Source organism: Paenibacillus sp. DMB20 (genome assembly GCF_000987955.1).
GTDB lineage: Bacteria > Bacillota > Bacilli > Paenibacillales > Paenibacillaceae > Paenibacillus_AQ.
Window position 1 is genome coordinate 1 of record NZ_LAZU01000011.1, and the last position, 115343, is coordinate 115343.

A 115343-nucleotide genomic window follows, 5' to 3' on the forward strand; every position below is an offset into this window, starting at 1 on the left:
CGCAGCCGCGCTTGCGCGCTGCTGCCTGCAGGGTGCAGCGCAACCGGCCGTGCGGGGCACGGCCGGGGTTTCCCCCACCGTGGCCTTGGGCCGGTGGGGACTTAGCGCAGCGCAGGGCTCCGCGGCCGGCGCCGCGCTGCGGTTTTTGGCGGAGCCGGCTGCCGTAGGCTCCGCGGCCGCCCGCTTTCTGATCTGGGCGGTGACGGGGGCCGGGAAGACCGAAATGATCTTCCCGCTACTGCAGTCCGTCCTGGAGGCCGACGGGCGGGTGCTGGTGGCGGCGCCGAGAAGAGACGTCGTGCTGGAGCTGTCGCCGCGGCTGGCCGCCGCTTTTCCATCGGAGACCATCGTGACCTTGTACGGAGGCAGTCCGGACCGCTGGAAGCGCGGAACCATCACGCTTGCGACGACGCATCAGCTGCTGCGATTTAAAAATGCCTTCGATTTGGTGGTCATCGACGAGATCGATGCTTTTCCGTACCACAACGACCCTATGCTGGACTTTGCCGCCAAAGGAGCATGCAAGCCCGGAGGCAAATACATTTACCTGTCGGCAACGCCTCCCCCCAAGCTGCAGCGCGAGGCGGCTTCCGGCAGGCTGCCGCATGCCAAGGTGCCGGCCCGTTTTCACGGGTACCCGCTGCCCGTCCCCAAGCCCGTTAAGATGCCGTCGGTAAAGCAATGTCTGACCCGGAAAAGCCTTCCTTCCGCCTTGGTTCGTGAGTTGAAATGCTCTCTCGAGAGAGGGGCGCAAGTGTTTTTGTTCGTATCGCGGATTCGTCATATTGAACCGTTCTTAAAGCTGCTCTGCCGTCATATTCCCGGTATCTCCATGGAGGGAACCTCTTCTATAGATCCCGAAAGGGCCAGCAAGGTTTTAGCTTTTCGTAAGAGGCAAATCCGGCTGCTGGTCACCACCACCATATTAGAGCGAGGGGTTACCGTACCCATGAGCGACGTTTTTTATCGTCGATGCGGACAGCGAGCTTTTCGATGAGGCCGCCTTAATCCAGATGGCCGGACGGGCAGGGCGTTCCAAGGATGATCCTGCGGGGAAGGTGGTATTTGCGGCTCCTCAGCGGACCCGGTCCCAACGTTCGGCCGTGAACCAGATCAAGCGTATGAACCGGATCGCCGCAAAAGGCGGTTATTTGAAAGTTTGAGAACTATGGCACGATGACAGCGCATGTGGTTGACCACCGTCATGTGAGGCGAGCACCGCGCGCTGGGAGCTTCGCTCGGTGCGGAAAAGATTCTGAAGCCTCAATGTTTGGGTGGCTGTTACGCACTTGCCCGGTGAGTCGTTTACAAGAACTGCGGGATCTCCTTTCACTTTTGGTGCTTCAACGTGATTCCAGCCATCAAGGAAGGAGCTGCCATAAAAATAGGAGGGGACCTTGCATATGCTTTTCGATTTTTTTGGACAGGCTTTTAAAACCGTTTCATACGCTTCTTGCTCCTGCCGGGGGAGCTTGCCTTGCCTGCGGCAGAACGGCTGAACTGCACAGGGAACATTTCGGGGTATGCAGGTCTTGTTACCGGTCCATTTCCTGGATAATGAAACCGAGGTGTCTATATTGCGGCAGACATTTCGGTTGCCCGGACTGTACCCGTTCCGATGCCGGTCCGTGGCATTTTGTCCGAAACCGCAGCGCGGTGGCCTACAATGGGGATATGAGGGAATGGTTGGCACAATATAAATACCGCGGAAATGAAAAATTTGAATTTTTGCTGTCCAGGATGCTCACTCAAGCCTATCGCCAAATGCAGCAGGAGTTTGATGATCAGCTCCGGCAGGGGATTCGTTCTCAAACGCTGGCCGGTTCCGGGACCCCTATGAATCCATACTGGCAGGCCCATCTCGTGACATCCGTACCGATTAGCGAATCCCGGCTGAGGGAGCGCGGTTTTAACCAGGCGGAAAAGTTGGCCCGGGGTTTGGCTTCTGCTTGCAGGCTTCCGTATGCCGAGCTTCTTGTGCGGGCACGCCACACGGATAAACAGAGCTTTAAAGGCAGAATGGACCGTTTGAAAAACATGGAGGGGATTTTTGATTTATCTCCGGGCAGCGGGGGCCATATCAGCAGATTCTACAAAGAACATATCAGGTCGGAAACTTTGTTCAACCCCCATGCCCCGCTTAGAATTCTGCTGGTCGACGATATCTATACGACGGGAAGCACGGTGAATGCCTGCTCGGGGATAATTAAAGCTGCGGGAGAGGCTGCAGGGACTCCCGTTGAAATATACAGCCTGACCTGGGCCAGGTCTTAATAGAAATAGGAGAAAACACATATATTTTTCCTCTAAAAAAGATAGACGTAGGGCCTAATATAAGATAATCTATGGGTATCAAGGATCTATGCGTCATGGAGGGCGGTCAGTATGAATCTGGGGAATTGTCCTCGGTGCGGCAAGTTGTATGCGTTGAACTTCCGGGATATGTGCTCTGATTGTATGAAACAAATCGAGGTCGAGTACCAGGATTGCGCTAAATTTCTGCGGGAAACCAAAGGGGCGACCATTCACGAAGTTTCCGAAGCGACAGGAGTTTCGATTCGACAGATTACGAAGTTTATCCGGGAAGGCCGTATTTCGATTGCCAACGCACCGAATATGTCGTATCCCTGCGAGGTTTGCGGCACGCTGATACGCGAGAATAACATGTGTGAATCGTGCAGGGCTAGGTTGACGAAGGAGCTTAGAAACGCGGCTTCGGACGAATCCGGGGAAGGCCGTGATCAGGATAAGAAGCAAGGGCAAACCACCTATAGAGCTGTAGACAAATTACGCAAATACTAAAACGCTACAATCGAACTATTAACTATGTTTCATTTCCGGCCGATAATCTTAGTAAAGGTTATCGGTTTTTTCACATTATGATCCGAGAAGCGTGAGTTTTCAGGTATCCGCAGCTTGGATCGACGGAAAAACTTCGCTAAACGCGCTCTGTCTTCCGGGTAGTATGTCGATGGATGTTTTTTCTTAGAATATAAGAAAGTATAATTCCTTTATACTTGGCTTATATCCTCGCGGAAATGCTCCTTCGTTATGGAAGTATTATGCCGTTTCTGTTTGTCAGGCTATTTTTACAAAATGTTTGTATAGGTTTTTTTCTATATAAGAGGAAGGTGAACGTTATGAAGATCAACGAAACCGGACGTGTAGGCGCAGTCCAATCGTACCAGCGAAATATGGAGACCCCAAGGCAGGAGCAGCATCAGAAAAGCCGCCGTAAAGATGAGGTTTCCATATCAACGGAGGCGATGGAGATGCTTCATGCTCAAGAGCGTGCCGGAGATCCGGAGCGTGCACGAAAAATACAATCTTTGAAAGAGCAGGTGGCTTCGGGAACTTATCAAGTCAGTGCCGATAAGCTTGCTGAGAAGCTGCTGCCTTACTTTAAGCAGTTTCCCGAGAATTAAGGTGAGATCATGGGCGTACAGGTTTTGATCGATTCCTTGGAAAGACTGGAAGCCGTTTATACGGAGATGCTGGCTTTAGCCGATTTCAAGAAACAAGCGATTATGGATAATGATGTGGACGAAATCATCAAACTTCTCAACCGTGAATCCAAAGGGATGAAAACCATCGAGCAGTTGGAACGAAAGCGGGCGGATGCGGCCTATGCGTTTTTGCAGGGCCATGGCGTTAAATCGCAGTTGGAGTTGACGGTTACGGAGCTCTCCCGGCTTGTTTTTGACCCGGAGGAGAAAAAGCGCCTGCTTGATGTGCAGTCCAGATTATCCAGTATCCTGCAGCAGCTGAAGCAGAAGAACGATTTGAACCAGCACTTGATACAGCAGTCTTTGGAATTCATCGATTTCTCCTTGGACATGCTGACCGGCAAATCCTTGCAAGAGGAGGCCATTTACCACCATCCGTCCGACCGTGGCGGAAGCACAGGACGACCGGGCCTGTTCGATACCCGAGCGTAAACAGGAGGATTTTGTCATGCGATCTACTTTTCATTCAATAGAAACGGCCAAGCGAAGCCTGTTTACCCAAACAGCCGCTCTCGGAACGACCGGGCATAACATCGCCAACGCCAACACGGAAGGATATTCCCGCCAAGTGGTAAAAATGCAGGCATCCATTCCAATGGAGGCTTACGGAATGTTCCGCTCGACCGCCCCTGGTCAGTTGGGTACAGGCGTGGAATTTACGAGCATCGAGAGGATCCGCGAAAAGTTCCTTGATTTTCAATACCGCGGCGAGAACAGCGCTTTTGGCAGCTGGAACGTTCAGTACGACACGCTCGATAAACTGGAAGCCATCATTAATGAGCCTTCCGAGAGCGGAATTCGCAAGGTCATGGATAAGTTCTGGAATTCATGGTCGGAGCTTTCCAAAAGCCCGGACGATCCAACCTCCCGTAAAATCGTGAAGCAGACGGCCGAAGCGCTGACCGATGCTCTGAATCATATGAGCACGCAGCTTGATAATCTGAGCAATGACCTGAATTCCAACATTGATGTAAAAGCGAGGGAAATTCAGGGCTACTTAACGTCCATTGCGGATTTGAACAAAACGATTACCCGCATCGAAGGGCTGGGAGATCATGCGAATGACCTTCGGGATCAGCGCGATTTGATGGCCGACAAGCTGTCCAAAATCATCGACATTTCGGTAACGGATGGCGAAGACGGCTATAACATCTCCCTTGGCGGGCAAAACCTCGTAGAGGGTGAAACCGTTACGGCGGTCGTGGACAATGCGTTTCTGAACACTGCCTTTGCAAGCGGCGATCTTAAAGGCGGGGAAGTTCATGGAATGATCATCTCCAAGGATCGGCTGGTGGAAGACTACCGGAACCAGATCGATGTGTTGGCTAACACGCTAGTCAACGGTGATGTGGAAGTGAAGCTTCCTGCTGGTGTTATGCCGCCGGAAGGAACGGTCCTGACCTCCGACGCTGAAATCTCGGTTAATGGAGTTGCGAGCACATTGCCTGCCGGTCAACCTATGCCCCTTGGAGCGGTGCTCCAAAAGGACGTATCCACTGTGGTTAAAGGGTTTAACGGCCTGCACCAGCTTGGATACACGATGGATGGATCTACCGACAAGGGAGTTCCTTTCTTTACGGCGGCAGACGGCGGAACGGCGATAACCGCCGGCAACATCCGCCTGAATAAGGTCATTTCCGGTAACCCGGACAAAATTGCGACGTCCATGCGTCTTTCGGCGAACGGCAGCTCCGTCATTAAAGGAAATAATGACCTGGCGAAGCTTTTGACCAACCTGAAAGGCTCTCCGTTTACCATGCCAGGCGGAACCAGCAAATCGACCATTGACGGTCTGTTCAGCTCCATGGTCGGACAACTGGGCGTGCAGGCGCAGGAAACGCATCGCCAGGCGGAAAACTCGTCGTTTCTCGTTACGCAGGTCGAAACCCGCCGCATGTCCGTCAGCGGCGTTTCCCTGGATGAAGAGATGACCAACATGATCAAGTTCCAGCATGCTTACAGCGCGTCATCACGGTTTATGACCACCTTTGACCAGTTGCTGGACAAGCTGATTAACTCCACCGGCGTGGTAGGCCGTTAAAGGAAGGTAGGTAGAATAGCATGCTAAGAGTCACCTCTAATATGATGAGCAGTCAGCTAATGATGAACCTGAACCGGAACGCCAGCCGGATGAACGATACCCAGCTTCAGATGTCTACCGGCCGCAAAATTAACAAGCCGTCAGACGATCCCGTCGGCATTACGTATGCTCTTCGCTATCGAGGAGAGCTGTCCTCGAACGAGCAGTATCAGAAAAATGTGGACAATGCCATGTCGTGGCTAGATTTTACCGATAACATGATGGATCAGGCGGGAAACGTGCTTCACAGACTGAAGGTGCTTACGGTTCAAGGTTCCACGGGGACCAATCCGCAAGCTGCGCTGGACAGCGTAAGCCAGGAAGTGGCGGAATTAAAGGAGCAGCTTGTCGATATCGCGAACAGCCGATTGAACGGTAAGTATGTATTTAACGGTCAACAGTATGATAAAGCTCCTTATTATTTTCCAAATAATCCCGATGGTTCGACCGATACATCAAATGCCGGCTCGATCATGACCGATACAGGGGCGGTAGAATACCTTGTAGGCGAGAATGTAAAAATCGGGATCAACGTTTCGGGGAATGACGCTTTCGGTACAGGAAACGAAAACGTATTTGTAATGATGGACCGGATTGCCCAAGCGCTTTCGGCAGGGAATCAAAGCGCGGCAAGTGCCGAATTGGCCAACATTGAGGCGAGTATGGACCGGATCCTCAACATGCGTGCCGAAGTGGGGGCAAAGACAAACCGCGTTGAATTAATTGAAGGACGGCTCGGAGATCTTGAACTTAACCTCAGTAAGCTCCAAGCTAAAACCGAGGACGCGGATTATGGCGAGTTGATCATGCGCTCGCAAATCCAGGAGAATATATATAACGCATCCTTGTCGGCCGGTGCAAAAATCATTCAGCCGTCACTGGTTGATTTCCTGAGGTAATTGAATAACCGGATGGATGTTGTAAAATGATTAGAAGATGGGTATGAAACGCAGGAAGCCGTAGATGATCGTATAAGCGTCTATGGCTTTCTTTTCATTTATTTTAAGCTTAGGAGTGATCCCCCATGTTAATAAATACCTTTATGTTCGGCGAAATCGATATCCCTGAAGACCAAGTTTATGATTTCCCCAAGGGAATTCCGGGGTTTGAGGATGAGCGCCAGTTTGCGCTGATCTCGGAAGAGAACAGCCCTTTTTATATACATGCAGTCTCTGCAAAACAAAGACCTTTCGTTTGTTGTAACGGATCCTTTTTCATTCTACCCGGACTATGAGTTCGAGCTTCCTGATAGTGAGGCGGAAGAGCTCGGAATCAGTGATGAATTATCCGTAAAGTGCATCATCACAGTTAGAGAAAAAATAGAAGAATCCACCGTAAATCTCTTGGCACCGCTGGTATTTAACCTTAAAGAGCGGCTCGCGAAGCAGATCGTTCTCCATAAAGTCCCTTACCAGACCCGGCACCTGTTATGGGAGCAGACCCAAGGACTGAACGAAAAGGAAGGTGTGTAGGCATGCTGGTGCTTTCTCGCAAGGTAGGCGAATCCATTGTGATCGGGGATCAGATCGAGGTCACGGTTCTTAGCGTGGAAGGGGAAACCGTGCGCGTGGGAATCAAAGCCCCAAAGCATGTCGATATTTTCAGGAAAGAAGTATATCTTTCCATTCAGGAATCTAATCAGGAGTCTGCAAAACCGACCCAAGCCAGAATGTCAGCGTTAATGAAAATGGTTGACGATAGAAAATAATTTGATAAAAAATCGATTTTGCTATTAAAAGTCGATTCCACCTGACGATATATATAATAGAGCGGTAATTCTTCAGGGCGGCCGACCTGTGAAGACGCTACTACCACATGGACGTGGGAACAAACCATTTCAGGGAGGAAATAAACAATGATTATCAACCACAATATTCCAGCATTGAACACACACCGCAACATGGGTCTGAACACAAACGCTACAAGCAAAAACATGGAGAAACTGTCTTCCGGTCTTCGCATCAACCGTGCGGCTGACGATGCTGCAGGTCTCTCGATTTCCGAAAAAATGCGCGGTCAAATCCGCGGTCTTGAGCAAGCTCAACGTAACGTTCAAGACGGTATCTCTTTTGCTCAAACAGCTGAAGGAGCAATGAACGAAGTCAGTGCCATGCTGACTCGCATGAAAGAACTGGGCGTTCAACAAGAGAACGGAACATACAGCGTTGGCGATAAATCCAATATCAAAGCCGAACTTGGACAATTGGGCGCACAGATCGACAGCATTCTGTCCAACACGAAATTTAACGGAATCAACATTTCCGGCGGTTCCGTTTCGATTCAAGCAGACGATGCTTCTTTCAAAATTACAATCAACGGTATCAACTCCACAAACTTCAGAGGTCTGAAATCGGACGTAAAACTTTCTGCAACTACTGCTGCTATCGAAGCTGTTGCTAAGCAACGTGCTCAGTTGGGTGCCGTTCAAAACCGTCTGGAATACACTTCCAACAACCTGGGCACAACCGTTGAGAACCTGTCCGCTTCCGAATCCCGTATCCGTGATACTGATATGGCGAAGGAAATGGTTAACCTGTCCAAAAACAATATCTTGCTGCAAGCTTCCCAATCGATGCTCGCGCAAGCGAACTCTGCGCCTCAAGGCGTACTGTCCCTACTTCGTTAATTTTGGACAAAGTATACTCCTTCAAAAGATCCTGCTATTGGCAGGGTCTTTTTTTTTTATATTTTCGTAAATATCTGAAATATTTATCCGATATATAAGATAACAGCAGTAACAATCTGACTCTGATCGGACATACAACGTTTATTAATTCTTATGTGGAGGTTTATTATATGGATCCGATGATCTCATCCAGCACAGGAAGTGTTCCGGCAATTTCGCAAACATCCGTTAACAAGCGCGATACTTCCTTGGAAACGGAAAAAAATCAGCTTACCACCCAAGCTGTTCCTGTAGCATCTGGCGCAGGAGGAAAACAACAGCAATCGATGGAGGAAGCCATCGAACAGCTACAAAAGGCTATCGATGCGATTCAAGGTCCGCAGAAAACGCTTGAATTCTCGATTCATGAAAAGACCAATGCCGTTATGATTAAAGTTTTGAATAAAGAAACCGGTGATCTTATTCGGGAAGTGCCGCCTGAGAAGATCCTGGATCTGGCAGCCAAAATGATGGAAATTACAGGGGTCATTATCGACAAAAAGGTATAAGGAGATGAACAAATATGGTAAGCAGAATTAGCGGTCTAGCTTCTGGAATGGATATTGATGCAGAGGTTAAAAAAATTGATGACAGCGCAACGAAAGCCGCTTGATAAACTTAATCAGCAGAAACAATTGCTAGAGTGGAAGCGTGAGAGCTATCGTGAAGCCAGTACAAAACTGGTATCTTTCCTGCAGGACAAGCTGGGAAAGTTAAGTCTGAGTAGTGCCATTAGTGCCCAAAAGGCAAACATAACAGGCAATACGGAAGCTTTATCCGCCGTTGCCTCGTCAACGGCTAGCGGTGTTATGGAGATTACGGTTCAGAATCTCGCGACGGCTTCCCGTATGGTGAGCACAAGTGATGTTAATAAAACCGATGACACCAATCTATTGAGTTTAGGAATTACTGCAGGAAAAGTGAAGATCGGTGGCGCCACTATTGAGGTGACTTCAACGGATACCATCAACTCATTTGTCCAAAAAATCAACGAGAGCAAGGAAGCCGGAGTCACCGCCATTTACGACGCAAAATCCGGCCTGTCTCTAACAAGCAAGACTACAGGAGCTACTGAGATTAACTTAACAAATGAGGACGGATCTGCAGGCAGCGGAATAGCTAAACAAATAACGGATGCATTTAAATTAACATCAGTGAAAGGTACGGATGCCGCTTTGACAGTTAATGGTCTTGCGATCACGAAACCGTCAAATTCCTTTGAACTTAACGGCGTATCGATCACGCTTAAGAACCCTACACCGACTGGGGGTGCCTCAACCCGGGTGGAGGTTACCAAAGATACCGATAAATTGGTGGAGAGCGTTCAAAGCTTTGTTGATGCATACAATGATGTTTTGGGACTATTAAACGGCAAAGTAAATGAAGAGCGTTATAAGAAATATACGCCTCTTAGCACGGAAGAAAGAGCGGGGATGAGTGATGAGGAAGCAAAGCTCTGGACTTCAAAAGCCAAGAGCGGCATGCTGAAGAATGACAGCATTTTGGTGGAAACCATTTCCCAAATGCGTACGGCGATGTTACAGGGTGTAGACATCGGGAGAGTAGTCGATGGAGTGAACAAGCCGTTAATGCTCACCGAGCTTGGGATCACGACGGGCACCTACGATACCCGTGGCAAGCTTGTCCTGGATAAGGATAAACTTCGCACAGCTCTTGAGGCCGATCCTGAAATCATTAACAACTTTTTTGGGAAAAAAGATCCTGCCACTTTGTTATCCAATGAATATACACAGCAGGACGGGGTATTTGCTAAATTAAAGAAAATATCAAATGTCAGCCTTCAGAAGATGGCGGAGACGGCAGGAACTTCGCGGGTCAGCAGCGATCTATCCTCAACGTTTATATCGACAAGCTCCATGGGTGAGCAGTTAACGAGTCTCGAACGTCGGATCAAAGATATGACAAGTCGTATGAATAGAATCGAAACCAACTATTTCAAGAAGTTCAGTGCGATGGAAACAGCGATTAACCGCTTCAACAGTACGTCGTCGAGTCTTGCGGGCTTTATGAAATAAAGGAGGTTTTTACCATTGATTAACTCCCCCTATCAGAAATATCAGCAGATACAAGCTCAGACCGCATCGAAACCCAAACTTCTAATCATGCTTTATGATGGGGCTATCCGTTTTGTCCGTTCCGGAATCGAAGGAATAGAAGAACGGAATATTGAGAAAACGAATACGAATCTATGCAAAGCGCAGGCCATCATCCATGAGCTTATATCTTCACTAAATTTCGATTATCCGATTTCAAACGATTTGGTGCGTATTTACGATTATATGGTTAGTTTACTTATTACGGCTAACGTAAAAAAAGAACGCGGCTCCTGCCAAAGAAGTGCTGGAGCATTTAAGCGAACTAAGGGAAGCTTGGATTGAAGCAAGCAAAATGCCGGGAGTCGGTGGTGCTGTATGAGCGCAGAAGAAGTAACCAAGCTTATTCAAGAACTGGAGACGCTGACAAGGCATTTGATCGACAACCTGTCCAATACCGATGAAGAAGGTTTTGAACAATTTACAAGCAAAAGGCAAGACATTGTTGAACAGATGGAAAAAAACCGTACTGCAATGAGCGAGAACCATAAGCAGCAAATAGGAGAAATTTTAAAGTGTGATCCATTCATTCTTGAACGGATGCAGGCTTTGAAAGATGAAGCCGGCAATTGGATGGAAAGAAGAACATCTATCCGCGTACAGCAGAATGCATACCTTCAACCTTACTCCCATGACAGTTACTTTATAGATCACAGAAAATAGGATAGCGGTTGTTTCGCAAGAAAAAAGATGCATCGCTTGGTGATAGTTGGATCGTTACTTGATTCGATTATTGCTAAGAGGTGCATTTTTTTATTAAGGACAGAGGGGGTTTTTTTTGAAGAAATGTTCACTCCCCTCTAGTAAAGACCGATATATTTATTAAAGAAACAATTTACCTTGGATTGGTGGTATCTTCATGTCTAACTTACTATATAATAGCAGTTTCCTAGAGAAAAGATTTCCGCATATCAAGATTAAGCTAGAAACTTTAGAAACGGAAAAACGGACCCAATTGGGTTTATGTGAGGAGCCGATTGAAAAGGACGTAGCGTGGCTTCAAGCGGTGGAAAACTCAATCAAAGATTGCAAAATCGTTTTTGTTTATGGATTTGGAAGAGGACTCGGCATAGCGGATTTGCTTGATCAGTATCCGGATCGATGGTTTTTCGTATATGAGCCGAATGAAAGCCTTTTTTTACCAGACAATTTCAGAATATGATGTCAGCCTTATATTGGAACACCCCAATTTTTACTGGTTGTCTGTTGGAGAGTCGCAACTAGAGAAGCTGTTTTATATGGTATGCAGTTACATGCAGGATGAAATGGCTTTTGTGGCATTGAGACATTACTTGCAATACGACATGGAACTTTTAAGAGGAATTAAAAAGAAATTTTTAGAATACAGAGATACATTTTTTGAAAATAAATTTACCGAAAATCGTTTTCGCGAGGATTGGACTCAAAATTTCTTGTACCATATTTCCGACACGCTTAACACCCCATCGATTGAGCAACTATTCTATGCTTTTGAAGATACTACCGCAGTTGTCGTGTCATCAGGTCCTTCCCTCAATGAAGATATTGAATATTTAAAGAAATTACAGCCGCACGTACTTATTATTGCAGCTGGCTCCAGTATACAGGCACTTATCAAGCAGGGGATTCGCCCACACCTAGCCGTTATTTTGGACGGACATCCGATTAATATGGACATTTTCTCCAATTCGGAAACCTTGAAATGTCCTTTGTTGTTTACGACCTCTTCTTATTATGGAGTGTCTGATTTAAAAAAAATCCGAGAAAATTCATAGCATCATGAAGAGTGACGCTGTATCTCAATACTTTTTACAGATAAATAGAGATAGCCTCTTTATTTATCCCACTGCAACCGTTGCTGGTACGGCTATCCAAGCGGCGGCTTGTATGGGAGCCAAGAGAATTATATTGGCTGGTCAGGATCTATCTTTTTCAAATCAAAAATTTTATACTGACGGAATTACCCACTTTAACAATGAAAACCTAAATTCAACGATAAAAGCTGCCAATCAAGAAGTGCCGAATGTAAAGGGCGGCTATAATTTAACTGATATTAGTTTCCTCTCCATGAAAGAGAATATTGAAAAATTAATTACCCTGCTTCCCAAAATCGAATTTATAAACACCAGCCGCCATGGAGCGATCATTGAAGGAGCCCCCTTTAAGCCAATAGAAGAGATTTATGACCAGCTTGTATCCGGCAAAGTAGAACCTAATGCGGTCGCCGATTGGATTAACAATAACTATCGTGCGATGGACCATGATCGTGTGCGTTACGTTAAAGAAAAAATGGATTTAACGCTTGTGGATCTGTTAAAGGTTCGCACGGAGATTAAGGTAATACAAAAGCATCTGAGCAAGGTGCGTGAACTAAGCCGAACCAAACCTGTCAAAGCTCAAAAGGAATTGGAAGTCATTGAGCTGTTGTGGGGCCCTATAGCAAAAAGAGATTGGTTTGCGCCTCTGATAGAATCAATTATGCCTCTGCAAATTGCCAAGTTTGATCAGCTGCTGCCAAACATCATTACAGAACAAAATCTAATCCGTAAAACCGACTTGATTTATGATCATCTGGGAGGGCTGCTTGTTGAAATTGATGAGCGCATCCCGCTGCTTCAAGAGATGTTTTTGGAAGCTATCAATCGAATAAACAGAATTTGTGAATCGGATTTGGACGGAACATGTTAAGGTATTACATCAGAATGTCTTATATCCGGAGGTAAGTTATGTTTACAGATAAAGTGGTATTGGTAACCGGTGGGACAGGCTCCATCGGCAGCGAGATTGTTCGAAAATTATTGGCGTTTAATCCCAAGGCTTTAAGAATATACAGCCGGGATGAAAGCAAACAGTTTAATATGCAACAGGAGCTAAAAGAATTCGATAATGTCAGATATCTGATAGGGGATATTAGAGATAAACAAAGATTAAGCTATGCCATGGAGGGAGTGGATTATATTTTCCATGCGGCGGCTCTGAAGCATGTTCCCTCTTGTGAGTATAACCCCATGGAAGCCGTCAAAACCAATGTGATCGGCGTACAGAACTTAATCGAGGCTGCTATTGAGAACAATGTTGAAAAGGTTATTTCAATTAGTACGGACAAGGTTGTAAACCCTACGAACACGATGGGGGCGACTAAACTTTTGTCCGAGCGGCTAATCTCTGCAGCCAGCTTATACAAAGGGAGTAAACGAACCATATTTTCCTGCGTACGGTTTGGCAATGTGATGGGTTCCAGGGGCTCGGTCATTCCGTTGTTCCGGGATCAGATCACCAAGGGGATGCCGGTCACGGTTACGCATAAAGACATGACCAGATTTATGATGTCCATTCCCCAGGCAGCCCAGCTGGTTATTGACGCGGCTCATTATTCCCAAGGAGGGGAAGTGTTCGTGCTCAAAATGCCGATCCTCAAAATCACTGACCTTGCTCAGTGCATGATCGAATCCTATCAGGAGGCCTCAGGTAGAATGTACTCCGGAGAAGTGGTTGAGACAGGGATCCGCCCGGGAGAGAAGTTATACGAGGAGTTGATGACGCTCGAGGAGTCGGAAAGGGCACTGGAGAATGAAAGAATGTACATCATCCCCTCTTCTTTCATAACAAAAGAACCGCGGTATGAAGGATTCAAGAAAGCGCCGCGCCAAGAATATTCATCGATGACGGCGACCCAGATATTTGCAAAGGATATCAGGGAACTAATCGAGAAAAACGGCTTGGGTTTCAACAGAGGCGTCATATGAAAAAGCATCTCGAGTGTTTAGCGATTATCCCGGCCAGGGGCGGTTCCAAGGGGGTCCCCCGCAAGAATCTGCGATTGGTAAACGGAAAGCCGTTAATACAGTATACGATTGAAGCTGCTTTAGGCAGCTGCTGCATAGATGAAGCGGCGGTTTCCACGGATTGCCCCGAAATCGCGGCGGTATCGGCACAAGCCGGAGCGAACGTGCCGTTTATGCGGCCGGCCGCTCTGGCCGGGGACCATTCCACAACCATCGATGTATTAAAGCATGCCGTTGAATTTTATGAGCAGGAGCTCCATATCTATTTCGAACATATTGTACTCCTGCAGCCGACCTCGCCGCTTCGAAATTCCAAGGATATCGAAAAAGCCTACGGCATATTTCTTCAGAATAACGCAGACTCGTTGCAAAGCGTGTCGCCTGCAGCTCAGCATCCTTATTTACTGAGGAAATTCGAGGATATGCAGTTGAAGCCTTATCAAGCGGTCGAGGACGAGAGATTAAGGCGTCAAGATCTGGAGGAGCTCTATGTTTTAAATGGGGCTATATATATCGTGAAAAAAGAAATCCTTATGAATGAAAACTCGCTGGTAGGACGTAAAAACTGCGGTTATATTATGCCCAGAAGCCGATCCATCGACATCGACGATGAACTGGATCTGGAAGTGGCGCAAGTTCTTTTGCAAAAAACGACGGATCTTTAATTAGGATTGGGAGGAGTGGTTAGCCATGCGTAGAACACGAATTGGCGAAGGCGGGCATTCGGCTTACATCATCGCCGAAATCGGCGTCAACCACAATGGCTCGCTTCAACGGGCAAAGGAGTGCATTGATCAAGCCGCCGCTTGCGGGGCGGATGCCGTCAAATTTCAAACCTTTAAGAGTGAGAAGCTGGTAACAAAACAAGCGAGGAAAGCTGCTTATCAAACGGAGAATACACGTTCTTCCGAAAGCCAGCTTGAGATGCTGCGGCAATTGGAGCTGAGCTTTGGGGACTTTATTTCTCTCAAGGAATACTGCAAGGAAAAGAATATCGATTTTCTCTCCACGCCGTTTGATGAGGAAAGTGCCGATTTTTTGAACCGTATCGAGGTTGACGCCTTTAAAATCGGTTCTGGAGATATGAATAACCTGCCTTTCCTTGAAAAAATCGATCGGTATGGCAGACTGGTTATTTTGTCCACAGGAATGGCGGATCTCAAGGAAGTGGAGTTATCCCTTAGCGTATTTAAGGAGAGCAGCGTGGCTCTCCTTCATTGTACCTCGGACTATCCGGCTCCCTTGGAGGACGTAAATCTGCTTGCCATGAGAACGATGGCCGAGAAATTCGGTAAGGTCACGGGATATTCCGACCATACGGACGGCATAGAGATTTCTATAGCGGCTGCGGCATTAGGAGCAAAAATAATTGAGAAGCATTTTACCTTGGATCGTTCGCTGCCCGGGCCGGATCACAGGGCTTCCATAGAGCCTCAGGACTTCAAACGCATGGTTCAAGCCATCCGCAATGTTGAGTCAGCCCTCGGTGACGGGATAAAGAGGTGCATGCCATCGGAAGAGAGCACCAAACAGGTGGCCCGAAAAAGCATCGTCATGTCACGCAGCAAGAGGGTGGGGGAAATCCTGCAGGAGGGTGATCTGACCATAAAGCGTCCGGGAACGGGAATCGAGCCGAAATTTTATCGCGATTTATTAGGCAAGCAGTTATTGAATGACGTTCAAGAAGACCAATTGCTTCAATGGAGCGATCTCAAATGAAAAAAGTAATGGTCGTTACCGGAACAAGAGCCGATTATGGCATTTATTATCCTATATTGGAAGCTATCGAAAAGGACCCCGCTCTGGATTTGCACTTGTTAGTTACTGGAATGCACTTGTCTCCCCAGCATGGCTATACGTTGGATCAGGTGAAGAGGGATGGATTCAAAGTTTCCGCCCAAGTGCATTGCCTCCTTCAAGGCTCCACTCATTCGAATATGTCTCGGGGAATCGGTATGGCTGTCATGGGAATGACGCAAGCCATCGAGGAACTGGAGCCAGACAGCGTAGTCGTCCTTGGAGACCGCGGGGAGATGCTCGCGGGAGCTATTGTTTCCTCTTATATGAATATCCCGTTATTTCATTTGCATGGCGGTGAGGTTTCCGGAACCATAGACGAATCGGTCCGGCATGCCATCAGCAAGCTGGCCCATATACACCTTGCTGCTACGGAAGGAAGCAGGGAGCGACTGGTCAAGCTCGGGGAAAACCCATGGAGAATCCATGTGGTAGGTGCGCCAAGGTTGGAAACCATAACAAAAGCAACGTTCCCTGAATGGGAGAATGTCGCTCAAAAGTATGGATTACCCTCGTCCAAAGAATATATTCTGTTTGTGTACCATCCAGTCACAACCGAGGCGGAAGACCTTTTGATGCTTCGGAGGATGCTGGACGCTCTTTTGGACAGCAATAAAGAGATCGTCTGCGTTATGCCGAATTCGGATGCGGGAGCTGATGCAATCCTTGACGTATATGGCTTTTATTCCTCTCATGAAAGAATGCATACGGTAACCAACTTTGACCAATTGGATTACCTGTCAGCGTTGAAAAACTGCACGGCTCTCGTTGGGAATTCCTCCTCTGGGATCATTGAAGCTGCTTCCTTTCATATTCCGGTCATCAATATCGGAAACCGGCAAAATGGAAGGGAGCGCTCCGCCAATGTGGTGGATATCCCGGCAAGCGAAGCGGCCTTATCCGCTGCACTGGGGGAAGTTCTTGATCCTTCATTCCAGAAAAAAAATGAAGACGGTCCATAATGTGTACTTTAAAGAAAATACAAGCAAAGCGATCATTGACATATTAAAGCGCACTTCGTATTCTCAAGAGCTTATTCAGAAAACCATTACCTATTAGGAGGGCGACCCTTGAGTTATATCGTTTTCGGGGCTGGTGGTCATGCCAAGGTCGTGGTAGAGATTTTGCGTTCCCGCTCCGAGACCATCCTTGGCGTCATGGATGATCATTCTGAAGAGAAAGTGTGGAACGGACTCCCGGTTTTGGGAGGGGCCAATCGTATATACGAGTTAAAGGTGCGATACCCAGATGCCTTGTTCTTGGTGGCTATCGGAGACAATTCAACAAGAATGAGTATCGTTGCTCAGCTGGATAAGGCAGGGATTCGTTACGGGACAGCCGTTCATCCGAGTGCTGTTGTAGCATCGGATGCAGCGTTAGGGGAAGGAACGGTTGTCATGCCAATGGCAGTCATTAATTCAGCCGCTGAGATCGGGAATCATGTGATTATTAACACGGCTGCAACCGTAGACCATGATTGCCGTATTGCGAATTTTACGCATATCTCTCCCGGCGTAAATCTGGCGGGCGGCGTAAAGGTGGGAGAAGCAGCCCACATTGGAATAGGCGCTGCTCTTATTCCGGGTGTCACGGTAGGGGCCGATACCATTGTCGGAGCGGCCTCATGCGTGATTCGGGACCTGCCGGACAGAGTAGTGGCTGTCGGTTGTCCAGCCAAAATCATAAAAAATCGTAAGGGATGAGACAGGATGTTAAATCGCGACAGAATCTATCTATCGTCTCCACACATGAGTGGATTGGAACAGCGGTATATCTCGGAAGCGTTCGAAACGAACTGGATTGCGCCCTTGGGCCGAAATGTGGATTGTTTTGAAAAGGAACTGGCTGAATACGTAGGAAGCAAAGGAGCCGTCGCTTTAAGTTCCGGAACAGCCGCTATTCATTTAGCTTTGCTCTTGCTTGATGTAGGAAAGGACGACATCGTATTCTGCTCGTCCCTTACTTTTGTTGCGAGTGCGAACCCGATTTTGTATCAAGGGGCTATTCCTGTATTCATAGACTCGGCACCGGATACCTGGAATATGTCGCCGGAAGCCTTGGAGAACGCGCTTAAAGATTATGCAGCCAAAGGACTGAAGCCCAAGGCCGTCATAGTAGTCAATCTTTATGGTCAAAGTGCGGATTATAAGCGATTAAAAGACATCTGCGACGAATATGAGGTGCCGATCATAGAAGATGCTGCCGAATCGTTGGGGGCTTCATGCGGTACCCAAAAGAGCGGAACCCTTGGCAAATTCGGTACCTTTTCTTTTAACGGAAATAAAATCATAACGACTTCTGGCGGGGGGATGCTGGTTTCGGATGACATGGATCTGTTGTCCAAGGCCAGGTTTTACGCAACGCAAGCTAAAGACCCTGCCCGGCATTATCAGCACAGCCAGGTTGGTTACAACTACCGTTTGAGCAACGTTTTGGCGGGAATTGGACGGGCGCAGCTTCAAGTGCTTGATGATAGAATCTCCCGGAAGAGAGAGATCTATAATTTTTATTGCGAAGCTTTGTCGGAAATCGAAGGAATATCGTTTATGCCTGACGCGGTCTATGGTAAGTCAACACGGTGGTTGACGGCCATGATGTTGGACCCGGACAAAATAAAAGTATCTGCCGGCGATATCGTAGATTACCTCGAGCAATATAACATTGAATCCCGCCCGGTATGGAAACCTCTCCACATGCAGCCGTTATTTAAAGGCGTTGAGTATTATAAGCACAGTGACAACGACGTAAGCCGCGAGTTGTTTGAGGGCGGTATTTGTTTGCCATCGGATACCAAAATGAGCCAAGAGGATCAAATGTTGGTTATAGGCAAAATAAAAGATAGATTAATTTAATCAACAGGGAAACAAACATAACGGTTCATAGATTAAACAGTAAGGAGAGCGGTAATGAGCATAAATTCGCAACTTAAGGAGATTAAAGATTTTGTTTCGGCAAATCAGTTCGTGGACCTCAACTGCATCGTAATGTTAGAACAGATGATGAATTCATTAAAATCGACCTATGAAAATGGTAGTCTAAACGAAAGATTTTTTTATTGTTTCGGAGATAGAAGACATACAGTCAAATGTCCCGGGATTAGCATTATATTTTAATTCCTTTTTACTTTCATGTACACATGAGCAACAATATTTAACTTTTATTTTTGATAGCGTTGAAGCGGAAGGTGTTGGGATAACCCCGCTTCATTTTGTATATTGGCAAATTACCAGGCTGCTGTTTGTAACACCTGAATTAAAAACGGAACTAAATAAAAATAGACTTAGGAAACTGTACCATAAATATTTTGAGTTTTTTAACAGCCAAATCTCCCATGAAAACAACTGGATTTCATTGGAGGAAAGACGGCAGGATTTGATTGTCGTTATTGTTGGCCAATTTCTTTCCTTAGATCATAGCCCGACCAAAGTAGCTCTTGATCAATGCAAAGCAATTCATGACATGAACAAAAGAGTCATGCTAATAAATACAGCGGATATGCCCAGGTCTTTAGCGACTCCATTTTACGATGCTGATTTTTTTTAATTATGTAAAAGAATATAACACGTATGACTCGATCCCATATGAGAATATAGAATTCTCATTTTATCAGTTCGAGAGGGAAATGCCTGATGCTGATCATATAAGCGAGGTATTGCAAACGGTTAAACAATTAAAACCTTTGTTTGTATTATCAGTTTCGGGTTCCAACGTAACTGCAGATTTACTGTCAAATATAGTACCGGTTGTAACTTTATCGCTCTCATATGATCTTCCAATATCCAAGAGTACCTTTTCAATATTACCGAAAAAATTAGAAGAATCGGATCTTGAAACACTTAATGTATTTGATATAGATAAGGAATCAATCATTGAGAGTGTATTCACCTATAAATATGATCCTCCCAGATCTAAGCTGGCAAGAAGTGAATTTGGGTTTGATAACAGTAACTTCATAATAGCAGTGGTTGGAAATAGGCTCGACCTTGAATTAACGGATGAATTTTTGTTTGAACTTGAGGAATTGGTCAAGTCCAAGGACCATGTTCGAATTTTGTTTATTGGCGATTATGATAATTATAACGAACATATGGACAGTTATTCCTCGTTAAAGAAACGTTCTATATTTATAGGCTTCCAGCCAGATCTGGCTGCCGTCTTTGAAGTATGCGACGCCTATTTAAATCCATTTCGAGCTGGAGGAGGAACATCCGCCGCCATTGCATTGAAACAAGGCCTTCCCATTTTCACATATGCCTATGGGGATGTGGCTTATACTGCTGGAGAGTCCTTTCATATTACAAGTTTTAATGACATTAAAAAATTCGTTGATGATTGGAATGATCTCGTGTTTCGGGAGAATGCCAGGATTTGTGCGTTGAATAGAGCTGATGAAATTTTCAATAGTCAGAAAAAGCTTAAAGATATCATGAATAAGATGAGTCAATCTCACTATTTTTTTATGAGATAGGTTCATCATTATTTCGGAAGTGAGAGATCAGATAATGATTAACTTCAATGTACCTGCAATTATCGGGAAAGAATCAGAGTATATCATGGAGGCAATATCAAGTCAGTATTTGTCAGGAGACGGGAAATTCACCCGTTTATGTGCCGAGTGGTTTGAAGAAAAATTTGATGCAAAAAGAGCCTTATTAACGACTTCTTGTACTCATGCTTTGGAAATGGCAGCCATCCTGCTGGATATTAAGGAAGGCGATGAAATAATTATGCCCTCCTTTACATTCGTTTCTACCGCTAACGCTTTTGTATTACGAGGTGCAAAAATTGTCTTTGTGGATATTCGTCCGGATACGTTGAACATAAACGAAGAGTTAATCGAACAAGCTATAACAGATAAGACAAAAGCAATCGTTCCGGTTCATTACGCGGGAGTACCCTGTGAAATGGACAAGATAATGGATTTAGCCGGAAAATACGATTTAATAGTGATAGAAGATGCTGCCCAAGGGATATTAAGCAGGTATAAAGGAAAGATGTTAGGTACGATAGGACATTTAGGATGTTTTAGTTTCCATGAAACTAAAAACGTTCATTGCGGGGAAGGGGGGGGCTTTATTAATAAATGATAGTAAATTTGTTGAGAGAGCAGAAATAATTCGTGAAAAGGGTACGAATAGATCTAAATTTTTTTAGAGGCCAAGTGGATAAATACACTTGGGTCAGTATAGGTTCATCCTATCTTCCAAGTGAATTAAATGCCGCCTTTTTTATTGGCACAGCTAGAGTCTGCAGAGTCCATTATTAGAAACAGATTGGACAGTTGGAATGTCTACATGGATAAATTGAAGCCTTTGGTTCAGAAGGGGTTAATTGAGGTGCCTTCTCTGATGTCCACTTGCACTCATAATGCTCATGTATTTTATATTAAAGTTCAGGATTTAGATACTAGAACAAAGTTGTTGAAATTTTTAAAAGATCACCATGTCATGGCTGTTTTTCATTATGTACCTCTTCATAGTTCAAAAGCGGGGGAGCAATATGGAAGATTTAATGGAGAGGATGTTTTCACCACGAAAGAAAGCGAACGATTGATTAGACTGCCTCTCTACTATGGAATCAAAGATTCAGAAATGGCACACATCATTGATTGTTTGTATACATTCTTTGCTCACTTTGATGAATCTAAATAAGGGGGCCAGAGATGATTCATTACCTGGAGTGGGATTCTGAATTTTTTGGCATAAACATGGCTGAGATAGACCCCCGATTATCGTTTTCCCCGGCATGCATGTATGAGTTTATTAAAGAGCATAAATTGGATTTTATCCAGGCACTATGCGAGATAAACAATTTATCTTTCATTCACATGCTTGAAGCTAATCATTTTCATATGGCTGATCAAAAGGTTACCCTTAAAACACATTTACAAGATGACCACATTAATGAATGTACAATCGAGGCGGCTCAAATAAGTGACATCCATCTGTTAAGGGATATTGTTAAGGATATGTTTTTGGAAAGCAGGTTCTACGGCTTTGATCAAATTTTTTAGCAGAAACAAAGTAAATTCTTTTTATCAACTTTGGATCGAAAAGTCGGTAAAGGGTTCATTTGATGATTATTGCTTGCTTTTTAAAAGTAATGGGAAGATTTTGGGTTTTGCGACTATAAGAGAACATAAGGATGAAAAGACTGCAAGTATCGGGCTTTTAGGGATCACCCCCGAATCTCAAGGGCGGGGTTATGGTACCCGATTAATTGAAGATTTGAAAGTGTTTCTGGTCCGGAGACAAATAAAGCAACTTATGGTTGCAACCCAAGGGAGAAATTATAAAGCATTAAATTTGTACATTAAGAGTGGGTTCAAGATTAACAAAATTGAGAGCTGGTTTTATTGGTCGAAGAAATTGACTGGGTCCTATGAATATAAAGACTTTTCTAGGTGACAGGAAATAAAAATAACTCCCCCTGTTTCACCCCCTCCCTTTCGGGTTAAATAAAAAAATGATAGCCTTTACATTTCTGCCGGAACTGATACTTTTGTCTGGATTGACAATGGATATCTTTGGGTGTTATAGTCGGAAATGTGGACAAAAGGTGTCAACACACTTTTATTTGATGATGAAGGGAATGTTAGTGCATGCAAGGTAAAGTTAAATGGTTCAACGCTGAAAAGGGTTATGGCTTCATCGAAACCGAAGAAGGCGGCGACGTATTCGTTCACTTCTCCGCAATCCAGTCCGAAGGTTTCAAAACTCTGGAAGAAGGACAATCCGTTGAGTTTGAAATCGTTGAAGGCGCTCGCGGACCGCAAGCAGCTAACGTAATCAAATTATAATCATCCCGGCCCAGCCGACCTACATATACGGTAAGATGGTTAACAATTGAAGATTCGGTAGCGACAAGACTCTGGTGTTTCCAGGGTCTTTTTTTTATTTCACCCTCAGCAAAACCGTGCATTTTCGCCCGTTCTTGAAACCGCATACACCAAATTAACATACATAAAATCGTCTTTTTACATCAGCTTAACAAAGTGTTATAATGAAGGTGCAAAGGAGGAGTGCCCTATGCAATTCAGTATTCGAGGTCAACAAATTGAAGTGACCGAGGCTTTAAAGGACTACGTTGACAAGAAACTTGCAAGACTTGACAAGTATTTTGATGCACCCCCCACCTCTGAAGGATACGTAACGTTAAGTGTCATTCGAGGATTGCACACGGTGGAAGTGACGATTCCGCTGACGGGCGTAGTGCTCCGGGCAGAGGACCGAAGCGATGACATGTACGCTTCCATTGACGCTGTTGTGGACAAGTTGGAACGCCAAATCCGCAAGCATAAGACCAAGCTGAACCGCAAATTCCGCGAGAAGGGCAGTCTGAAGACGCTGTTCGTGGAGGACGGATCGGCAACAGGCTCCGTAGCTGTGGAGCAGGAAGAAACCGATGACGATGAATGGAAAGTGGTGCGTACCAAGCGGTTTACCATGAAGCCGATGGACGTGGAAGAAGCCATTTTGCAAATGAACATGGTTGGGCATAATTTCTTCGTATTTACCAACATTGATTCGCAGGAAGTTAATGTCGTCTACAAACGCGATGACGGAAAGTACGGTTTGATCGAGCGGGATTAAACCCACGGTCCAAAACAAGCGTACTCGCAAGATCCGGATTTGCGGCTTAAACCCAGAAATGCGTAAGATGAGCCTTCACCCGTGAACAGCGGGTGGGGCTCTTTGTTCTTCCATATATAAGATGTGATGCCTTAATGTTGCGGCATCTCTTACAAACTGTTACAATTTATGAAAACACGTCATCTTGCGGGCAAGGCAACTCTTGCTGTCAGGAGTGAAAAATTTTCAAATATAAGAAAGTATAGTTATCATTTACACTTGGCTTATATTTATAGCAGAAACACCGTTATCCTACTGAGAGGACGACGCCATCGTTTCTACTTGTTAGGTTTCAAGAATCGATTTCATCAACCGACCCTTTTATTCCCTTTAATGAAGTTGATTCTATCATCTGTTTTGCACGAAAGGGGTTAACCATGCTAGGACTTGTCAAAAAGATCTTCGGCGACACCAACGAGCGTGATGTCAAACGTCTGATGAAGACGGTCGATGTAATCAACAAAATGGAACCTGAATTCGAGGTGCTCTCGGACGAACAACTGAAGGCGAAAACCGAGGAGTTCCGCGCGCGGCTCGAAAAAGGCGCAGAGCTGGACGAACTGCTTCCCGAGGCATTTGCAACCGTCCGCGAAGCTTCCAAGCGTACGCTCGGCAAACGTCATTACGACGTTCAGTTGATCGGAGGAATGGCCCTCCACGAAGGCCGAATTGCTGAAATGAAAACCGGTGAAGGCAAGACGTTGGTCGGAACCCTTCCGGTTTATTTGAATGCCCTTCTCGGCAAAGGCGTTCACGTCGTTACGGTCAATGATTATCTGGCAACGCGGGACAGCGCCGAAATGGGGCAAATATATAATTTTCTGGGCATGACGGTCGGGGTGAACCTGAGCGGCATGGAGCATCCGGAGAAACAAGAGGCCTATGCCTGCGACATTACGTACGGAACGAACAACGAGTTCGGTTTCGACTACCTGCGCGACAACATGGTGCTGTATAAAGAGCAGATGGTACAGCGTCCGCTGTATTTTTGCATCATTGACGAGGTGGACTCGATCCTCATCGACGAAGCCCGTACGCCGCTCATTATTTCGGGCCAAGCCGCGAAATCGACGGAATTGTATTACGCGGCCGACCGTTTTGTAAAACGCCTGGTCGCGGAGGAAGATTACACGGTTGATATCAAGGTCAAGGCCGTTTCCCTGACCGAAAAAGGCGTGGCCAAAGCGGAACGCGCGTTTGGCATCGACAACCTCTATGACCACAATCATGTGACCCTGAACCACCACGTGGTGCAGGCGCTGAAAGCCAACGTCATTATGCGCCGCGACGTGGATTACGTGGTGACCGAAGATGAAGTCGTCATCGTCGACGAATTTACGGGCCGTCTCATGGCGGGACGCCGTTACAGCGACGGTCTGCATCAGGCGATCGAAGCGAAGGAAGGCATCGAGGTACAGAACGAGAGCATGACGCTTGCAACGATTACATTCCAGAACTATTTCCGGATGTACCGCAAGCTTGCCGGCATGACCGGTACGGCCAAGACGGAGGAAGAAGAGTTCAAGAAAATTTACGGACTCGAAGTGCTTCAAATTCCTACCAACAAGCCGAACCAGCGGATCGACAAGCCGGATGTCGTGTATAAAAGCGAAGAAGGCAAATTCAGAGCGGTTGTCGAGGAAATCGTGGAGCGCCATAAACAGAACCAGCCGGTTCTGGTCGGTACGGTATCCATCGAGAATTCCGAACGCCTTTCCGAAATGCTGAAGCGCAAGGGCGTCCAGCATAAAGTACTGAATGCGAAGTACCATGCGGAGGAAGCCGAAATTATTTCCCGTGCGGGTCAGCCGGGATCAGTAACCATCGCCACCAACATGGCGGGACGCGGTACGGACATCCTTCTGGGCGAAGGCGTACAGGAAATCGGCGGACTTCACATCATCGGTACGGAGCGCCATGAATCGCGCCGGATCGATAACCAGCTGCGCGGCCGTGCCGGTCGTCAGGGCGACCCGGGTTCCACCCAGTTCTACCTGTCTCTTGGCGACGAACTGATGAAGCGTTTCGGTACGGACAACGTGCTGAACATGATGGAACGCCTTGGCTTCGAGGAAGACCAGCCGATCGAAAGCAAAATGATCACCCGTGCGGTGGAATCGGCCCAGAAGCGCGTTGAAGGCAATAACTTTGACCTGCGTAAGGTCGTACTTCAGTATGACGACGTCATGAACCAGCAGCGCGAGATTATTTACAAGCAGCGCCGCGAAATTTTGGAGTCCGGGGATATCAAGCAGATCGTGCTCGACATGATCAAGCCGGTCATTGACCGCGTGGTTGAGGCGCACTGCAGCGACGATATTCCGGAGAACTGGGAACTGCAAGAGGTTGCCGACTACGTTAACAACAAGCTGCTCGACGAAGGCGCGGTGACTCGCGATGAGCTGTGGGGCAAGGAAGCTGACGAAATTTCCGAATATATCTTCGAGCGGGTTCTGAACAAATACAACGAACGGGAACAATCCATCGGCGAAGAGCTCGTACGCGAGTTCGAGAAAGTGATCGTGCTTCGTGCCGTGGACAGCAAATGGATGGATCACATCGACGCGATGGATCAGCTGCGTCAAGGCATCCACCTTCGCGCTTACGGCGGTACGGATCCGCTTCGCGAATACCAGTTCGAAGGCTTCGAGATGTTTAATGCCATGATCGCCAGCATTCAGGAAGAAGTGTCGACTTATATCATGAAAGCACACATCCAGACGAACCAGGAGCGTCAAGCGGTCGTGGAAGAGAGCAAGGTGTCCACGAACGGCGAGCCTGCGGAGAAACGTCCGGTTCAGGTCGGCGATCAGATCGGGCGCAATGATCCTTGTCCTTGCGGCAGCGGCAAGAAGTACAAGCACTGCCACGGACAGAACGAGTAAGAGTATCCGCAAATACTGAAACAGGTTCCGCCGATAAGGCGGCACATCCCAAACTCCCTTGAGTCGGGCAGGGGACACCGGAGGCATAAAGTCGAACCGGTGTTTCCCTGTCTGCGCTTAAGGGAGTTTATCTGAATACCGGCCGGAACCGGGCCATCCGTCGAACTTCAAGCACGGGACACGGGTTATTTCGGTATGAACCATTTACTGCCGCTGAGGGGAACGTTCTTGCCCCCTTAAAGGATATAATGAATATAAGTGCCAAAAAGAAAGGAAGAAGCGTGATGATCGATCCAAGCATAAAGCAAGACCTGCGCGAAGTCAGCAAGAAACTTACCAATCTTAGGGGGTCTCTTTGACTTAGATCTCAAACAGGAAATGATCGCGAATTTTGAGGAGAAAATGGCTGCGCCCGACTTCTGGGACGATAACGAAAAAGCTCAAGGCATCATCTCGGAGATGAATGCCGTGAAATCGGCTGTGGATCAATACGAAAAGCTTCAGCAGGAATATGACGACACGGTTGTCATGATTGAGCTGGCCGATGAAGAAGGGGACGATTCGCTCACGAGCGAACTTGGCGAATCGGTCAAGGATATCGTCAAGCGCGTGGAGGAATTCGAGCTTCAGCTGCTGCTCAACCAGCCGTACGACAAAATGAGTGCCATTTTGGAGCTTCATCCGGGTGCGGGCGGCACCGAGTCCCAGGATTGGGGCCAAATGCTGCACCGCATGTATACCCGCTGGGCGGAGAAGCGAGGCTTCAAGGTGGAAACGCTCGATTATTTGCCGGGAGACGAAGCGGGCATCAAAAGCGTCACGCTGCTCATTAAAGGCTACAACGCCTACGGTTACTTAAAAGCCGAGAAAGGCGTGCACCGCCTTGTGCGGATTTCGCCGTTCGATTCCTCGGGACGCCGGCACACCTCATTCGTATCCTGCGACGTGGTGCCGGAAATTACGGATGACGTGGAAATCGAAATCCGGACCGAGGATTTGAAAATCGATACCTACCGCGCCAGCGGCGCGGGCGGACAGCATATCAACACGACCGACTCCGCGGTGCGGATCACGCATATCCCGACCGGCGTGGTGGTAACCTGCCAGAACGAACGCTCCCAGATCAAAAACCGCGAGCGCGCGATGACCATGCTCCGTTCCAAGCTCTACGAGCGGAAAATCGAGGAGCAGCAGCAGCAGTTGGCCGAAATCCGCGGCGAGCAGTCGGACATTGCGTGGGGCAGCCAAATCCGCTCCTACGTGTTCCATCCATACAGCATGGTCAAGGATCACCGTACCCAGGTGGAAACCGGGAATGTGGGGGCCGTCATGGATGGCGACCTGGATCCCTTTATCGACGGATACCTGCGCAGTCAGATCAAACAGGACGTTGAGTAAGGGGAGTAGGATATAACATGGCGAACACCGCGAACAGAAGACGAAAAGAGCCGGTGATTCCGATCAACGGCCCGATTCGTCAGCTTGTCGATACGCTGTTCATTATAGCGGGCTCTTTCCTGATGGCCCTGTCGTTCAACCTGTTCTTTCTCCCCAACCAGATCGCTTCCGGGGGAACCTCGGGCTTATCCGTCCTGGTGGAGGCCTGGCTCGGTATACAACCGGCATATACGCAGTGGATGCTGAATATTCCGCTGCTTGCTCTCGGGTTCTTGCTGTTGGGAAAAGAGTATGGAATCCGCTCCCTGCTCGGCAGCGTCCTGCTGCCGATGTTTGTATACCTGACCCAGGACTTTACAACGCCGACGTCCAATCCGCTGCTGGCTTGTATCTATGGGGGAATCGGCATCGGAGCGGGACTGGGGCTTGTGTACCGGGGACGCGGCTCGACGGGCGGAATGGCGATTTTGGCCCAGATCGTGCAGAAGTACAGCGGTCTCACGTTCTCCCTCTGCGTCGTGCTGCTGGACGGCATCGTCATTTCGACGGCCGCGATGGTACTCTCCTTGGAGAAGGCGCTTTTTGCCCTGATCGCGTTGTACGTTACCGGTAAAGTCATCGATGCGATCGAACTGGGCTTTAGCTTTACCAAGGTGGCGTACATCATATCTGAGCATACCGAACCGATTACCAAGGCTATTCTTGAAGATTTGGACCGGGGCCTGACGAAGCTGAACGCGGAAGGCGGCTATACCGGCGAAAACCGGACCGTGCTTATGGTGGTCGTCGGCCAAAGCGAAATCCCCAGATTGAAGACGCTTGTCCAGTCTGTCGACCCGAATGCTTTTGTCATCATCAGCAATGCGCATGAGGTGCTTGGCGAGGGCTTCCAAAAGATTAAAGCATAGGAATACTAATATTCATAAATCAGCCTGACTCCTTAACTGTTAAGGAGTCAGGCTTTTTTTGTTAGAGCGTAGCCAGCGGCTGCCCTGTTAACGAAACGACCATCGACCAACTGATGGGAAGCGCAGGGTTACCTCTTTCATTTTCGCCGCAAGCCGATATAATGGAAAATAATCTATGGGGGTGTAAATATGGAAACGAAGGAAATATACGGGGATTTGCCGAGACTGGAGACGGAGCGGCTGGTTTTGCGGAGAGTTACGGACCGCGATGCGGATGATATGTTTGCTTACGGATCGGATGAGGACGTGGCCAGATACGTAACCTGGGATACCCACCGCACACTGGAGGATACGAAGGAATTTATCGCTTTTATCGAACGGCAGTATGAGAACGGAGACGTGGCACCTTGGGCGGTGGAATACAAAGAAAACGGCCGGATGATCGGTACCGTCGATTTTGTGATCTGGCGGCCGCAGCATCACCTGGCGGAGCTCGGCTACGTTTTGAACAAGGCTTACTGGGGCAAGGGGATCATGACGGAGGCTGCGGGCGAACTGATGAGGTTCGGCTTTGAAAAGATGGACCTTGTCCGCGTCCAAGCACGTTGTTTTGCGGAAAATACAGGCTCTGAAAGGGTAATGGAGAAGCTTGGCATGACCTATGAGGGAACGCAGCGGAAAGCCATGAAGGTTAAGGGACGGCACTGGGACTTGAAAACCTACGCCATATTGAGAGAGGAATACGACCAGGGTCCGCGGGATTCCGAGGAATCCCCGATTATGGAATGAGCCTGCTATCAATCTCCTCACAAAAGAGGTATTTTAGCGGGGAACCTGGCCGATCAGCGTCTATTATAAGATTTTACAAAGATACCTGTTGTATTAATATGAATACGGTCGTATAATAATACATATTTAAATGAGACGGGATGCCATGCGGCTGTCGAAACAGTGAAGTAGGAGAGAGGGGTGGGCAATATGTTTGAACAAAACAAACTGAGAGTTGCGATTGTCGGTTCAACCGGCTACGGAGGGGTGGAACTGATCCGGTTGCTCCAGAACCATCCCCGCGTGGAGATCACATCGGTCATTTCTTCCTCCGCTTCAGGAGTACCGATATCGGACGGATTTCCGCATTTGACAAACATTGTGGAAAGGAACTTGGACGGTGTCGAACCGTCGGAAATTGCCGAGCGGGCGGATCTGGTGTTTACGGCGACGCCGTCGGGGGTTAGTTCCAAGCTTGTTCCGCAGCTTTTGGATGCGGGCTTGAAGGTCATCGACCTATCGGGGGACTTCCGGCTCAAGGACGGCAGCGAGTATGAGAAATGGTATAAACATGATGCGCCGGAGGCGGATGTGCTTGCCAAAGCGGTGTACGGCCTGTGCGAGGTGTACGGGGAAGAGGTGAAAGGGATCGACTTCGTTTCGAACCCGGGCTGTTACCCTACGGCCACGCTGCTTGGTCTTATTCCGGCCATCAGCGCAGGCTGGATCGATCCGGAAAGCCTGATCATCGACGCCAAATCCGGTGTATCCGGCGCGGGACGGGGCACGAGCCTGACGGTGCACTATGCCGAAATCAACGAAAATTTAAAGGCCTATAAAGTGAACAAACATCAGCATATTCCTGAAATCGAACAGGTTTTGGGCGAAGTGGCCGGCCAGAAGGTGACGGTAACGTTTACGACCCACCTGGTCCCGATGACGAGGGGGATTATGAGCACGATGTACGCTACGCTTCTGGGCGCATATACTGATGAGGATTTTGTTGATCTCTACCGGCAGTACTACAAGGGACGCCGTTTCGTGCGCGTCCGCGATCAAGGCATCTGGCCGGCCACCAAGGAAGTGAGCGGCTCGAATTATTGCGACATCGGATTTGCGGCGGATTCCCGTACGGGAAGGGTCACGATCATTTCGGTAATTGACAATGTGGTGAAGGGCGCGGCAGGGCAGGCGATCCAGAACCTGAACTTGATGATGGGATGGGAGGAAAGTCTCGGGCTTACGTTTACACCTGTGTATCCGTAAAGACGGGGCGCTCATATGGGAGAGAAATTATATACCATTGTGGACGGCGGCACGATTGTATCCCCTAAGGGTTTTAAGGCGGGAGGTCTTCATTGCGGGCTGAAAAAGACGGATCGGCACGACCTCGGCGCCATCGTCAGCAATGTGCCGGCGGTTGCGGCTGCGGTGTATACAACGAATGTATTTCAGGCTGCGCCGCTGAAGGTTACGCGGGAAAGCCTGCAAAACGGCAAGCTTCGCGCCATCGTCGTGAACAGCGGCAACGCCAACGCGTGTACGGGCAAACAGGGCGAAGAGGACGCTTACGCCATGCGGTCCGCCGCGGCATCGCGGTTTGGCGTAGCCGAGGAGGATGTGGCGGTAGCGTCCACGGGCGTTATCGGAGAGCTGCTGAAGATGGAGCGGGTGATGAGCGGCATTGCCGGACTTCCGGAACGGGTCAACGGGGAGACAACGGGGGCCGAGGCATTCAGCCAGGCGATTTTGACGACCGACCTCGTTAAAAAAGAAGCCTGCGTCACGGCCCAAATCGACGGACGCACCATTACGATTGCCGGAGCCGCCAAAGGATCGGGCATGATTCATCCGAATATGGCGACCATGCTCGGTTTCGTGACGACCGATGCGGTCATCGGCCGGGAGGCGCTGCAGTATTTGCTGGGCAGTACCACGGACCTGACGTTCAATATGATAACCGTGGATGGGGACACAAGCACGAACGATATGCTGATCGCGATGGCTAGCGGCCTTGCCGGAAATGAGGCGTTGAAGCCGGAACACCCGGATTGGAACGCTTTTGCGGAAGGATTCGAGTATGTGTGCCGGATGCTGGCCATGGCGATTGCCAGGGACGGCGAAGGCGCCTCCCGGCTGATCGAGGTGCGGGTGCTCGGCGCGGAATGCGACGATGATGCCCGGGCGATTGCGAAGACCATTATCGGCTCCAGTCTGGTGAAATCCGCGGTGTTCGGAGCGGATGCGAACTGGGGGCGGATTATCGCCGCGGTCGGCCGCGCCGGAAGGCCGGTGAATCCGGAAACGGTCGATATCGCGATTGGACCGATCGAGGTACTGAATCAATCCAGGCCGGTTCCTTTTGACGAAGATGCGGCGCTCGCTTACTTGCAGGGAGACTCGGTGACCATTGACGTGAAATTGCATAACGGCCACGGCACGGCAACGGCATGGGGCTGTGATTTGACATATGACTACGTAAGGATCAACGCGGCTTACCGTACCTAAAGGCCGCCCGTTGTGAATGGACTTAGGAGGGGAACGGGATGGAGAGCATTGCCGAGAGCAAAACGGAACAGCCGCTGCAGGCGGCCGTGACGAACTTTGTGATGAAGTGCGGAGGGAGCACGCTTGCTGCACTGCCCGACGCGTTTTTCAAAGATTTGAAGGATCTCCAGGATAAAGGCATACATCCTGTTATCGTACACGGCGGAGGTCCTGCCATTTCCGGCAATCTAGAGAAGCTGGGAATCGAGACGGAATTCGTGAACGGTCTGCGTAAAACGACCGAAGAAGTGCTTGATGTGGTGGAAATGGTACTGGCAGGCAGCATTAACAAGCAGATCGTACGGCGGATCCAGAGCGCGGGCGGCAAGGCGCTTGGGCTGTCGGGTTCTGACGGCGGTCTGATTCAGGCCAAACCGGTAGCGAACAGCGCGGAGGTCGGCTGGGTCGGGGATGTCACGGAGGTGGCTTCACCGATCATAACCGGCGTCCTGGAGATGGGGTATATGCCGGTGATCGCGCCGATTGGCGTCGATGCTTCAGGCCAGCGTTACAACATCAACGCGGATACGGCGGCGGGAGCGGTGGCTTCTCATCTGGGCGTGGACCGAATGATTGTGGTGACCGACGTTCCCGGCATCCTGAAGGGCGGCGGCAGCGAGAAAAAGGTTCTCCCGTCCGTCACGGTGCAGGAGATCGAGGACATGATCGGAACCGGAGAAATTTACGGCGGAATGATTCCGAAGGTAAGAGCGGCGATCAGCTGCATTCACGGCAAGGTGCGCGAAGTCGTCATCGTGGACGGCAGCGAGCCCGGCGTGCTCAGCCGGGTGCTGTCGGGCGAAGTGATCGGAACGCGCATCGTGCGCATGCAGAAAGGAAGCTGACCGGGGATCTTGGGGAAGACCTGAGTTTCCTGCGTCGAAGCAGCCATCATTTTCGTTATCCGGCCGAGCGATCTCGGCCCATCATGCGTTATGGCACGTGAGAAAAAAAACGGATTTTTAGAAACAATCCCTTAAAGAACAGGAGCGTGGCACGAATGGGCAATGGACAGGAGACACCGTTCAATGGTGAAAAAGGAACCGATCAGGCAGCGGAAAGCTCCCTTTTTCCGACTTACGCAAGATATCCGATCAGTCTGGTCAAAGGGGAAGGCAGCTGGCTGTGGGACGACAAGGGCAATAAATATCTTGATTTTATGTGCGGACTCGCCGTGACGAACCTCGGCCATGCACCTGCGAAGGTGAAGGAAAAGCTGAAGGCCCAGCTGGATGAGCTGTGGCACGTGTCCAACCTGTTCCAGATTCCGGGCCAGGAAAAAGCGGCAGCACTGTTGACCGGCAATACGTGCGCGGATGCGGTGTTTTTCTGCAACAGCGGCGCCGAAGCGAATGAGGCGGCGATTAAACTCGCCCGTCGTTATCACCAGAAGGTGAAAGGTACGGGGCGGCACGAGATCATCACCTTCACCCAATCGTTCCACGGCAGAACGCTCGCAACGCTAACGGCTACGGGCCAGGACAAGGTGAAAGAGGGCTTTCTACCGCTCCCTGCCGGCTTCAAAAGCGTGCCTCTCCATGATCTTCCGGCCTTGGAGGCCGCGATCAGTCAGGATACGGCGGCCATCATGATGGAAATGGTGCAGGCCGAGGGCGGCGTGTATCCGGTGGAGACGGAATTCGTGGAAGCCGTTCAGGCGCTGTGCCGCAAGCACGGGCTGCTGCTGATCATCGACGAAGTGCAAACCGGCATGGGACGCACCGGAAAGCTGTTTGCGCATGAGCATTACGGCTTGGAACCGGATATTTTCACGGTGGCCAAAGGCCTGGGTTCCGGATTCCCGGTAGGGGCGATGCTCGGCAAAGGATATTTGCGCGAAGCCTTTTCAGCCGGCAGCCACGGTTCTACCTTTGGCGGTACGCCGCTGTCCATGTCCGTCGTTGCCGCGACCATCGAGAGCATCCTCGAAGAAGAGGCGCCTCAGCGCGCGGCTGAGAGCGGACATTATTTGATGAAACGCCTGAACGAAGAGTTGGGCGGCAATCCTTTCGTGAAGGGGATTCGCGGCAAAGGGCTGCTGATCGGGATTGAATGCGCAGGGCCGGTGAACGATATTGTCCTGGAAGGACAGCGCCGCGGCATTTTGTTCGTGACGGCGGGACCGAACGTCATTCGCCTGCTGCCGAATCTGCTCGTCACCAAGGAAGAGATCGACCAGGCGGTAGGCATGATCGCGGCGCTCATTCAGGAGCACGCCGCGGTGAAGCAACTGTAAAAGCAGATTAGCCGTGATACAATAAACAAATCAAGCTAAAAGCAAGGGGGACGTAGGCAATGACCGTAAACGGACAGGTGCAGGAGATGACGTTTAAAGGACGGGATATGATCGAGCTTGATGATTACACGCCGGAGGAGATTCAATATTTGCTCGATTCGGCGATCGAGCTCAAGCATAAGCACAAGAACGGTGAAGTATTCCAACCGCTGAAGGGCAAAACGATCGGACTGATTTTTGAAAAATCGTCCACCCGGACAAGGGTTTCGTTTGAAGCCGGAATGTATCAGCTGGGAGGACATGCGCTCTTCTTGAGCAAAAATGACATCCAGCTCGGCCGCGGCGAGCCGATCAGCGACACGGCGCAGGTCATGTCACGCTACTTGGACGGCATTATGATCCGTACGTTCGGTCACGACAATGTGATCAACTTGGCGCGCTATGCCTCGATTCCGGTCATAAACGGCCTGAGCGACATGGCGCATCCGTGCCAGGTGCTCGCCGATCTCCAGACGATTCTGGAGCATAAGGGCAAGCTGAGCGGACTCAAAATGGCCTTTATCGGGGACGGCAACAACATGGCGAACTCGCTCCTGATCGGCGGTGCCAAAATGGGCATGCATGTCGCCGTGGCCAGTCCGGAAGGATACGAGCCGGATGAGCGGATCGTGCAGCTGAGCCGGGAAATCGCGCGGGAAACCGGGGCCGAGATTACGGTGACGCACGATCCGGTTGCCGCCGCGAAGGATGCGGACGTGATTTACACGGACGTGTGGGCGAGCATGGGCTTTGAGGAAGAGCAGAAGCAGCGCGAAGCGGCGTTTGCGGATTACCAGGTCAATGAGGAACTGGTGAAGGCGGCGAAGCCGGATTACCTGTTCCTGCACTGCTTGCCGGCCCACCGGGGCGAAGAGGTCAGCGAAGGCGTCATCGACGGCGAAAACTCGGTTATTTTCGACCAGGCCGAGAATCGTCTGCATGCCCAAAAAGCGCTGATGGTTGCGCTCATGGCATAAACGGGGCCGCAGTTTTTATAAGGAAATCATGGCTTCGATCATACCAACACACAGGATCCAATAGCGACAAAGAGAGAGGAAGTTAACCATGGCAAAAGAAAAAATCGTACTGGCGTATTCCGGCGGTCTGGATACGTCCGTTATCCTGAAATGGCTGAAAGAAACATACGACGCGGAGATCATTGCGTTCACCGCCGACATCGGGCAAAAAGAAGAGCTTGACGGTCTCGAGGAAAAAGCTTTGGCGACCGGCGCTTCGAAAGTATATATCGACGACCTGCGCGCGGAGTTTGCGGAGGACTTTATTTTTCCGATGTTCCAGTCCGGCGCGCTGTATGAAGGACAATATTTGCTCGGTACCAGCATCGCCCGTCCGCTTATCGCGAAGCGCATGGTGGAAATCGCGCGCGCGGAAGGCGCGACGGCGATTGCTCACGGCGCTACCGGCAAGGGTAACGACCAGGTTCGCTTCGAGCTTGGCGTAGCCGGCCTGGCACCGGACATTCAAGTCATCGCGCCATGGCGCATCGAAGAATTCCGCAACAAGTTCCCGGGGCGTGCCGAAATGATCGCTTATGCGGAAGAGCACGGCATTCCGGTCACTGCATCGGCCGCAAAATCCTACTCCATGGACCGCAACCTGCTGCACATCAGCTACGAGAGCGGCGTGCTGGAGGATCCTTGGTTTGACGCAAGCGCGCCGGAAAGCAAGGACATGTACCTGCTAAGCGTATCTCCGGAAGATGCGCCGGACGAACCGGAATACCTGGAGCTCGAATTCGAAAAGGGCAACTGCGTCGCTTTGAACGGCGAATCGCTCAATCCGCTGCAGGTGATGGAAAAGCTGAACGAACTCGGCGGCAAGCACGGCATCGGCCGCGTGGACATGGTCGAAGACCGTTTCGTCGGCATGAAGAGCCGCGGCGTATACGAGACGCCGGGCGGTACGATCCTGTTTACCGCCCACCGCAAAATGGAGTCCATCACGATGGACCGCGAGGTCATGAACCTGCGCGACAGCCTGATCACCCGCTACAGCACGCTGGTTTACAACGGGTTCTGGTTTGCGCCGGAACGCTTTGCGCTGCAGGCGCTCGTGACGGAAAGCCAGAAGAACGTCATCGGTACGGTTCGCGTGAAGCTCTATAAAGGCAACGTGATTTCCGCCGGCGTGAAAAGTCCGGTCAGCCTGTACAATCCGGATATCGCAACGATGGAAGCCGATCCGACCCAAGCTTACGACCAGGGGGATGCTACCGGCTTTATCCGCCTGAACGCGCTGCGTTTGAAAGTGGCTACGGGCGTGAACCAAAACCGTTAATGGTAACGGCTGACGTGAACTAAAACCGTTAAAAGTGGCGGCTGAAGTGTATCGGGGCCGTTAATTGTGAAGGCAGGAAAGATTCCCGGCGCTTTAATGAGATGAACAATTAATTTTATGAACTTAACTTAAGCGAATTTCGGCTTACGATATGGGAAGCGGATTTCGGGAGATCTAACGGTGTATGAAGTTACAACAATACTTAACAGGCGAAGGCCGTTTCAAGCCGGTTACGCACCATGGGCTTGTCTTCCAAAAGGAGATGAGCGGTGCCGTTCTCGGCGGGAGACGGCCCTCTGCCTTAAACGAAAGAGGGGCAACAGCGTGAGCAAGTTATGGGGAGGCCGCTTTACCAAACAGACCAACGCCTTGGTGGAGCAGTATACGGCATCGATCGGGTTCGACCGGCAGCTGGCGGAGGAGGACATTCAGGGCAGCCTGGCGCATGTGACGATGCTGGGCAAATGCGGCATCGTGCCGCAGGAAGACGTGGAGACGATCAAGGCCGGCTTGAACAAAGTGCTGGAACGGATCCGCAAAGGCGAAATCGAGTTTTCGGTTTCCGACGAGGATATCCATATGAACATCGAGAAGAACCTGATTCAGGAGGTTGGAGCGGTCGGCGGAAAACTGCACACGGGACGCAGCCGGAACGACCAGGTGGCGACCGACATGCACTTGTATTTGCGGGGCCGCGTCGTGGCGCTGACGGGGATGCTGCATGAGCTTCAGAACGCTCTGATCGGACAGGCAAAAGACAATCTCGATACGATTGTTCCGGGATATACGCATCTTCAGCGGGCGCAGCCGATCCTGTTCGCCCATCACCTGATGGCGTACGTGTCCATGTTCCAGCGGGATATCGACCGCTTGATCGACAGCTATAAGCGCATTAACGTATTGCCGCTCGGCGCTGGAGCGCTTGCGGGAACGACGTTCCCGATCGACCGCCATTTCGTGGCGGAACAGCTTGGTTTTGACGGTGTGTACGAGAACAGCCTGGACGCGGTAAGCGATCGCGACTTTATTCTGGAGTTCCTGTCGGATGCGTCCATCATCATGATGCATCTGTCCCGCCTCAGCGAGGAACTGGTGCTGTGGAGCAGTACGGAGTTTAGCTTCATCGAGCTGGACGACGCCTTCTGCACGGGCAGCAGCATCATGCCGCAGAAGAAAAATCCGGACGTTCCGGAGCTGGTGCGCGGGAAAACCGGACGCGTGTACGGCAACCTCATGGGCCTGCTGACGGTCCTGAAATCGCTGCCGCTCGCGTATAACAAGGACATGCAGGAAGACAAGGAAGGCATGTTCGATACGGTGGCTACGCTGGAGGGGGCCCTGCAGCTGTTCGCGCCGATGATCGCCACCATGAAGGTGAACAAGGGCCGGATGCGCGAAGCCGTGAACACCGACTTCTCCAACGCGACGGATATTGCCGACTTCCTCGTCGGCAAGGGATTGCCTTTCCGCCAGGCGCATGAAGTGATCGGCAAGACGGTGCTGTACTGCATCCAGAACGGCAAGTTCCTGCTGGACCTGTCGCTGGAGGAGTTCCAGCAGTTCTCGCCGCTGTTTGACGGCAGCATTTATGAAGTGCTCAAGCCGGAGACGGTAGTGGACGCCCGCAACGTATACGGAGGCACCGCTTCAGCGCAGGTAAAAGCAGCCATTGATCGGGCGGAAGCGCGTTTAGCGGCGGCCGAGGAGTGGATCAAGGCGCACGGTGCCGAAGCGGAGTAATTGGAGTATTTTTAATATGGTATCGAAAAAACCGACGTAAGAAAGACTTAAACATTGAAAATCCCCTCTAAGCTGTACCGTATCGAAACTGCCACTCGGCTTATACGGACGCTTAGAGGGGATATTTTATTGCGGTTGTTCCTTCCAGAAAGCCAAAATCGGCATGCGCCGCCCGGGTACTCCCGATGGGGAGGCCGGACGGCGCATGCCGATTAATCATTTGTTTTGCGTGGCCCGTCGAATGTCGATTGTCGATTGGCCTAGAAGATCGTTTAGGCGTCGGCCCGAGCGAATGACTGCAGCAGGTTGTACACCGCCTGTGCGGCTTCCGCGCGAGTCGTAAGCCCGTTCGGTACGAAAAGTCCTTCCTTTCGACCGGACAGCAGCTTCGCTTCCACGGCCTTTTTCACATAAGGCAAGGCCCAGCCGCTAATGAAGTTTTCATCTTTCATTTGTGCCGATGCGGCACCCGTCTTCGATGCCATTTGAAGCTCATAAGCGCGAACGAGCATGACGGCCATCTCTTCCCGGGTAATCTTCCGGTTTGGCTCGAACAGCTTTTGTCCAGCCCCTGTCACAATACCCGATTGATAAGCAGCGGAAACTTCTTTCGCGTACCAGGCATCGTCCGCTACGTCGCTGAACGGCGTCGAGCCGGTCCGGGACAGATTCAGCGTCCGGGCAAGCAGTGCCGCGAATTCTGCGCGTGTGACGCTGCCGGTCGGCGCGAATCTCGTTTCTGTCATTCCATTGATGATCTGCTTGGCGGAAAGTTCATGTATGGTTTCGTATGCCCAATGGTTGACATCGACATCGGCATAGGATTTATCCAATGAAAGAAGCGCATATTCGCCAAAATGGCTGAGCTCAACTTCCATCGCACTGCGGTCGGCATTAAGCTTGCCGCCAACATGGATTGCGCCATTGCCTGCCATTTGATAGATGCCGGCAAGCTTCGGATTCATACCCGCCGGAATCCGGAACGTAAGCTTCGCAGGCTTCGGGAATGGATCCAGCCGGTGTTGTTTTCCGTTTCCATCGATAGCTGCAAGGGACAGGGTCAGCATTTTTCCGCCCAGTGTATAGCGTGCGTTGCCGGAGCCGTTCGCTTTTTGCAGCAATTGCTGCGCCTTCGTAGTCTCGACGGCTTCCAGCCTTATGACAATGCTGGCCGACTTTTCGGACGCGGGAAGAGACTTCAGCAGCGATTCGACCAAAGCGGCCGGAACGTTCAATTGAGCTTGTTCGGATTCTACGATCAGGCCGCGTCCCATTAATTTTTGAGCTTGTTTATCCGAAAGTATGACGCTTGTCTTGCCGTCCGGCAGTTTCACATGGACGGCCTTCGTTTCACCGCTCAACGCTTCGTCTGGAACGGTGACGGCATTAGTCGGCAGATCCGGCTTCTGTGCCTCTTCCTTCTCCGGCTTTGTTGGTGAAGTAGGTGAAGGTGTCGACGGTGAAGTGGACGGAGGTGCTGTCGAAGGCGGGTTCGGTCGAATGATCGATTCTTCGGCACGCCGCACGATAATGATGTATTCTCTCGTTGCTCCATCAACCGTTACAGTCACGGTAATTCGGTTGTCGCCTACTTGCAGGTTTGTACCGCCCCGGATGGTGACTGCAGCAGTCGGATCGGCGGCCGTATAGGTCACGTCCACTACCGTCACTGCATGAGGCACCTGGACGGTGTAACTCAGGTTGTTGCTTGCAAAATTGCTTATTGTTTTACCGTTAATTTTCAGATCGGTCAGCGCGCATTCTCGGTCGCCGATTCTTCGGCACGCCGCACGATAAYGATGTATTCTCTCGTTGCTCCATCAGCCGTTACAGTCACGGTAATTCGGTTGTCGCCTACTTGCAGGTCCGTACCGCCCCGGATGGTGACCGCAGCATTCGGATCGGCAGCCGTATAAGTCACGTCCGCTACCGTCACTGCATGAGGCACCTGGACGGTGTAATTTAACTTGTCGCTTGCAAAGTCGTTTACTGTATTCCCGTTAATTTTCAGATCGGTCAGCGCCGCATTTTCGTTCAAGCCGGTCTGTCCGGTGAAGTCAATCTCGCTCATGCTGGTGTAGGTGCCCGAGCTGTTGTACGTGCTGGCGACAACGAACTTGACGTATCTTCCTTGAACGGGTTTGTCAAAAGCCACGTAGTCCTGGTATACATTGCCGGTCCACGTTTTACCGAACGTGCCGCTCGTTTTATTTGCAGGATCTGCTAGAAATGCGGGATTCTCCAGGTCGGCGAGATTATCGGAGACGTACAGTTCAAATTCTTTAGGAAATTCCATCGAACTTTGTGCCATCCGGCTTTTTCGTTGAATGCCGCTAAGCTTATGAGTGCTTTTCATATCAATAATGACCCAATGTGGGAAATCAGCTTCACCATCCTCCCACTTCGTATGCCAAATCGTAGCCTCGGAACCGTCCAAAATATAAGGCGCCAAAGCATTATCTTTTACGGCATCTGTGCTGAAGGAATCGATCGTAAAGTCTGTTTTGGGGATAAAGGAATAAATGACCGAGTCTTGCGCTTCTTTTAATGCCCGCATCAAATCGATATAAGTGCCGTCAATTACCGCCGGCTCGCTCTCTGCCGTTATCGCCTTCGCGAGCGTTAATTGATCCGCGAGGCTCTTTAGCTTGTCAGCCGGGTAAGAAACGCCAATGATATTGCCGCTCTTGGTCTGGAATTGATCGGCTTGGCCAATCAGTTCGGTTAGCTGTTCAAACGTATAAAGCTTCACCATTTTGTATGAATCGGAGAGTGCCTTGACTTCAGTAGCGGTAAGCGCCCGTTTCCAAATTTTCAATTCGTCCATTGTCACATTAGCGCCGCCGTTGCCTTTGTTTCCGTCCGTTCCGATGTGAATGTTATAACTGTCGAGGCTATTGCCTGCGGGAGCAGCAATCGCACCTTTTGCCTTCTCAACGCCATCCACATAGACCTTTGCCGTTTGGCTCGCTCTATCCATCGTAACGGTGAATAGATGCCATTCGTTCCCGACGCTTTCAGCTCTGGTATCGGAACGGTTTGTACCGTCGCTTGCGTTGATTGTCATGCTATTAGCGACTGCAGGGCCGATGTACCAGCCGACATTTTTGCCGCTATTCCAGTTTTTATTGGATATAACGGTCTGGTCGCCCGCGAGATCGCCGGTATGCCAGAAGGAAGCCGTAAAATCGCCACTGCCGACTTTAAGGTCGTCGCGATTGCCCAGGTCGATCGAGTTACTGTTTCCTGCAGGAATTTGCACCGCTTTATTCGATTTGCCAGGTACGTAGTTGATCTTCCCGTTCACGATAGCCATGCCTGTTACGTCTTTTGCGTCATCATTCAAGTTTTCATCGAATTTCATATCGACGACGAGTTCTTTCCACATGGTTTCATGGTCGATCGGTGTCGGCTCGGGAGCTGAACCGCCCGTCTTGAACGACTGTTGGAGCGTCGAGGATCTGTTGCCGTAGCTGTCGACCGCCGTCACAAGGACGGTATAGGCCGTCGCCGGTTCCAGGCCTTCAAGTTTGATGTTTATTTTGTTCGGAATCGGGGAGAAGAAGAAATCAGATAAGACTTTAAGCGACTTAACGACTGCTCCCGAACGTTGTTCAAGCAAATTGACTTCATAATGATGCGTGTTCTGGTCGTCTTTTGCTTGAGTGAAGCGGAGGACAGGAACGTCGTCCGAAGTTGCAACCTCGATGGGGCCAGAGAAGACAGGCGATGTTTTATTTCGTGTCGTGTACTTGAAGTTGCTTTTAATTTCTTCGTTGGTATTGCCTTTCAGCTCAATTACCCATTTCTTGCCGGCGGATACGGCTTGGCTGGTGTACGGGGGAACCGGCTGCCAGTCATCGTATACATCACCTGAGTCCGCATTCATCGTAATCCGATCCACTTCTACCCGGTCCTCATACACTTCGATAAACTGGGCTTGGGAGATCGGCATCTCGAAGCGTCCGACAAGGCCCTTTTCTGTCGATTGCATATAGCCTCGCTCCGATTCCACATACGACATGGACCCGAGATTAATGGACGTAAAATCTTTTTGATGAATTGATCGTTCATCGTTGATGTTAAAGTGTGAATGGCCGGAGAGCACAATCGCTTGCGGATAATCTTTCAAATCCGCGTACAGGTTCGGATTGGATGCTTGTAGACCGTCCATCACCGTACCTGAAACCGGCTGATGCACGCCAATGAATATCGGCTTATTCTTGTTCTCCGGAATAGCTGCCAGCTCAGAGAGCCGGCCTTTCAGCCAGTTGCGCTGAATTGCGTCCCAGTTGTAGTTGTTTCCGTTAAGGAAAAAGAAATGGTAGCCTCCGATTTCCGATTCGTAATAGCCGTTTGGCTGACTCGTGAACCATTCTGTCGGATAATGCTCCTTTACTTTGGCAACGGTGGCGTCATGATTGCCGATCGCCATCCGTACCGGAATGTCCGTCCAGTTTTTTCGAGTCAGATTGTTCTGGAAGACTTCCCGTACCATAACGTGGTCATTTGGCTTATCGTTCCCGTTATCATTGATCATGTCTCCGATGCTGAGAATCGCATCCGGCTTGGAAAAGATCGACTCTATCGTGTCGAAGTAGTTGAGATATCGTGGATCGGCAGTGCCGCGCGACCCAATATGAACGTCTGACATGGCGACGAATTTGAGCAGCGGCTTCTCGTCAGTTTTGATGATATAGCCGTATGTGGCCGCTTTGCTCCAGACGCCGTTTATAACGGCAGCGACCGAGAGGTTGGTCGATTCCTTCAATACGATCGGATTCCCGTCGAATTTCAAACTCGTTTCATCCGGCGACGTGCCGTCCTGAGTATAGTAGATTTCCGCGCCCGGCGTTGAACTGCTCAATGTAACGCTGACGCTCCCGATATAACGGCCGGGCTTTTCCGATGGGGTAGGGATAGCGATCTCGGTGGCTGTCAGTTCGGGTGCTGCCGCGTTGGTCGACGATTGAACCTGCATCTGCGTTTCTGAAGCTGTATCATCCGCGTAGACTTGTATCCCTGTGACCGGGCCTAAGACCGGCGTCGCCGTAAAAGCGATGGAACAAGCGAGCAACGAAAGCCACGTTTTTTTAGACTTCAACAAAGCCATTACCTCCTCCATGTTTGTCACCGAATGAGCATTGTTGTATGGTCAGTCTCTTTGGATAGAGCCGCCAAAAAACTTACTTGTGTTCAAGACGACGGGAGGCTCTTCAACCGCTTCACGCCGCCGGGGTTGATCCCCTCGGACAACAGATCGTTGATGCTATCGATCAGCGATGGAAGCTCGCTCATCGTATGAATCGTAAAGTCCGCCCCGTGCTGCAGGAAGGTCTCTTTTGTCTTTGCGATCGCTTTTTCTTGATCGGATGCTGACAGGCTCTCAAATTCCTCCTGCCTGAGCCCCATTTCCGAGCTTCCGATGACGACGCCGACCGACCATACGCCCGCGTTTACGCCTTCTTTAATGTCGGAAACCGTGTCGCCGACCTTGACGACCTTCCGGCACGCCGACAGCTTCAGCTGCTCCATGTTGCGGTAGATCATGTAAGGGTAAGGTCTTCCGAGCGAATGCGTATCATCCGGCGTTACGTAAACATCCGGGCTATAGCCTTTTTGGCGGGCATTGGAAACGACGACCTCCATCATGGTGCTGGTATACCCTGTGGTTGATCCTATTTTAAGTCCGCGGGTCCTAAGGTTGTCCACCGTCTCAACAACACCGGGAATCGGATCCGTATATTGGGAAAGGGAAGCCATAAGCGCAGGCTCGAATTCGGCGTAAAGCTTCTCCACATCCTGTTCCGTAAAAGAGCGCCCGTACTTATTCTCCCACAGCGCCGACACTCTCGGCATGGACAGCATCGCACGGATATGATCAATCTTTAACATGCCCATGGGGGCTCTGGCTTCGTCCATCGTAACGCCGATGCCGGCATTTTTAAAAATATCCACGAACACGTTGACGGGTGCAAAACATCCGAAATCCACGGCGGTTCCCGCCCAATCCAAAATAACGCCTTCTATTCTGCTCATTTTGCGGTCACTCCCATATATTCTTCGATAATCTCGCATAATTGCTCGATGTCCTGCCGATGAATTTCCCCGATGTTGCCGATGCGGAACGTATCCACTTCCGTCAGTTTGCCGGGGTAGATCACGTAACCTCTGGCTTTAACATAAGCGTAGAAATCCTGAAAGCTGAACCGTTCATTCGGAAACAAAAAGGTCGTAATGATCGGCGATTGTTTATCCGGTGATATGTAGGCATGGATGCCAAGCTGCGCAAGTCTTTCTCTTAACATAGCATTGTTGTCACGGTATCGTCTGGATCTTGCGGGTATGCCGCCTTCCTGAACGAGTTCATCCATCGCTTTGGAGAACGCAGCCACCACATGGGTCGGAGAAGTGTAGCGCCATTTCCCGTCTTTGTCCATTTCCTTCCATTGATCAAACAGGTCTAACGATAGGCTGCGTGCAATGCCCTTGCAGGCTGCAAGCTTCCCGGTCTTGGCAATAACAAAACCAAACCCGGGAACGCCCTGAATGCATTTGTTAGCGCTGCTGATCAAATAATCAATTCCGAGACCGCCTACGTCCATCTCGATTCCGCCAAAACTGCTCATGGCATCGATGATTAAGGTTTTATCATATTCATGGGCAAGCCGGGAAATCATTTCGAGCGGATTCAATATACCCGTTGTGGTCTCGCAATGAACCATGACGATATGCGAAATATCAGGGTCTGTTTCCAAAACCGATCGGATGCCGGCTTCGTCGGGCTGCTGGTCATAGCTCACGCGGTATTCCGCAAACCGCAGGCCGATGTACCCTGCCATCTGGACGATGCGTTCGCCGTAAGCGCCGTTCGATACGATAAGCAGCTTGTCCTCATCTGCGATCGTGGACGTGAGGACCGATTCCACCGCAAATGTGCCGCTTCCCGGCATAAGCACCGCCGTATACTGAGCCGGATCGACTCCTGCAAATGTCAGCAGCTGGGATCTGATTTTTTGGGTAATCGATTTGTAGTCGTCGTCCCATGTGCAGCGGTCCAGCAGCATTTCCTCTTTCACGGTGCTGGTCGTGGTCAGCGGTCCGGGCGTTAACAATTTATAGTTGTTCATCTTGCTTCACTCCTTGCCTTCATTATTTGGACGAATTGAAAAATTGTTGGTGCTTCTCAAGCAGTTCCACGGTGAGCGGCTTCTCAAAAGTCTTCGCATGCTTCGGTTTATTGATATCCTCGACGGATTCACCCTGGTACAAGGCAACCGGATAGTTGACGATCAGATCCTTTCTTGCGTCCTTGATGATCGTCTCCGCCATTTTCATGGCAAGGTCGGTCGCTTCATTGTCCTTGTTCACTACAGCAATGGATTCCGTCAAGGAAAAATTACCTTCAATCGGGTCCACGAAGTCAATCGGGGCTCCCGATGCTTTGGCGGCAACAGCCTGATGGCGGAGGCCAAAACCGGCTGCGACTTCTCCGGCCTGTACCTTTTTGATGGGACCGGAGCCCGAGCTTTCAAGATGAGGACCGACATTGGCAATGAGATCATGCAGCACGGTTTTTCCCGCTTCTTCCCCGTATTGGGTAATGATGGCCTGGATCAGAAGCCATCCTGTGGAGGAGTCCATAATGTTCGGGATCGACACCAGACCCTTGAACTCCGGCTTCGTTAAATCGGAAATGGATGTGGGCATAGGAAGCCCCTTTTGCTTTAGCACTTCCGTATTGACAAAGATCGAGCCGGTGTTTGCCAAGACAGGCGTGTAGTAAGCAGGATATTCTTGAACGGCGCCCGTTTCGAACGCAAGGTCTTTAAACATGGAGTTTTTGCTCTGAGAACTCTCAATAAAATAGGAGCTCATCGTAACAAGATCGGCTTCGATTTTGTTGCCCTCGGCGATCAGCTTTCCGCCGAGCTCCGAGGTCCCGAACGACTGCAGAACGTACTTGCCTTCAAAACCGCCACTTTTGAGGGATTTTTCCATGGCCTGCACCGCTTCTTCATCGCCGTTTGTGTAGATGACCACTTTTTTCGTACCTGCATCACTTTTGCCGCATCCTGCCATGGCAAACACCAGACTGACGGCCAATAGTGAGAGCAGCATACATTTCAACGTTTTCTTCATCGAAATTCACTCCTTGAACTTGGTTTATTGGTTAATGTGCAGCTTTTCGTTTTTGCATGTAATCACACAGAATTTTGATGATCAAATTGGTGAAGAAGATGAGCAGGGACAGCACGAAAATTTCGTTAAATTTGGCGAAGTGCTGAAGCTCTTTGATCTTGCTCGCAACAACGGACGTCTGGGCGGAGACCAGAAAGATAATCCCGCTGACCGTCACCATGGCGTTGATGAAATAGTAGCCGACCATCTCAATGACCGTTGAGGCCGAGTTCGGCAGTACGACCCTCCAGACGGTTTTGAACCAACTGTCCCCCAGAAGCTCGCCTGTCGTTTCCCAGGACGGATTCATTTTGGAAAGGGAGTTCTTGGCCATCAGGTACGGCGTCGTAAAGAAATGCACGATATTGCACAGGACGAGGATCGCGAAGGTCCCCTTTAAGGTGCTGCCGTTAAAAAGAAGCAAGTACGAGATCCCCAGCACCATGCCGGGCACCGTATTTGTGATCATTGAAACGAGGTCCATGCCGGACTTGCCCCTTAAGGAGGTCCTTACGTTCAACAGGGCCGAGGAATATGCCGTTAACGTGCCGAAAAGGGCGGTTAATATAGCGACATATAACGAGTTAAGATACACCTCCGTCAAATCGCCGGATTGAAAAGCGTCGATTACATGCTTGAACGTAAAGGTAAGGTCATACGGAAAGCCGTTTAACCATGGAGCGATAAACATAACCGCAAAGATCGACAGCATTCCGAGAACGATAACGGACGAGGCAATGCCGAAAGCCATATCCCGGGTTCGGTGACGGGGCAGTTCGGTGTTGGTCAGCTTGTCATAGTGAAAATTCAGTCTCTCCAGCCGGTTTAGCAACCAAATGCCGAACACAGCCGGGACAAGCATCAATATAGCAATGACAGCCCCCTGATTGAAGTCGGGAATCGAGCCAAGCATCACCTGGTACAGCTGCGTTGCCACAACCGGGTAGGTTCCGCCCACCGAAGCGGGGATTCCGAAGTCCGTAAAGCTGAGAATGAAGGAGAGCACGAAGGCCCCGCCCAATGCCCCGGCGAGCGGCCGAAGGATGGTGTTCGCAAAACTTCGCAATGTCCCGTCGCCCATGAGTTTGGATACGATGATGAATTTTTTGTCAATGTACTTAAAAGCGTTATGAATCAGCAGAAAAGCCGGCGGCAGCGTGTAGATGACATATCCAATGAGCAGGCCGTTAAACCCATAAATATCGAACAAGTTCCGCCCCGCAAGTTTCGTGATCAATCCCTGGTTGCCGAGCGAGTACATGATCGCAAAGCCGTAGGTGATCGTCGGAAGAAGCATGGGAACGACAATGGCCGTTCTCATCACGCCTTTGAGGGGGCCGCATATTTTGGTGCAATGGATGGTGTATGCAAGCGTGAACCCCAAAACGGTGGTAATGAGGGCCGTTGCCGCTGACACTTTTAAGCTGTTAAAGACAGCTCCGACCAAATCCCGTTCCGACCAGACCGAACTGTAATTCGCCAATGAAAACCCTTGGCCGGTTTCAAACGAACGGACCAGCAAAATCAGAATCGGCAGGAACAGGAAAGCCGCAAACAACAAAAAGATGACCGTGAAAATAACCCGCATTTCAGGTTTGACGTTATGCATACTGTTCTCCAAACAAGTTATAGATGTTCTGTCTTTTGATGTGCAGCTGCTTGATAATGAACTGCTCCACAAAATCGTTGCCGGGCTGATGGACGATTTCCCGGGGCGTGCCGAATTGCGATATTTTGCCCTGGTGAATGATCAGGATTTTGTCCGACAGCGTTAGAGCCTCTTCCGGGTCGTGAGTCACGATAATCGTCGTCAATTTAAATTCGCGCGCGATCGATTGTATACGCTGTTTGATCGATTCCTTAATGACCCCGTCCAAAGCGCTTAGCGGCTCATCCAGCAGAAGGATCTTCGGCTTGGTTACCAATGTTCTTGCCAGAGCCACCCGCTGCTTCTGCCCGCCCGATAGTTCCCCGATTCTCTTCATCAGGTGAGGCTGCAGCTCCAGGAAATCGATATATTCCTGAATCTCCCGAGCGTTAACGGCGCCCTTCTTGTTGCGCAGGCCATACACGATATTGTCGTAAGCGTTCAAATTCGGAAACAGGGCGTAATCCTGAAATACAATGTTGAACCCCCGCTTCTTCATCGGTACACGAGTCAAATCCAAATCATGAAAGAGGATCTTCCCCTGATCCATCTGCGTCAATCCAAGGATGATGTTCAGCAGCGTAGTTTTTCCGCTTCCGCTTGGACCAAGGAGCGAAACGATTTCGCCTGTCCCGATCTCAAGGCTGATGTCATCCAGAACCGTTTTCCCGTCAAATTGTTTGCTGATATGCTGAAGCTTCAGCACATGGTTCACCTCCTTAAACACAACCCAAGTATAAAAAGGCTGTGTAAATCCCGATCAGGAGGTATGTAAACATTGCGTAAATTATGCATATATTTTTCATGATTTATATCTAATTCTTTCGTGTGTTATGACCATGTCTGGCGGAGGAGCAAGTAAAATGTGTTGAATGTACGGGACGTAATCGGTACACTGATGATAAAACCATGACAAAAATAAACGGGTGAGAATATGCTGCCGCTTGAAAGGCAAAAGAAAATCATCGATCTGTTAACGATTCGGAAAGTTCTCAAAATCGCGGAGCTGACGGAAGAGCTGGATATTTCGGTGGATACCCTCCGCAGGGATTTGAACCTGCTGACAAGCCAAGGGAAAATTCAGAAGATTTATGGCGGGGTGAAGCTCGCGGAACCTGGTTTCGGGGAATCCTCGATGGATGAGCGCATGGTCAGCCGCCTGGAAGAGAAGGACAGGATTGCCCGCAAATGCAGCGAGTATATTAACGACGGCGATTGCATTTATATTGACAGCGGATCGACAACCTATCAGATTGCAAAATACGTGAAGTTTAAAAAGAAACTCACGGTCGTTACCAATTCGATTCCCGTCGTGAACGAGCTGATGCATAGCGACGTGGAGCTGCTCATCATCGGCGGGAAGATAAGAAGGGACGAGCAGTCGGTTGTGACGTATGATTATATATTTAATTTTCATCAGCTTAATGTTCTGAAGGCTTTTATCTGCTGCAGCGGAATCACGATCGACAAGGGAATCTCGGACTATAACCTGGAGGAAGCGATCACCCGAAAAAAAATGATCGAGCTATCCAAGGAGGTTTACGTCGCGGCCGACAGTTCCAAATTCGGCAAAGACGTCACGGTCTCCATTGCGCCGCTTGACCGGATCGATGCCATCGTGACGGATTCCGGCATCAAAAAAAGCTTTATCTCCGCATTCAAAAAAACGCGCACCGGTCTCGTCGTGGCGGATATTTAAAATCCGCCGGGCTTTTTTGCAAGGTCATGGACGTTCGTGCTGTTGTCGTTATAAAAACGTAAAACCGGACATTTCACTAGTCTTGAACGATCTAGTCGATGTCCGGTTTTAATATAGGCGCGTGACCCGAAACAGGCTCGGGCTTGCAGTAATGGAGTGCGAAATTACTTCTCGCGCAGCGGCAGCCATTTCAGCACGTCTTGAATTTTGGCATCCCAATAGCCCCATTCATGAGCGCCCGGTCCCTCCGAATAAGTCAGGTCGAGCGAGGTTTCCCGGCAGGCCTTCAGGAACGTTTGGTTGTTGTCGTACAAGAAATCCTCCGTTCCGCAGCACTGATACAGCTTCGGTTTGGGGCCTTCGGACCGGTCCAGCCGCTTCACGAGCTCCAGGAGGTCGTTGTCGCCGCCCTGAATCGGGCCTTCGCCAAAAATCAGCTTTGAATCTCTTTCGAAGGTTGCTTCTATCATTCTGTCGGCCACATCCAAAGCGCCGGACAAGCTTGCTCCCGCGGCAAACATTTCGGGCTTGCCCAGCGCCAGCTTGAAAGCGCCGTATCCGCCCATGGACAGCCCGGCTACGAAGTTGTCCTCCCGCGCATGGGACAGCGGGAAGAAAGAGCGGGCGAGCGCGGGAAGCTCCTCGCTGATAAAGGTCCAGTATTTGCCGCCGTACTCCATGTCCGTATAAAAGCTGCGATGCACCTGCGGCATGACAACCGCGATTCCCATGGAAGCCACATACCGCTCGATGGATGTCCGGCGCAGCCAGATCGAGTCGTCGTCGGACAATCCGTGAAGCAGGTAGAGCGTCGGATGGCGATGCGAGCCGGCACGGTTTTCCATGCCGATTTGGGTTGTCGTGTTTTGCGGAAGAATGACGGTCATCGTCGTGCTCAGCCCGAGCGCTTCCGAAAAAAAGTGACATTGCATGAGTGCCATGCTATAAAATCCCCCTTTATGTCCTTCTGGTCGTTACCTCCGATGATAGCATATTCAACTATAGATATATATCATGAAAGTCATATTATGCCTTTCAGATGGACAACGACAGCGTATATCCCTGGATGCGCGAACGAATGCCGTCACTGTACAGCAGGTACTGCGTTCCCTTTTTATCGGGGGAAAGCATTTTTCTTGAATTATGATATATCCGTATGATTGGAACGAAGCTGCAAGGAAATCTCTCTTTTAACCACGGAGCCCTCGGTCCGAGGACGGAGCAGCCCTTCCGCCGGAAGCCTGTTTGCCTGAGGACCGGTATGTGTTACATTAACAGAAAGGAAAGCATTGCGAACGGATTTCGGGCCAAAGCATCGGCGGGAGACTTAAGAAACGGGGGATTCGGGAAATGGAAGAGTTTACTGGAAAACGGGAAGATTTGCATATCACCGGCGTTGGCAAAACGGCGGGCGGAGTATACGGAAAGGTTCAGCTGGATGGCATGGGAAGCGTCGGCGGCGACCTGGACTGTACCGATTTGATCGGAAACGGCTCGGTAAGCGTTAAAGGGGCGCTCACAACCAAAACCGTTCGCATTAACGGCAACGGTTCGATCGATGGGCCGATGGATGCATTGGAGCTGTTTGTCGGGGGAGCCGTCAAGATCAAGTCGGACGTACGTGCCCGAAGCGTGAAGGTGGGGGGAAGATGCCGCATTGACGGACGGTTAACGGCCAAAAAAATCGAACTCAGCGGCAGCCTGAAAAGCGAAAGCATCCAGGCGGAAATCATGGAGGTGAAGGGCGGCTTCCAGGTGGACGGTCCGCTTTACGGAGACAGGATCGAGATTAAGCTGTGCGACCGCTGCGAGGCCAGGGAAATATACGGGAACTCCATCACGGTGCAGAAGAAAGGAAACAGGATTTGGGAGCAGCTTACCTTTTCCATAAGACCGATTCGTCTGTTTGCCCGGATTCTGGAAGGCAGCACCATCGACGTGGAGTATACGGAGGCAGAGGTCGTCCGCGGCAACCGGGTCGCCATCGGTCCGGGCTGCAGGATTCGTCTGGTGGAATACAGGGATGAGCTGATCCAGGATCCGACCGCGGAAATCGGCGAAGCCCGGCGGGTGTAATCCTGGGCCGATAAACATCAGGTTTTGATATCGGCGCTGAATATGGTTGTTGGAGAAAGGAGTGTCATGATATTGAACTACAGGACGGGGGCCAGACACGATGTTTCCGTAATGGGCAGCGGCTCTTCCGCAGGCGGGCTGCTCGGAAAAGTCAGAATCAACGGGGACGGCCGTATTTACGACAGTGCGGATTGTTTCGTTTTTCGCTGTAATGGGAGCGCTGGCGTGGAAGGCAGCATGCGATGCGAGGATGCCCGGGTTAACGGTCATTTGAGCGTAAGGGACGATCTGGAAACGGAACAGATAAAGGTTAACGGAGGCCTGAAGGCCGGCGGGAGCGCGCGCATAAGAGTGGGACATATCAACGGAGACCTGGACATCGGGGAAACGCTGTCGGCGGTCAGGCTCACCGTTTACGGAACGCTGGAAGCCGGCGGTGAGATCGGAGCCGAGCATTTGAACGTACGGGGAGCGGTGGAATCCGGAGATGCGCTGTACGGAAGGGAAATCCGATTGAAGCTCGTCAGCTCCTCCCGCGTGAAACGAATGATGGGAGAGCACATTTCGGTAACCGTCTCCCTCCTGGCCAGAATGATCGGTCGCACCAAGCTGGAAGTGGACATGATTGAAGGCGACGAGATCGTGCTTGAGCATACAAGAGCGGACATGGTCCGCGGACGGCGCGTGAAAATCGGACCGGGCTGTACCATTGGAAGAGTCGAATACAGCGAGGTATTCGACAGCGACAGGGACTCCGACGTGGCGGATGTGATCCGCACGTTCTAGTCTACGAATCGGCTGATCGCAGACATTTTCCGACGCTAGCCGAAAATGATTAAAATGATTAAGCAAAGCCAGGGACATCCGTCCCTGGCTTTGCTGTGTTGCACGAACGCGGCAGCTCCTATGGATTGCTGACTCCATCCTCTATGATCGGGGCTTTCGGTACCCCTCTCGAGCCGGGAATATCGCCGCTTGTCGGGTTCATGCCGACGATGGTGCTTTGGCCGCGATAGACGTCCCGCGAAATCCGGACGCGTTCCATCACTTTTCCATTCACTTTTTTGACCCGGTAGGTTTCCACCACATATCCCGGCTTTCCCCGTTGGATGATTTTTTGCTTGCCCGGAGACAGGGAGGAGTCCCGAACGTATTTCAACGGGGCCGGAATGCTTTCGACCGATTTGGATTCCAGCTCGTAAACCGTATCTTTGGGAAACGTGCCGAAAAATTTCAAGGTCAGCGTCCGTCCGTTTACCTCGGAGCGGATAAGGAGATGCTTGCCCGTGTTGTTGCGGAACCGGAAGTTAATCGCCCCTTCGGCAAAAGTGGCGTCCAGCCCTTTCGGCAAATAGTTGACGGGAAGGGAGTGGCTGCGCCGCTCGGTCACTTCGAGTCCGGTCAGAAGCACGGCATTGTATACGGTGCTGGACACCTGGCAGATGCCGCCGCCGATTCCCGGCACGAGCTTTCCGCTTACGATGACGGGTGCTTGGCGGAAGCCGTATTCCTTTTTCGCTTTGGCGATCACTTCGGCATAATTGAATTCTTCGCCGGGCTTTAAGATCATCCCGTCCACGGCCTTTGAGGCGGCGGTGATATTATGTACCCTTCCCGGTCCGCTTGCACCGAGGCTCGTTGAGAATTGAATGATTTTCCGCTCGATTCCTTCGGCCTTCAAGGACTCGACGGTGACCTCCGGTTGAACGGGTTTCAGCGGGAGTTCCAGCTCTATTTTACCGGATGACTTGGAATCCAGGGGGGAAAGATCGGCAGGCAAGGCCGCAACGAACCGCTCGCCCAGGATCGTCCAATCGATGCGAAGAGCGGTTTTCCCGGGGATGTACCGGACGATATCGTTCGATATGCTCCGGACGGCATTTACCGGCTCGCCCAATCGCTCTTTTTCCCATTCCGGGCTCAATATCCGCTTCAAATCCTCACGGTTCCACTCGGCGGTGATGCTCCAGCTTTTTTCAAAGCGGTTCCTGTGGACCGCCCGTTCCCACAGCCCCCCTTCCATCAGATTCCGGATGGCCTCCCGGAAAGCATCCGCCCGATACTTCACTCCGGCCTGCCTCAGGCTCAGCACTTCCCTGCCTCCCGGGATTTGCGGATGCCCGAATTCGACTGTCGTTTTCTCCATGGACTCCAGACGTTTGTCCAATTCATGCAGGATTTCGGCTGCCGGCCGACCTCCAACCTCCCAGCCGGACAGCGTGACCCCTTGCGGAAGCTCTTTTTGATTGGCATATAGAGTCAGTCCTCCGTAAACAAGCGAGCCGACCAGCATTAGACTGATGATCACGATGAGACTCAAATGAATTTTTTTCATGAGAAACCACCTTTTAACTTCTTGTTACTCGGAGTTCAAGCACCTTTTCATATATATGCCGCTGGGGCGCCAAACTTTCGGGTACTCAAAAGGTAACAAATTTGTTACAATAGGTGATGTCGTGAGGATTTTTCATGGATTATAAAGGAATTCCTTGGAAAGTGTCGAAAGTATAAGGGCTAATCAAGTAATGGGAAGTGATGAAGTGATAGAGATGCAGGACGTGTGGAAGACCTATCCGAACGGCACCCATGCGCTTCAAGGGGTTTCGGTAAAGATCGACCGCAATGAATTTGTTTACGTCGTCGGACCGTCCGGCGCAGGCAAATCGACATTTATGAAACTCATTTATAGAGAAGAAGTGCCCACCAAGGGGCAGATTTCCGTTAACGGATTTAATATCGGCAAGCTGAAGCAGCGCAAAATCCCCTATGTGCGCCGAAATATCGGGGTTGTTTTCCAGGATTTTCGCCTGCTGCCGAAGCTGAGCGCTTATGAAAATGTAGCTTTTGCAATGGAAGTGATCGAGGCGCCGACGCGCCTGATGAAGAAACGGGTCATGGAAGTGCTTGACCTTGTGGGCTTGAAAGGAAAGGCCAACCGTCAGCCGGCGCAATTGTCGGGCGGAGAGCAGCAGCGGATCGCCATTGCCCGGGCCATCGTGAACAATCCGTCGGTCATAATAGCGGACGAGCCTACCGGCAACCTGGATCCCGAAACATCGTGGGGCATCATGCAGCTGCTTGACGAGATCAACTTCCGCGGAACGACGATCGTCATGGCTACGCATAACAAAGATATCGTCAATACGATGCGCAAGCGCGTCATCGCCATTGAGCATGGACAAATTGTGAGAGACCAGGTGAGAGGGGAGTACGGATATGACTTTTAGAACCTTCCTCCGGCACTTGCGGGAAGGGGCCAAAAGCGTATTCCGAAACGGCTGGATGTCCGTGGCTTCAATAACCTCGATCGTAGTGTCATTGTTTATTCTGGGGGTTTTCATTTTATTGGTGCTAAATGTAAACGCCTTGGCCGATAAAGCCGATAGTAAAGTACAGGTAAGCACGTATTTGAACCTGAACGTGAGCCAAAAGCTGAGGGAAACGATCCAGAAGGAAATCCAGATCATGCCCGAGGTCAAGAGCGTCCGCTTTGTGTCAAAGGACGAAGGCATGAAGGAACTTACCGAGAACTTCGGCGAGGAAGGAAAGGATCTGCTGCAGGGGTTTACCGACAAGGATACCAACCCGCTGCCGGATTCCTTTGTCGTTGAAGTGTTCGAGCCGACCACGGTTCCGTTCGTCGCCGATAAGATCAACGCTTTGAACGAAACCCATGCGGAAAAACCGATCATGAGAGTGAAGTACGGGGAAGGCACGGTGGAGACGCTGTTTAAAATCACCCGTACCGTTCGCAACATCGGATTTATTTTTGTGGCAGGCCTTGGATTGATGTCGATGTTCCTGATCTCCAATACGATCCGGGTCACGATTTTGGCGCGCCGCCGCGAGATCAGCATTATGAAGCTGGTCGGCGCAACCAACAATTTCATCCGCTGGCCGTTTTTCGTTGAGGGGGCCTTGATCGGGTTTATAGGCTCCTTGATCACGATCGGCGTTTTTATTCTTTGGTTACAGCCGCCTTCATGCTTCAGTCATGAGCGACATTACCTTAAGCCAAAGCCTGATCCCGCTCGGGGATATATGGCATCTGCTGGGAGGGCTTATTCTTCTGCTCGGCATGCTGATCGGCATCTGGGGCAGTACGATGTCCATCCGCAAGTTTTTGAAGGTTTAAGAGGCACCCTAAGCATCTTTTGATCACGAACTTTTATGGACAAAATCGTTGCTGGATCATACGTTCTCGGGATCGCAGGATTCCTTGATACAACAAATCGCAAAAGGATGGGGAGTGCACGTTGAAAAAGATCGCCGCCGGATTAGCCGCCTTACTATTGGCCGCAGTCGTATTCCAACCCTCTGCCGGATCAGCCGAAAACAAAACGTCTGCCGATGTGGACCGTCAGCTTAAAGCGCTGCAGCAGCAGGTCCAGAAGGCCCGCGAGCAAAAGAGCAAGGCAGCGGAGGAAAAGCAAGAGGCCCAGCACTATAAAAACAAGACAAACAAAAACCTTAAATATGTCATGGAACAAATCGGAATCGTCAGCGATGAGCTTAGCAAAATCAGCGTGAAGATCGACGAAACGGAGGATTCACTCCGCGTAACCGCGAATGAGCTGAAATCGGCCGAAGAACGCATCGCGGCCCGCGAGAAGCTGTTGGAATCGCGTATCCGCCTGATTTACATGGATGGGGAAGTATCCTACCTGGATGTGCTCTTGTCCTCGACCAGCTTTACGGATTTCCTGGAACGCGCCGACTCCCTGAAGACCATCGTCGATCAGGATCAGGACCTGCTCGTTCAGCATAAGCAGGACAAAATCCTGGTGCTGGAGAAGAAAAAAGAGCTGGAGAGCCAGTACGCAAAGGCCAAGGATTTATACGCGCAGATGGAAGACCGCAAGAGCGAATTGGCCGACAAAGAGAAGGAAAAAAGAGTTCTCATTGCCAAGTATAATCATAAAATCGAAGTTTCAGACGATATATCCACAGAACAGGAGCAGATGCTCGTAGCCCTGGCTACCAAGCGCTCCCAGCTCCAGCAGGAAAGAAACAAGCTTGCCGCCGAAGAGGCTGCCCGCCGGGCCGCGGCCGCCAAAGCGGCTGCGGAAGCAAGAGCCAGAAAGGCCGCCGCTGCGGCAGCGAAAAAACGTAATCTGGTCGCTACTTCAAGCCCTTCGGGAAGAGCCGCCTTCAACGGAAACGGCGGACCGTTCGCCATGCCGGTATCGGGGGCCTACCTTTCCTCCGGTTTCGGATACCGCACGCATCCGGTTACCGGACAAGCTCTGTCCATGCACACCGGACAGGATTTTGCCGTCTCCGAGGGCACGGAAATCCGGGCCGCCGACAGCGGAACGGTCATTCTCGCCGAGTGGTGGAGCAGTTACGGCAACACGGTCATTATCGATCATGGCGGCGGCGTATGGACCCTCTACGCCCATATCCGCAGCGGCGGCATCAAAGTGTCCGAAGGGCAGCAGGTCAGCCGCGGCCAAAAAATTGCCGAAGTGGGTTCGACGGGCCGGAGCACGGGTCCTCACCTGCATTTCGAAGTACGGATTAACGGATCGGCCGTAAATCCGACGCCGTATTTGTAATCCGCCAAGCCAAACAGCCGCTGTATAAATATTCCCGGAGAGTCAATCATATACTAGGATGACCGGGAAGCTGCGAAGTGGTATGCTTAATCGTACAAAGGCGGTGAAAACATGATGAAAAAAAGAACGGTTCTATTCCTGGTCGCAGCCTCGATGCTGTGCGGCGTTCTGCTGACGATGGTGTTTACCCAGCTTCCGAACCTGGCGGGGTCGGGGGCGAGCGGGGAAGGCCTGCTGGCCAGCATCGCCAAGAACGGTCTGGAGCAGGAGGAAGCCAAGAAAATAGGTACCGCCCTCGATTTAATCGAAAGCAATTATTACAAGGATGTTGACCGGGACAAGCTGGTTGACGGCGCGATCAACGGAATGATGGAATCATTGGGTGATCCGTATTCCAACTACATGGGTAAAGTGACGGCCGAACAATTCGAAGAGAGCATTGAAGGCTCCTTTAGCGGAATCGGCGCCGAGGTTTCATCCGTGGACGGTTATGTCGAGGTTGTTTCTCCGATTAAAGGGTCTCCGGCGGATAAAGCCGGAATCCGGGCGAAGGATGTCATTTTGTCCGTTAACGGGGAATCTTTGCAAGGATTGGACCTCAATGCCGCGGTCGCCAAGATTCGGGGACCGAAGGGCTCCAAAGCGGTATTGAAGGTAAAGCGTTCAGGCACCGCGGAGCCGATCGAATTCGTCATCGTCCGTGATGACGTGGACCTTGAAACGGTAACCTCTCGCATGGAGAGCAATGGTGTCGGCATTATTGAAATCTCGCAGTTCTCCCTGAATACGGGGGATCGGTTCAAGGAAGAGCTCAAAAACTTGGAAGACCGGGGAATGAAGGGGCTCGTCATAGACGTTCGCAACAATCCCGGCGGCGTGCTTGCCGTCGTCATCGATATTGCGGAGCAGTTCGTTCCAAAAGGCAAGCTGATCGTCCAGGTGGAGGATAAAGAACAGAAACGGGAGAAGCACCCGTCGCAAGGAAGTTCCAAGCCGTATCCGGTCGTGCTGCTGATGAACAAAGGCAGCGCCAGCGCCTCCGAGATATTGGCAGGAGCGCTGCAGGAATCGGCAGGGGCCATATTGATCGGCGAGAACTCTTTTGGCAAAGGGACCGTGCAAACCAGCTTCGATAAGCAGTTTGGCGACGGAAGCCTGCTGAAGGTAACGATCGCCAAATGGCTGACGCCGAACGGTACCTGGATTCACGAGAAAGGGATCAAGCCTGACATGAAGGTGGCACAACCGGCTTACTTCTCGGTGGCTCCGCTGGATAAGAAGAAAACTTTAACATATGATTCGAACAATTCCGACGTGATGAACGCCCAGATCATGCTGGACGCCATCGGCTTCAAGCCGGGGCGGAAGGACGGCTACTTTGACCGGGCCACGGAAAAAGCGGTGAAGAGCTTCCAAAGCAGCCGGAAGCTAAAGGCCGACGGAAAAGTTAATGCGGCAACGGCGGAAGCCCTTGAGGCGGCGTTGATCAAGAAGATTCAAGATCCTGAAAATGACAATCAATTGAATCGCGGAATCGCCGAAGTCCGGAAGGAAATCGCGGCTAAAGCGTCGAACAAATAAGAAGGCTGAACACAGCCTTCTTTTTTTCGATCTACATGCCGGTTTACTTCATGTCAAAAGATGACTTTACGTCTTGAAGGGAGAGTGACGGACTTTTGGATTTGGCCAAAGAATGGTTATGGCTGGGATTGGATGCCGGAATACAGCTGCTGACGCAGCCGTTTTATTATATTTCGATTTTATTGATCGCTTTGTTTTACCGGAGACAGGTGCTGCTGGAGCGAAAGCTGTTCCATGTCCGTTTGAACGGCTGGGGGCTCCAGACCTGGAGAACATTTCTTGGAGGGCTGGCCGCAGGTTTGGCGGTTTCGGTCATCATGGCGTTTTTGGGGGTATCTTTGACCCTGGATGCCGTGATCTGCATATGGGTGACCGCATTCATACTGATGCTGTTTGGCGTGCGGTTTCTATGCTTCGCTTATTCCATCGGCCTTCTCGGGGTTCTGCAGTCCATTTTAGGCTGGTTTCCCCAGCTGCGTCTGGAGGGCTGGCTCGGCAGCGTTCAGTCAACCGTGGCCGGGCTCGACATTCCGGCACTGCTCGCTTTGGCCGCAATACTGCATTTTGCAGAAGGGGTGCTTGTACGGGTACAGGGCGCGAAATTCGCGACCCCGCTATTTCTGGAAGGGAAGCGGGGAAAGATGGTGGGCGGTTATCACATGCAGAGCTTTTGGCCGCTGCCGCTATTCCTGCTGGTACCGGCTGCAGGCGGCGGGCCGATACTGCCGTGGACGCCGTTTTTCGGCGGCGAAGCTTGGAGCGGCGGAGTCGGCATGGTGGCATTGCCGGTACTTATCGGGTTTGGCGAGATGACCCAAAGCATGCTGCCCAAACAGAAAGCGGCTGTTACGACGAAAAGGCTTGTTTTGTACAGCGCGATCGTGCTGGCGTTAAGCCTGCTTGCCGAGTGGTGGGCCCCGCTGGTCATCGCTGCCGCCTTGGCGGCATTTCTGCTGCACGAAGGGCTGATATGGTATAGCCGCGATGAGGAACGACAACGGAGCCCTCTCTTTGTCCATCCGCCTCGCGGTTTGCGGGTACTGGCGGTGTTACCGGGCAGTCCGGCCGAGGAACTTGGCATCTTGGCGGGCGAGACCATCCTTCGCGTGAACGGAACGATCGTTCATGATAAGGAGCAGCTGCACGACGCATTGAGGCAAAATTCAGCTTTCTGCAAGCTGGAGGTTCAGAACCACCAAGGCGAAAGCAAATTTATGCAGCGCCCCATTTATGCCGGGGAGCACCACCAGCTTGGGGTGATCATAGCACCCGATCCTGACGGCGATTTGGCAGTCATGCTCAAGCCTCTGAGCATCCTTGCCGTTCTTGGCATGAAGCTGAACGTGAAAAGGAAAAGCGCGGGGAATACGGACCGGGCGAAAACCGAGCCGACTCCGGACAAACCCGAAACGATAGAGGTTTAGGGTCTACCGTCCAATCATAAGAAGCCCGGCCAACGCAGGGTTACAAGACAAGCGTCCTCCATTCGGAGGGCGCTTTTTTGGCATATAATACGTACTCCGTCTATGTTACCGGCCCGCCCGCCCATATTCATCCGCATCATTTTCTTCTTCTATTTTGAGTACTCTTCCGGACTTCGCAAGAATCTCCACTTCGAATATCCGTTGATCGGGTGTTAGAATGAACACCTCATATACCAATACGCCGTTCTCTAAGTCCATGTCTACATGCTGGATTTCTCCGGGGATGTGGTTAAGCGCGATTTCTTGAGCCTGCTGCTTCGTAATTCCTTGTCTATGCGTCGGCATGGAGTTACCGGGATAATAGTTCTGATACATGCAAAGCTTCCTCCTTATCCATTGATTTAACTCGTTTATCCATATGTAACGGGCGCATGGTTGGTGCCTAAGAATCGTACTGTACGGTAATTCCCCGTACATGAACCAAATTCATGATTCGTTATCAATTTTCATGAAATCCTATTCATGCTTTTTAAAATCGGTATATTGTAATTAATGTCACGGCCAAAGCTTATTACAATCCACATGAAAGGAATGAAGGTATGGGGGAACCGATTTCTTGCGCAAAAAACGCAAATTCCAATCGCATGTCCGTATTCGTCACGCTGCTGTTGTCCTATATCGTGGTGCTGTTGATCCCGGTGGCGGTCTTTGGAGGGCTGTACACGCAAATCGAGAAAATCATGATCGAGAACGCCAATACATCCAACATGGCCCTCATCGAGCAAGCCAGACAGGTCGTGGATGGCCGTTTGGACGAAATGCACCTGATTTCCCGAAATACCACCTCCCACCCGAAGCTTGACTCCCTGCTTAAATTGGACCCGCCTCAAAACGGGACGGAACAGTATAACTTTTTCAGCTTTATGCAGGAGCTGCAGCGTTACCGAAACAGCAGCGGCTTTATCACCGATTTTTATGTATACCTCAGGAAAAGCGATACGATCTTAAGTCCAAGCCTGAAAACGAGTTCTTCCGTCCTGTTCTCCGAAATTTATGGGTATAACCATATGACGTATGAACAATTCCGATCGCGCATACTGCATGGGGTTCACTTTAACGGCTTTCTCCCGGTGACCGAGGTCGGAAAAGGGCTTAACCAGAAACGGATGTTGACTTATTTGCAAACGCTTCCATTCGGAGAAAAGAAAAACTCGAAAGGATTGCTTGTCATGCTGATCGACGAGCAGAAGATCGTCGGTTTGCTTGAGGAAATTGTGAAAGCGAACCATGGCACCATTTATATCAAGGATGCAAGCGGACAGGTGATCCTCAGCGTGGGGGACGGGGCGAATCAGGTCGAGAAGAACAAAGGCGGAAGCGATATGATGACCGTAACTACGAAGTCGGCCCGTAACGGCTGGGAGTATGTGTCCGTCGTGCCGGAAGAAGTGTTTATGGGGAAGGTGAACATGGTCAAAACAATGGCCGCCGGCCTGCTCGGCATCTGCTTTGCGGCCGGAATCGGCGCTTGTGCTTTCATGACCTACAGGGCGTACCATCCTTTGCGGGAAATTATCCGGTTCATCCGGCAATCCCACCCGGTGAGGGAGGGAGACGTCCGCAATGAGTACGATTTTATAAAAAAGGCGATGGCCGCATCGTTCGGCAAGCAGACGGAAATGGAAGAGCAGCTGTACCAGCAGACGCCGGTGATCCGTTCCAATTTTATGCTCCGTCTTCTAAAGGGTCACGTGGATATCGGGGATGTTTCGGAACATGCCCTGGGCTTTATGGGAATATCGTTTCCCCATCCCCATTTCGCCGTCGCGTTGATTGAATTGAGGGATGCGAGCAGCTTTATTCATAACGACCGCGAAAGCGAGTGGGCGTTGATCCGTTTTGTCACGGCTAAAGTAGCTGAAGAAATACCGTGTTACACCTCTTACGCCGTGGAGCTTGAGAAAAATTTAGTGGCCCTGATCCTCAATATTCCTCAAAACGGCGACAGGGGGGAGGAACTGCTTCAATGGGCGGAGCAGGTGAAAAGAGTGATTGAGCAGCGTTTCAAAACGCTGACGACCATAGGAATCAGCGGGGTTCATACGGGGCTTGGCTCGATTTCAACCGGTTACGGCGAAAGCGTAAAGGCCCTGGAATATTCCACATTTACGGTTTATAAGCCGGTACTTCTGTATGAGGAAATGAAACGCAAAACGGAGGTGTATTATGATTTTCCCATTGAGGCCGAGGTTCAGCTGATCAATGCGATCAAAACAGGGGACATGGTGAAAACGGAATCCATTATTCGAAGTTTGTACGAGAACAATTTTAAAGGAAAATCAATAACCCCCGGTCTCGGGAAACTTCTCTTTGCAAATCTTTTAAGCACGTTATTCAAGCTGCTGAACGCTTTGAATTTGAAGTATGAGGAACTGTTCGGCACCACAAGCAGTCCTGTCGAGAACTTCACGGAAGCCGGATCGGTCGAAGAGATGTACAAGGAAATCCTGTCGATGTTCGAAACGGTTTGCCTTCACGTCAAAGAGCAGAGAGGGGACGCTTCGAACCAACTGCTGGAGAAGATCAAGATGCACCTCCGGGAGCATTATGACGATTCGATGATCAGCCTGGCCTCCATTGCGGATCGATTCAACATTACGCCGCCTTATTTATCCGCCTTTTTCAAGAAAAACAGCGGCACCAACCTGACGGATTATTTGGCGCAGATCCGGATCGAACGCTCGAAGGAAATGATGCGGGACCCAGGGAATACCATATCGCACATTGCCCGGTCGGTGGGCTACACCAGCGATATCGGATTCATTCGGGTATTTAAGAAACACGAAGGGATCACGCCCGGAAAATACAAGGACTCGCTGCATTCCGTATCATCCGTCGTAAGGAATGATCATGCGAATTCTTAATCCCGTATCATCCATCTTGAATGTGTACGATATACGATGAAGGCGCTTTCTCTCTAAGATTTAGTCAAGGCTGAACGATCAGCTGGAGAATCCGAAACCATCATTCATTTTAGGGAAAAAGGAGGCGCATGAAAGGATGGCAAAAAAGAAACGTTTGATCCGGACGATGATGTTCGTACTGCTGATTGCGATGATCGCCGGATGCAGCGGAAAGAGCACGGCGGGGGAAGAGCCTGGCGGCGGCAAAGGAGAACAAGGGGGCGAAAAGGCGGCGGGAATCGGGGAAATCGGATATCCCGAAAAATTATCGTACTGGGTAACTTTGAATGGAAACGCCTCGGCAACGATGCAGAACATGAACGGCATTGCGGCTTACCAGGAGCTTGAGAAGATCACGGGGACGAAGGTGGAATTTCAGCACCCGCCGGCAGGCCAGGAAGCGGATGCTTTCAACATCATGGTCTCGTCGGGCAATTTGCCGGATGTCATTGAGTACGGATGGTCCAATGTTTCCGGAGGGCCGGATAAAGCGATTGCGGACGGCACCATCATCCGGCTCAATGAACTGATCGAGAAGCATGCGCCCAACCTAACCAAACTGCTGAATGAAAAGCCGGAGTACAAAAAGCTCATCACGACGGATGACGGGAATATTTACGTGTTTCCTTTCTTGCGGGGGGATGACTATCTGCTCACTTTCAACGGTCTGATCGTCCGGAAGGATTGGCTTGACGCGTTGAAGCTTCAGATGCCGGAAACGATAGACGAATGGTACGAGGTTTTGAAAGCGTTTAAGACCGGAGATCCCAACGGAAACGGAAAGGCGGACGAAATTCCGCTGCTGCTCGACATCGATATGACCACTTTGAACCAGGCTTTTCTGGGTGCATGGGGGATTACATCAGGATTCTATCAAGTGGACGGCAAGGTGAAGTACGGTCCGATCCAGCCCGAATTCAAAGCGTATCTGGAAACGATGAATAAATGGTATACCGAAGGTCTGATTGACCAGGACTATGCAGCTACGGACGCGACGCTGAAGGATGCGAAAGTGACAAACCATCAGTTAGGCTCGTTTTCCGGCTATATGGGAAGCAGCCTGGACAGATACACCGAGCTGATGAGAAAGAGCAATCCGGGCGTGAAGCTCGAGGGGGCTCCAAATGTCGTGTTGAAGAAGGGAGACACGCCTATCATCGGGCAGGTCGAATCCCCGTTTAACGGATTTGGCGCAGCCATTACGAAGGCCAATAAATTTCCGGAGGAAACGGTGAAATGGCTTGATTACAAGTATGGCGAAGAGGGGCATATGCTCTTCAACTTCGGTGTTAAGGGCGTCAGCTACGAGATGAAGGACGGCTACCCTGCGTTCACGGATGAAGTGATGAAAAATCCGGAGGGGCTCTCGATCACGCAGGCCATGTCCAAGTACAATCTGGCCAGCTATTCCGGCCCGTTTGTTCAGGACCGCCGCTACATGGAGCAGTATGCAGCGCTTCCGGAGCAAAAGGCTGCCATCCAAACCTGGATGAACGCCAAGAACGACCGCTGGATGCCGATCATCTCTCCGACGACGGAAGAGAGCACGCGATATGCCTCCGTGATGAACGATGTGAAGACCTACTACGACGAGATGGTCAACAAATTCATCATGGGCGTTGAACCGATCAGCGAATTCGATAAGTTCGTGGACACCATTAAAGGTATGGGGATCGAAGAAGCGATCAGCATTCAACAAGCCGGCCTGGATCGTTTCAACAGCCGCTAACGGATTATTGAATCATGCCGGGACGTTCGCGATTGTGATCGTCCTCGGCGTGCTTACTCTATCTGCGTCATAGGGAGGGCTGAGGATGCAGCTTAAGGAAAAAAGGAAGCGGTCGACGGTTCCAGGCAGGAAAGAGAGCTTTGGAGAAAGAGCGGTTAGGGACTTCAGGAAGAATTCAATGATTTACCTGATGCTGCTTCCCGTGGTGGCATTTTACGCCGTTTTTCATTACGGGCCGTTGTACGGCCTTCAAATCGCTTTTAAGAATTTCTCGGCAGGACTGGGCATCTGGAACAGCCCTTGGGTGGGATTTGATCATCTTGCCGATTTCTTTAACGGTTTTTTCTTTGAACGGGTTGTTTCGAATACGATCATTCTAGGTTTGTACGATCTGATCTTCGTGTTCCCGGCCTCCATCATTCTCGCTCTGCTCCTGAACGAGGTGAGACACCGGGTTTTTAAACGGACGGTGCAGTCGATTACCTATATCCCCCATTTCATTTCCGTCGTGGTCGTGGTCGGCATGCTGGTCGATTTTCTGGCGGTCGACGGCTTGATTAATCACCTCATTACGTATTTTGGGGGAAAGCCGATTTCGTTTATGCGGCTGCCGGAATGGTTCAGAACGATCTATATTTCCTCGGCGATCTGGCAGGGCGTCGGATGGGGCTCCATTATCTATCTTGCCGCCATGGCCAACATCGATCCATCCTTATACGAGGCGGCCAAGGTGGACGGGGCCGGCCGGTGGAAGCAGGCGCTGCGGATTACGCTGCCCGGCATCATGCCGACCGTGATCATTTTGTTTATTTTGCGGATCGGATCCTTTATGGCGCTGCAGGATGAGAAGATCCTGATTATGTACAATCCGGTCATTTATGAAACGGCCGACGTGATCGGCACCTACGTGTACCGCAAGGGGATATTGGAAGCCAGCTACAGCTTCAGCACCGCGGTCGGCTTGTTTAATTCCGTCATCAATTTCGGGCTGCTGATCGGAGCGAATTTTCTAAGCAAACGGTTTACGGACACGAAGCTGTGGTAAAAGGGAGGGATGCCTATGCGGTCAGCCAGATCTGCCGGTGAAGTGATATTCGATACCATTAATGTGGTTGTGTTATGCCTGTTGTCTTTCATTACGCTGTATCCGTTTCTGTACGTGTTGTTCGCATCCATCAGTACCCCCTCGGAATTCGTCCAGCACAGGGGAGTTCTGCTGTGGCCGAAAGGGTTCTCGATGGACTCCTACCGGATGGTGTTCGAAAATCCGAATATCATCCGAAGTTACCTTAATACGATCTTTTATGTGGCTGTCGGCACGACGCTTAACATTTTGATGACGGCCCTTGGCGCTTACGGTTTATCCCGGCGAAACGTGATGTGGGGAAGCACCATTATGCTGCTCATCGTGATGACGATGTTTTTCGACGGAGGATTGATTCCCAAGTATCTGCTCATGAAAAACATCGGATTGCTTGACACCTACTGGGCGCTGATTATACCCAGTGCCATGACGACATGGAACCTGATCATTATGCGGACGGCTTTTCAGGGCATCCCCGTAGCCCTGGAGGAGTCGGCACGGATTGACGGAGCGAACGACTGGACGATTTTGTTCCGGATCATCATTCCTTTATCCCTGCCGGTCATCGCCGTCATGGTGCTGTTTTACGGGGTGTGGCACTGGAATAAGTGGTTCGACGCTCTCATTTATTTAAGAAACCGTGATTTATTCCCGCTGCAGCTGATCCTTCGGGAAATCCTGATTCAGAATGATACCAGCAGCATGATGACCTCGGTCGGGGGCGGGGACCGCATGCCGGTAGGCGAGACGATCAAATACGCAACGATTATCGTGGCAACGCTGCCGATCCTGTTTATGTATCCGTTTCTTCAAAAGTATTTCGTGAAGGGCGTCATGATCGGCGCCGTCAAAGAATAGGAGGTTGCGCCAAGTGTGGATTCAAGCGATAGAGGACGCCGTAGAGAAAACGAGAAGGAATATGAGCCGGTTCGACATGAAATTTCCCCATATTACGGAGCATAAACGTTACGAGTGGGGGGAGAGCAATGACTGGATCGAGGGTTTCTACACCGGGATGATCTGGCTTTGCTATGAATATACGAAGGATTCGCTGTTTAGGGAAACCGCCACTCGCCATGTAGAGGACTTCCGGCAGCGCCTGATGGAGAAGAGGAGTTTGGATCACCATGACATCGGTTTTCTGTATTTGCCATCCGCGCTCGCTTCTTGGATTGCGGACCGGAACGAGGAAGGAAAGCGGCTTGCGCTGCAAGCGGCCGATCATCTCATGCTGCGCTGGCGGGAGGAGGGACAATACATTCAGGCTTGGGGGCCCAAAGGGGATCAGAAGAACGGCGGACGCATCATTATCGATTGTTTGATGAATTTGCCGCTGCTGTACTGGGCGCACGATCAGACCGGAGATAACCGGTATTTGCATGCGGCGGCCGCCCAAGCGAAACTGAGCCGGAGATATCTGATGAGGGGGACAACTCCTCCTACCACACGTTTTATTTTCATCCCTCAGATGGAAAACCGATCGGCGGGGGGACGCATCAAGGCTATCATGACGGTTCGACCTGGACCCGGGGGCAGGCATGGGCGATATACGGGTTTGCGCTTTCCTACCGATATACGCGGAATCCGGATGATCTGGAGACGGCACGGCGTGCCGCGCTATATTTTATCAAGCATCTGCCAAGCGATCATGTCGCTTATTGGGATTTTGACGCTCCGATCGGAGCGGACACTCCGCGTGACAGCTCCGCCTCCGCCATCGCCGCTTGCGGGATGTTGGAGATCATGGAACATCTGAAGGAGGGGAATGAAGATCGGGAAGCTTTGTCCGAGGCCGTTAAGCTATCGATGACCTCCCTGGTCCAAAACTATGCTACCATCGGCGAGCCGGAAGAGGAAGGCTTGATCAAGCATGGATCTTATCATGTCAGGGGCGGCGCCGGGCCGGACGATTACATGATCTGGGGCGATTATTATTATCTGGAGGCCCTGATGCGGATGGTCCGGGGGATCCCCGGATACTGGTACGAAAGGGCGTGACGGGCTTAGTTGAAACAATGGTTTAACGATTGGACAGGTGCGGTTCGATCGTTATAGCGTTCAGCGTTTTTGCGGCGTCTATTGTCGCTTTACTGACGTATATCGATGCAAAAAAGAAGTAACCCGCCACAGGTTGACGGCCTGACGGGTTGCTTCTTTGGGTTCATCTGAGGAGGTTATCCCACCGCAAATGCTGTACGGGGATGAGGAATATGCCTCAAGCTGCTTCAGCCGCTGTTTCCGAGCGATCCCTGCCCGTTTTTGAGGTAAAAAATGGCGATTTGGGTCCGGTCCCGAAGATTCAGCTTGCCTAAAATCTCGGTTACGTAATTCTTGACGGTACCTTCGCTCAGAAACAGCCTCCCCGCAATTTCCTTGTTCGAAAGGCCGTCGGCAATCAGAGAGACAATATTTTTTTCAGCCGGGGTGAGACCATGCTCTTCCAGGACAGCGGTTTCGGCCGCAGCCTTGGCAGGAACGGGCCGAAGCATCCCGGTCAGCTTGCGGGCGATATCGGGGTGAATGAGCATGTTGCCGTCATGGACGGTTTTGATGCCTTGAATGATGCGGTCCGGCGGAATGTTCTTCAGCAAATAACCGCTGGCTCCGTTCTGAAGCGCTTCGACGATATAATCGTCATCGTCAAAGGTGGTCAGCATAAGCACCCTCACATCCGGAAACTGTTCACGGATTAGCTTCGTACCCTCGACGCCGCCGCATACCGGCATGCGGATATCCATCAACACCACGTCCGCCGGAGTCCCGCCTTCAAGCATATCCAGCGCCTCGGCTCCATGAGCCGCAGTCCCCGTTACCTTCACTTCGGAATCCATGCCGATGAGCAGCTTCAGGCTTTCCCGGATAAACGGATCATCGTCCACAATCAGTACAGAAATCATACAAACACTCCAATCATTCGCTTAAGCTATTCAGGCTAAACAATTTCGCTTTTCCGGTACACAGGCAACCGCGTGATGACTGTAAATGGAGCCTGCCGGCGGACGTCCAGGGTACCGCCGACAACTTTGGTTCGCTCCAGCATGCCGCTGAGACCCATGCCATGCTTTAAGGTACCGGAGCTATCCGCAATCAAGGCCTCTTCAGGCACGACTTTCCCGTTGTTGGAAACCTCCATACAGATCTCCTGATCTCCGAATATGAGCAGCACCTCCACCTGATCGGCATGACCGTGCCGGATCGCGTTCGTAATGGCTTCGCGCGCGTTTTTGTACAGGACAACCTGTTGGCTCGGATAGAGCGGATAGGGCAGGCCCTCTGTACGAAGCCCTGTCCGGATGCCGGTTTCCCGTCCCGTTTCCTCGAGCAGCCGGTCCAGGGAATAAGCATCCGTCATTTGCTTGCCGGGATTTAACCGTTTGACTGCGGAACGCATCTCATCCATGCTGGCCCCAAGCTGGTCGCGAATCTGGTGCAGCATCTCCATTCCCTTTGCGGTATCCTGCGGGATGGTGTGGATGACGGCTTCCATCATCATTTTCACCCGAATCAGCCGGTGGCCAATGTCATCGTGAAGCTGTCTGGAAATGCGGGTTCTTTCCTCGGCCTGCGCGGCCCCTTCAACCTGATGGGCGAACTGCAGCACCCGGCTGCGGGCGTCTTCCAGTTCATAATGCTTCCGTTTGAGCTCATCGTACAGGCGGAGCGTTTCCTCCCGGCTCCCCGAAGCATGAACCAGAATTCCGACGAAAGCCGCCATCATGAACAGTAAAAGGTTGGCTGTCGTGATCCATAACGTATCGTCATGCTGGAGCGAGACATTCAGCACAAAAAAATGAACACCAAGCAAAAGGCAACGAATCGGAGTATTGGATAAGACAAGATAAATGCAAGCTGTCGACAAAGAGATAAACACCATCAATAGACCGTACTGTTGGCACAACCATCCGGAAACCATGAACTCCAGCAAAACGCCGGCCATCATGACAGGGCTTGCGCTAACGAAGCGTCCGAGTACCGCCAGAGCAAGAAACAGCAGAATAAAAAGGGTATACCGGCCATAATGGTCGATCGGAATCACATACAATCCGGCTGCGGCGGGGATGAGGATCAGACAGAAACGAAGCGGTGCAAGTGAGTTGGGCATCGATGAAGCAACATCCTTTTCCAGAAAAATATACCGTCCCTTGAATCGGCTTCATTATATCACAAGGCTGCATTCGGACAAGAGATGACTTTAGTCACCTCAGAAGGATGACTTAATCTACCTTTGCAAGAAATACGGTTCAGATACAATGAAATCAGAACATGGGAAACGGAAACGGAGCGATGAACAATGGCATTTCTGCAAGCGACGGATGTGGTCAAACGTTATGGAAGTAAGCTCTCTGTAGATCACCTGAACTTGAGCATCAATCAAGGCGAGATTTTTGGACTGCTGGGCCCCAATGGAGCCGGTAAAAGCACGACGATCAACATGATCTGCGGGCTTCTCGACATCGACCAGGGCCGAATTGAGGTAGACGGCATCTCCATTAAGGAACGGCCGCTTGAGGTGAAGAAAAGGATCGGGCTCGTCCCGCAGGACCTCGCGCTGTACGAAAATATGCCGGCTGCCGATAACGTAGCTTTTTTTGCCAAACTTTACGGCCTTCGGGGCAAGCTGCTCAAGGAGCGGATCGAAGAGGCACTGACGTTCGTCGGCCTGCTGGACCGGGCGAAAGACGCTCCCTCAACTTTCTCCGGGGGCATGAAGCGGAGGCTGAATATCGCCTGTGCGATCACCCATCGTCCGAAGCTGATCATTATGGACGAGCCGACCGTCGGGATCGATCCGCAGTCGCGGAATCACATTTTGGAATCGGTCAAGCAGCTTAACGAAACGGGATCCACCGTGATTTACACCAGCCACTACATGGAAGAGGTGGCCGCCATCAGCGACCGCGTGGCCATCATGGATAAAGGGCATGTGATTGCTTGCGGCACCCAGCAGGAATTGAGGGAGCGGGTTGCCCACGAGGAGAAAATATTGCTCAGCGCAGATGGCATCACGCCGGGCATGGTGAACGAACTGACCTTGCATCCAAGGATTACCCGGGTTCATCGTGAAGGGGATGTGCTGGAAATTTATCTGCCAACGGCCCAAAATGACCTGCAGGATATTTTGTTTATTTGCGGTAAGCATGAGGCGGTGATCCGGAGCATCCAGTGCGAAGAGCCCGATCTGGAGACGCTCTTCCTCAGCCTGACCGGCCGGACGCTGCGCGACTAATTCCGAAAATCGATTGCGAGAGCTATGAGTAGGGGGACACCACTGTGAATATAAGGACCATTGCATGGTTTGAATTGAGAAGATTGTTTCGCAACCGGACGGTATTATTTAACCTTTTCCTGCTGCCGATGATATTGATTTTTATATTGGGTACGGCGCTTTCTAATTTTTTCGGCGGCAAGGAGGACTTTGTTCCTGAGCCGGTGAAGGTGGGAATCGTCGGCGCGGAGTCCGCAGGGAAGCTTCCAGCCAGCTTGAAGGCCTTCATGGAGGCACCGGAAATTGCCGATATGCTGGTTCCGTCCATGGGGCTTTCACGAAAAGAAGCGGTAAGCAAGCTTCGGAGCGGCAGCCTGGATTTTGCCGTCATGGTACCGGAGGATTTGGATAGTCGAATACACTCGGGGGCGAATGTTCAACTGGAAATGCTGCTTGGAAAAAGTCATATGCGCAATGTGATTGCGGAATCGATGTTCGGCACGTTTATGGATGAAGCCAACGGCAAGCAGGCTCAGGCTATCGTTGCTGGGCCGGAATCTGGCGAACAGCCGTAACGCAGTGAACGAGCGGCCTTCCTATGCGGAGAAAGGAAAGCTGAATGACCGGGGGGACACTTACACATCCTCTCAGTATTATGCTGCGTCAATGCTCATCATGTTTCTGCTCTATTCGGGCTTGACGGTGTGCAACAGCCTGTTTGGGGAGAAGGACGGCCATACGTTATACCGTCTGCAGTCGATGCCGGTCTCGAACGCGGCCATTTTCGGCGGTAAGGTTTTGGGCTGCAGCTTTGTGACCGTCATCCAGGCAATTCTGATCGTCGCTGGTTCAAGCATCCTGTACGATGTGGATTGGGGAAATCATGTTTGGCTTCTCATGCTGGTATGCGTTTTGATCACGCTGGCCTCCATGACGATTGCGATCATCGTTTCGCTGATTTCCAAAACCTCCTCGATGGCCAGTTCCCTGATTCAGGCAGCGATTATCCTGATGACCTTCCTGAGCGGAGGATTTACGCCGCTGCATGGGGATTTCTTCAAGACTCTGGGCGAGTTTACGGTCAACCATTGGGCCCTTCAAGGCATGCTTCACATGATGCTGAATGCGGAAATCCCACAAATTATTACGTGTATCGGGATCTTGGGCGCTATTTCCCTCGGTTTGTCCGCAGCGGCCATGATCGCTTATCGGAAGGTGGGTTACCATGCATAGTCTTACCATCGCTTGGCAGATGATCAAACGGACGCTGGGCCACAAAAAGGGATGGATCTCTTATGTCATCATCCCGTGTGCCGTCGTCACTTTGGCCGTTGCGCTTCTCGGAAGCGAGGGATCGACAAACTTATCGATCCTTTACGTGAACTCGGACACCGGTCCTGCCGGAAAACATCTGATTGAAGAATTAAGCCGAACAAAAGATTACACGCTGAAGCCGGTCGCTTCCGAAGGGGAACTGAAGGAAAGCATTATCGAGCTAAACGGCAGAATTGGCGTTACGATCCCTGAAAGCTTCAGCGAATCCCTGTTGGCAGGTGGAGTACCCAAAGTGCAAATCTATGAATTGTCCGCCAGCGAATCCTCCTATACCGTCAACATGAAAGTGGAGGGAGTTGTCGGAAGGATGGGGGAAGCGGCGGCTGCCGCAGGAAATGCCGGCAGTGATTTTCGGGAGCGAACGGCCGCCCTGGAGCAAATACTGAATCAGACGGCTAAACACCAGGTCGAGGCCATCAGCACCGATATGGGCTTGTACGCCAAGCCGGGACTGAACAACGTCACGGGTTTTACCCTCATGTTCATGATGGGGCTTATCTCCAGCACGGTCATGCTGATTGTGGAGGACCGGAGAATGCGCACCATGTCCCGCATTTTTACCGCTCCGGTCCGTCCTTATCAGATCGCGCTGGGGAATTTTCTCGGGAGTTTTGCCTTGGGCGCTCTGCAGGTCGTTGTTGTCCTGCTCCTGACAAAATACGCGCTTGGTTATGACTACGGGGTTCCGTTCCTTACGCATTTGTTGATCCTTACGGCGTTCATGCTGGTTTCGATGGGCATTGCGAGCACGGTTGCAGGGATGGTCCGCAATCCGCAAAATGCGGGAATGCTCAATTCCTTGATCATGACGCCGACGTGCATGCTCGGCGGATGCTTCTGGCCGGTGTCGGTCATGCCGGATTTTCTGCAAAAAATCGCCAACTTCGTTCCCCAAAAATGGGCTATCGAAGCGGTGGAGACGGCAGCCAGCGGAGGAACGCTAGCGGATATACAGCTGCCGCTGCTCATCCTTGGCTTGATGGCGCTGATCCTGCTGGCGCTAGGCTCGGTCATTCTTCGGCCCGGCGAGTCGAGCGTGAATGCGTGAGACGTAGATGCGATCGCGGATTTTCCACACCGCGCCAAGCTCCCAGCGCGCGGTGCCTGGTGTCACATTGACGATGGTGTCATCACATGCACGAAATACACAGCATTCGCTTAACTTGTTCGTTTAACGGACCAAGAGGCGAATAGAAGAGACGGAGCGCGGAAATGCAGCAAAATAAAGCTGGGTCGAAAACCCGAAACCGTCGCATACGTGGCAGGCGTGATGCCGTGGCAAGGACAAAAAAGGATCGGTTCCTCGCATGGAGGAACCGATCCTTTTGTAGTGAGGGCAGGTTAATGATCCGTATTTACCTGACCTGCTCCCCGTAAGTGCCGCTTAGGTACGGGGAGCATGATTTTATCCGGCAATAACGTTATTGCCGAAGCTGTCTCAGCACGGTGATCTCGACCCGGCGGTTTTTCTGGCGGCCCTGAGAGGTGGCGTTGTCGCCGGCAGGCCTTGTATCCGCGTAACCGGCGTACTGGAAGCTGTCGGGGCTAAGCTTGCTCACGTCGAGAAAATAACGCAGCACGGACATGGCCCGCGCGCCAGACAGTTCCCAATTGTCCTTATACCAGGGGCCTGCGGGAACATTGTCCGTATGGCCCTCGATGCTCACCGTGGCATCGAGATCCTTGAACAGGCTGGCCAGTTTGCCGAGCACCGGTTCGGCGCCGGTCTTCAGTTCCGCGTATCCGGGGTCAAACAGGAAGCGGTCGCTCAGCGTAATGGCGATCCCTTGGGGCTCGTCCGAAATAAAAATGTCGTTATCCAGTTGATTGTCCCGTACATATTGTTTAATAACTTTCATAAAGTCCGCAAGCTCCTCCTCCTGCTTGCGGAACGCGAGCTCCCGCTCGCTCATCGGCGCCTCGGAGTCTTTGGCGCCGGTTTTCGCGGGAGGCGGGTTTTTATGCTTCTGGGTATCGGCCGATCCGGTTAGCCCCGATCCCATCTCAAGCAGCGAATCACCGCTTTGGAAGGTCGCCTGCAGCGAATGGGTGACGATTTTGTATTTTTCGGTATCGAGCCGGCTCATGGCGTACATGATCACGAAAAAGATCAGCAGCAGCGTAATCAAGTCGGCATAGGTAATCATCCAACGGTCCCGCTGGTCGCCGACTTCGTTTCTCTTGCGTCTCCTCCTTCTAGTCGGCTGTCTCATGTGCCGCCCCCCTTGCCTCAGGGATGGTGGAGAAGCCTTCGGAAAGGTAGGTGGCGAGCTTTTTGCGGACGATCAGGGGATGCTCTCCGTTCTGTATGGCCATAATGCCTTCCAGAAGAAGCTCCATATTTTGAATTTCTTCCTCGCAGCGTGCTTTAATCTTGGACGCAATGGGAAGAAAGATAATATTGGCGCTGGCTACCCCATACAGCGTGGCCGTGAAGGCAACGGCGATGGAAGGTCCGAGTTGGGTCGGCTCCTGCAAGCTGCCCAGCACATGAATCAGGCCCATCACGGTTCCGATGATCCCCATGGTAGGGGCGTAGCCTCCTGCGGATTCGAATATTTTGGCATAGCCCTCATGCTTTTGTTCCGCAGCATTGATTTCAAGCTCCAGAATCTGGCGGACGAGCTCCGCGTCGGTACCGTCGACGACCATCTGAATGCCTTCCCGCAAAAAGGGATCGGGATGCTCCGAGGAAATCCGTTCGAGTGCCAGTACGCCTTCCCTGCGGGCAACCGAGGACATGTCCACGACATCCTCAACCAGATCGCGCGAGGACCGGCTGCCACGTCCGAAGGCTACGCGGAGCGCAGCGGGAATGGTACGCAGACGGGACGCGGGAAAGCTGACCGCCACGGCGGCAAAGGTGCCGCCAAACACGATCAGTGCGGCGGTGGCCTGCATCAGCCCGCTGAAGTGGCCGCCTTCCCATAAAAAGCCCCCGATCAGGGCGGCAAGGCCGGCAAGTATGCCAATGATGATTGTAAGATCCATAAAACTGAACCATCTCCTTTTGTATATACAAGAAAGTATATATATTGTTTGCATCCAAAAAACGAAAAGAGTATAATTGTAGGGGAACACGTATTCTTATGTTTTGGATATTCAGGCATGAATTTCCCTTTATATATCATCGGGTTTTTTCGACAGAACCTTTAGCATACTTATTTTAGACGATGAGGGTGATATTGGACAAATGAGCGATTTAGTTGTCAGCACCAAGTCCTTCGAAATCGAGTCGGAATTTCAGCCTCAAGGCGATCAGCCCCGGGCGATTGAAGAGCTGGTGAATGGGGTGCTGCAAGGCAAGAAGCACCAGACCCTGTTGGGCGCTACGGGGACGGGCAAGACCTTTACGATTGCGCAGACCATCGCCAAGCTCAACCGGCCCACGCTGGTCATTGCGCATAACAAGACGCTTGCCGCGCAGCTGGCAAGCGAGTTCAAGGAATTTTTCCCTAACAATTCGGTTGACTATTTCGTAAGTTATTACGATTACTACCAGCCGGAAGCATACATTCCTTCCTCCGATACCTATATCGAGAAGGATTCAAGCATTAACGAAGAGATCGACAAGCTGCGCCACTCCGCGACCAGCTCGCTGTTCGAACGGCGGGACGTTATCATCGTGGCGAGCGTGTCCTGCATATATGGTTTGGGCTCACCGAAGGAGTATGGAGAGCTGCTCCTCTCCTTAAGGGTGGGCATGGAGAAGCCGCGCAATCAGATTCTGTCGCGGCTTGTTGACATTCAGTATCAGCGCAACGACATCAACTTCGTTCGCGGCACGTTTCGCGTACGCGGCGACGTTATCGAAATCTTCCCGGCCTCAAAGGGGGAGCACGCGGTAAGAGTAGAATTGTTCGGAGACGAAATCGAGCGGATTACCGAGATCGACGTGCTGACCGGCGAATTGGTCGGCGAACGGGAGCATATCGCGATTTTCCCGGCCTCCCACTTCGTTACGCGGGAGGAGACGATGCGCGTCGCATTGATTAACATCGAACGGGAGCTGGAGGAACGGCTGGAAGTGCTCCGCTCGGAAGGCAAGCTGCTGGAAGCGCAGCGGCTGGAACAGCGTACTCGCTACGACATCGAAATGATGAAGGAAGTCGGCTTCTGCTCCGGGATCGAGAACTATTCGGGACCCCTGACGTTCAGGGAACCCGGGGCCACGCCTTACACGCTCATGGACTATTTCCCGGACGACATGCTGATCGTCGTTGACGAATCCCACGTGACGCTTCCGCAGCTCCGCGCGATGTACAATGGCGACCGTGCCCGGAAAACGGTCCTTGTGGAGCATGGTTTCCGCCTTCCGTCCGCGCTTGATAACCGGCCGCTGAGGTTCGAGGAGTTCGAGGAGAAGGTAAACCAGATCATTTACGTCTCCGCCACGCCGGGTCCGTACGAAATGGAGCACTGCGACACGATGGTCGAGCAGATCATCCGTCCGACCGGACTGCTTGATCCGCTGATCGACGTCCGTCCGACCGAGGGCCAGATCGACGATCTGATCGGCGAGATCAACGAGCGGGTTGAACGCGATGAGCGCGTGCTCGTTACGACGCTGACCAAGAAGATGGCGGAGGATTTGACCGATTATTTGAAAGAAGTCGGCATCAAGGTGCGTTATATGCACTCCGATATCAAGACTTTTGAACGCATGCAGATTTTACGCGACCTTCGGTTGGGCGCATTCCACGTGCTGGTGGGGATTAACCTGCTCCGGGAAGGCCTTGACCTTCCGGAAGTGTCCCTGGTTGCGATACTGGATGCGGACAAAGAAGGCTTCCTTCGCTCGGACCGGTCGCTGATCCAGACGATCGGGCGCGCGGCGCGGAACGCGGATGGCCGCGTCATCATGTACGGTGACAAGATTACCGATTCCATGGACCGGGCGATTAAGGAAACCGAACGCCGCCGCAGCGTCCAGGTGGCCCATAACGAGAAGTTCGGCATCACGCCGCAAACGATCCGCAAGAAGGTGCGCGACGTGATCGAAGCGACGAAAGTCGCGGAGAGCAAGGCGGATTACCTTACGGGCGCGGCAGGCAAAATGTCGAAGAAGGACCGCCAGTCCGTCATCCAGCGGCTGGAGGCCGAGATGAAGGAAGCGGCCAAGAACCTGCAGTTCGAGCGTGCGGCCGAGCTTCGGGATGCGCTGCTTGAGCTGAAGGCAGAGTAACGCCATCATTAAAGAATACCGTGCACCGCTTTTTCGAATATGACTTAACGGTGTGAAAGACATAGGGAACGGCCTGGCGGTCGTTCTCTTTGTGAAGAATGGCTGTGTGAAGCAGTGAGGAGATGAATCTATTGGCAAGTGAAAACATAGTGATCAAGGGCGCCCGCGCCCACAATCTGAAAAATATCGACGTAACGATTCCGCGGGACAAGTTAGTCGTGCTGACCGGCCTCAGCGGCTCGGGCAAATCCTCGCTTGCGTTCGATACCATCTATGCGGAGGGACAGCGGCGCTATGTGGAGTCATTGTCTGCGTATGCCCGCCAGTTTCTCGGCCAGATGGAGAAGCCGGATGTCGACTCTATCGACGGGCTGTCCCCCGCCATTTCCATCGACCAGAAGACGACAAGCCGCAACCCGCGGTCCACGGTGGGCACCGTAACCGAAATTTATGACTATCTGCGCTTGCTGTTTGCCCGCATCGGCCGGCCCCACTGCCCCGAGCACGGCATTGAGATTACGTCCCAGACGGTAGAGCAAATGGTAGACCGCATCATTCAGTACCCCGAGAAGACCCGACTGCAGATTTTGGCTCCGGTGGTCACCGGACGCAAAGGCGAGCACAAGAGCCTGTTTGCCGATATTGCCAAGCAGGGTTTCGTCCGGGTGCGCGTGGACGGCGAGCTGCGGGATTTGTCGGAAAGCATCGAGCTGGAGAAAAACAAAAAGCATACGATCGAGGTCGTTGTGGACCGGATCGTGATCAAGCCGGACATCGAAGCCCGTCTGGCGGATTCGATCGAGACGGCGCTTAACTTGTCCGGAGGGCAGCTTTTGGTGGATATGATGGGCCATGAGGAGCTTCGCTTCAGTTCCAATTTCGCCTGCCCGATCTGCGGCTTCAGCATGGATGAGCTGTCTCCGAGAATGTTCTCGTTCAATACCCCGTTCGGGGCTTGTCCGGAATGCGACGGCCTCGGCGTGGAAATGATCGTGGATCCCGATTTACTTGTTCCTGACGGCGACAAGAGCATTGAAGACGGAGCTTTCCAGGCCTGGGCCGGGGGCACGTCGAACTATTACCCGCAATTTTTGAAATCGGTCTGCGAGCACTACGGCATCCCGCAGGACGTGCCGGTGAACTCGCTCCCTCAGGAGCAGATGGACAAGCTGCTGTACGGGACGGGCAATCAGAAGGTGCATTTCAAATACGAAAATGATTTTGGGCAGCGGAAGGAAGCCTACGTCACGTTCGAGGGCATCATTCCGAATTTGGAACGCCGTTACCGGGATACCAATTCGGAGGGAATCCGCGAATACATCGAAGGCTATATGAGCTCCAAGCCATGCGACGGATGTAAAGGGCATCGTCTGAAGAAGGAAAGCCTCGCGGTTACCATTAACGATCAGAACATGGCTTACGTGACGAACCTGTCCGTCGGGGACGCTTCGCGCTTCTTTGACAGCCTCGAATTAACGCCGAAAGAAAGGCAGATTGCGAACCTCATTTTAAAAGAAATCAACAGCCGCCTTGGCTTCCTGGTCAATGTCGGCCTGGATTATTTGACCCTGAGCCGATCGGCAGGCACGCTTTCCGGGGGCGAAGCCCAGCGGATCCGCCTGGCTACCCAGATCGGATCAAGCCTGATGGGCGTCCTGTATATTTTGGATGAGCCCAGCATCGGCCTTCACCAGCGGGATAACGACCGGTTGATCTCCACGTTGGAGCATATGCGGGATTTGGGGAATACCCTTATTATCGTCGAGCATGACGAGGATACGATGATGGCAGCCGACTATATTATCGACATTGGTCCAGGTGCAGGCATTCACGGCGGGAAAGTCATTGCCCAGGGTACGCCGAGCGAGATTATGGAGGATGAGAACTCGCTCACCGGCCAGTACTTGAGCGGACGCAAGTTTATCCCGGTCAACAGCAAACGGCGGAAACCGGATAACCGCTGGCTTGAAATCCGCGGCGCCAAAGAGAACAACCTTAAAAACATCAACGTCAAAATCCCGATCGGCGTCTTTACGGCGGTGACCGGGGTATCCGGTTCCGGCAAATCGACGCTGGTGAATGAGATCCTGTACAAAACGCTGGCCCGCGATTTGAACAGGGCCCGTGTCCGTCCGGGACAATACCGCGAGATGAAGGGGCTTGAGCATATCGAAAAGGTCATCGATATCGACCAGTCCCCGATCGGGCGGACGCCGCGGTCGAACCCGGCCACGTACACCGGCGTGTTTGACGATATCCGCGATATTTTCTCCCAGACCAACGAGGCGAAGGTGCGCGGATACAAGAAAGGGCGTTTCAGCTTTAACGTGAAAGGCGGACGCTGCGAAGCCTGCCGCGGGGACGGCATTATCAAGATCGAGATGCACTTCCTGCCGGATATTTACGTGCCGTGCGAGGTATGCAAGGGCAAACGGTATAACCGGGAAACGCTGGAAGTGAAATATAAAGGAAAAAGCATTTCCGATGTGCTGGAGATGACGGTTGAGGACGCCACGGAGTTTTTCCAGAACATTCCGAAGATCCATCGCAAGATGCAAACCCTGATGGACGTGGGCCTTGGTTATATCAAGCTGGGCCAGCCGGCGACGACGTTGTCGGGCGGTGAAGCCCAGCGGGTGAAGCTCGCATCGGAGCTGTACCGCCGCAGCACAGGGAAAACGATGTACATTTTGGACGAGCCGACGACCGGACTCCATGTGGATGATATCGATCGGTTGCTTGTGGTACTGCACCGGCTGGTGGATTCCGGGGAATCCGTTCTCGTGATTGAGCACAATCTCGACGTGATCAAGACCGCCGATTACCTGATCGACCTGGGTCCGGAAGGCGGCAGCGGAGGCGGTACGATTATCGCCACCGGTACGCCGGAGCAGATCGTAAAAGTGCCCGAATCCTACACCGGCAAGTATCTGAAACCGATTCTGGAGCGGGACACCAAACGGACGGAAGCGATGAACAAGGAAACCGCGGCAGCGGAAGAGTCTGCGGTGAAGTAAGGTCCGGACGTGAAGAACGTTTGAGTATAGAGAGCCCTGCAGCTCCCCCATAGGGGAGAGGCAGGGCTCTTTTGCGGGGCACATTTTATCTGACATCAGGAAGGAATTCGCGGGAGTTTGCAACTGAACGGTCAGGCGGACAAGTGAATGATATTTTCAGATTATCGTTCCATGGGATCGGGTGCCGGCAGCTGTGATTCGTCCCCTCTTTACTCCACGGTAATGTTGCCGGACCTCGTCTCGATGTTCACCTCAACCGAACCGCCGCCGGTTATCCCTTCCGTCCGTCGTTTTTGCTCACTCTGCTTGTCTAATGGAAAGGCAATAGAACGTCTACCGCTTGTCGATTGAAGCCGCCAGGATGCGTTAGGCTTACTGTCGTCCAATTGCACATGCACGTTGCCGCTATGGACGGATACATTCAGGTCATTGTTCAATTCAGCGAATTGTAATTTGATGTTTCCGCTTTTCCCTTGAATGTCCAGACTATGGGAACGCAACCCGGTCCCTGTGACGCTGCCCGATGATCCTTGCACGACAACTTTACCTTCAAAATGGGAAGGAATTAAAATACGAAGCCGGGGCTTTTTTCCGAGATTGAGCAGCTGTGAAATATTACTTTTTAAACGGATATCTACTGAATTCGGACTTTCGTCCAGTACGAGTCCGTCACCGCCGCGCGGCAGCACCAGCGAAGCCTCAAGCGAATCGATATCGGCTACTTCAAGCTGGAGCGGTGTGCTGCCGTGATCAATATGCACGGTATTCACGTCTTCGATTGACGCATGCCGGGACTCTTCGGTTGCTTCGTCGCTGCCGCAGGCACTAAGAAATAGCATGACTGGAAGCATGAATACAAGCCCAAAGCGTCGAATGAATGGTTTATGGTTCATTGGTAGCCACCTCCTTTCCTACAGGATAACGAGTGACGCAGCGTCATTTTCAAGCAGAAATTTTAAGGGTTGAAAGTGACGCAGCGTCATTTTGTATACTGATGAAGGGAGAGAGCTCCACAGGCATTCAGGCTGCCAATAACGGGTGAAGGGGAATTCGAATTGAACAAAGGAGATGCGGTTATCTACGTCTGTGTTATTATCGGGGCGGGTGTTGGTTTGTATTTGGGCAATGCGATCCCCGGGGTCTTGATCGGCCTTGGCGTTGGCTACCTCATCAAAGAAGGTATAAAGCCGAATAACAATCGGTAGTACATCAAGGAAAGGGGCGGGACGAGGGTGATGATCTCGATATGTCAGGTGGCTAAACAGATGGACATTGCTGTCCGAACGCTGCGCTATTATGGACAAATCGGATTGCTGCCCGCAGCATCCTTGCTTCTTATTTTCAAAGGTCTGGATTATTTGCAGCTTAGTTATTACAAAAAAGGGGAACCTTCCAAGATCGAAAATCGTTGGAGGATTCCCCTGATTTTATTGTTTACCGGGAGTTCATTAGGACGCCACAACTTCGGACGCCAAAATCTCGGTCAGCTTCTCCTGGAATGCCGGGATGCCGACGCGATGCACATAAGCGAAGAAGCTTTCTTCCGGCGACAGCCGGTTCTCTTTATAGAACAACAACAGCCGGGCAAGCACCGGTCCGACGTCGTCGCCTTTAACGCGTCCTTTCAGCGCTTTGTTCAGCTGGGCGCCGGGGCCCAGCGATCCGCCGACGGCAATATCGAACGCATCGACCATGCCCTCCGGCGTTTTGATCAGGGAGCCCTGCAGGCCGATGTCCGCGATATGCTTCTGTCCGCAGGAGTTCGGACAGCCGATGAAGTGAATGCGCACCTTTTCGTTCAACTGGACGTGCTCATCCAAATATTCCGCCACCATCTTGGCCCGGCGTTTCGTTTCGACGATGGCCAGATTGCAAAACTCATTGCCCGTGCAGGATACCGTCCGGCTCATGAAGTGCTTCGGATTCGGCGTGAGACGCTGAAGAACCGGAGCCCGCAGCAATTCCTCGACCGCTTCATCCCGGACGCCGCTTAGAATAAGGTTCTGGGACATCGTGGTGCGGATTTTTCCATCGCCGTAAGTATCCGCCAGATCAGCGAGTTCAACCAGCTCATCCGCATCAAGACGTCCAACCGGGACATTCAATCCGATGTAGTTCAGGCCTTTTTGACGCTGCGGGTGAACCCCGTCGAAGTAGGCAGCCTGCCAACCAAGGGTTTTGTCTTCGCCTCGGGAAGGAAACTCGCCGACCAGCTCCGCCAGCTTCTCCTTAAACTTGTCGGGACCCCAATCGGCTACGAGGAACTTCAACCGGGCATGGTGGCGCTTCTCGCGGTATCCGTAGTCCCGGAAAATGGTGGTGACGCCGACAGCTAACCGCAGCGCGTCTTCCGGGTGGACAAAAATATCCAACGCCTGCGCCAGATGCGGCTTTGCCGAAAGGCCTCCTCCGACCATGGCATGAAATCCGATCACCTCTTCGCCGTCGATCACCTTGACGGCCGGTGTCAGCGCAAGATCGTTAATCTCGGCGTTAGCGTTATTATATTGGTTGGATGAGATGGAGACCTTGTATTTACGCGGAAGGTTGGAGAAGTCGCGATTCAGCAGAAAAAAGTCGTTGATTTCCTCCACCAGATCGGTAGTGTCGAGCAGCTCGTGCGGATCGATGCCGGCCAGCGGATTTCCGACGATGGTGCGGGGACAGTCGCCGCAAGCCTCGTAGGAGTATAAGCCGACAGCTTCGAGTCTTTTGAAAATATCCGGAAGGCTTTCAACGGTGAGCCAGTGAAACTGAATCGCCTGGCGTGTGGTCACGTCGACAAGACCCCGGCCGTACAGCATGGCAATTTCAGCTAGGCCGCGGGCCTGAGCCGATGTCATGATCCCCGTATTAATGCGTACCCGCATCATGAAATGACCGTCCTTCGGTTTTTGCTGATAAACGCCGGCCCATTTAAAACGGTCCATATCGTCCGCGGGAATAGAGTCAAAGCCCTCCACTGCGTATTTTTCAATGATTGTACGAATCACGTCCAATCCGTCTTTTTCCATCTTGACGAATTCAAACTTGTTCAGCTTGTCGGGATTGGCCATCCATACCGGTTCGTAAGCCATGGGAATAACGCCTCCTGTGATTTCGGATTTAAGGATAATGGTCGCTGGCGATGAGTATCTTGATGAAATAATTTAATTCCGATTTGAATAGTATGATATTGAATTAGATATTATCACATCAGGTCTTCTCCGTAAATGAAAAAATGGATTTTTAAGTTCAAAAATATAGTTATTTGTTAAACGAATCTATTCAGCACATCGGTCGCGTGGAAAAAGCGGGTCGCGGAAGAGCTCGGGTCAAGGAGGTTGATCATAAAAAAAGAGGATTAGCTGGTTGAATATGAGAATTTTTTATGACATTTTCGCTTTTTTTGAGGCGGAGGGCTTGCATCCGGGCGCAGGCGAGGATAACATAGAAGAAGATATGTAAAAATGCCCGAGAAATCACGAGGAGGTACGTTCCATGTTCCTTGCAGCAGCTGCGGAAGCCGGTTCCAACTTTAAAACATTCGATATTTTCATGATTTTGTTTACGATTTTAATCTTTATCGGTGTGGTTCGACTGTTGACTGCACGTCAGAAGAATAAATTCGCCATTGCTTTCGGCATTGTCAGTCTGCTCGTATTCCTGTACTCGGACTATGCGATGGTTACCAACTGGTTTAGCAGCAACTAAACGGACAGATTCGTACATAAGGAGGCGCCCCGCGTTTGCAGTGGTTGGCGTCTTTTTTGCGTCTGTATACTAAAATGAGTTAATATGGAAGATTTTTTTACAAGGGCTTGGCGCCAGATTGCGTATCTTGCAGGAAAATAAAGGGATAATTTAGGACTTACAGCAATTGTACAGGCCGTTGCCCTGTGTTACATTGAGGGAACACGTATCCGTGTAAGTTAACGTTCGGAGAGGAACGGGTGAAAAAAGATGAAACAAATGGGAAATAAAAAAGCCGCAGGAATACTGCTTGCTGCCGCATTGCTCCTGAGCGCCGGCATCCCGGCGGATTCAGCGAACGCAGCGGGAGTCAAGCCCGCCAAGAGCGGCACGGCCAGCAACGGCTATACATACAATCAGGACCTGGTACCGCAGGTCATCAAAGAAGTGTCGCCTTCGGTCGTGGGCATTATCGGCAAAACGCCGGGAGGAAGCAGCAAAGGGGAAGACCGCTATAATTTGGCTCACGGTACCGGCGTCATTATGAAATCGGACGGGTGGATCGTAACGAACGCACATGTCGTCAGCGGACTGACCGGCATTACGGTCGTGACTTCGGACGGCAAAACCTACAAAACGCACAAGATCTACACCGATCCGGTCAGTGATATCGCACTCGTAAAAATAAACGCCAAGTCTTTGAAACCAGCCAAATTTGCGGCGAGCAGCGAAAAGTCCCGGGTCGGCGAGAAGGTCATTGCCATCGGTACGCCGATCTTCTTCTCTCTCCGCAATTCCGCCAGCGTCGGCGTTGTCAGCGGACTAATCGGAGCGTCGACGGCTCATACCGCCTGATCCAAACGGATACGGCGATTAATCCGGGCAACAGCGGCGGGCCGCTCGTTAATTTGAAGGGCGAGGTTATCGGGATCAACAGTATGAAGTTTTCGGCCGTAGGGATTGAGAACATGGGCTTTTCCATTCCGACGGAAACGGTGCAATACATCGTTAAGCATCTGTTGAAATACGGCGAAGTAAAGCGCGCCGGACTTGGACTTGAATTGGAGGAAAGCTGGTCCGCTATCGTGGGGCTTCCCAGCGATGATCCGCTGACCGTAACCAAGGTTCTTTCCGCCCAAGCCCAAAAAGCGGGCATTCAAGAAGACGATGTGCTCTATGCGATTAATGGCAAGCGCGTGTACTCCGTCGTCGATATTAACGAAATGCTGAAGGCGTACATGCCCGGCGCGAAGGTGAACGTGCTGATGCAGAGCGGCGGCGATATCGTGAACCGCAGGCTTACGCTCAGCAAGGGCGTAGGGATGCCGGCATCTGCAGACATTCCCGTCGCGGCAGGGGAGGGAGAAGAATAATGACGAAAGAAACCGCGGTATTTTATAACAAAAGGTGGCGCACTCCCGCGGCACTGCTCGCAGCCGTTGTCCTAAGCGCGTCGTTGTCTTTGCCGGCGTGGGCGGATACGACCCAGAAAGTGGTGCTGACGGTCCAGAAGGGGAGCAGCTCGGCGGTCGTGAACGGCAAATCGTATACGATCGCCAAGCCGGTCAGCCGGAATGGGATCGTTATGGTTCCGTTAAGCATTTTCAAAAAAGCTTTCGGAAGCGAAATCAGGCTGGAGGGCACAAGCCGCGTCCGGCTCCTGCAAGGACCCCATGCCGTTGTCATGATTATGGGAAGCACGACCGCCTGGATCGATGGGAAAAAGGTGAAGCTGCCGGCGGAACCGCAGATGGTCTCCGGTACGTTGATGGTTCCGCTTCGCCCGGTGGCGGCAGGCATTGGAGCAAAGCTCAGCACGGACAAGGACGGAAAGCTGAGCATCAGCCTGAAGGTTACGGACAAAAGCGGTTCCGGGAACAGCACGGACCCGGACGGCATGTCCGGCAAAAGCCGTGTAGGCAACAGCTATTATCAATGGAGCATCAATTATCCCGCAGGCATGGTAATCGGCAGCGGCTCGGATAGTGAAAACGTGGCTTCGTTTACGGATGCCACCGGAAGGTACTACCTGGAGGTGCATGCCGATCCGCAGTCCGTCGAGCTGGATACCGAAGATTTGCTGCAGCAGCTCATAAAGGACGCGCGTCTGACCGGTGACGTGGTGCTTGATCAGGAGACGGTTGCGCAGGCACCGGTACCTTATGCACGGATTGTCTCGCGGGATGCCGACGGCGTACTGTGGGAAGGACGGCTGTATTATGCCAATAAAAGGTTGTACGGGCTGTATTTTGCCGATTCCGACGCAATCCATTACAAAGATCTGGACAAGTATGCCGACCTGCTCAATTCCTTTAAGGTTTCTTTTAACGCGGGGGACAAAAATCTAAAAGATTTATCTTCCATGGAAAACGGGCTGCGCAGCATTACGAATGCCGATTACGGCATTACGGCAGCCGTTCCGGCCGGCTGGCAGGTAAACAACCAGGAAATGTTCTACGGCAGCGAGGAGGAAGGATACCTGTCGATCTACGTGAACTCCGCCCCGAAGGGAGTGGAAGGAACGCTGTCCGGATGGGCCGACCGCATGAAGAAGTGGCTTGAGGAGTCGTTTGCGGCGGACGCTTACCAAATCGTCGGATTGACGCCGGTTGAGATTTCGGGAGTGAAAGGACAAATCCTGGAGGTCCGCTACAATTTTGGGGACGGGTGGACAACCGAGTATGAAGTGATGGTTCAGAAGAACGGCTACCGCTATTATCTTGAATATACCGTGCCGGAAGGTAAGGAAGAAGCCGCTAGGGCTTGGAAGAATGTATTAAAATCCATCCATATCGACTACGAAGCGGTTCCGGCAAACTTCGGCCGGATCGGGGATGCGGATTTCCTGACGGACAAAACCAAGATGGCAACCAAGACATCAAACGTCTATAAGTATCACGTCGACATTCCCCGTTATTGGACTCCGATCAGCGATCGGTTTGATTCGGGCAGAGTGGAGTACGGCTTTGTAGGCGGCAGCTTCGCCGTTGAGTCGGTGAAGGATACGCCGGCGGAGTACATTGTGAGCAGGCTGAAGCAGTACTACAATGAAGCGGCTTCGGGCAAAAGCAAGCTAAAGGTGCTTGGCATCGAGGATACGACGTTTGCCGGCGTTTCGGCGGTGTCGTTCCGCGTGCATCAGGTGAAGAATGGGATCGGGTATACGACGAGGCAGATTGTTTTTGAAAAGGACGGTGCGACGCATACCGTGACGGCGGTATTGAACGATGCGAACGCCACGGATGTGCAGAAGCAGGCCATCGAGCGGACTCTGGCATCATTTCAGACGGTAGAGTAACAGGATTATGCGATAAAGAGACGGCTTCGTTGTCCCCAAGGGACGGCAAAGCCGTTTCCATTTTGGAGCCGCTTCTATTCGGGAACAGGGGGATTATGCGATGAGAGAAACGTTGAAGGATTTATATTCGCCGCTTTTTATAGAGTCGTTTGCCGGCAGGGTGAAAGGGGCTTATACTCCATTTGACAAGCCGAAATTTATCGGACTGATCCATGACGGATCATGGGCGGAGGAGGAGTTCAAACAGCGCATCCGGCACGTGACGAGAGCCCTGACGGAAACGCTGCCTTCCTCATATGAAGAGGCACTGCGCATTCTATATGCGATTGCCCCGGAATGCCGGGGGATTGAGTATTTGTTTATACCCGATTTCGTAGAATTGAACGGAAGGGGCGATTTTGATCGGTCGATGGAGGCGTTGGCGTTTTTCACCCGGTTCTCCACTGCGGAATTTGCGGTCCGCCCTTTTATCATGGAGGACCAGGAGCGGATGCTGGGCCAGATGGAGGAATGGGCACGAAGCGACAACGAGCATCTTCGCCGACTGGCCAGTGAGGGCGCGCGTCCGCGTTTGCCTTGGGCTCCCCAGCTGCCTGAACTGATCCGGGATCCGCGTCCGGCGCTTCCGATTTTGGAAAAGCTTAAAGCAGACCCGTCCCTCTATGTACGCAAAAGCGTCGCCAACCATCTGAACGACATTTCCAAGGATCATCCAGAGCTGGTACTGGAGCTCGCCCGCCAGTGGATCGGAACCCATCCGCTCACGGACTGGATCGTAAAGCACGCCTGCAGGACGCTGTTAAGAAAGGGCGATGCCCGGGCGTAGCTTTGTTTGGATACGAGCAGATGTCGGGCATTGCGGTAGACTCGCTCAACATTGCGACGCCGATCGTTTCGGTTGGGGGAGAGCTGGAGTTCTCGTTTGAATTAGTGAACGGCAGCGAAGACACGCCCCGTCTGCGGATCGACTATGAAATCGGCTATATGAAGGCCAACGGCAAACAGGCGCCGAAGCGGTATAAATGCTCGGACAAACCGTATGCTCCAGGCAGTTGGACGGTAGGGAAAAAGCATTCGTTTAAAGTCATTTCGACGCGCCGCTTTTATCCCGGCGAGCACAGCCTTCACGTTTTGGTAAACGGCGAGAGAATGGCTTCGGGAACGTTTGTGGTGGAGGAGTAGTAAGAGTAAGAGTAAGAGTAAGAGTAAGAGTAAGAGTAAGAGTAAGAGTATTTCCTTTGCGATGTTTGTCTGAGAATACTTGCGAACTTGCGAGGCCTTGCCTTTTAGGATGTGCATACACTTCGGGTGCAAGCATTTCTCCAAATAGCCAAAGCATGTTCAAAGAAGCTGCCTATTTGTAGAAATGCTTTTTATATACTCCCGTTTTTGGTACACTGGATAAGTTAAAGAGATATATGCTTTTGGGGGCAACGAATGCTGATAAACGGCTGATCGTTGCGTGTGAACCGGGTATTTCTCGTGGAAGCGGTCATCCTCTAAAGGGGACGATGCCGTTTTTGGCTTAAAGCTTTAAAATAACAGTTACCGGCCGGTTCCGGTTTGGGAGGATATAGATGGATACAACGATTTTGCGAAGGGAAGATGTGGAGCTGCTGGCGCCCGCGGGCGATTGGGACTGCATGCGCGCCGCCGTGGCGAACGGAGCGGATGCGATCTTTTTCGGTGTGGAGAAGTTTAACGCGCGAGCTCGCGCGAACAACTTTCGGATGGACGAGCTGACGGAAATCATGGCGTTTTTGCACAGCTATGGCGTGAAAGGGTTTTTGACGTTTAACATCCTGGTTTTCGAAAATGAGCTGGAGGATGCCAAAGTTTTGATCGACGCCTGCGTGGACGCGGGGGTGGATGCGGTCATCGTGCAGGACCTCGGTCTTGTGAAGATGATCCGCGAGATTTCGCCGGACTTCCCGATTCACGGATCGACCCAGATGACAATAACGTCGCCGGAGGCGGTGGAGTTTACGAAGCCGTTCGGCATGGAACGGGTTGTGTTGGGGCGTGAGAACAATCTGAAGCAGATCCGAAAAATCGGGGAGCAGGCCAAACTTCCGATGGAGGTGTTCGTGCACGGTGCCCTGTGTGTATCTTACTCCGGCCAATGCTTGACGTCGGAAATGTGGGGCGGACGTTCCGCCAACCGCGGGGAGTGCGCGCAGGCATGCCGTTTGCCGTATGACCTGATGGTGGACGGGGAGCAAAAGCCGATGGGGGACGTGGCCTATCTGTTGTCCCCAAAGGATTTGGCTGCGATCGATTTGATGCCGGAGCTGATTGAGGCCGGCGTCACGTCGTTTAAAATCGAAGGCCGTCTAAAGAGCCCGGAATACGTAGCGAATGTGGTCAGCAAATACCGGAAGGCGATTGACCGGTATTTTGACGGTGACGATACCAAGCCGGACAAGGAAGAGATCCGCGAGCTGCAGCAGAGCTTCTCCCGGGGCTTTACGCACGGCTTCCTGGAAGGAACGAACAATAAGAAGCTGGTAGACGGAACCTTTCCGAAAAGCCGCGGCGTGTATCTTGGCCGGGTGGAGCAGATTTTGCGCGACGGCGTCGTCTGCAGGCTGGAGGCGCCTCTGAAGCGAGGCGACGGCATCGTGTTTGACGCCGGAGATCCGACGAAGAAAGAAGAGGGCGGACGCGTGTACGATGTGCGCCGCAAAGGCGTCAAGCTGGAAGGGGAAGCCGAAGAAGGCTGGATCGTCGACATCGTGCCGGGGCGCAGCGACGTCGATCTCCGCAAGCTGCATGTCGGCGACCGGATCTGGAAGACGAACGATCCTGCGCTCGATAAGCGCCTCCGCCAGACCTATGAGACGGACAAGCCGTATCGGGTATTCCCGCTGCATGTTCGCGTCAGCGGCCGTCCCGGCCAGCCGCTGTCGACCTGGTGGACCGACGTGCAGAAGGGTACGACGGTCCAGGTCAATTCGGAGCTGGAACTGGAAATCGCCCTCAAGCGGCCGATGAACCGTGAACTGCTGGAAGAGCAGTTCGGCCGCCTGGGCGGGACCGTGTTCCAGCTGGAGAAACTTGACGTCGAGCTGTACGGCGACGTCATTGTGCCGATGCGCGAGCTGAACAGCATCCGCCGCCAGGCGGTGGAGCTGCTTGCAGGCGAGCGGCCGAAGCCGCCCGTGTACGTGAAACGGGCGGTGTCGGTTTACGGCGATGCGGCGGTGCCTGCAGCGCCTGTCAAGCGCGGTGAAGCGCAGCTTACCGCGCTGTGCCGCAGCCTGCCGCAGGTGCAGGCTGCGCTGGAAGCCGGCGTGGGGATGATTTACGCCGACTTCGAGTTCATCAAGCAGTTCCCGGCGGCGGTGGAGGCCGTTCGGGCCGCCGGCAAGCAAATTGCGCTGGCGACGCCGCGCATCCATATGCCGGGCGAGAACGGCTACCACAACAATATTTTGCGCCTAGAGCCGGATGCCGTGCTGGTGCGCAATACCGGGGCGCTGTATTACTACCTGCGCCACCGGATGGAAAACCCGGACAAGAAGTTTCCGCGCCTGATCGGCGATTTCTCGCTGAACATTGCGAACCATAAGGCGGTGGATCTGTTCACCGAAGCCGGCTGTGATATCGTCACTCCGTCGTATGACCTGAACATTCAGCAGATGGTCGATCTGCTCCGAAGAGCCGACACGTCCAAGCTGGAGATTGTCATCCACCAGCATCTGCCGATGTTCCATACGGAGCACTGCGTGTACTGCACGTTCCTGAGCGAAGGAACGGACTTCACGAACTGCGGCCGTCCGTGCGAGGAGCATCGCGCTTCCCTGCAGGATCGGATCGGCATGTCCCACCCGGTGCGGGTGGACGAGGGCTGCCGCAATACCGTCTACAACGCGATTGAGCAGTCCGGCGCCGAGTATCTGGCCAACTTCATGGAGCTTGGCGTATCCAGCTACCGGGTGGAATTCCTGGAAGAAACGCCGGAACAGGTGCACGAGGTCATTGATCTGTATAACCGCGCGCTGCGCGGCGAGATCAGCGGCACGCAGGTCTGGAAGCAGCTGAAAGCGACGAACCAGCTTGGCGTAACCCGCGGTCAGCTGGTGAAGTAAGTCTAAAACAGTAAGTTTTAATAGAATCGGTGTAAAAGGTAATCTGATCAAGAACATGCCGCGATTAAAAACGGCATGTTCTTTTTACTTTGAAAGGGTGGTAATGGCTTAGTTGGTCACTTAGAACAATGCTTATAACTACTGGATCGCGAAAAAAGCGACTTTTTAACCAATGCTTACACTGGGGAAATATGGAAAATAAGACTCCGGAACCTTTTTCAATCATCTGGAAATTTATAAAATGAATTGTTAGAAGAAATGACGGAGAGGTTGATCTATGCCAAGGATCCTTGTTCCTCCAGAAGTGCTGCTGGCCGTGTCGGATCAGTTTAGTAGTGCCTCGGAGAAATTGGAAATGAACCAAAACACGCTGAATCAGCAAATCATGATGATGATGCATTCATGGGACGGAACGACGAAGCAGCGGTTTTTTGAGGATTTTCAGCGGGCGCGCAGCGAAGTGAAATTGACGGTTGAGCATATGCAGGTGGTCAGTCAGGAATTAAAGCGGATCGCTTTTAAATTCATTGCGGCCGATGGTATGAATAAGCTGGGGGATCCTAACGGGCTAACGGCATTATTAGGCGTGCCTCCCAACTCATGTCCGGCGGTTTACCCGGAACCTGAGTCTACCAAGACAGTATTAGAACAGCTGGAAGAACAAGGGGAAGAGTTGTGGGATGGCATGGTGTCGGGCGCCAAAATTTTGGGCGATTCGATCGCGGATACGGCAAGCGCCCTCATTGAGGACCCGATTGGAACCGGTGGACAGATGTTTTACGATGCCACGGTGGGAACGGCTGAGGAGATCATCGATACGACCGTATGGGGAACCAAGATGATTTTTGATGTCGGCGATACCCGCGAAAAGTTTGACGAAAGGCTGAGTGCGGAGCAGGAGAAGGTCAATGATATGGCATGGCCGAATATATTGGCGAGAAGGGCGCCCTTATCCTTGGAGGCGTTGCGCTCAACAGAATCGGGGTGAAGAGTACACCTCGCTTGAAGCATGACTCGGGTGGCGATGGAGGCGGGCCTCCTAAGGAAGTTGGAGGGACGGGAAAAGCTTTCGATGTCGCAAAGAGTGGAGGTAAGCATTCAGGCTTTTACAATCAATATGTTGGCAAATCAGATGACGAAATTCGCAAAGGTATACAATCAATTGAAAAACAAATAGCTGAGCATCAAGATAAAATTCGCAACCCCGAGGCACATATACCTAGTTTCAGGGAGCTAGACCCAAGGCAACAGGAAGCACTAATAAATAAAAAGTGGCCTTCTGATATTCAAAGGCAGATGGAACAAAAAGAGATTCTTGAAGGCATTTTAAGGAGTAGATGAAAATGGATAAACAGTTAAAAGACTTCCTAGGCGATTTAATTACACTTATTCAGGAGAAGTACAACGAAACCTTAGTTGTGCCGGAAGACGAATGTGCAGAGGATAAATCCTACAGGTTGGGTTCAAACTTCGCATATTACGATGTCTTAGATTTAGTGGAGTCTCAATTATCAGCACAAGGCTTTGATCCTGATTTTTTTGGGAAGATATCCCCAATAATAGGTGAAAAAATTTAAGTGTTCCTGGCTCTGATGGAAGTTTAACCTCTTCAGAGTCTCTTTTTTGTAGGGGGTTGCTCAATAAAGTGAATTTTCTGGGCGGGATGATTTTTGCCTGGGCCTATGAACGGAGCAACTCGATTTGGCCCGGAAGATCGTGCACGGGCTTACGAACACGGTAGGCGTTTTGTTGACGGTGATGGGGTAAATGTTCGTTTAGACAGAAAATGTAGAGTGAGAATACAAAGAAGCTAGAATAAAAGCCGGGTATCTATGAAAAGGAAGGTGAAGACTGATATAATAAACTACTAAGAGAGGGTACTGGGGGATTTTTCCTTCCCATTCTGAAAGGAGCCCACATATGAACATTCGCAAAGCGATTATTCCGGCCGCCGGGCTCGGCACCCGATTTCTCCCGGCCACCAAGGCCATGCCCAAGGAAATGCTTCCGATCGTCGACAAACCGACGATTCAGTATATTATTGAAGAAGCGGTAGCTTCGGGGATCGAAGATATCATCATCGTGACCGGTAAGGGGAAAAGAGCGATCGAGGACCATTTTGATTCTTCGTTTGAGCTGGAGCACAATCTGGCCGAAAAGGGAAAATGGGGCTTGCTTAAGGAAGTGCGGCGCCCCTCGGAAATGGCTGATATCCATTATATCCGGCAGAAGGAACCGAAAGGCCTTGGCCACGCGATCTGGTGCGCCCGGAAGTTTATCGGAAATGAACCGTTTGCCGTTCTGTTGGGGGACGATATTGTGGAATCCCAGGTGCCGTGCCTGAAACAGATGATGGATGTATACCGGAGGTACGAAACGGCAATTGTCGGAGTTCAACCGGTGAGTTGGGAGGAAGTGGACCGATACGGCATTGCGGAAGGGCGTGAAATCGCAGATCGTATTTTCGAAACCTCACGGCTGGTGGAGAAGCCGAGCATCGATGAAGCTCCTTCGAACCTGGCTATCATGGGCCGATATATTTTGCCGCCGGACATTTTTGATATTTTAGAGGCCCAGGAGGCCGGGAAAAACGGAGAGATTCAGCTCACCGACGCCCTTTCCAGTTTATCCCGACAAGACAGGATTCTGGCCTACCATTTTGAAGGAATTCGTCATGACGTAGGAGAGAAGTTGGGATTTATCGAGACGAGTATTCATTATGCGCTACAGCATGAGGATCTACGCGAAGGGCTATTGAAATATATGAGAGATGTAATCACCAAGGAATTATAAAGTAGAAACCATACCAAAAAAGCGGGGCAGTTCTGGCAGATCTAATCTACCGGTACTGTCCCGCTTTTCTTTACAATCCTAGCTCAGTCAACTGTTTAATTTGCAACTCGGCATTCGGATTCACTGTTTTCAATTTACCCAAAAGCGTTTGGTCACTTTGACCTTGTTTTTGAAGCGAAGCCAGATACCATGTTGCGATATCCTGGTTGGCCGGTACTGACAAATCGTCCTGAAGTCCGATTTTCAGCGTGGCGGCAGCCTTTTCAGGCTGGTTCATCAATAAGTACATCTTACCGGCGTTCAGAATCATGGTCGGGGAGTTCTCAAATGGACGGCCCTGCATCTGACCTTCCGGGAGAGTAGCCAGATATTTAATGCCGGCCTGCACTTCCTCGAAGACCTCCGTCCCCCGTTTGAAGTATTTATCCTTCGTCGCCGTATCACCGGAACCCAGCGCCTGATAACCAAGCTCAAAGGCCTGGGTGATCATCCGCTCATGCCATTCTATGTCCCATTTAAACTTATGGGCATTATCTGCGAGCATTTCAAAAGCTTTGTCTTTCTCGCCCTTCAGCTCATACCCCTGAATCATGCGGTTAATCATGGCTTTATTGTATGGTTCTTTTTTGCGCGCTTTATTCAGCAGTTCAACTGCAAGGTTGTAATAACCTTCATCCTGCGACTGCTTATACGCCGAATGATACAATGACGACAGCAGAAGGACGGAGTCTGGATGGCTGGGACGTATGCTAAGGTCTTTATCGAGCGGCGCTTTAATCTCATCGAAGGACTGGCTGGTTTGCGCGACTTTGCGGGCTTCCATGGCCGCGCTGCTCGCCTCGACATAGCGGATGGAGGTGATCAGCAAAACAATTGCGCCTAATCCTGCGACCGCACTGAAAACCCCTTTTGCCGTGGCAGGTTTGACCTTCCATTTTGGCAGCGGTTTGCTATCCATGACGGCCGCCATTCCACCAAGTCCAAGGAATACGAGAATGCCGATAAATACGTAACTCATGTTAAAGTCCATTATGCTGTGTATCAAAATCGATAGAACAAGGATGGCATACAGAAAATGCGAATTCCGGTTCTCCTCATCCGTCTTCATATATCCACGGATATATTTATAGATAATAAATAGGATAAACGACATGAAAATCAGGAAACCGACAATCCCTACTTCAATCAAATATTGCAAAAAGAAGTTATGCGCTTGGCGGCTAGTATACGGGTTGTTCTGATATTGCTCATAGAGTGATGCCCATGCCCCCCACCAGCTCCGATGACTGGGTAATCTGCAAGCACCTTCATGGCATCCTTATAGAATGTAAAACGTTCCAGAACACTGTGCTGGTTAAAGTTATATTTTCAAGCCGCGTGCTGATATTTTGCGGCAAAATACTTTTCAGCCCCGTACCAATCATGAGGAAGATCAGCAGCCCGCCCAGGATGGCTGAGCCTAACGGGATCCACAGGCTGGAGCCTTTTTTGCCGGACCAACTGTTTAATCCTTGCTCAAGTTTTGGTGCGACGAACCGCTGAATGGCCCATCCCAACAGGCCGACAACGACCGAAACGCCGAGAACATAGCCCCAACCTTTTAAAGCTCCGCCGCCGCTGAATTTTTCGTTCAACTGCAGCCCCAGCTCCGTAACGGGTTTCGAGATCAGAAGGGAAGCTATACCGGCAATGGCGCAGTACAGGATCCACAAAATCTGCTGTGCTGGCTTCAGGAACAGAAGCAAAAGAACGAACACGACCGGTAACAGTACGAGACCGCCCCGGGACAGCGTCAGGAGCAGCGATACAATGATCGGAACCAGCATGAAGCTGTGGAAAAACTGGCCGTACCATTTTCGGGAAATCGTCACGAAAAACACCGCCGTGAACAAGAACGCCATCAGGAAAGCCGCGTATGTATTGGCATATTGAAACACGGAAGTGAGGCGCAGACCGTTCGAGTCCGTCATAACCGCGTTCGTATAGATGCCTTTCAGGACCGTGTTGGAGAACCATTTTGCAATCGCGCCTGCGGTCTTACCTTGACCGAACCAATGCAGCAATCCGAATCCTACGATGAGATAAGCAACCGCCATAATGGTTGTCTGGATGATTCGGTTGTTCTGTTTATCACGTAGAACGTAGAGCCCGATGATAAACATGATCGCATACACACACTGGATAATGACCATGTTCATGGCCAAATAGTTCGAAGCCGCGCTGATTAACGATACAACATACGTTAACGGTAGCAGCAGGACACCGACCATGAGCCAATCCCGCTGGTCTTCCAGGCGGATGCTTTTAAAGTAACGGGCAATCCATAAAAACATCAACACACACGCAGCGGACGCTGCCCAGAAGAGCGGCTTCTCAAACTCTAGCATCTGGCCGTTAAACAAAGCAGTCTGGAACGGAGTCCAGGCTAAGAACAGAATGATACCAATAATTAACACCCAATGAAGCCCCGACGTTTTTTCGACTTCTATCGACCTTTTAGCCTGTTTACCGTATACTGGATTAGACAAAGTTTCCATTCTCCTTTATGTGAAATACGACAATATTTTACCATAACTAAGATTGATGTAACATAAATAATGACTAGTTTTATTTTTGGGGGAGTTGAATTGAGAATTTTAGTAACGGGTGGTGCCGGATTTATTGGTTCCAATATCGCAGATGAATTATTGTCACAAAATCATGAGGTTGGTGTTGTTGATAACTTATTAACTGGAAAGAAAGAAAATGTAAACTCAAAAGTAACTTTTTACAATATTGATATAAACTCCCCTTGTTTGGATAAAGTTTTTGAAGTATTCAATCCAGAAATTGTTCTGCACCTTGCAGCCCAGGTTAATGTTGCATTATCAATTCGCGAGCCAATACTTGATCAGGAAATAAATATTCGAGGAACCTTAAATCTACTGGAAAACTGCAAGAAATATAATGTAAAAAGAATAGTTTACTCATCTTCTGCTGCTGTTTACGGTACTCCATTAAGTAACATCATTGATGAAAATCATCCTACAAATCCTATTTCTTTTTATGGCATATCAAAACTGGTACCCGAATTATATATAAGAACTTTTTCTAAGCTATATGGCATTAAATATTCAATTCTAAGGTATTCAAATGTTTTCGGTCCAAGACAAGACCATCTAGGCGAGGCTGGGGTGGTTGCTATATTTGCAAATCAAATAATAAACAATATGGGAATTACCATTTTCGGAGATGGTGAGCAAACCAGGGACTTTATCTTTGTTAAGGATGTAGTGAATGCGAATATTGCAGCTATTAACAGTGAGGAAAATGGGATTTTTAACATTAGCACAAAATGTTCAGTCACACTCAATGACATGGTGAGAACAATGCAAAATCAAGTCGGTAAATCCACAGAGATTTATTACGGGGATGAACGTGTCGGTGATATAAAGCATAGTTGTTTGGATAATCGATTGGCTTTACAAGACTTAGGGTGGCGTCCAATTTATTCAATGGAAAATGGATTAAAGGAACTGTTTGATTATTACAATTACATTGGCCAAAACTTGGTTTGAAGGAGTGTAAAGATGAAGGGAATTATTTTGGCAGGTGGATCTGGGACAAGACTCTATCCTTTAACGCGTGCTGTTTCAAAACAAATACTACCGATTTATGATAAGCCGATGATTTATTATCCATTGTCTGTTCTTATGCTGGCAGGGATCAAAGAGGTTCTGATCATTTCCACTCCGAGAGATTTACCTTTCTTTGAAAGTCTTTTGGGTGATGGCTCGCAACTAGGGATGAGTTTTGAATATCGCATTCAACTTGAACCTAAGGGGTTAGCTGAGGCCTTCATTATTGGAGAATCCTTTATTAATGGTGAACCTGTTGCAATGGTATTGGGAGACAATATTTTTTACGGTCAGAATTTTAGTCAGATGTTACATAACGCTTCCAAATTGCAAGATGGAGCTGTTATATTCGGATGCTATTTCAAAGACCCTTCCGCATATGGGGTAGTCGAATTTGATGAGAACTATAATGTTCTTTCTATTGAAGAGAAACCGCAAAAACCAAAGTCAAATTATGCTGTACCAGGGCTTTATTTTTTTGACGGGGATGTAGCCAACGTTGCGTCCAGGGTAATCCCGTCTGCTAGAGGAGAATTAGAAATAACTTCGGTGATTGAGGAATATAGATCTAAAGGAAAGCTCCGTGTTGAGATCATGGGAAGAGGCATGGCGTGGCTTGATACAGGTACCCATGAATCTTTGCTTGAAGCCAGCAACTTTGTGGAGGCTATTCAAAAAAGACAAGGATTGTACATTGCTTGTATTGAGGAGATTGCATTTAGGATGGGGTATATCTCAAATCAGGAGTTGTTATCATTAGCGGAACCTTTGCTCAAAACACAATATGGACAATATCTGATTGAATTAGCAGGTCATAAATTGAGGGAGGAAATACATGGGTAATTTTAGTTTTATTCAGACCGGCATCGACGGATTAATTGTTGTTGAACCTAAAATTTACGGAGACCACAGAGGATATTTTATGGAGACCTACCATCACGAGGAATACAGAAAAGGTGGGATAAGCGTTAATTTTGTCCAAGACAATCAATCACTATCGAAAAAAGGCGTTTTAAGGGGATTGCATTTCCAAACGCTAAGGCCTCAAGGTAAATTGGTCCGAGTCCTTGAGGGCGAAGTTTTTGATGTGGCTGTGGACATTAGACAAGGCTCTGCCACCTATAAGCAATGGTACGGCATTAAGCTCTCTGGAGAAAATCGAAAGCAACTTTATATTCCCGAAGGGTTTGCCCACGGATTTCTTGTTTTGTCGGAACAAGCGGTGTTTTCATATAAATGCACTGATTTTTATGATCCTGCAAACGAATCTGGACTGTTGTGGAATGATCCGGAAATAGGTATCGAGTGGCCATTAAATGAGGTGGATAATGTTCTACTATCTCCCAAAGATGAAAAATGGAAAGGTATTACTGAGTAGGAGCAGTTGAAGGGAAGTGAACAATGAAGGTTTTAATTATCGGTGGATACGGGCTGTTGGGAACCGATATTTATAATTATTTCAAAAACTCTGGCCATACCATCTGCAGGTTAAAAAAAGAAGAATGTGATATAACCGATATTTATTCACTGAAACGATCAATCACTGGATTTGAACCGGACTTAATAGTACACGCAGCCGGCTATACTAATGTCGAACTTTCAGAACAAAAACCAATGGAAGCTTATAATATCAACAGCGTTAGTATGTACAATCTTTTATCTAGCGTTGCAGAGAGTGAGCCTACAATCGTTTTTTTTAGTACCGATTATGTATTTGACGGGGAGAAGGGCTCACCATACACTGAAGAAGATCGTTGTCATCCTATAAACGCTTATGGATTCTCGAAACTGATAGCTGAGGATATTTTAAGAGCAAATTACAAAAAATATTACATTGTTAGAACATCTTGGTTATTCGGTAAGTCCGGGAAGTGTTTCCCGGAAGTTATACTTAATAAACTGGTTAGCAGCACGCAAACCTTAAATGTTGTTAGCGATCAAATCGGAAGTCCTACTTATACGGAAGATCTCGCTAAAGGCCTAGTTGATCTGCTGAAATGCCCATACGGAACTTATCATGTGACCAATAGCGGCTCAACTTCATGGTTTGAACTGGCTTGTTCTATTGCACAAAAAAAAAGGTTTCTCGGGCGAACGTATTCGGTCCATTGTATCAAGTGAGTTTAATTCGTTGGTGAAGCGTCCTCGATACTCGGTTTTAGATAATTCAAAATGGGGAATCTACAATCGACCACTAAGGCATTACAGCGAAGCTCTAACCAGTTTTTTAAAATCTAAATAAACGGAGAGTGTTTTTGATGTCAATTCAATTATTCATGCCAACCTTCAGAATAGATGAATGCCTGGAGCAGATCAGAGAATGCCTGGAAAAAGGTTGGACTGGACTCGGTTTCAAGACCGTCGAGTTTGAAGAAAAATGGAAAGAGTATACGGGGCTTAAGAATGCTCATTTTTTAAATTCTGCAACTGTTGGATTAAGTTTAGCATTTAAAATTCTGAAGATGCAGAATAGTTGGGATGACGAAGCTGAAGTGATTACTACCCCTCTAACATTCGTCTCAACAAATCACGCAATCTTATATGAAGGTTTGAAGCCTGTGTTTGCTGATGTCGATGAATTTTTGTGTCTTGATCCCAAGGATGTCGAAGCAAAGATAACGGCAAAGACAAAAGCAATATTGTTTGTTGGAATAGGTGGGAATACAGGCAGATACTTAGAAATAGTCGAACTTTGCAAAAAATATAATTTGGCTCTAGTTCTTGATGCTGCCCATATGGCAGGTACAAGATTGAATGGCAAGGTTCCCGGCAGTGAAGCAGATGCTGTCGTATATTCATTTCAAGCGGTCAAAAATTTGCCTACCGCTGATTCCGGCATGATCTGCTTTAAAGAGAAAGACAATGATGAGCTTTGCAGGAAGTTGACTTGGCTAGGAATTAACAAAGATACTTATGCTCGCTCTAACGATAAGGGTGCCTACAAATGGAAATACGATGTTGAATATGTGGGATATAAGTATCATGGGAATTCTATAATGGCTGGAATCGGTCTTGTACAATTGAAGTATTTGGATCAAGACAATGCTTATCGGAAACAACTTGCTAAGTGGTATGATGACGGCTTCCGAGGTAATACACATATTAAACCTGTGGTAATGGCCCCGGGCTGTGATTCTTCCAGACACCTTTATGTAATTGAAGTTGCTAAGCGTGATGAATTGTTGCTGGCTCTGAACGAATCCGAAATTTATCCTGGAGTACACTACAGAGATAACACAGAATATAGAATGTACGAATATGCAAAAGGAACCTGCCCTATTTCTCATAGTATTAGCGAAAGAATTATCTCTTTACCGATGCACCTTAGAATGCAAAAGGCAGATGTAGATCGAGTGGTCGAACACGTGATTAGATTTACAAGTATGTGAGGGAGGTAAAGTTGTTTGAGACACAATTATACCATTCAGTCTGGGGATATCCTTCTTACGCCTATTTGTGAAGATGACATCGAAATTATGAGGGGATGGAGAAATTCCCCTCTTAATAATGCAAGTTTCTTAATGAATTCATATATTGATGCTGAGCAGCAGAAATTATGGTACCGGAGGTATCTCGAAAAATCAGATGATATTATGTTTATTATCAATGATTTAACTGGAAATAAAACCAGGATTGGCATGGTAGGCTTATACGATATAAATAACGAAGAAGGAACTGCAGAATTCGGTAGATTATTAATTGGTGAAAGGTCTGCCCGAGGCAGGGGTTTGGGCTTTGTAATTACATCTATGCTCTGCGATTTTGCTTTTAATCAGCTAGAACTTAAAGAAATTAAACTTGAAGTTTTAAGCGAAAACAATAAAGCTTATGGCATCTATAGAAAAGTAGGCTTTGAATCAGTTAGACATTACTCTAGGGAGGGTAAGGAAGTCATTAAAATGTTGCTGGTTAAGGAGAATTTGATATGCGTTTGACGAAGGTGGTTTCTTTTTGCCTTGGGGATATCCCTTCTGCCAGAATAGGAATAGTTGAGCCAATGCTTGAGCTTCAAAAAGAAGGCAAGATCGATTTCAGTTTTTATTTAGCGGCCGAATTGACTCGTGAAATACTTGCGGACGCTGATATTATTATCAGTATTAGATCGGCTGATTCATATGAATTAAATATTGTTAATGAATGTAAAAAAGCAGGGAAACTTATTATTTATTATTTAGATGATGATTTGTTGAATATCCCTCTGAATGCGGCAAGTTCCGAGTATTTCAATAGTGAGTTAGTCAAAAATAATATTGTTTCAATTATTGGACAATGTGATTATCTTTTAACAAATAACGTTAGAATTAAAGAGAAATATCAAAAATATGTTCAAAAGGGAGCTTATATTATTAAAGCTCCTGCTTTGCTTTTGAAATCTATTAAACCTAAAGAGACTTCCGGTATCTCTAAACCTGTCATTAAAATTGGATTTAGTGGTGGAACCGATCATAAAGCTAACTTGGAAACCTTATTAAAGTATCCACTCTATCAATTGAAATCTAAATACGGCGACAAAATTGAATTCGAATTTATGGGTGCAAAGCCTGACTTCGGTGGTGATTTCGAGTATAGGTACATCCCTTATCAATCGGAGTACGATAATTATATTAGCCAAATGAGTAAAATCGATTGGGATATTGGGGTAGCTCCATTGCCTGACAGTGATTTTCATGCATGTAAATACTACAATAAATTTCTAGAATATGGAGCCATAAATGCAGCTGGGATTTATAGTGACGTTGACCCGTATAAACAAATAATTAGAAATGAAATTAATGGCCTCCTTGTTGAAAACACAGAGGATTCATGGATTGCTGGTTTATCTACCCTCATAGAAAATGAGGAACTCAGGTTAAAAGTTAGTTCATCAGCTCGAATTCAGTTAGAAAAAGAATTTACTACTCAATGTATTGCAAAAGATATTGAAACCAAATTGGGAGAGTTGACGCTCTATAAAGCCCCTTATTGCAAACCGAGTAAACTAAACTTATTTTTAGGTAGTAAAGTGTTAATAACTAGCAAGCTATATAATATTGTTAAATCCATGGGGCTTCGGGCACCACTGTATATTGCAAAAAAAGTTTATCAGAGACTGGGTAAAAAGGATTGATTATATTGATTAAAAATTTAATTTCTTTTCGCTTTGTTCTACTAAGTTTGGTGAAACAGGATCTAAAAAATAAATATCGTAACTCAATTCTAGGAATAGGATGGTCTTTGCTGTACCCATTAGGTTTGGTTTCAATCATTGGGTTGGTATTTTCGCAAATCATGGGCCAACCATTAAAAGAATTTATCCCATATCTTTTTTCGGGTCTTATTCCTTGGATGTTTCTTACCCAGTGTGCAGATGCAGGGACAATGACCTTTCTTAATGCTGAAGGTTACATAAAACAGACAAGAATCCCAATCGCAATATTTCCTTTGCGTACAACCCTAGGAGCTTTTATTCAGTTAATGATCTCCCTTTCCGCATTTTTGATAATTGAATTGTTTATTGATATTAATTCTTTTAGCTATAAAATGCTTTTGGCTATACCGGCTCTCTGCTTATGGTTGCTATTCGGTATTGCAGTCTCAATGTTATCCGGTCTAGTCAATACCTATTTTAGGGATTTTATTCATATTCAATCTTTATTAATGCAGGGCTTATTTTATGCAACGCCAATTGTTTTTCCTGCTAAATTGCTACAAGGCGGTAGATTCGAATGGCTGTATCAGTGGAATCCATTATTTTATATATTAGAAATTATCCGTCAACCCTTATTAGGAAATTATCCTTCCACATTGGCTTGGCTGGTCTCATGTATAGTTATTGTTAGCATGCTTATAAGTGCAACTCTGATGATGAAGTATGTCGGTAGAAAAATTACGTTTAGATTATAAAAGGGGTTAAAATTTATGAGCATTGTAGATCTAGATTCGGTAGATTTGACATTTCATATCAGAAAAGACGCTAGTTTGAAAGATGTTTTATTTCGGAAAAACACTGTTCAATCCCCAGGACAAAAAATTAATGCGTTAAAAAAAATAAATCTAACTATTAGAGATGGTGAACGTGTTGGAATTATTGGTCATAATGGGGCTGGAAAAAGTTCATTACTTAAATTAATTGCTGGTATTTACCCACCTACAGGAGGAAAGTTGCAAGTTGAGGGGAATATTGCATGTTTATTTGAACTAGCCACAGGTTTTGAAATGGAAGCTACGGGATGGGATAACATATATCTTAGGGGACTAATGCTAGGTGAACATCCTAAAAGTATAAAAAGTAAAACGAAAGAAATTGCGGAATTCAGTGGGTTAGGTGATTATCTGAACGTTCCAGTTAAGTACTACTCCTCAGGCATGTTTATGAGACTGGCTTTTTCCATATCAACAGCTATTAAACCGGACATACTACTGTTGGATGAAGTTATCGCTGCTGGTGATGCCGCGTTTTTAGAAAAAGCCGAAAGAAGAATGAAAGAACTAATGGGCAGTGTTAAAATTCTAGTGTTTGTAACGCATTCTATGAAATCGTTAAAAGATTTTTGTAATAAATGTATTTGGTTGGAGAAAGGTGAAGTAAGAATGATCGGGGGCACTGAGGAAGTATCTCGGGCATATCTCGAAGCTATGCTGCCAAACGGCTGATGGAGGGAAAGAATTTTGTTGAAAGCGGATATATTTTTAGAAGATCAAGTTATTAATTATCCTGAAAATTTTATAGAAAATCCTCTTGTTAGTGTAATCATGCCTACTTATTGTCGGGGAGATAATGGTATGCTGGCAAGAGCTATTGAGAGTGTGTTAAATCAGACTTACGAAAATTTCGAATTAATAATAGTTGACGATGGTTCAATTGATAGCACATCAGGCGTTATTAAGAAATTTCAAGAGAGTGACGACAGAATAATACACATAAGACATGACTTGAACTGCGGTTTGCCGGCTTTACGGGTCAACGAAGGATTAATGCTTGCCAGAGGGAAATATGTAGCATATCAGTTTGATGATGATCAATGGGTTAAAGAGACACTCGATATTTTATTACAGGAAAGTGAAAGTTGTACAACGCCTACTCTGGTTTATGGTAACTGCATTTATAGACAGGATGGTAATGAATATATTTTTGGTGGGACTTTCAGTTATTCAACATTAATTGAACAAAATATAATTGCTAATAATACGGTAATGCATCCAATCACTTTATTTAAACATTTTGGCGGGTATGATTGCCATGTCTTAATGAGGAGATTATGTGATTGGGATCTTTGGATAAGATGGGCTAAAAAAGTTCCATTTAAACATATTAATAAAACTGTTAGCATCGTAGAAGCTGGAGAGGAATTCTCTTTGGGCCAAACAGTTCCTTATGACTTGACGACCTTTAGAGTGGTAAATAATCTAAATAGGGATTATAAATTAACACCCGAAACATTAAGGTCTTATGAATGTTTTTCTGTAGAACATTTAAAGGATTATGTTGGACGTACAGAACTTAATAAAATATATACACAACAAATATTACCCTGGGCTTTAAGGCATCGGGCCATATTGAAGGAAAATGGAATTGAGGTATCATACTCATTAGACGAATTAAAAACTATGTTAGTAACGAAATTTCAATATGATACAAATATTGATATTACAATTAATAATTTTAACGATTTTTGGAGCAATTTATTATTCACAACTTTTGTTCCTGAATCACAATTAACATCCAAGTTGCATGATAAAATTGATGTGGTTCTCTTAAACAGAACATGTAGTAATAATAGTAGTTTATTTTTAAAAGATAGCATAAATTATGGGAATGCTTCAATATACTCTCTTGATGATGATTTACTATCTTTTCACAAATTAAGTGAATCTTTTTCTTATCTTGCCCCAGGATCAGAAATGTACAAAGAATTGGAGGGACAATTACAGCAATCAGATATTGTTGTTTCATACTCTCCTCATATAACAAGTTCTATAGAAAAGTATAATTCGCGAGTAATAGAATTAAAAACTAATATCCAGAGTAAGTTTTTAAACAAAGAATATAATGAGCAAGATGAAAATGTTATTAAGATTGCATTTGCTGGAGGTAGCGCTAGGAATAAAGAATTTATGACTCTTTGGCCTGCTTTGGAGCGAATCTCGATTGAATATAAAGATCAAGTTGAATTTCACTTCTGGGGAATAGATATATCAGAGATGCAACCGTTAAACTCTCCTACTTATACAAAGCCATTTACTACAAGTTATAATGAATATCTAAATTGTTTAACTGATGCTTGTTTTCAAGTAATGCTGGCCCCTTTGTTTGATGATAACAATGTTAAACTTTCAAAGAGTCCTATTAAGTATTTGGAGATTACCGCAGCAGGAGCAATAGGAGTATATTCAAATGTATTTCCGTATAGAGATATTACTGACGGATTGACGGGTATAAAAGCTAGGAATACCGCTGAGGAATGGTATTTGGGCATAAAGAAAGCTCTAGTAATGGGCCAAAAGAATAGATCAAGATTATTTGAGAATGCTAGAAAAGATGTAATAAAAAATTATTCTAGTGAAGAACAAGTATATGGTATGTTAGCGGCTATTGAAGCGGCCGTGTTTCATGCTAAAACTAGAAGTAAAAGAAATGCTGAAGGAAAGCCCAAGGTGGCCTTTTTCTGCCATTCTCCCTACTTGGGAGGAGGAGAGAATCATCTGTTGCGACATGCTCAACTTATGCTCAAATATGGTATCAAGCCGATTTGGTGCTTGCCGGATTATTTTAGTAGTATTGAGGAGAAAAACACTGAAATAGCTAGAAAATTAGGTTTTGATATTGCCTATCTGCCAATAAGGGTAATGACAGAACCCGAAAACTTTGAGCTAAATAAAGAAAGTGTTTCCATACTATCAGCTTGGCTTCAGACTCAAAATATCTCGCTTGTTCACTCAGTTACCCTTATGCCGGAACTATCTGCCGCTGCTAAAATTCTCGATATTCCCTTGGTGTCTAGTTTATATGCAGTTAACTTAAGAGAGGGGCATGGGGACTGGAATTCTTTTAGTGATGTTGTTCATTCAGACTCAGTTCTTTACTCCAATATTTGGTCGAGAATATTCGATGTTCCTAGTAAATGTATACGCAGTTGGATTCCTCAGGAATACTTCGAGATTGGACAAGAGAAGTTAGATGGTACTTTGCGCTTTTCTAAAGAAAAAATAAAAATTGTAATATCCGGAACACTTCAAGCAAGAAAAGGCCAACTACAAGCAATAACGTCTGTAGGTGAGTTGAAACTTAAAGGTATTAATGTTGAGCTTCACTTGTTTGGTTATAAAAACTTTTTTCCAGAATATATCGAGGAATGCTATAAGGAAATACACAAGTATAATCTACATGACAATGTATTTTTACATGGTTTTAAGGATAGACCAGTAGAGTATTTACGAAATGCTGATATTCTATTATGTACAAGTGATTTTGAATCGTTACCTCAGGCAGTTCTTGAGGCTATGGCTGCAGGCGCTTTAATTATTTCTACTCCTGCTGGAGGAATACCGGAGATGATTATAGACAACTATACAGGAATAATTATTAAAGATAACCAGCCTTGGAATATTTCAGACGGAATTATGAGAGCATTATCATTTGATGAACAAAAAATCTCTAGAATATTAAAAAATGCGTATAAATTAGTAAGGAATGAATGCAAATCAGATAGAGTGGCTTACGAGTTGATAAGCTTATACAATAAGGCATTTAAAAATAAAATTTTAAATCTCATGACGAGTAAGGGTGAAAATGAAAATATAAATAAATATGATGTCGGACATGAAAATTATATCTATGAAGATAAAAAGTTGGATATTGAAAATGATTTTTTTAATCCGGTAACATTAATTAGAAACAGACGTTCTTACGATATTAAAATACAAAAAAACAAGTGGTGTGGTTTCTCTTTTATAGCAGGAACACATGGTGAAATTCATGATGGGTGTATTGATATCCTTGTTTATTCGACGAACAACACTTATAGTCCTATGAGAACCGTCTCCATAGATATGGGTACACTTAAAGATAACGAATTTCATGATATTATATTTGAACCGATCTTAAATTCCAAAGAACAGCAATTTCACATTGATTTTGTTTTTCATTATAAGAAAAAAAAGAAAAAAATAGCTTTATATGAGCAGGGAATCAGAAGTAATAGAGTAGCATCTATTCAAAAACAACTTAGACGTAAAGGTGAACTTTTAGTAGGTAGGTTAATATATAAAAGCTAGGAGTGCATTCCATAATGAAACTGGATTTAGGATGTGGAACTAATAAACAGATGGGATTTATAGGAGTAGATCGTTTTCCTTTACCAGATGTTGATGTAGTAGCAGATATAGATAAGGGATTACCATTTGATGATAATTCGATAGATACAATATTTGCTTCCCACTCATTGGAACATGTACTGGACTTAACAGGTGCAATGAAAGAAATTTATAGAGTATGTAGACACGGGGCACAAATCTGTATCGTGGCTCCTTATAGTGAACAGAAGTTGAATATTTCCAATCCTTATCATTTACACTGCTTTAATGAGCATACACCTAGGTTTTGGACTACATCACCGAATACTTTAATACCCCAAGAACAATGGGTCCATCCCCATGCATCGGCCTGGGGACTAGGCGAGAGTGATCATCATGAACTTAATATCGATTTAAGATGTGTGAAAATGGAGTTTTTTTATTTTCCAGAATATATTAATTTATCTCAGGAAGATCAAATTCAAGCTAGAAAACACCAAATTGATGTATGTGATCAGATTATGTATCATCTACTTGTTGTCAAAGAGGAAATAGATGAAAATCAACTATGTAAAATGGTAGAAGAAATATCATGGTATGATCCTCCACTAATAAGTAATAGAAGACTAAAAGATAAAACAACAGTACAATCCAATAAGTTAAATGCTTTGGCTGAGGAAAACATCATACTGAAAGAACAACTGTTAAGCATAGAGCAGGCTAAACAAAAGATTGAGAATAAGTTAAATGAAGGTCTTGAAACTATCAAAAGCACAATGGAGAAAACTGGACAACTTACACAGCAAAAGGAAGAATTATTAAGAGAATTTAGGACGATGGATCAATCGTATTCCGATCTCAAATGTAAATACCAACAACAAATTAATTCAAGTAAAATTCTTGAGGAAGAGTTAGAATCGTTAAAAGCAAGTAAATATATGAGGTTTAAACAATTTTTTAATCCTGCAGCAGATTTATGGCCATTGGTGGGGTCTCCGTTTCAATTGTTTAAAGATCAATCTTTAATTTATGGATACAAATCAAAAAAATCTCGATTAGTTTTAGGAGAATGTGTCCCAAATACTAACTATATTTGGTTTGAGTTAGGTAAACTACCATCAGGGTGTTTAACTGGCATATCTTTAGCTATTAGTTGTAGAATTCAGCCTCAAAACGGAATGATGGGTATTGAAATTGTTGAAAATGCTAACCGAATAATTGCTTCTTCGTCAGTTGAGGCGTTGAAAATTAATAACCACCATCCTGTTTCGTTTGAGTTTGATCTGGTTAGTATCGACACTAGTATTAATAATTATTCATTAAGAGTTTTTCTTAAAAATGTGGACGTGCCAATAAAAATGTATGTTTTTCAAAATAGAATTAAAAAACATAGTAAACCTTTTGTTTATTTCAAATGGGAGGAATTAAATTGAAATTGCTGGTTACTGGCGGTGCTGGTTTTATTGGAAGTAATTTTATTCGATATATGAGCATGGCTTATCCCGAGTACACCATTTTAAATGTTGATAGTTTAACGTATGCAGGGAATCTAAACAATTTGAATATTGTCGAAAATTCACAAAACTACCATTTTTATAAATTGAGTATCACTCAAAAAGATGAATTGGAAACACTGTTTCAGCAAGGGGTAGATATAGTAGTCAATTTTGCAGCCGAATCGCATGTAGATCGCAGTATTATGGATCCTAACATTTTTGTAATGACTAATATCGTAGGCACTCAAACCTTGCTTGAGTTATCCAAAACATATAATGTACAAAAATATGTCCAGATCTCTACAGATGAGGTCTATGGTTCTCTGGGGAAAACGGGTTTATTCAGCGAAAGCACTCCGCTTGCTCCTAATAGTCCTTATTCTGCAAGTAAAGCGGGAGCGGATTTACTTGTAAGAGCTTATCATGAAACCTATGGCCTACCTGTAAATATTACTAGATGCTCTAATAATTACGGACCTTATCAGTTTCCGGAAAAGTTGATACCGTTGATGATAATCAATGCATTGAATGACACAAAACTCCCAGTGTACGGGGATGGACTTAATGTAAGGGACTGGCTCCATGTGAAGGATCACTGTCGTGCGATTGATCTGGTCATTCATAACGGTGTTTCGGGTGAAGTCTATAATATAGGCGGGAATAATGAGTATACGAATATAAATATCGTTAAACTTATACTGGAACTGCTTGATAAACCGGATTCTCTAATTGAATACGTGGAGGACCGTTTAGGCCATGACAAACGTTATGCCATTGATGCAACTAAAATTAAATCTGAACTTAACTGGCAGCCACTATATAATTTTGAAACGGGCATTAGAGAATCTGTTCAGTGGTACCTTGAAAATGAACAATGGTGGACTGAAATACTCAATGGTTCTTACCAGAATAAAAATTAATACATTTTAAATTTAAAACCTCTTTGGAAATGAACAATCACCCAATGAATTGGATATGCATAATTTGTATGGTGATTGTCTTTGTTGATATGGAGCTTAGACTCCGTCTGCATTTCTCAGGGAGGTTTCTTTCATGAAGATGCTCGTCACCGGCGGTGCCGGCTTTATTGGCAGTAATTTTGTTTTATATATGATGCAGCAACACCCGGAGTACAAGATCATCAATATGGATGCTCTCACGTATGCAGGAAATCTGGAAAATCTGAAAACGGTTGAGAATGAATCAAACTATACCTTTATTCAAGCGGATATTGCGGATAAAGAAGCTGTGGATCGGATTTTCCAACAGGGAATTGACGTAGTCGTAAACTTTGCAGCCGAATCCCATGTGGACCGCAGTATTTTGGAGCCGGAAGTGTTTGTGAATACGAATGTACTCGGCACTCAAGTACTTCTGGATGCCGCAAAAAAATACGGAGTAACCAAGTTCGTTCAGGTATCTACGGATGAGGTGTACGGTTCGTTAGGCGAAACGGGTTTGTTCTCGGAGACAACGCTGCTTGCACCGAATAGTCCATATTCTGCTAGCAAAGCAGGCGGTGATTTGCTCGTTCGGGCTTATCATGAGACCTATGGCTTGCCTGTTAACATTACCCGCTGCTCCAACAACTATGGACCGTATCAGTTTCCAGAGAAGCTTATTCCGCTGATGATCTCTCGTGCCCTGAACGACGAGGCATTGCCGATCTATGGCGATGGCATGAATATCAGAGACTGGTTGTACGTGGAGGATCATTGCAGCGCGATTGACCTGGTTATTCATCAAGGCCGGAGCGGGGAAGTATACAACATCGGGGGGAACAACGAGCGTACCAATCTGCACATCGTGAAAACGATCCTACACGAGCTTGGTAAGCCGGAGTCGCTAATTACGTACGTTGAGGATCGTCCTGGCCATGACCGTAGATACGGCATTGATCCTACAAAAATTACGGAAGAGCTTGGCTGGAAGCCGAAGTTTAACTTCGAGACCGGTATTCAGGAAACGATTCGGTGGTATTTGAACAACAAAGACTGGTGGACCCGGATTCAATCCGGTGCTTACCGCGAGTACGTATCCAAACAATACGGCAGCCGCTTGGGTGGAAATCAATGAAGGTACTCGTAACTGGAGCCCGGGGACAGCTTGGCCAGGATGTCGTTACCATATTTCAAAAGGCTGGCCATGATGTTATCGCTTGCGACCGGAAGGAGTTAGATATCACGGATCTGGAACGGAGCCGGAAGGTTGTATCCACGCATGGCCCTAAAATCATTATCCACTGCGCTGCATATACTGCCGTTGATGCAGCAGAAACCGACGTCGACGGTGCTTATCTGGTGAACGCCGTGGGGTCGCGGAATATCGCGCTTGCCGCTGAAGATGCTCAGGCGAAGCTGGTGTATATCAGCACGGACTATGTCTTTGACGGCAAGGGCGAGCAGTCTTATCACGAGTACGACAATACCGATCCGCAAAGCATTTATGGAAAATCCAAACGTGCAGGTGAGATTTTGGTGCAAAACCTTTGCTCCAAGTGGTTTATTGTGCGGACCTCTTGGGCATTTGGTTTGTACGGCAACAATTTTGTCAAAACGATGCTCCGCTTGGGCCGGGAGAAGCCGTTGCTGCAGGTGGTCCATGACCAGACAGGCTCACCGACCTATACCGTCCATCTTGCCCGTTTTTTACTGGACCTGGCAGCTACCGAGAAATATGGCGTCTACCATGCTTCCAATAGCGGCGCTTGTACCTGGTATGAGTTCACCGAGGCGATTATGGAAGAGGCACGTGAATTGCTGGGATGGCCAATTACAGCTACGCTGGAGCCATGCACGACGGACCAGTTCCCAAGGCCGGCTCCGCGCCCGGCCAATTCCGTTATGGAGCATTTATCTATTCGTACGAACGGTTTTGAGGATTTGCCGCACTGGCGTGAAGGGTTGAGACAGTTTTTGCTGGCTATGCGACACGACCCTGACTTATACTTACAGTAATACAGCGATTGATGAAGCCGGATCTGTATGATCGGGCTTTTTCGTATGAGCATGCTCGTTGGTTTTAGGGAGGTCGCCTTATCATGAAAAGAGTACAGGTCTTGCTGTCCGCCTACAATGGTGAACTATACATAGCAGAGCAGTTGAAAAGCATTATGGGGCAGAGCTGGCCCCAGGTCACGGTGCTTGTCAGGGATGATGGATCGACTGACGGCACTGTGGACGTCGTTAAACGTACAGCCGTAGAGCACCCCGGCAGAGTTGAGCTCATTCAGGGCTCTAATCTCGGCGTGGTCGGTAGTTTTTTTGAATTGTTGGCGAAATCCGATTCACAAGCCGACTACTACTGCTTCTGTGATCAGGATGATGTTTGGCTCCCCCACAAAATTGAGACTGCCGTTTCGAGGCTGGAAGCAAGTACCGAGACCGAGCAGCCAGCGATGGTGTTTACTTCTACTGAGCTTACAGACGGTGAGTTGAATCCAAAAGGGATCTGGCCGAAACCGCAGCAAAGAGAGCCGTCCTTTTACAATGCACTCTATGAAAACGTGGCGATTGGGGCTACGATTACGATGAACAAGGCGGTCCGTAATCTTTTCGTGGATCATGATCGACCAGACAGCCGAAAGATACTGATGCACGATTGGTGGTTTTACTTGCTCGTATCTTCGTTTGGACAGGTGATTTACGATCACGAGCCATCCATGCTATATCGACAGCATGGCAGCAATGTGGTAGGGGGCAGCAACTCTCCGATCGGGAAATTAAAAGGCAAACTTAGAAGCTTTCAAAAGCATACAGGTAAAGGCTTGCTCCATCTCCAAGCCTCGGAGTTTAACCGTATATATGGGGAGCTACTAAACCCTGATCTGAAAGAGCAGTTGGACTTGTTCCTAAGGCCCCGGCCCCGGCTTATCCAACGGATCAGGTATGTCCGAAACAGCAAATTGCACAGGCAATCCAAAGCAGAGAGCCTGTTATTCAAAATTTTAATTATAATAGGCTTTATATAGATCTACAGTTGCCAAAATACACCGATATATAAGCTCCCATTATGCTATAATGTCGATAGATTGAACTTTTTGTCAGGAGATCTGAAAAACCATGGATTTAAGCATTTTGATCGTCAACTACAATACTTGTCAGTTAACGGTGGACTGCCTGCGGTCGGTATTCTCGTCCAAGACGGAATACGACTATGAGGTCATCGTGATCGACAACCATTCGAAGGACAAGTCGGTGGAGACGATACGCGAGCTGTTTCCGCAGGTGAGACTCATCGTGAACGGGGAGAATACGGGATTTGCCAAAGCGAACAACCAGGGGATGGCTATATCCCGAGGACGTTATATCCTGCTGCTTAATTCCGATACGGTCGTGTTGGAGGACACGCTCCAAACGATGGTGGCCTTCATGGACAACAATCCGATGACCGGAGCTTCGGGCTGCAAGGTCGTCCTGCCGGACGGCTCCCTGGATAAAGCGTGCAAAAGAGGCTTTCCCACGCCATCGGCTTCCTTTTATTATGCCTTCGGGTTCAGCAAGCTGTTTCCGGACAAGCCGAGGTTTAACCAGTACCAACTCGGTTACCTGGACCCGGATCAGGAATATCCCGTCGACTGCCTGGTCGGGGCTTTTATGCTTGTACGCCGGGAAACCATCGAGCAGATTGGCGGGCTTGACGAAGAATTTTTCATGTACGGGGAAGACATCGACTGGTGCTACCGGATCAAGGAAGCGGGCTGGGGCATTCACTATTATCCGCGAACGCAGATCATTCATTATAAAGGCGGCAGCGCCCGCCGTCGGCCCGTGAAAATCATTTACGAGTTTCACCGGGCCATGATTTTGTTTCACCGCAAGCATTATCGCAAGAAATACAACATATTCGTTAACGGAGCGGTTTACCTGGGCGTAGGGCTGAAAATGTTGCTAGCGCTGCTGTCCAACCGCATCAAACCCGCCCGTCCGGCCGTCAGGCCAGCCGCATCATCATCGGGTGTCGAGGTGAAATCATGATCCGCAAGAATCAAGGCTTTCTGACCAAACTGTATATGCTGACGGATTTCGTCTTTATCCAGCTGT

At 49.3% G+C, this 115343-nt stretch carries 100 protein-coding genes and 7 pseudogenes (1 of these 107 running past the window's edge); 90 read left to right on the top strand and 17 right to left on the bottom strand.

From position 1 onward, the window contains the following. The 43 genes and pseudogenes from XI25_RS03185 to argH form a co-directional block, all read left to right on the top strand. Positions 1-1163, top strand: a pseudogene (locus XI25_RS03185) (helicase-related protein); the annotation flags it as partial. A gap of 523 nt (positions 1164-1686) precedes the next feature. Further along, positions 1687-2274: a ComF family protein gene (locus XI25_RS03190; protein WP_235439631.1), complete on the top strand. Its 588-nt coding sequence runs from the start codon at positions 1687-1689 to the stop codon at positions 2272-2274. 111 nt (positions 2275-2385) lie between these two features. Next, the gene (locus XI25_RS03195) at positions 2386-2802 is read left to right on the top strand and encodes a TIGR03826 family flagellar region protein (RefSeq protein WP_046677341.1); all 417 of its coding nucleotides are present in this window, start codon (positions 2386-2388) and stop codon (positions 2800-2802) included. A 338-nt stretch (positions 2803-3140) separates the two neighbouring features. Next, complete coding sequence (flgM, locus tag XI25_RS03200) at positions 3141-3425, top strand: flagellar biosynthesis anti-sigma factor FlgM (RefSeq protein WP_046677342.1); 285 nt, start codon at positions 3141-3143, stop codon at positions 3423-3425. Between the two features lie 9 nt (positions 3426-3434). Continuing rightward, positions 3435-3938: a flagellar protein FlgN gene (locus XI25_RS03205; RefSeq protein ID WP_046677343.1), complete on the top strand. Its 504-nt coding sequence runs from the start codon at positions 3435-3437 to the stop codon at positions 3936-3938. Positions 3939-3954: 16 nt separating this feature from the next. Further along, entirely contained in the window at positions 3955-5547 is a 1593-nt protein-coding gene (gene flgK, locus XI25_RS03210; RefSeq protein ID WP_046677344.1) for a flagellar hook-associated protein FlgK, read from the top strand. A 41-nt stretch (positions 5548-5588) separates the two neighbouring features. Beyond that, on the top strand, positions 5589-6485 hold the full coding sequence (flgL, locus tag XI25_RS03215) for a flagellar hook-associated protein FlgL (RefSeq protein ID WP_235439632.1): 897 nt from the start codon (positions 5589-5591) through the stop codon (positions 6483-6485). A 143-nt stretch (positions 6486-6628) separates the two neighbouring features. Next, on the top strand, positions 6629-6820 hold the full coding sequence (gene fliW, locus XI25_RS35660) for a flagellar assembly protein FliW (protein ID WP_268794459.1): 192 nt from the start codon (positions 6629-6631) through the stop codon (positions 6818-6820). Next, positions 6750-7058 carry a flagellar assembly protein FliW gene (gene fliW / locus XI25_RS03220; protein ID WP_268794457.1) on the top strand — a complete coding sequence of 103 codons (309 nt, stop codon included), beginning with the start codon at positions 6750-6752 and terminating at the stop codon, positions 7056-7058. Before fliW (XI25_RS35660) ends, fliW (XI25_RS03220) begins: the two co-directional genes overlap by 71 nt. A 2-nt stretch (positions 7059-7060) precedes the next feature. Then, on the top strand, positions 7061-7294 hold the full coding sequence (csrA, locus tag XI25_RS03225; RefSeq protein ID WP_046677346.1) for a carbon storage regulator CsrA: 234 nt from the start codon (positions 7061-7063) through the stop codon (positions 7292-7294). Positions 7295-7441: 147 nt separating this feature from the next. Next, a complete protein-coding gene (locus XI25_RS03230; RefSeq protein WP_046677347.1) occupies positions 7442-8212 on the top strand; it encodes a flagellin N-terminal helical domain-containing protein in 771 nt (256 codons plus the stop codon). A 170-nt stretch (positions 8213-8382) separates the two neighbouring features. After that, on the top strand, positions 8383-8760 hold the full coding sequence (locus XI25_RS03235; protein ID WP_046677348.1) for a flagellar protein FlaG: 378 nt from the start codon (positions 8383-8385) through the stop codon (positions 8758-8760). Positions 8761-8838: 78 nt separating this feature from the next. Continuing rightward, entirely contained in the window at positions 8839-10287 is a 1449-nt protein-coding gene (gene fliD / locus XI25_RS03240; RefSeq protein ID WP_327204717.1) for a flagellar filament capping protein FliD, read from the top strand. A 15-nt stretch (positions 10288-10302) separates the two neighbouring features. Beyond that, positions 10303-10687 (top strand): annotated as a pseudogene (gene fliS, locus XI25_RS03245) (flagellar export chaperone FliS). Next, entirely contained in the window at positions 10684-11028 is a 345-nt protein-coding gene (locus XI25_RS03250; RefSeq protein ID WP_046677349.1) for a hypothetical protein, read from the top strand. The pseudogene fliS and the gene XI25_RS03250 overlap by 4 nt, the downstream one beginning before the upstream one ends. A gap of 196 nt (positions 11029-11224) precedes the next feature. Next, positions 11225-11527: a hypothetical protein gene (locus XI25_RS34025; protein ID WP_235439633.1), complete on the top strand. Its 303-nt coding sequence runs from the start codon at positions 11225-11227 to the stop codon at positions 11525-11527. Further along, positions 11481-12119, top strand: a complete 639-nt coding sequence (locus XI25_RS34030) for a 6-hydroxymethylpterin diphosphokinase MptE-like protein (protein WP_235439634.1) — start codon at positions 11481-11483, stop codon at positions 12117-12119. The genes XI25_RS34025 and XI25_RS34030 overlap by 47 nt, the downstream gene beginning before the upstream one ends. Positions 12120-12123: 4 nt before the next feature. Continuing rightward, complete coding sequence (locus XI25_RS34035) at positions 12124-13032, top strand: hypothetical protein (protein ID WP_235439635.1); 909 nt, start codon at positions 12124-12126, stop codon at positions 13030-13032. A 38-nt stretch (positions 13033-13070) separates the two neighbouring features. After that, complete coding sequence (locus XI25_RS03260) at positions 13071-14090, top strand: UDP-N-acetylglucosamine 4,6-dehydratase family protein (RefSeq protein ID WP_046677350.1); 1020 nt, start codon at positions 13071-13073, stop codon at positions 14088-14090. Beyond that, the gene (locus XI25_RS03265; RefSeq protein WP_046677351.1) at positions 14087-14794 is read left to right on the top strand and encodes an acylneuraminate cytidylyltransferase family protein; all 708 of its coding nucleotides are present in this window, start codon (positions 14087-14089) and stop codon (positions 14792-14794) included. The genes XI25_RS03260 and XI25_RS03265 overlap by 4 nt, the downstream gene beginning before the upstream one ends. Before the next feature lie 25 nt (positions 14795-14819). Further along, positions 14820-15848: an N-acetylneuraminate synthase gene (neuB, locus tag XI25_RS03270; RefSeq protein ID WP_046677352.1), complete on the top strand. Its 1029-nt coding sequence runs from the start codon at positions 14820-14822 to the stop codon at positions 15846-15848. Beyond that, on the top strand, positions 15845-16888 hold the full coding sequence (neuC, locus tag XI25_RS03275; RefSeq protein WP_235439636.1) for a UDP-N-acetylglucosamine 2-epimerase: 1044 nt from the start codon (positions 15845-15847) through the stop codon (positions 16886-16888). The genes neuB and neuC overlap by 4 nt, the downstream gene beginning before the upstream one ends. Before the next feature lie 108 nt (positions 16889-16996). Continuing rightward, entirely contained in the window at positions 16997-17629 is a 633-nt protein-coding gene (locus tag XI25_RS03280) for an acetyltransferase (protein WP_046677353.1), read from the top strand. A 6-nt stretch (positions 17630-17635) separates the two neighbouring features. Then, on the top strand, positions 17636-18778 hold the full coding sequence (locus XI25_RS03285) for a DegT/DnrJ/EryC1/StrS family aminotransferase (RefSeq protein ID WP_046677354.1): 1143 nt from the start codon (positions 17636-17638) through the stop codon (positions 18776-18778). 770 nt (positions 18779-19548) lie between these two features. Beyond that, positions 19549-20394: a glycosyltransferase gene (locus XI25_RS32755; RefSeq protein WP_160308870.1), complete on the top strand. Its 846-nt coding sequence runs from the start codon at positions 19549-19551 to the stop codon at positions 20392-20394. Between the two features lie 34 nt (positions 20395-20428). Beyond that, positions 20429-21013: an aminotransferase class I/II-fold pyridoxal phosphate-dependent enzyme gene (locus XI25_RS36065; protein WP_327204713.1), complete on the top strand. Its 585-nt coding sequence runs from the start codon at positions 20429-20431 to the stop codon at positions 21011-21013. A gap of 129 nt (positions 21014-21142) precedes the next feature. Further along, a complete protein-coding gene (locus XI25_RS36070; RefSeq protein ID WP_327204714.1) occupies positions 21143-21577 on the top strand; it encodes a DegT/DnrJ/EryC1/StrS family aminotransferase in 435 nt (144 codons plus the stop codon). An 11-nt stretch (positions 21578-21588) separates the two neighbouring features. Beyond that, positions 21589-21939 (top strand): hypothetical protein, encoded by a 351-nt coding sequence (locus XI25_RS31000; RefSeq protein ID WP_052759431.1) that lies wholly within the window; start codon positions 21589-21591, stop codon positions 21937-21939. Next, positions 21923-22333, top strand: coding sequence for a GNAT family N-acetyltransferase (locus XI25_RS31005; protein ID WP_052759432.1), 411 nt, complete (start codon positions 21923-21925; stop codon positions 22331-22333). The genes XI25_RS31000 and XI25_RS31005 overlap by 17 nt, the downstream gene beginning before the upstream one ends. Before the next feature lie 194 nt (positions 22334-22527). Further along, a complete protein-coding gene (locus tag XI25_RS03310; RefSeq protein WP_007132290.1) occupies positions 22528-22725 on the top strand; it encodes a cold-shock protein in 198 nt (65 codons plus the stop codon). A 229-nt stretch (positions 22726-22954) separates the two neighbouring features. Then, entirely contained in the window at positions 22955-23518 is a 564-nt protein-coding gene (gene hpf / locus XI25_RS03315) for a ribosome hibernation-promoting factor, HPF/YfiA family (protein ID WP_046677357.1), read from the top strand. Between the two features lie 416 nt (positions 23519-23934). Next, positions 23935-26442, top strand: a complete 2508-nt coding sequence (secA, locus tag XI25_RS03320) for a preprotein translocase subunit SecA (RefSeq protein WP_046677358.1) — start codon at positions 23935-23937, stop codon at positions 26440-26442. A 284-nt stretch (positions 26443-26726) separates the two neighbouring features. After that, a protein-coding gene (gene prfB / locus XI25_RS03325) for a peptide chain release factor 2 (protein ID WP_152669057.1) occupies positions 26727-27840 on the top strand; the annotation gives its coding sequence in 2 pieces (ribosomal slippage) (positions 26727-26798 and positions 26800-27840; 1113 coding nt in all). 17 nt (positions 27841-27857) lie between these two features. Next, a complete protein-coding gene (locus XI25_RS03330) occupies positions 27858-28748 on the top strand; it encodes a YitT family protein (protein ID WP_046677359.1) in 891 nt (296 codons plus the stop codon). A 189-nt stretch (positions 28749-28937) separates the two neighbouring features. Further along, the gene (locus XI25_RS03335; protein WP_046677360.1) at positions 28938-29537 is read left to right on the top strand and encodes a GNAT family N-acetyltransferase; all 600 of its coding nucleotides are present in this window, start codon (positions 28938-28940) and stop codon (positions 29535-29537) included. A gap of 189 nt (positions 29538-29726) precedes the next feature. After that, positions 29727-30782 (top strand): N-acetyl-gamma-glutamyl-phosphate reductase, encoded by a 1056-nt coding sequence (gene argC, locus XI25_RS03340; protein ID WP_046677424.1) that lies wholly within the window; start codon positions 29727-29729, stop codon positions 30780-30782. A gap of 15 nt (positions 30783-30797) precedes the next feature. Further along, a complete protein-coding gene (gene argJ, locus XI25_RS03345; protein ID WP_046677361.1) occupies positions 30798-32024 on the top strand; it encodes a bifunctional glutamate N-acetyltransferase/amino-acid acetyltransferase ArgJ in 1227 nt (408 codons plus the stop codon). Between the two features lie 38 nt (positions 32025-32062). Continuing rightward, on the top strand, positions 32063-32908 hold the full coding sequence (gene argB / locus XI25_RS03350) for an acetylglutamate kinase (RefSeq protein ID WP_046677362.1): 846 nt from the start codon (positions 32063-32065) through the stop codon (positions 32906-32908). A 155-nt stretch (positions 32909-33063) separates the two neighbouring features. Continuing rightward, positions 33064-34299, top strand: a complete 1236-nt coding sequence (locus XI25_RS03355; protein WP_046677363.1) for an acetylornithine transaminase — start codon at positions 33064-33066, stop codon at positions 34297-34299. Positions 34300-34358: 59 nt separating this feature from the next. Further along, positions 34359-35315 (top strand): ornithine carbamoyltransferase, encoded by a 957-nt coding sequence (gene argF, locus XI25_RS03360; protein WP_046677364.1) that lies wholly within the window; start codon positions 34359-34361, stop codon positions 35313-35315. Between the two features lie 88 nt (positions 35316-35403). Continuing rightward, positions 35404-36636 (top strand): argininosuccinate synthase, encoded by a 1233-nt coding sequence (locus XI25_RS03365; protein WP_046677365.1) that lies wholly within the window; start codon positions 35404-35406, stop codon positions 36634-36636. Positions 36637-36820: 184 nt separating this feature from the next. Then, a complete protein-coding gene (locus XI25_RS33240; protein WP_160308871.1) occupies positions 36821-36964 on the top strand; it encodes a hypothetical protein in 144 nt (47 codons plus the stop codon). Next, positions 36961-38376 carry an argininosuccinate lyase gene (gene argH, locus XI25_RS03370; protein ID WP_046677366.1) on the top strand — a complete coding sequence of 472 codons (1416 nt, stop codon included), beginning with the start codon at positions 36961-36963 and terminating at the stop codon, positions 38374-38376. Before XI25_RS33240 ends, argH begins: the two co-directional genes overlap by 4 nt. A gap of 272 nt (positions 38377-38648) precedes the next feature. On the opposite strand, the gene XI25_RS03375 is transcribed toward argH, so the two are convergent. The 7 genes from XI25_RS03375 to XI25_RS03405 all read right to left on the bottom strand — a co-directional run bounded on the left by XI25_RS03375 (position 38649) and on the right by XI25_RS03405 (position 48911). After that, the gene (locus tag XI25_RS03375; protein ID WP_327204718.1) at positions 38649-40181 is read right to left on the bottom strand and encodes an S-layer homology domain-containing protein; all 1533 of its coding nucleotides are present in this window, start codon (positions 40179-40181) and stop codon (positions 38649-38651) included. Then, the gene (locus XI25_RS31010; RefSeq protein ID WP_052759433.1) at positions 40127-43483 is read right to left on the bottom strand and encodes a LamG-like jellyroll fold domain-containing protein; all 3357 of its coding nucleotides are present in this window, start codon (positions 43481-43483) and stop codon (positions 40127-40129) included. The genes XI25_RS03375 and XI25_RS31010 overlap by 55 nt, the downstream gene beginning before the upstream one ends. Before the next feature lie 89 nt (positions 43484-43572). Then, complete coding sequence (gene phnX, locus XI25_RS03385) at positions 43573-44415, bottom strand: phosphonoacetaldehyde hydrolase (RefSeq protein ID WP_046677368.1); 843 nt, start codon at positions 44413-44415, stop codon at positions 43573-43575. Next, entirely contained in the window at positions 44412-45506 is a 1095-nt protein-coding gene (phnW, locus tag XI25_RS03390) for a 2-aminoethylphosphonate--pyruvate transaminase (protein ID WP_046677369.1), read from the bottom strand. Before phnW ends, phnX begins: the two co-directional genes overlap by 4 nt. A 22-nt stretch (positions 45507-45528) precedes the next feature. Further along, positions 45529-46518 (bottom strand): extracellular solute-binding protein, encoded by a 990-nt coding sequence (locus tag XI25_RS03395; RefSeq protein WP_046677370.1) that lies wholly within the window; start codon positions 46516-46518, stop codon positions 45529-45531. A gap of 31 nt (positions 46519-46549) precedes the next feature. Then, entirely contained in the window at positions 46550-48166 is a 1617-nt protein-coding gene (locus XI25_RS03400) for an ABC transporter permease subunit (protein ID WP_046677371.1), read from the bottom strand. Continuing rightward, positions 48159-48911 carry an ABC transporter ATP-binding protein gene (locus XI25_RS03405; RefSeq protein ID WP_046677372.1) on the bottom strand — a complete coding sequence of 251 codons (753 nt, stop codon included), beginning with the start codon at positions 48909-48911 and terminating at the stop codon, positions 48159-48161. The genes XI25_RS03400 and XI25_RS03405 overlap by 8 nt, the downstream gene beginning before the upstream one ends. A 228-nt stretch (positions 48912-49139) precedes the next feature. Here XI25_RS03405 and XI25_RS03410 point away from each other — a divergent pair, with 228 nt between their 5' ends. Then, positions 49140-49904 carry a DeoR/GlpR family DNA-binding transcription regulator gene (locus tag XI25_RS03410; protein WP_046677373.1) on the top strand — a complete coding sequence of 255 codons (765 nt, stop codon included), beginning with the start codon at positions 49140-49142 and terminating at the stop codon, positions 49902-49904. A gap of 164 nt (positions 49905-50068) precedes the next feature. Here the strand turns inward: XI25_RS03410 and XI25_RS03415 are convergent, their stop codons facing one another. After that, the gene (locus tag XI25_RS03415; protein WP_046677374.1) at positions 50069-50845 is read right to left on the bottom strand and encodes an alpha/beta hydrolase; all 777 of its coding nucleotides are present in this window, start codon (positions 50843-50845) and stop codon (positions 50069-50071) included. Positions 50846-51254: 409 nt separating this feature from the next. Between XI25_RS03415 and XI25_RS03420 the strand changes: the two genes are divergently transcribed. Both XI25_RS03420 and XI25_RS03425 read left to right on the top strand, forming a co-directional pair. Continuing rightward, positions 51255-51980, top strand: coding sequence for a hypothetical protein (locus tag XI25_RS03420; protein ID WP_046677375.1), 726 nt, complete (start codon positions 51255-51257; stop codon positions 51978-51980). Positions 51981-52052: 72 nt separating this feature from the next. Further along, the gene (locus XI25_RS03425; protein WP_152669058.1) at positions 52053-52766 is read left to right on the top strand and encodes a hypothetical protein; all 714 of its coding nucleotides are present in this window, start codon (positions 52053-52055) and stop codon (positions 52764-52766) included. Positions 52767-52884: 118 nt separating this feature from the next. Here XI25_RS03425 and XI25_RS03430 read toward each other — a convergent pair whose 3' ends face one another. Beyond that, a complete protein-coding gene (locus XI25_RS03430; RefSeq protein ID WP_046677377.1) occupies positions 52885-54315 on the bottom strand; it encodes a VanW family protein in 1431 nt (476 codons plus the stop codon). A gap of 205 nt (positions 54316-54520) precedes the next feature. Between XI25_RS03430 and ftsE the strand changes: the two genes are divergently transcribed. From ftsE to XI25_RS03455, 5 genes and pseudogenes are all read left to right on the top strand, one after another. Then, on the top strand, positions 54521-55207 hold the full coding sequence (gene ftsE / locus XI25_RS03435; RefSeq protein ID WP_046677378.1) for a cell division ATP-binding protein FtsE: 687 nt from the start codon (positions 54521-54523) through the stop codon (positions 55205-55207). After that, positions 55197-56115 (top strand): annotated as a pseudogene (gene ftsX / locus XI25_RS03440) (permease-like cell division protein FtsX). Before ftsE ends, ftsX begins: the two are co-directional and overlap by 11 nt. Before the next feature lie 121 nt (positions 56116-56236). Continuing rightward, entirely contained in the window at positions 56237-57538 is a 1302-nt protein-coding gene (locus XI25_RS03445) for a murein hydrolase activator EnvC family protein (protein ID WP_046677379.1), read from the top strand. 111 nt (positions 57539-57649) lie between these two features. After that, complete coding sequence (locus XI25_RS03450) at positions 57650-59119, top strand: S41 family peptidase (RefSeq protein WP_046677380.1); 1470 nt, start codon at positions 57650-57652, stop codon at positions 59117-59119. Positions 59120-59214: 95 nt separating this feature from the next. Then, positions 59215-60543 carry a PDZ domain-containing protein gene (locus XI25_RS03455; protein WP_046677381.1) on the top strand — a complete coding sequence of 443 codons (1329 nt, stop codon included), beginning with the start codon at positions 59215-59217 and terminating at the stop codon, positions 60541-60543. A gap of 105 nt (positions 60544-60648) precedes the next feature. On the opposite strand, the gene XI25_RS03460 is transcribed toward XI25_RS03455, so the two are convergent. Further along, positions 60649-60918 (bottom strand): PepSY domain-containing protein, encoded by a 270-nt coding sequence (locus tag XI25_RS03460; RefSeq protein WP_046677382.1) that lies wholly within the window; start codon positions 60916-60918, stop codon positions 60649-60651. 224 nt (positions 60919-61142) lie between these two features. Between XI25_RS03460 and XI25_RS03465 the strand changes: the two genes are divergently transcribed. From XI25_RS03465 to XI25_RS03485, 5 genes and pseudogenes are all read left to right on the top strand, one after another. Next, a complete protein-coding gene (locus XI25_RS03465; RefSeq protein WP_046677383.1) occupies positions 61143-63467 on the top strand; it encodes a helix-turn-helix domain-containing protein in 2325 nt (774 codons plus the stop codon). Positions 63468-63603: 136 nt separating this feature from the next. After that, positions 63604-65235, top strand: a complete 1632-nt coding sequence (locus XI25_RS03470) for an extracellular solute-binding protein (protein WP_046677384.1) — start codon at positions 63604-63606, stop codon at positions 65233-65235. Positions 65236-65320: 85 nt separating this feature from the next. After that, positions 65321-66280 carry an ABC transporter permease gene (locus XI25_RS03475; protein WP_046677385.1) on the top strand — a complete coding sequence of 320 codons (960 nt, stop codon included), beginning with the start codon at positions 65321-65323 and terminating at the stop codon, positions 66278-66280. Positions 66281-66295: 15 nt separating this feature from the next. Beyond that, positions 66296-67177: a carbohydrate ABC transporter permease gene (locus tag XI25_RS03480; RefSeq protein WP_046677386.1), complete on the top strand. Its 882-nt coding sequence runs from the start codon at positions 66296-66298 to the stop codon at positions 67175-67177. Positions 67178-67190: 13 nt separating this feature from the next. Further along, positions 67191-68317 (top strand): annotated as a pseudogene (locus tag XI25_RS03485) (glycoside hydrolase family 88 protein). Between the two features lie 227 nt (positions 68318-68544). On the opposite strand, the gene XI25_RS03490 reads toward XI25_RS03485, so the two are convergent. Next, positions 68545-69216: a response regulator gene (locus XI25_RS03490; protein ID WP_046677387.1), complete on the bottom strand. Its 672-nt coding sequence runs from the start codon at positions 69214-69216 to the stop codon at positions 68545-68547. A gap of 35 nt (positions 69217-69251) precedes the next feature. Beyond that, positions 69252-70421, bottom strand: coding sequence for a sensor histidine kinase (locus XI25_RS03495; RefSeq protein WP_235439637.1), 1170 nt, complete (start codon positions 70419-70421; stop codon positions 69252-69254). A gap of 189 nt (positions 70422-70610) precedes the next feature. Here XI25_RS03495 and XI25_RS03500 point away from each other — a divergent pair, with 189 nt between their 5' ends. Genes XI25_RS03500 through XI25_RS03515 form a run of 4 tightly spaced genes read left to right on the top strand, consistent with a single transcriptional unit; the run spans position 70611 to position 73908 of the window. After that, entirely contained in the window at positions 70611-71546 is a 936-nt protein-coding gene (locus XI25_RS03500; RefSeq protein WP_046677388.1) for an ABC transporter ATP-binding protein, read from the top strand. A 44-nt stretch (positions 71547-71590) separates the two neighbouring features. After that, complete coding sequence (locus XI25_RS34040) at positions 71591-72100, top strand: hypothetical protein (RefSeq protein ID WP_046677389.1); 510 nt, start codon at positions 71591-71593, stop codon at positions 72098-72100. Further along, positions 72069-72758, top strand: coding sequence for an ABC transporter permease (locus XI25_RS34045; protein WP_235439638.1), 690 nt, complete (start codon positions 72069-72071; stop codon positions 72756-72758). The genes XI25_RS34040 and XI25_RS34045 overlap by 32 nt, the downstream gene beginning before the upstream one ends. Continuing rightward, positions 72751-73908, top strand: a complete 1158-nt coding sequence (locus XI25_RS03515; protein ID WP_046677390.1) for an ABC transporter permease — start codon at positions 72751-72753, stop codon at positions 73906-73908. The genes XI25_RS34045 and XI25_RS03515 overlap by 8 nt, the downstream gene beginning before the upstream one ends. 373 nt (positions 73909-74281) lie before the next feature. Here XI25_RS03515 and XI25_RS03520 read toward each other — a convergent pair whose 3' ends face one another. Continuing rightward, a complete protein-coding gene (locus XI25_RS03520; protein WP_046677391.1) occupies positions 74282-75073 on the bottom strand; it encodes a flagellar motor protein MotB in 792 nt (263 codons plus the stop codon). Continuing rightward, positions 75057-75851 carry a flagellar motor protein gene (locus tag XI25_RS03525; protein ID WP_046677392.1) on the bottom strand — a complete coding sequence of 265 codons (795 nt, stop codon included), beginning with the start codon at positions 75849-75851 and terminating at the stop codon, positions 75057-75059. Before XI25_RS03525 ends, XI25_RS03520 begins: the two co-directional genes overlap by 17 nt. A 202-nt stretch (positions 75852-76053) precedes the next feature. On the opposite strand from XI25_RS03525, the gene uvrB reads away from it, so the two are divergent. Together uvrB and uvrA are read left to right on the top strand one after the other, a co-directional pair. After that, positions 76054-78045 (top strand): excinuclease ABC subunit UvrB, encoded by a 1992-nt coding sequence (gene uvrB, locus XI25_RS03530; protein WP_046677393.1) that lies wholly within the window; start codon positions 76054-76056, stop codon positions 78043-78045. A 131-nt stretch (positions 78046-78176) separates the two neighbouring features. Beyond that, complete coding sequence (gene uvrA, locus XI25_RS03535) at positions 78177-81062, top strand: excinuclease ABC subunit UvrA (RefSeq protein WP_046677394.1); 2886 nt, start codon at positions 78177-78179, stop codon at positions 81060-81062. Positions 81063-81271: 209 nt separating this feature from the next. On the opposite strand, the gene XI25_RS03540 is transcribed toward uvrA, so the two are convergent. Next, on the bottom strand, positions 81272-81955 hold the full coding sequence (locus tag XI25_RS03540; RefSeq protein ID WP_052759434.1) for a DUF4097 family beta strand repeat-containing protein: 684 nt from the start codon (positions 81953-81955) through the stop codon (positions 81272-81274). A 555-nt stretch (positions 81956-82510) separates the two neighbouring features. Further along, positions 82511-84139 carry a nitrite/sulfite reductase gene (locus XI25_RS03550; protein ID WP_046677396.1) on the bottom strand — a complete coding sequence of 543 codons (1629 nt, stop codon included), beginning with the start codon at positions 84137-84139 and terminating at the stop codon, positions 82511-82513. 403 nt (positions 84140-84542) lie between these two features. Between XI25_RS03550 and XI25_RS03555 the strand changes: the two genes are divergently transcribed. The 11 genes and pseudogenes from XI25_RS03555 (at position 84543) to galU (ending at position 94916) form a co-directional block, all read left to right on the top strand. After that, a complete protein-coding gene (locus XI25_RS03555) occupies positions 84543-84755 on the top strand; it encodes a hypothetical protein (protein WP_046677397.1) in 213 nt (70 codons plus the stop codon). Positions 84756-85004: 249 nt separating this feature from the next. Then, a pseudogene (locus XI25_RS03560) lies at positions 85005-86107 on the top strand (S1C family serine protease). Then, positions 86107-88032, top strand: a complete 1926-nt coding sequence (locus tag XI25_RS03565) for a stalk domain-containing protein (protein ID WP_046677398.1) — start codon at positions 86107-86109, stop codon at positions 88030-88032. The pseudogene XI25_RS03560 and the gene XI25_RS03565 overlap by 1 nt, the downstream one beginning before the upstream one ends. A gap of 100 nt (positions 88033-88132) precedes the next feature. Next, entirely contained in the window at positions 88133-88858 is a 726-nt protein-coding gene (locus tag XI25_RS03570) for a DNA alkylation repair protein (RefSeq protein WP_327204715.1), read from the top strand. A gap of 20 nt (positions 88859-88878) precedes the next feature. Beyond that, positions 88879-89214: a hypothetical protein gene (locus tag XI25_RS36075; RefSeq protein WP_327204716.1), complete on the top strand. Its 336-nt coding sequence runs from the start codon at positions 88879-88881 to the stop codon at positions 89212-89214. Positions 89215-89609: 395 nt separating this feature from the next. After that, positions 89610-92123 carry a U32 family peptidase gene (locus XI25_RS03575; protein ID WP_046677399.1) on the top strand — a complete coding sequence of 838 codons (2514 nt, stop codon included), beginning with the start codon at positions 89610-89612 and terminating at the stop codon, positions 92121-92123. 277 nt (positions 92124-92400) lie between these two features. Next, positions 92401-93111 (top strand): WXG100 family type VII secretion target, encoded by a 711-nt coding sequence (locus XI25_RS31020; RefSeq protein WP_052759435.1) that lies wholly within the window; start codon positions 92401-92403, stop codon positions 93109-93111. Between the two features lie 14 nt (positions 93112-93125). Then, entirely contained in the window at positions 93126-93464 is a 339-nt protein-coding gene (locus XI25_RS03585; RefSeq protein WP_152669059.1) for a hypothetical protein, read from the top strand. Between the two features lie 2 nt (positions 93465-93466). Further along, entirely contained in the window at positions 93467-93700 is a 234-nt protein-coding gene (locus XI25_RS03590) for a hypothetical protein (RefSeq protein WP_046677400.1), read from the top strand. A 68-nt stretch (positions 93701-93768) separates the two neighbouring features. Continuing rightward, positions 93769-93890 (top strand): annotated as a pseudogene (locus XI25_RS34055) (CPBP family glutamic-type intramembrane protease); the annotation flags it as partial. A 153-nt stretch (positions 93891-94043) separates the two neighbouring features. After that, positions 94044-94916, top strand: coding sequence for a UTP--glucose-1-phosphate uridylyltransferase GalU (galU, locus tag XI25_RS03595; RefSeq protein ID WP_046677401.1), 873 nt, complete (start codon positions 94044-94046; stop codon positions 94914-94916). 70 nt (positions 94917-94986) lie between these two features. Here the strand turns inward: galU and XI25_RS03600 are convergent. Beyond that, positions 94987-97444: pseudogene (locus XI25_RS03600) on the bottom strand (O-antigen ligase family protein). Positions 97445-97543: 99 nt separating this feature from the next. Between XI25_RS03600 and XI25_RS03605 the strand changes: the two are divergent. The 17 genes from XI25_RS03605 to XI25_RS03685 all read left to right on the top strand — a co-directional run. Beyond that, positions 97544-98473 (top strand): NAD-dependent epimerase/dehydratase family protein, encoded by a 930-nt coding sequence (locus XI25_RS03605; protein WP_046677402.1) that lies wholly within the window; start codon positions 97544-97546, stop codon positions 98471-98473. Between the two features lie 12 nt (positions 98474-98485). Beyond that, complete coding sequence (gene rfbA, locus XI25_RS03610; protein ID WP_046677403.1) at positions 98486-99376, top strand: glucose-1-phosphate thymidylyltransferase RfbA; 891 nt, start codon at positions 98486-98488, stop codon at positions 99374-99376. Then, complete coding sequence (gene rfbC, locus XI25_RS03615; RefSeq protein ID WP_046677404.1) at positions 99369-99911, top strand: dTDP-4-dehydrorhamnose 3,5-epimerase; 543 nt, start codon at positions 99369-99371, stop codon at positions 99909-99911. Before rfbA ends, rfbC begins: the two co-directional genes overlap by 8 nt. A gap of 23 nt (positions 99912-99934) precedes the next feature. Continuing rightward, positions 99935-100654 (top strand): dTDP-4-dehydrorhamnose reductase, encoded by a 720-nt coding sequence (gene rfbD, locus XI25_RS03620; protein ID WP_052759437.1) that lies wholly within the window; start codon positions 99935-99937, stop codon positions 100652-100654. Positions 100655-100791: 137 nt separating this feature from the next. Then, positions 100792-101922, top strand: coding sequence for a DegT/DnrJ/EryC1/StrS family aminotransferase (locus XI25_RS03625; RefSeq protein ID WP_046677405.1), 1131 nt, complete (start codon positions 100792-100794; stop codon positions 101920-101922). A gap of 15 nt (positions 101923-101937) precedes the next feature. After that, positions 101938-102468, top strand: a complete 531-nt coding sequence (locus XI25_RS03630; protein ID WP_046677406.1) for a GNAT family N-acetyltransferase — start codon at positions 101938-101940, stop codon at positions 102466-102468. Then, entirely contained in the window at positions 102459-103640 is a 1182-nt protein-coding gene (locus tag XI25_RS03635; RefSeq protein ID WP_046677407.1) for a glycosyltransferase, read from the top strand. Before XI25_RS03630 ends, XI25_RS03635 begins: the two co-directional genes overlap by 10 nt. Positions 103641-103645: 5 nt before the next feature. Beyond that, positions 103646-104416, top strand: coding sequence for an ABC transporter permease (locus XI25_RS03640; protein ID WP_046677408.1), 771 nt, complete (start codon positions 103646-103648; stop codon positions 104414-104416). 15 nt (positions 104417-104431) lie between these two features. Then, the gene (locus XI25_RS03645; RefSeq protein WP_046677409.1) at positions 104432-105166 is read left to right on the top strand and encodes an ABC transporter ATP-binding protein; all 735 of its coding nucleotides are present in this window, start codon (positions 104432-104434) and stop codon (positions 105164-105166) included. A 15-nt stretch (positions 105167-105181) separates the two neighbouring features. After that, positions 105182-108787 (top strand): glycosyltransferase, encoded by a 3606-nt coding sequence (locus XI25_RS03650; RefSeq protein ID WP_046677410.1) that lies wholly within the window; start codon positions 105182-105184, stop codon positions 108785-108787. 14 nt (positions 108788-108801) lie between these two features. Continuing rightward, positions 108802-110238: a class I SAM-dependent methyltransferase gene (locus XI25_RS31025; RefSeq protein ID WP_052759438.1), complete on the top strand. Its 1437-nt coding sequence runs from the start codon at positions 108802-108804 to the stop codon at positions 110236-110238. Continuing rightward, complete coding sequence (gene rfbB / locus XI25_RS03660) at positions 110235-111221, top strand: dTDP-glucose 4,6-dehydratase (protein ID WP_046677411.1); 987 nt, start codon at positions 110235-110237, stop codon at positions 111219-111221. Before XI25_RS31025 ends, rfbB (XI25_RS03660) begins: the two co-directional genes overlap by 4 nt. 133 nt (positions 111222-111354) lie before the next feature. Then, positions 111355-112377, top strand: coding sequence for a dTDP-glucose 4,6-dehydratase (gene rfbB, locus XI25_RS03665; protein WP_046677412.1), 1023 nt, complete (start codon positions 111355-111357; stop codon positions 112375-112377). Then, entirely contained in the window at positions 112374-113258 is an 885-nt protein-coding gene (gene rfbD / locus XI25_RS03670) for a dTDP-4-dehydrorhamnose reductase (RefSeq protein ID WP_046677413.1), read from the top strand. Before rfbB (XI25_RS03665) ends, rfbD (XI25_RS03670) begins: the two co-directional genes overlap by 4 nt. Before the next feature lie 83 nt (positions 113259-113341). After that, positions 113342-114271 carry a glycosyltransferase family 2 protein gene (locus XI25_RS03675; protein WP_046677414.1) on the top strand — a complete coding sequence of 310 codons (930 nt, stop codon included), beginning with the start codon at positions 113342-113344 and terminating at the stop codon, positions 114269-114271. Positions 114272-114362: 91 nt separating this feature from the next. Continuing rightward, positions 114363-115277 carry a glycosyltransferase family 2 protein gene (locus XI25_RS03680; protein ID WP_046677415.1) on the top strand — a complete coding sequence of 305 codons (915 nt, stop codon included), beginning with the start codon at positions 114363-114365 and terminating at the stop codon, positions 115275-115277. Next, positions 115274-115343, top strand: partial view of an undecaprenyl-phosphate glucose phosphotransferase gene (locus XI25_RS03685; RefSeq protein WP_046677416.1) — the beginning only. It continues 1331 nt past the right edge of the window; only the first 70 of its 1401 coding nucleotides appear in the window; it begins with the start codon at positions 115274-115276; its stop codon lies beyond the right edge, outside the window. The genes XI25_RS03680 and XI25_RS03685 overlap by 4 nt, the downstream gene beginning before the upstream one ends.

Bases quoted from the DNA above. Each gene is read 5' to 3' on its own strand.
- XI25_RS03675 (WP_046677414.1), top strand. From the start codon at position 113,342: ATGAAAAGAGTACAGGTCTTGCTGTCCGCCTACAATGGTGAACTATAC.
- XI25_RS36070 (WP_327204714.1), top strand. From the start codon at position 21,143: ATGCCGCCTTTTTTATTGGCACAGCTAGAGTCTGCAGAGTCCATTATT.
- XI25_RS03250 (WP_046677349.1), top strand. From the start codon at position 10,684: ATGAGCGCAGAAGAAGTAACCAAGCTTATTCAAGAACTGGAGACGCTG.
- XI25_RS03635 (WP_046677407.1), top strand. From the start codon at position 102,459: ATGCGTTTGACGAAGGTGGTTTCTTTTTGCCTTGGGGATATCCCTTCT.
- rfbD (WP_052759437.1), top strand. From the start codon at position 99,935: ATGAAGGTTTTAATTATCGGTGGATACGGGCTGTTGGGAACCGATATT.
- XI25_RS03230 (WP_046677347.1), top strand. From the start codon at position 7,442: ATGATTATCAACCACAATATTCCAGCATTGAACACACACCGCAACATG.
- XI25_RS03355 (WP_046677363.1), top strand. From the start codon at position 33,064: ATGGGCAATGGACAGGAGACACCGTTCAATGGTGAAAAAGGAACCGAT.
- XI25_RS34025 (WP_235439633.1), top strand. From the start codon at position 11,225: ATGTCTAACTTACTATATAATAGCAGTTTCCTAGAGAAAAGATTTCCG.
- XI25_RS36065 (WP_327204713.1), top strand. From the start codon at position 20,429: ATGATTAACTTCAATGTACCTGCAATTATCGGGAAAGAATCAGAGTAT.
- XI25_RS03680 (WP_046677415.1), top strand. From the start codon at position 114,363: ATGGATTTAAGCATTTTGATCGTCAACTACAATACTTGTCAGTTAACG.
- XI25_RS03395 (WP_046677370.1), bottom strand. From the start codon at position 46,518: ATGAAGAAAACGTTGAAATGTATGCTGCTCTCACTATTGGCCGTCAGT.
- argC (WP_046677424.1), top strand. From the start codon at position 29,727: ATGTTTGAACAAAACAAACTGAGAGTTGCGATTGTCGGTTCAACCGGC.
- XI25_RS03195 (WP_046677341.1), top strand. From the start codon at position 2,386: ATGAATCTGGGGAATTGTCCTCGGTGCGGCAAGTTGTATGCGTTGAAC.
- secA (WP_046677358.1), top strand. From the start codon at position 23,935: ATGCTAGGACTTGTCAAAAAGATCTTCGGCGACACCAACGAGCGTGAT.
- XI25_RS03310 (WP_007132290.1), top strand. From the start codon at position 22,528: ATGCAAGGTAAAGTTAAATGGTTCAACGCTGAAAAGGGTTATGGCTTC.
- XI25_RS03420 (WP_046677375.1), top strand. From the start codon at position 51,255: ATGGAAGAGTTTACTGGAAAACGGGAAGATTTGCATATCACCGGCGTT.
- XI25_RS03500 (WP_046677388.1), top strand. From the start codon at position 70,611: ATGGCATTTCTGCAAGCGACGGATGTGGTCAAACGTTATGGAAGTAAG.
- phnW (WP_046677369.1), bottom strand. From the start codon at position 45,506: ATGAACAACTATAAATTGTTAACGCCCGGACCGCTGACCACGACCAGC.
- XI25_RS03525 (WP_046677392.1), bottom strand. From the start codon at position 75,851: ATGGATCTTACAATCATCATTGGCATACTTGCCGGCCTTGCCGCCCTG.
- XI25_RS03330 (WP_046677359.1), top strand. From the start codon at position 27,858: ATGGCGAACACCGCGAACAGAAGACGAAAAGAGCCGGTGATTCCGATC.
- flgK (WP_046677344.1), top strand. From the start codon at position 3,955: ATGCGATCTACTTTTCATTCAATAGAAACGGCCAAGCGAAGCCTGTTT.
- argB (WP_046677362.1), top strand. From the start codon at position 32,063: ATGGAGAGCATTGCCGAGAGCAAAACGGAACAGCCGCTGCAGGCGGCC.
- XI25_RS03415 (WP_046677374.1), bottom strand. From the start codon at position 50,845: ATGGCACTCATGCAATGTCACTTTTTTTCGGAAGCGCTCGGGCTGAGC.
- XI25_RS03645 (WP_046677409.1), top strand. From the start codon at position 104,432: ATGAGCATTGTAGATCTAGATTCGGTAGATTTGACATTTCATATCAGA.
- XI25_RS03490 (WP_046677387.1), bottom strand. From the start codon at position 69,216: ATGATTTCTGTACTGATTGTGGACGATGATCCGTTTATCCGGGAAAGC.
- XI25_RS03570 (WP_327204715.1), top strand. From the start codon at position 88,133: ATGAGAGAAACGTTGAAGGATTTATATTCGCCGCTTTTTATAGAGTCG.
- XI25_RS03480 (WP_046677386.1), top strand. From the start codon at position 66,296: ATGCGGTCAGCCAGATCTGCCGGTGAAGTGATATTCGATACCATTAAT.
- phnX (WP_046677368.1), bottom strand. From the start codon at position 44,415: ATGAGCAGAATAGAAGGCGTTATTTTGGATTGGGCGGGAACCGCCGTG.
- XI25_RS32755 (WP_160308870.1), top strand. From the start codon at position 19,549: ATGCCTGATGCTGATCATATAAGCGAGGTATTGCAAACGGTTAAACAA.
- uvrB (WP_046677393.1), top strand. From the start codon at position 76,054: ATGAGCGATTTAGTTGTCAGCACCAAGTCCTTCGAAATCGAGTCGGAA.
- XI25_RS03495 (WP_235439637.1), bottom strand. From the start codon at position 70,421: ATGCCCAACTCACTTGCACCGCTTCGTTTCTGTCTGATCCTCATCCCC.
- XI25_RS34035 (WP_235439635.1), top strand. From the start codon at position 12,124: ATGAAGAGTGACGCTGTATCTCAATACTTTTTACAGATAAATAGAGAT.
- rfbA (WP_046677403.1), top strand. From the start codon at position 98,486: ATGAAGGGAATTATTTTGGCAGGTGGATCTGGGACAAGACTCTATCCT.
- csrA (WP_046677346.1), top strand. From the start codon at position 7,061: ATGCTGGTGCTTTCTCGCAAGGTAGGCGAATCCATTGTGATCGGGGAT.
- XI25_RS03335 (WP_046677360.1), top strand. From the start codon at position 28,938: ATGGAAACGAAGGAAATATACGGGGATTTGCCGAGACTGGAGACGGAG.
- XI25_RS03520 (WP_046677391.1), bottom strand. From the start codon at position 75,073: ATGAGACAGCCGACTAGAAGGAGGAGACGCAAGAGAAACGAAGTCGGC.
- XI25_RS03555 (WP_046677397.1), top strand. From the start codon at position 84,543: ATGTTCCTTGCAGCAGCTGCGGAAGCCGGTTCCAACTTTAAAACATTC.
- XI25_RS31020 (WP_052759435.1), top strand. From the start codon at position 92,401: ATGCCAAGGATCCTTGTTCCTCCAGAAGTGCTGCTGGCCGTGTCGGAT.
- XI25_RS03410 (WP_046677373.1), top strand. From the start codon at position 49,140: ATGCTGCCGCTTGAAAGGCAAAAGAAAATCATCGATCTGTTAACGATT.
- XI25_RS34030 (WP_235439634.1), top strand. From the start codon at position 11,481: ATGAGCCGAATGAAAGCCTTTTTTTACCAGACAATTTCAGAATATGAT.
- argJ (WP_046677361.1), top strand. From the start codon at position 30,798: ATGGGAGAGAAATTATATACCATTGTGGACGGCGGCACGATTGTATCC.
- XI25_RS31000 (WP_052759431.1), top strand. From the start codon at position 21,589: ATGATTCATTACCTGGAGTGGGATTCTGAATTTTTTGGCATAAACATG.
- argF (WP_046677364.1), top strand. From the start codon at position 34,359: ATGACCGTAAACGGACAGGTGCAGGAGATGACGTTTAAAGGACGGGAT.
- XI25_RS33240 (WP_160308871.1), top strand. From the start codon at position 36,821: ATGAAGTTACAACAATACTTAACAGGCGAAGGCCGTTTCAAGCCGGTT.
- neuC (WP_235439636.1), top strand. From the start codon at position 15,845: ATGAAAAAAGTAATGGTCGTTACCGGAACAAGAGCCGATTATGGCATT.
- XI25_RS03365 (WP_046677365.1), top strand. From the start codon at position 35,404: ATGGCAAAAGAAAAAATCGTACTGGCGTATTCCGGCGGTCTGGATACG.
- fliW (WP_268794459.1), top strand. From the start codon at position 6,629: ATGTTCGGCGAAATCGATATCCCTGAAGACCAAGTTTATGATTTCCCC.
- XI25_RS03450 (WP_046677380.1), top strand. From the start codon at position 57,650: ATGATGAAAAAAAGAACGGTTCTATTCCTGGTCGCAGCCTCGATGCTG.
- XI25_RS03625 (WP_046677405.1), top strand. From the start codon at position 100,792: ATGTCAATTCAATTATTCATGCCAACCTTCAGAATAGATGAATGCCTG.
- hpf (WP_046677357.1), top strand. From the start codon at position 22,955: ATGCAATTCAGTATTCGAGGTCAACAAATTGAAGTGACCGAGGCTTTA.
- XI25_RS03565 (WP_046677398.1), top strand. From the start codon at position 86,107: ATGACGAAAGAAACCGCGGTATTTTATAACAAAAGGTGGCGCACTCCC.
- XI25_RS03550 (WP_046677396.1), bottom strand. From the start codon at position 84,139: ATGGCTTACGAACCGGTATGGATGGCCAATCCCGACAAGCTGAACAAG.
- fliD (WP_327204717.1), top strand. From the start codon at position 8,839: ATGACAGCGCAACGAAAGCCGCTTGATAAACTTAATCAGCAGAAACAA.
- neuB (WP_046677352.1), top strand. From the start codon at position 14,820: ATGCGTAGAACACGAATTGGCGAAGGCGGGCATTCGGCTTACATCATC.
- XI25_RS03400 (WP_046677371.1), bottom strand. From the start codon at position 48,166: ATGCATAACGTCAAACCTGAAATGCGGGTTATTTTCACGGTCATCTTT.
- flgL (WP_235439632.1), top strand. From the start codon at position 5,589: ATGATGAGCAGTCAGCTAATGATGAACCTGAACCGGAACGCCAGCCGG.
- XI25_RS31025 (WP_052759438.1), top strand. From the start codon at position 108,802: ATGAAACTGGATTTAGGATGTGGAACTAATAAACAGATGGGATTTATA.
- rfbD (WP_046677413.1), top strand. From the start codon at position 112,374: ATGAAGGTACTCGTAACTGGAGCCCGGGGACAGCTTGGCCAGGATGTC.
- XI25_RS03265 (WP_046677351.1), top strand. From the start codon at position 14,087: ATGAAAAAGCATCTCGAGTGTTTAGCGATTATCCCGGCCAGGGGCGGT.
- XI25_RS03540 (WP_052759434.1), bottom strand. From the start codon at position 81,955: ATGAACCATAAACCATTCATTCGACGCTTTGGGCTTGTATTCATGCTT.
- XI25_RS03515 (WP_046677390.1), top strand. From the start codon at position 72,751: ATGCATAGTCTTACCATCGCTTGGCAGATGATCAAACGGACGCTGGGC.
- galU (WP_046677401.1), top strand. From the start codon at position 94,044: ATGAACATTCGCAAAGCGATTATTCCGGCCGCCGGGCTCGGCACCCGA.
- XI25_RS03205 (WP_046677343.1), top strand. From the start codon at position 3,435: ATGGGCGTACAGGTTTTGATCGATTCCTTGGAAAGACTGGAAGCCGTT.
- XI25_RS03285 (WP_046677354.1), top strand. From the start codon at position 17,636: ATGTTAAATCGCGACAGAATCTATCTATCGTCTCCACACATGAGTGGA.
- rfbC (WP_046677404.1), top strand. From the start codon at position 99,369: ATGGGTAATTTTAGTTTTATTCAGACCGGCATCGACGGATTAATTGTT.
- XI25_RS03470 (WP_046677384.1), top strand. From the start codon at position 63,604: ATGGCAAAAAAGAAACGTTTGATCCGGACGATGATGTTCGTACTGCTG.
- XI25_RS03460 (WP_046677382.1), bottom strand. From the start codon at position 60,918: ATGTATCAGAACTATTATCCCGGTAACTCCATGCCGACGCATAGACAA.
- XI25_RS03235 (WP_046677348.1), top strand. From the start codon at position 8,383: ATGGATCCGATGATCTCATCCAGCACAGGAAGTGTTCCGGCAATTTCG.
- flgM (WP_046677342.1), top strand. From the start codon at position 3,141: ATGAAGATCAACGAAACCGGACGTGTAGGCGCAGTCCAATCGTACCAG.
- XI25_RS03575 (WP_046677399.1), top strand. From the start codon at position 89,610: ATGGATACAACGATTTTGCGAAGGGAAGATGTGGAGCTGCTGGCGCCC.
- XI25_RS03430 (WP_046677377.1), bottom strand. From the start codon at position 54,315: ATGAAAAAAATTCATTTGAGTCTCATCGTGATCATCAGTCTAATGCTG.
- XI25_RS03465 (WP_046677383.1), top strand. From the start codon at position 61,143: ATGGGGGAACCGATTTCTTGCGCAAAAAACGCAAATTCCAATCGCATG.
- rfbB (WP_046677412.1), top strand. From the start codon at position 111,355: ATGAAGATGCTCGTCACCGGCGGTGCCGGCTTTATTGGCAGTAATTTT.
- XI25_RS03260 (WP_046677350.1), top strand. From the start codon at position 13,071: ATGTTTACAGATAAAGTGGTATTGGTAACCGGTGGGACAGGCTCCATC.
- fliW (WP_268794457.1), top strand. From the start codon at position 6,750: ATGCAGTCTCTGCAAAACAAAGACCTTTCGTTTGTTGTAACGGATCCT.
- XI25_RS36075 (WP_327204716.1), top strand. From the start codon at position 88,879: ATGTCGGGCATTGCGGTAGACTCGCTCAACATTGCGACGCCGATCGTT.
- XI25_RS03475 (WP_046677385.1), top strand. From the start codon at position 65,321: ATGCAGCTTAAGGAAAAAAGGAAGCGGTCGACGGTTCCAGGCAGGAAA.
- XI25_RS03590 (WP_046677400.1), top strand. From the start codon at position 93,467: ATGGATAAACAGTTAAAAGACTTCCTAGGCGATTTAATTACACTTATT.